Source organism: Hydrogenophaga sp. L99, from assembly GCF_058731905.1.
On record NZ_CM178972.1, the window covers coordinates 2568809 to 2682472 of the forward strand.

Annotated in this window: 97 protein-coding genes, 1 tRNA gene, 4 pseudogenes and 1 riboswitch (2 of these 103 only partly in view); of the genes and pseudogenes, 46 read left to right on the forward strand and 56 right to left on the reverse strand. The window is 64.7% G+C overall.

Going from position 1 to position 113664, the window contains the following annotated elements:
- A protein-coding gene (locus AC4QBL_RS12220; protein WP_472901111.1) for a LysR family transcriptional regulator crosses the window boundary here: on the reverse strand, positions 1–510 show its 5' portion. It extends 444 nt beyond the left edge of the window; the window shows 510 of its 954 coding nt (coding positions 1–510); the start codon lies at positions 508–510; its stop codon lies off the left edge, out of view.
- A gap of 94 nt (positions 511–604) precedes the next feature.
- On the opposite strand from AC4QBL_RS12220, the gene xdhA reads away from it, so the two are divergent.
- From xdhA to AC4QBL_RS12280, 12 genes and pseudogenes are all read left to right on the forward strand, one after another.
- On the forward strand, positions 605–2185 hold the full coding sequence (gene xdhA, locus AC4QBL_RS12225) for a xanthine dehydrogenase small subunit (RefSeq protein WP_472901112.1): 1581 nt from the start codon (positions 605–607) through the stop codon (positions 2183–2185).
- Positions 2182–4524 (forward strand): xanthine dehydrogenase molybdopterin binding subunit, encoded by a 2343-nt coding sequence (xdhB, locus tag AC4QBL_RS12230; RefSeq protein ID WP_472901113.1) that lies wholly within the window; start codon positions 2182–2184, stop codon positions 4522–4524. The genes xdhA and xdhB overlap by 4 nt, the downstream gene beginning before the upstream one ends.
- 106 nt (positions 4525–4630) lie before the next feature.
- Positions 4631–4930, forward strand: a complete 300-nt coding sequence (locus AC4QBL_RS12235; RefSeq protein ID WP_472901114.1) for a hypothetical protein — start codon at positions 4631–4633, stop codon at positions 4928–4930.
- A gap of 13 nt (positions 4931–4943) precedes the next feature.
- Positions 4944–5852 (forward strand): ketopantoate reductase family protein, encoded by a 909-nt coding sequence (locus AC4QBL_RS12240; RefSeq protein WP_472907789.1) that lies wholly within the window; start codon positions 4944–4946, stop codon positions 5850–5852.
- Between the two features lie 54 nt (positions 5853–5906).
- Positions 5907–6019, forward strand: a riboswitch (TPP riboswitch).
- A gap of 118 nt (positions 6020–6137) precedes the next feature.
- Positions 6138–8048, forward strand: coding sequence for a phosphomethylpyrimidine synthase ThiC (gene thiC / locus AC4QBL_RS12245; protein WP_472907790.1), 1911 nt, complete (start codon positions 6138–6140; stop codon positions 8046–8048).
- A gap of 3 nt (positions 8049–8051) precedes the next feature.
- Positions 8052–9239: an FAD-dependent oxidoreductase gene (locus AC4QBL_RS12250; RefSeq protein WP_472907791.1), complete on the forward strand. Its 1188-nt coding sequence runs from the start codon at positions 8052–8054 to the stop codon at positions 9237–9239.
- Positions 9232–9465 carry a sulfur carrier protein ThiS gene (gene thiS / locus AC4QBL_RS12255; RefSeq protein ID WP_472907792.1) on the forward strand — a complete coding sequence of 78 codons (234 nt, stop codon included), beginning with the start codon at positions 9232–9234 and terminating at the stop codon, positions 9463–9465. The genes AC4QBL_RS12250 and thiS overlap by 8 nt, the downstream gene beginning before the upstream one ends.
- 28 nt (positions 9466–9493) lie before the next feature.
- Complete coding sequence (gene panD / locus AC4QBL_RS12260) at positions 9494–9874, forward strand: aspartate 1-decarboxylase (protein ID WP_472907793.1); 381 nt, start codon at positions 9494–9496, stop codon at positions 9872–9874.
- A 28-nt stretch (positions 9875–9902) separates the two neighbouring features.
- On the forward strand, positions 9903–10682 hold the full coding sequence (locus tag AC4QBL_RS12265; RefSeq protein WP_472907794.1) for a thiazole synthase: 780 nt from the start codon (positions 9903–9905) through the stop codon (positions 10680–10682).
- Positions 10683–10706: 24 nt separating this feature from the next.
- Positions 10707–12287, forward strand: coding sequence for a bifunctional hydroxymethylpyrimidine kinase/phosphomethylpyrimidine kinase (gene thiD, locus AC4QBL_RS12270; RefSeq protein ID WP_472907795.1), 1581 nt, complete (start codon positions 10707–10709; stop codon positions 12285–12287).
- Between the two features lie 62 nt (positions 12288–12349).
- Positions 12350–12586: pseudogene (locus AC4QBL_RS12275) on the forward strand (DUF1653 domain-containing protein); the annotation flags it as partial.
- Positions 12587–12691: 105 nt separating this feature from the next.
- Positions 12692–12847: an oxidoreductase-like domain-containing protein gene (locus AC4QBL_RS12280; RefSeq protein ID WP_492131661.1), complete on the forward strand. Its 156-nt coding sequence runs from the start codon at positions 12692–12694 to the stop codon at positions 12845–12847.
- 124 nt (positions 12848–12971) lie between these two features.
- Here the strand turns inward: AC4QBL_RS12280 and fahA are convergent, their stop codons facing one another.
- Genes fahA through AC4QBL_RS12295 form a run of 3 tightly spaced genes read right to left on the reverse strand, consistent with a single transcriptional unit; the run spans position 12972 to position 16220 of the window.
- Positions 12972–14288, reverse strand: coding sequence for a fumarylacetoacetase (gene fahA / locus AC4QBL_RS12285; protein WP_472907796.1), 1317 nt, complete (start codon positions 14286–14288; stop codon positions 12972–12974).
- A gap of 22 nt (positions 14289–14310) precedes the next feature.
- Complete coding sequence (locus AC4QBL_RS12290) at positions 14311–14514, reverse strand: DUF2783 domain-containing protein (protein ID WP_472907797.1); 204 nt, start codon at positions 14512–14514, stop codon at positions 14311–14313.
- Positions 14515–14528: 14 nt separating this feature from the next.
- Entirely contained in the window at positions 14529–16220 is a 1692-nt protein-coding gene (locus AC4QBL_RS12295) for an FAD-dependent monooxygenase (protein ID WP_472907798.1), read from the reverse strand.
- 190 nt (positions 16221–16410) lie between these two features.
- On the opposite strand from AC4QBL_RS12295, the gene AC4QBL_RS12300 reads away from it, so the two are divergent.
- Together AC4QBL_RS12300 and AC4QBL_RS12305 are read left to right on the forward strand one after the other, a co-directional pair.
- Positions 16411–16896, forward strand: coding sequence for a MarR family winged helix-turn-helix transcriptional regulator (locus AC4QBL_RS12300; protein WP_304837903.1), 486 nt, complete (start codon positions 16411–16413; stop codon positions 16894–16896).
- A 136-nt stretch (positions 16897–17032) separates the two neighbouring features.
- Positions 17033–17612 (forward strand): annotated as a pseudogene (locus tag AC4QBL_RS12305) (ABC transporter ATP-binding protein); the annotation flags it as partial.
- Here AC4QBL_RS12305 and AC4QBL_RS12310 read toward each other — a convergent pair.
- The 4 genes and pseudogenes from AC4QBL_RS12310 to AC4QBL_RS12325 all read right to left on the reverse strand — a co-directional run.
- Positions 17609–18004, reverse strand: a pseudogene (locus AC4QBL_RS12310) (PA0069 family radical SAM protein); the annotation flags it as partial. The pseudogenes AC4QBL_RS12305 and AC4QBL_RS12310 overlap by 4 nt on opposite strands.
- Positions 18005–18171: 167 nt before the next feature.
- The gene (locus AC4QBL_RS12315; RefSeq protein WP_304835582.1) at positions 18172–18948 is read right to left on the reverse strand and encodes a hypothetical protein; all 777 of its coding nucleotides are present in this window, start codon (positions 18946–18948) and stop codon (positions 18172–18174) included.
- Positions 18949–18988: 40 nt separating this feature from the next.
- Positions 18989–21418: a two-partner secretion domain-containing protein gene (locus AC4QBL_RS12320; RefSeq protein ID WP_472901123.1), complete on the reverse strand. Its 2430-nt coding sequence runs from the start codon at positions 21416–21418 to the stop codon at positions 18989–18991.
- Between the two features lie 76 nt (positions 21419–21494).
- Entirely contained in the window at positions 21495–23165 is a 1671-nt protein-coding gene (locus AC4QBL_RS12325; protein ID WP_304835585.1) for a ShlB/FhaC/HecB family hemolysin secretion/activation protein, read from the reverse strand.
- Positions 23166–23735: 570 nt separating this feature from the next.
- Between AC4QBL_RS12325 and AC4QBL_RS12330 the strand changes: the two genes are divergently transcribed.
- Positions 23736–24722 carry an ABC transporter ATP-binding protein gene (locus tag AC4QBL_RS12330; RefSeq protein WP_492131589.1) on the forward strand — a complete coding sequence of 329 codons (987 nt, stop codon included), beginning with the start codon at positions 23736–23738 and terminating at the stop codon, positions 24720–24722.
- A complete protein-coding gene (locus AC4QBL_RS12335; RefSeq protein WP_472901125.1) occupies positions 24719–25486 on the forward strand; it encodes an ABC transporter permease in 768 nt (255 codons plus the stop codon). Before AC4QBL_RS12330 ends, AC4QBL_RS12335 begins: the two co-directional genes overlap by 4 nt.
- 74 nt (positions 25487–25560) lie before the next feature.
- Here the strand turns inward: AC4QBL_RS12335 and AC4QBL_RS12340 are convergent, their stop codons facing one another.
- The 4 genes from AC4QBL_RS12340 to gcl all read right to left on the reverse strand — a co-directional run bounded on the left by AC4QBL_RS12340 (position 25561) and on the right by gcl (position 30688).
- On the reverse strand, positions 25561–26883 hold the full coding sequence (locus tag AC4QBL_RS12340) for a glycerate kinase type-2 family protein (RefSeq protein ID WP_472901126.1): 1323 nt from the start codon (positions 26881–26883) through the stop codon (positions 25561–25563).
- Between the two features lie 123 nt (positions 26884–27006).
- Positions 27007–27930: a 2-hydroxy-3-oxopropionate reductase gene (gene glxR, locus AC4QBL_RS12345; RefSeq protein WP_492131590.1), complete on the reverse strand. Its 924-nt coding sequence runs from the start codon at positions 27928–27930 to the stop codon at positions 27007–27009.
- Positions 27931–27956: 26 nt separating this feature from the next.
- Positions 27957–28754 carry a hydroxypyruvate isomerase gene (hyi, locus tag AC4QBL_RS12350; RefSeq protein ID WP_472901128.1) on the reverse strand — a complete coding sequence of 266 codons (798 nt, stop codon included), beginning with the start codon at positions 28752–28754 and terminating at the stop codon, positions 27957–27959.
- A 143-nt stretch (positions 28755–28897) separates the two neighbouring features.
- Positions 28898–30688, reverse strand: coding sequence for a glyoxylate carboligase (gene gcl, locus AC4QBL_RS12355; protein WP_472901129.1), 1791 nt, complete (start codon positions 30686–30688; stop codon positions 28898–28900).
- A 130-nt stretch (positions 30689–30818) separates the two neighbouring features.
- Here gcl and AC4QBL_RS12360 point away from each other — a divergent pair, with 130 nt between their 5' ends.
- Positions 30819–31724 carry a LysR family transcriptional regulator gene (locus AC4QBL_RS12360; protein ID WP_472901130.1) on the forward strand — a complete coding sequence of 302 codons (906 nt, stop codon included), beginning with the start codon at positions 30819–30821 and terminating at the stop codon, positions 31722–31724.
- A gap of 1 nt (position 31725) precedes the next feature.
- Positions 31726–33180: an 8-oxoguanine deaminase gene (locus AC4QBL_RS12365; RefSeq protein ID WP_472901131.1), complete on the forward strand. Its 1455-nt coding sequence runs from the start codon at positions 31726–31728 to the stop codon at positions 33178–33180.
- Positions 33181–33188: 8 nt separating this feature from the next.
- Here the strand turns inward: AC4QBL_RS12365 and AC4QBL_RS12370 are convergent, their stop codons facing one another.
- Positions 33189–33743, reverse strand: a complete 555-nt coding sequence (locus tag AC4QBL_RS12370) for a pyridoxamine 5'-phosphate oxidase family protein (RefSeq protein WP_472908174.1) — start codon at positions 33741–33743, stop codon at positions 33189–33191.
- Positions 33744–33814: 71 nt separating this feature from the next.
- Entirely contained in the window at positions 33815–34129 is a 315-nt protein-coding gene (locus AC4QBL_RS12375) for an HNH endonuclease (protein WP_472901133.1), read from the reverse strand.
- Positions 34130–34274: 145 nt separating this feature from the next.
- On the opposite strand from AC4QBL_RS12375, the gene AC4QBL_RS12380 reads away from it, so the two are divergent.
- Positions 34275–34496, forward strand: coding sequence for a TIGR02450 family Trp-rich protein (locus tag AC4QBL_RS12380; protein ID WP_472901134.1), 222 nt, complete (start codon positions 34275–34277; stop codon positions 34494–34496).
- Between the two features lie 16 nt (positions 34497–34512).
- Here the strand turns inward: AC4QBL_RS12380 and AC4QBL_RS12385 are convergent, their stop codons facing one another.
- Positions 34513–35214: an alpha/beta hydrolase gene (locus AC4QBL_RS12385; protein WP_472901135.1), complete on the reverse strand. Its 702-nt coding sequence runs from the start codon at positions 35212–35214 to the stop codon at positions 34513–34515.
- 213 nt (positions 35215–35427) lie between these two features.
- On the opposite strand from AC4QBL_RS12385, the gene AC4QBL_RS12390 reads away from it, so the two are divergent.
- A complete protein-coding gene (locus AC4QBL_RS12390; RefSeq protein ID WP_472901136.1) occupies positions 35428–37119 on the forward strand; it encodes an AMP-binding protein in 1692 nt (563 codons plus the stop codon).
- 214 nt (positions 37120–37333) lie between these two features.
- Here AC4QBL_RS12390 and AC4QBL_RS12395 read toward each other — a convergent pair whose 3' ends face one another.
- From AC4QBL_RS12395 to AC4QBL_RS12405, 3 genes are all read right to left on the reverse strand, one after another.
- Entirely contained in the window at positions 37334–37840 is a 507-nt protein-coding gene (locus AC4QBL_RS12395; RefSeq protein WP_472901137.1) for a low molecular weight protein-tyrosine-phosphatase, read from the reverse strand.
- 138 nt (positions 37841–37978) lie between these two features.
- Positions 37979–38287 (reverse strand): H-NS histone family protein, encoded by a 309-nt coding sequence (locus tag AC4QBL_RS12400; protein ID WP_472901138.1) that lies wholly within the window; start codon positions 38285–38287, stop codon positions 37979–37981.
- A 72-nt stretch (positions 38288–38359) separates the two neighbouring features.
- Positions 38360–39346, reverse strand: coding sequence for an RluA family pseudouridine synthase (locus tag AC4QBL_RS12405; protein ID WP_472908175.1), 987 nt, complete (start codon positions 39344–39346; stop codon positions 38360–38362).
- A gap of 595 nt (positions 39347–39941) precedes the next feature.
- Here AC4QBL_RS12405 and AC4QBL_RS12410 point away from each other — a divergent pair.
- Complete coding sequence (locus AC4QBL_RS12410) at positions 39942–42926, forward strand: Rne/Rng family ribonuclease (RefSeq protein WP_472901140.1); 2985 nt, start codon at positions 39942–39944, stop codon at positions 42924–42926.
- Positions 42927–43315: 389 nt separating this feature from the next.
- Here AC4QBL_RS12410 and AC4QBL_RS12415 read toward each other — a convergent pair whose 3' ends face one another.
- From AC4QBL_RS12415 to hemC, 4 genes are read right to left on the reverse strand one after another with little or no spacing between them, the layout of a single operon-like run.
- On the reverse strand, positions 43316–44596 hold the full coding sequence (locus AC4QBL_RS12415; protein WP_472908185.1) for a heme biosynthesis HemY N-terminal domain-containing protein: 1281 nt from the start codon (positions 44594–44596) through the stop codon (positions 43316–43318).
- A gap of 23 nt (positions 44597–44619) precedes the next feature.
- A complete protein-coding gene (locus AC4QBL_RS12420; RefSeq protein ID WP_472901638.1) occupies positions 44620–45840 on the reverse strand; it encodes a uroporphyrinogen-III C-methyltransferase in 1221 nt (406 codons plus the stop codon).
- Complete coding sequence (locus AC4QBL_RS12425) at positions 45837–46727, reverse strand: uroporphyrinogen-III synthase (RefSeq protein ID WP_472901639.1); 891 nt, start codon at positions 46725–46727, stop codon at positions 45837–45839. Before AC4QBL_RS12425 ends, AC4QBL_RS12420 begins: the two co-directional genes overlap by 4 nt.
- Before the next feature lie 2 nt (positions 46728–46729).
- Positions 46730–47704 (reverse strand): hydroxymethylbilane synthase, encoded by a 975-nt coding sequence (hemC, locus tag AC4QBL_RS12430; RefSeq protein ID WP_472908176.1) that lies wholly within the window; start codon positions 47702–47704, stop codon positions 46730–46732.
- 213 nt (positions 47705–47917) lie between these two features.
- Between hemC and AC4QBL_RS12435 the strand changes: the two are divergent.
- The 6 genes and pseudogenes from AC4QBL_RS12435 to AC4QBL_RS12460 form a co-directional block, all read left to right on the forward strand.
- Positions 47918–50803, forward strand: a pseudogene (locus AC4QBL_RS12435) (phosphoenolpyruvate carboxylase); the annotation flags it as partial.
- A 141-nt stretch (positions 50804–50944) separates the two neighbouring features.
- On the forward strand, positions 50945–51799 hold the full coding sequence (locus AC4QBL_RS12440; protein WP_472901642.1) for a 3',5'-nucleoside bisphosphate phosphatase: 855 nt from the start codon (positions 50945–50947) through the stop codon (positions 51797–51799).
- Positions 51800–51908: 109 nt separating this feature from the next.
- A complete protein-coding gene (locus AC4QBL_RS12445) occupies positions 51909–52544 on the forward strand; it encodes an L-threonylcarbamoyladenylate synthase (protein WP_472901643.1) in 636 nt (211 codons plus the stop codon).
- A 90-nt stretch (positions 52545–52634) separates the two neighbouring features.
- Positions 52635–53303 carry a site-2 protease family protein gene (locus AC4QBL_RS12450; protein WP_472901684.1) on the forward strand — a complete coding sequence of 223 codons (669 nt, stop codon included), beginning with the start codon at positions 52635–52637 and terminating at the stop codon, positions 53301–53303.
- A gap of 12 nt (positions 53304–53315) precedes the next feature.
- Positions 53316–54611: a tryptophan--tRNA ligase gene (locus AC4QBL_RS12455; RefSeq protein WP_472901644.1), complete on the forward strand. Its 1296-nt coding sequence runs from the start codon at positions 53316–53318 to the stop codon at positions 54609–54611.
- Between the two features lie 162 nt (positions 54612–54773).
- A complete protein-coding gene (locus AC4QBL_RS12460; protein ID WP_439113913.1) occupies positions 54774–55367 on the forward strand; it encodes a LuxR C-terminal-related transcriptional regulator in 594 nt (197 codons plus the stop codon).
- Positions 55368–55433: 66 nt separating this feature from the next.
- Here the strand turns inward: AC4QBL_RS12460 and AC4QBL_RS12465 are convergent, their stop codons facing one another.
- Positions 55434–56879, reverse strand: coding sequence for a sensor histidine kinase (locus AC4QBL_RS12465; RefSeq protein ID WP_472901645.1), 1446 nt, complete (start codon positions 56877–56879; stop codon positions 55434–55436).
- A 244-nt stretch (positions 56880–57123) separates the two neighbouring features.
- On the opposite strand from AC4QBL_RS12465, the gene AC4QBL_RS12470 reads away from it, so the two are divergent.
- A tRNA-Ser gene (locus AC4QBL_RS12470) sits at positions 57124–57211 on the forward strand.
- Between the two features lie 80 nt (positions 57212–57291).
- Here the strand turns inward: AC4QBL_RS12470 and serS are convergent.
- From serS to AC4QBL_RS12485, 3 genes are read right to left on the reverse strand one after another with little or no spacing between them, the layout of a single operon-like run.
- Positions 57292–58611 carry a serine--tRNA ligase gene (gene serS / locus AC4QBL_RS12475; RefSeq protein ID WP_472908177.1) on the reverse strand — a complete coding sequence of 440 codons (1320 nt, stop codon included), beginning with the start codon at positions 58609–58611 and terminating at the stop codon, positions 57292–57294.
- A gap of 46 nt (positions 58612–58657) precedes the next feature.
- Positions 58658–59677 carry a 4-hydroxy-3-methylbut-2-enyl diphosphate reductase gene (ispH, locus tag AC4QBL_RS12480; protein ID WP_472908178.1) on the reverse strand — a complete coding sequence of 340 codons (1020 nt, stop codon included), beginning with the start codon at positions 59675–59677 and terminating at the stop codon, positions 58658–58660.
- Positions 59677–60123, reverse strand: coding sequence for an FKBP-type peptidyl-prolyl cis-trans isomerase (locus AC4QBL_RS12485; RefSeq protein ID WP_472908179.1), 447 nt, complete (start codon positions 60121–60123; stop codon positions 59677–59679). The genes ispH and AC4QBL_RS12485 overlap by 1 nt, the downstream gene beginning before the upstream one ends.
- A gap of 132 nt (positions 60124–60255) precedes the next feature.
- Between AC4QBL_RS12485 and radC the strand changes: the two genes are divergently transcribed.
- Together radC and AC4QBL_RS12495 are read left to right on the forward strand one after the other, a co-directional pair.
- On the forward strand, positions 60256–60936 hold the full coding sequence (gene radC / locus AC4QBL_RS12490) for a RadC family protein (protein WP_472908180.1): 681 nt from the start codon (positions 60256–60258) through the stop codon (positions 60934–60936).
- Between the two features lie 25 nt (positions 60937–60961).
- Complete coding sequence (locus AC4QBL_RS12495; protein WP_472908181.1) at positions 60962–61645, forward strand: Smr/MutS family protein; 684 nt, start codon at positions 60962–60964, stop codon at positions 61643–61645.
- Here AC4QBL_RS12495 and AC4QBL_RS12500 read toward each other — a convergent pair.
- The 3 genes from AC4QBL_RS12500 to AC4QBL_RS12510 are packed head-to-tail and all read right to left on the reverse strand — an operon-like array spanning position 61638 to position 65286.
- Entirely contained in the window at positions 61638–62258 is a 621-nt protein-coding gene (locus AC4QBL_RS12500; protein ID WP_472908182.1) for a queuosine precursor transporter, read from the reverse strand. The genes AC4QBL_RS12495 and AC4QBL_RS12500 overlap by 8 nt on opposite strands.
- A gap of 50 nt (positions 62259–62308) precedes the next feature.
- Positions 62309–62725: a group II truncated hemoglobin gene (locus AC4QBL_RS12505; RefSeq protein ID WP_472908183.1), complete on the reverse strand. Its 417-nt coding sequence runs from the start codon at positions 62723–62725 to the stop codon at positions 62309–62311.
- Between the two features lie 29 nt (positions 62726–62754).
- Positions 62755–65286, reverse strand: a complete 2532-nt coding sequence (locus AC4QBL_RS12510; RefSeq protein WP_472908184.1) for an ABC transporter permease — start codon at positions 65284–65286, stop codon at positions 62755–62757.
- An 89-nt stretch (positions 65287–65375) separates the two neighbouring features.
- On the opposite strand from AC4QBL_RS12510, the gene AC4QBL_RS12515 reads away from it, so the two are divergent.
- The gene (locus tag AC4QBL_RS12515) at positions 65376–66338 is read left to right on the forward strand and encodes an IS5 family transposase (protein WP_472900628.1); all 963 of its coding nucleotides are present in this window, start codon (positions 65376–65378) and stop codon (positions 66336–66338) included.
- Between the two features lie 340 nt (positions 66339–66678).
- On the opposite strand, the gene upp is transcribed toward AC4QBL_RS12515, so the two are convergent.
- The 8 genes from upp to AC4QBL_RS12555 all read right to left on the reverse strand — a co-directional run bounded on the left by upp (position 66679) and on the right by AC4QBL_RS12555 (position 74154).
- The gene (upp, locus tag AC4QBL_RS12520) at positions 66679–67311 is read right to left on the reverse strand and encodes a uracil phosphoribosyltransferase (RefSeq protein ID WP_472901654.1); all 633 of its coding nucleotides are present in this window, start codon (positions 67309–67311) and stop codon (positions 66679–66681) included.
- A gap of 127 nt (positions 67312–67438) precedes the next feature.
- Positions 67439–68359: a formate dehydrogenase accessory sulfurtransferase FdhD gene (locus AC4QBL_RS12525; protein WP_472908429.1), complete on the reverse strand. Its 921-nt coding sequence runs from the start codon at positions 68357–68359 to the stop codon at positions 67439–67441.
- Positions 68360–68519: 160 nt separating this feature from the next.
- Positions 68520–68822: a hypothetical protein gene (locus AC4QBL_RS12530; protein WP_472901656.1), complete on the reverse strand. Its 303-nt coding sequence runs from the start codon at positions 68820–68822 to the stop codon at positions 68520–68522.
- 25 nt (positions 68823–68847) lie between these two features.
- Positions 68848–70071 carry a formate dehydrogenase subunit gamma gene (locus AC4QBL_RS12535; RefSeq protein WP_472908430.1) on the reverse strand — a complete coding sequence of 408 codons (1224 nt, stop codon included), beginning with the start codon at positions 70069–70071 and terminating at the stop codon, positions 68848–68850.
- A 12-nt stretch (positions 70072–70083) separates the two neighbouring features.
- Positions 70084–70332, reverse strand: a complete 249-nt coding sequence (locus AC4QBL_RS12540) for a hypothetical protein (RefSeq protein ID WP_472901658.1) — start codon at positions 70330–70332, stop codon at positions 70084–70086.
- Positions 70329–70931 (reverse strand): formate dehydrogenase FDH3 subunit beta, encoded by a 603-nt coding sequence (gene fdh3B / locus AC4QBL_RS12545; RefSeq protein WP_472901659.1) that lies wholly within the window; start codon positions 70929–70931, stop codon positions 70329–70331. Before fdh3B ends, AC4QBL_RS12540 begins: the two co-directional genes overlap by 4 nt.
- Positions 70932–70942: 11 nt before the next feature.
- Complete coding sequence (locus AC4QBL_RS12550) at positions 70943–73909, reverse strand: formate dehydrogenase subunit alpha (protein ID WP_472908431.1); 2967 nt, start codon at positions 73907–73909, stop codon at positions 70943–70945.
- A 17-nt stretch (positions 73910–73926) separates the two neighbouring features.
- On the reverse strand, positions 73927–74154 hold the full coding sequence (locus AC4QBL_RS12555; protein WP_472908432.1) for a formate dehydrogenase: 228 nt from the start codon (positions 74152–74154) through the stop codon (positions 73927–73929).
- A gap of 492 nt (positions 74155–74646) precedes the next feature.
- Between AC4QBL_RS12555 and AC4QBL_RS12560 the strand changes: the two genes are divergently transcribed.
- The 3 genes from AC4QBL_RS12560 to AC4QBL_RS12570 all read left to right on the forward strand — a co-directional run bounded on the left by AC4QBL_RS12560 (position 74647) and on the right by AC4QBL_RS12570 (position 78861).
- Positions 74647–76038, forward strand: a complete 1392-nt coding sequence (locus tag AC4QBL_RS12560; protein WP_472908433.1) for a sigma-54-dependent transcriptional regulator — start codon at positions 74647–74649, stop codon at positions 76036–76038.
- A 127-nt stretch (positions 76039–76165) separates the two neighbouring features.
- Positions 76166–78268 (forward strand): sensor histidine kinase, encoded by a 2103-nt coding sequence (locus tag AC4QBL_RS12565; protein WP_472908434.1) that lies wholly within the window; start codon positions 76166–76168, stop codon positions 78266–78268.
- Positions 78269–78567: 299 nt separating this feature from the next.
- Positions 78568–78861 carry a hypothetical protein gene (locus tag AC4QBL_RS12570; protein WP_472908435.1) on the forward strand — a complete coding sequence of 98 codons (294 nt, stop codon included), beginning with the start codon at positions 78568–78570 and terminating at the stop codon, positions 78859–78861.
- Between the two features lie 1089 nt (positions 78862–79950).
- On the opposite strand, the gene AC4QBL_RS12575 is transcribed toward AC4QBL_RS12570, so the two are convergent.
- The 10 genes from AC4QBL_RS12575 to AC4QBL_RS12620 all read right to left on the reverse strand — a co-directional run bounded on the left by AC4QBL_RS12575 (position 79951) and on the right by AC4QBL_RS12620 (position 92356).
- Positions 79951–81027, reverse strand: a complete 1077-nt coding sequence (locus tag AC4QBL_RS12575) for an IS3 family transposase (RefSeq protein ID WP_492131579.1) — start codon at positions 81025–81027, stop codon at positions 79951–79953.
- Complete coding sequence (locus AC4QBL_RS12580; protein ID WP_472900371.1) at positions 81024–81557, reverse strand: transposase; 534 nt, start codon at positions 81555–81557, stop codon at positions 81024–81026. Before AC4QBL_RS12580 ends, AC4QBL_RS12575 begins: the two co-directional genes overlap by 4 nt.
- A 478-nt stretch (positions 81558–82035) precedes the next feature.
- Entirely contained in the window at positions 82036–82653 is a 618-nt protein-coding gene (locus tag AC4QBL_RS12585) for a TorD/DmsD family molecular chaperone (RefSeq protein ID WP_472907072.1), read from the reverse strand.
- A 135-nt stretch (positions 82654–82788) separates the two neighbouring features.
- A complete protein-coding gene (locus AC4QBL_RS12590) occupies positions 82789–84873 on the reverse strand; it encodes a 4Fe-4S binding protein (protein ID WP_492131662.1) in 2085 nt (694 codons plus the stop codon).
- Positions 84833–85543 (reverse strand): DUF3306 domain-containing protein, encoded by a 711-nt coding sequence (locus tag AC4QBL_RS12595; RefSeq protein WP_472901669.1) that lies wholly within the window; start codon positions 85541–85543, stop codon positions 84833–84835. The genes AC4QBL_RS12590 and AC4QBL_RS12595 overlap by 41 nt, the downstream gene beginning before the upstream one ends.
- The gene (locus AC4QBL_RS12600; RefSeq protein WP_472901670.1) at positions 85533–86189 is read right to left on the reverse strand and encodes a DUF3305 domain-containing protein; all 657 of its coding nucleotides are present in this window, start codon (positions 86187–86189) and stop codon (positions 85533–85535) included. Before AC4QBL_RS12600 ends, AC4QBL_RS12595 begins: the two co-directional genes overlap by 11 nt.
- Positions 86190–86398: 209 nt before the next feature.
- A complete protein-coding gene (boxA, locus tag AC4QBL_RS12605; protein ID WP_472907070.1) occupies positions 86399–87700 on the reverse strand; it encodes a benzoyl-CoA 2,3-epoxidase subunit BoxA in 1302 nt (433 codons plus the stop codon).
- 362 nt (positions 87701–88062) lie between these two features.
- A complete protein-coding gene (boxB, locus tag AC4QBL_RS12610) occupies positions 88063–89490 on the reverse strand; it encodes a benzoyl-CoA 2,3-epoxidase subunit BoxB (protein WP_472901672.1) in 1428 nt (475 codons plus the stop codon).
- A 98-nt stretch (positions 89491–89588) separates the two neighbouring features.
- Positions 89589–91247, reverse strand: coding sequence for a 2,3-epoxybenzoyl-CoA dihydrolase (boxC, locus tag AC4QBL_RS12615; RefSeq protein WP_472907069.1), 1659 nt, complete (start codon positions 91245–91247; stop codon positions 89589–89591).
- Between the two features lie 140 nt (positions 91248–91387).
- Positions 91388–92356, reverse strand: coding sequence for a helix-turn-helix transcriptional regulator (locus AC4QBL_RS12620; protein WP_472907068.1), 969 nt, complete (start codon positions 92354–92356; stop codon positions 91388–91390).
- Positions 92357–92514: 158 nt separating this feature from the next.
- Between AC4QBL_RS12620 and AC4QBL_RS12625 the strand changes: the two genes are divergently transcribed.
- Positions 92515–94092 (forward strand): 3,4-dehydroadipyl-CoA semialdehyde dehydrogenase, encoded by a 1578-nt coding sequence (locus AC4QBL_RS12625; protein WP_472907067.1) that lies wholly within the window; start codon positions 92515–92517, stop codon positions 94090–94092.
- A gap of 122 nt (positions 94093–94214) precedes the next feature.
- Positions 94215–95792 carry a benzoate-CoA ligase family protein gene (locus AC4QBL_RS12630; protein ID WP_472907066.1) on the forward strand — a complete coding sequence of 526 codons (1578 nt, stop codon included), beginning with the start codon at positions 94215–94217 and terminating at the stop codon, positions 95790–95792.
- A gap of 9 nt (positions 95793–95801) precedes the next feature.
- On the opposite strand, the gene AC4QBL_RS12635 is transcribed toward AC4QBL_RS12630, so the two are convergent.
- The gene (locus AC4QBL_RS12635; protein ID WP_472901677.1) at positions 95802–96239 is read right to left on the reverse strand and encodes a PACE efflux transporter; all 438 of its coding nucleotides are present in this window, start codon (positions 96237–96239) and stop codon (positions 95802–95804) included.
- Between the two features lie 83 nt (positions 96240–96322).
- Positions 96323–97414 carry an iron-sulfur cluster carrier protein ApbC gene (apbC, locus tag AC4QBL_RS12640; RefSeq protein ID WP_472901678.1) on the reverse strand — a complete coding sequence of 364 codons (1092 nt, stop codon included), beginning with the start codon at positions 97412–97414 and terminating at the stop codon, positions 96323–96325.
- A gap of 206 nt (positions 97415–97620) precedes the next feature.
- On the opposite strand from apbC, the gene metG reads away from it, so the two are divergent.
- Positions 97621–99675, forward strand: coding sequence for a methionine--tRNA ligase (gene metG, locus AC4QBL_RS12645; protein ID WP_472901679.1), 2055 nt, complete (start codon positions 97621–97623; stop codon positions 99673–99675).
- A 9-nt stretch (positions 99676–99684) separates the two neighbouring features.
- Positions 99685–100425, forward strand: a complete 741-nt coding sequence (locus AC4QBL_RS12650) for a YoaK family protein (protein WP_472907065.1) — start codon at positions 99685–99687, stop codon at positions 100423–100425.
- 7 nt (positions 100426–100432) lie between these two features.
- Here AC4QBL_RS12650 and bamE read toward each other — a convergent pair whose 3' ends face one another.
- Complete coding sequence (gene bamE, locus AC4QBL_RS12655) at positions 100433–100945, reverse strand: outer membrane protein assembly factor BamE domain-containing protein (RefSeq protein ID WP_472901681.1); 513 nt, start codon at positions 100943–100945, stop codon at positions 100433–100435.
- A 101-nt stretch (positions 100946–101046) separates the two neighbouring features.
- On the opposite strand from bamE, the gene AC4QBL_RS12660 reads away from it, so the two are divergent.
- From AC4QBL_RS12660 to nadB, 5 genes are all read left to right on the forward strand, one after another.
- Complete coding sequence (locus tag AC4QBL_RS12660; protein ID WP_472901682.1) at positions 101047–102690, forward strand: SulP family inorganic anion transporter; 1644 nt, start codon at positions 101047–101049, stop codon at positions 102688–102690.
- Positions 102691–102708: 18 nt separating this feature from the next.
- Entirely contained in the window at positions 102709–103773 is a 1065-nt protein-coding gene (locus AC4QBL_RS12665) for a hypothetical protein (RefSeq protein WP_472907064.1), read from the forward strand.
- A gap of 99 nt (positions 103774–103872) precedes the next feature.
- Entirely contained in the window at positions 103873–104085 is a 213-nt protein-coding gene (locus AC4QBL_RS12670; RefSeq protein WP_472900369.1) for a DUF3460 family protein, read from the forward strand.
- Positions 104086–104108: 23 nt separating this feature from the next.
- Positions 104109–104960, forward strand: a complete 852-nt coding sequence (locus tag AC4QBL_RS12675) for a segregation and condensation protein A (protein ID WP_472900368.1) — start codon at positions 104109–104111, stop codon at positions 104958–104960.
- 92 nt (positions 104961–105052) lie between these two features.
- Complete coding sequence (nadB, locus tag AC4QBL_RS12680; RefSeq protein WP_472900367.1) at positions 105053–106657, forward strand: L-aspartate oxidase; 1605 nt, start codon at positions 105053–105055, stop codon at positions 106655–106657.
- 117 nt (positions 106658–106774) lie between these two features.
- On the opposite strand, the gene nadA is transcribed toward nadB, so the two are convergent.
- Positions 106775–107878, reverse strand: a complete 1104-nt coding sequence (gene nadA / locus AC4QBL_RS12685; RefSeq protein ID WP_472907063.1) for a quinolinate synthase NadA — start codon at positions 107876–107878, stop codon at positions 106775–106777.
- A gap of 124 nt (positions 107879–108002) precedes the next feature.
- Complete coding sequence (nadC, locus tag AC4QBL_RS12690; RefSeq protein WP_472907062.1) at positions 108003–108860, reverse strand: carboxylating nicotinate-nucleotide diphosphorylase; 858 nt, start codon at positions 108858–108860, stop codon at positions 108003–108005.
- A gap of 75 nt (positions 108861–108935) precedes the next feature.
- On the opposite strand from nadC, the gene panB reads away from it, so the two are divergent.
- Positions 108936–109823 (forward strand): 3-methyl-2-oxobutanoate hydroxymethyltransferase, encoded by an 888-nt coding sequence (panB, locus tag AC4QBL_RS12695; RefSeq protein ID WP_472900364.1) that lies wholly within the window; start codon positions 108936–108938, stop codon positions 109821–109823.
- Positions 109824–109931: 108 nt separating this feature from the next.
- A complete protein-coding gene (gene panC / locus AC4QBL_RS12700) occupies positions 109932–110798 on the forward strand; it encodes a pantoate--beta-alanine ligase (protein WP_472900363.1) in 867 nt (288 codons plus the stop codon).
- A gap of 170 nt (positions 110799–110968) precedes the next feature.
- On the opposite strand, the gene AC4QBL_RS12705 is transcribed toward panC, so the two are convergent.
- The 4 genes from AC4QBL_RS12705 to AC4QBL_RS12720 form a co-directional block, all read right to left on the reverse strand.
- Positions 110969–111988: an NAD(P)H-dependent glycerol-3-phosphate dehydrogenase gene (locus AC4QBL_RS12705; protein WP_472907074.1), complete on the reverse strand. Its 1020-nt coding sequence runs from the start codon at positions 111986–111988 to the stop codon at positions 110969–110971.
- Between the two features lie 29 nt (positions 111989–112017).
- Complete coding sequence (gene secB, locus AC4QBL_RS12710) at positions 112018–112476, reverse strand: protein-export chaperone SecB (protein WP_472900362.1); 459 nt, start codon at positions 112474–112476, stop codon at positions 112018–112020.
- Positions 112477–112591: 115 nt separating this feature from the next.
- Positions 112592–112849 (reverse strand): glutaredoxin 3, encoded by a 258-nt coding sequence (grxC, locus tag AC4QBL_RS12715; RefSeq protein ID WP_472900361.1) that lies wholly within the window; start codon positions 112847–112849, stop codon positions 112592–112594.
- Between the two features lie 43 nt (positions 112850–112892).
- Entirely contained in the window at positions 112893–113303 is a 411-nt protein-coding gene (locus AC4QBL_RS12720) for a rhodanese-like domain-containing protein (protein ID WP_472907061.1), read from the reverse strand.
- Between the two features lie 141 nt (positions 113304–113444).
- Between AC4QBL_RS12720 and gpmA the strand changes: the two genes are divergently transcribed.
- Positions 113445–113664, forward strand: the start of a protein-coding gene (gene gpmA, locus AC4QBL_RS12725) for a 2,3-diphosphoglycerate-dependent phosphoglycerate mutase (RefSeq protein ID WP_472900359.1). The gene runs 524 nt beyond the window's last position; the window shows 220 of its 744 coding nt (coding positions 1–220); it begins with the start codon at positions 113445–113447; its stop codon lies beyond the right edge, outside the window.

Here is a 113664-nt window from a genome sequence, read left to right on the forward strand (position 1 = left end):
CCGGCCCAGGTGCAGGTCGTCGGGCGGCTTGGCCCAGTTGCCAATCACCACGTCCACCTCGCCCTGCGCGAGTTGCTGGCGGTAGTCGGCGTCGGCCGACAGCGGGTGGATGTCGATCGGGCACTGGGGCGCCAGGCTTTTGATTTGCGTCACCAGCTGGGGCAGAAACAGCGGGTCCAGGTAGTCGCTGGCGGCCAGGCTGAAGCTGTGCTGGGCCGTGGCGGGGTCGAAACTGCGGGCGTCTGAAAACAGCACGGCCGCGCTGCGCAAGATGTCGGCTGCGGGCTCAATCATGCGCAGGCCGGCCACGGTGGGCACCATGCCGGCGCCCGAACGCACCAAAAGCGGGTCACCCGCCAGATCGCGCAGGCGCTTGAGCGCTGCACTCACCGCCGGCTGGTACATGCCCAGACGCAGCGCCGCGCGCGACACGCTGCGCTCGGTGAGCACGGTGTGGAGCACGCGGATCAGGTGCAGATCTATCTTGTCGAACATGGACACGTATTTCATACCCTTGTCATATGCAAGTGAATGGTGTTTTGGGCATTCGGGCCATACGCATGAGCATATGTTGTGCCATGGGGGTGGCGCTATGCTGGCGCGCATGACCTCTGAAATTGTCTCCCAGACCCTGACTTTCTTGCGGCGCGGCCAGCCCGTGACGCTGCGCAATGTACCACCCGACCGCACCCTGCTGGAGGTGCTACGCGAAGACCTGCACCTGAGCGCCACCAAGGAAGGCTGCGGCGAGGGCGACTGCGGCGCCTGCACCGTGGTGCTGGGTGAATCGGTGGACGGTCAGCTGGCGTACAGAGCGGTGAACAGCTGCATCCGGCTGGCCCATTCGGTGGCGGGCATGGCGGTGTTCACCGCCGAAGACATTGCCGCCCCCAACGGCGAACTGCACCCGGCGCAAGAAGCCATGGTGCAGTGCCACGCCAGCCAGTGCGGCTTTTGCACACCGGGCTTTGTGATGAGCCTGTTTGGTGCGTACCAGACACATATCGCCCCCACGCTCCCCACTGCGTGTGGTTCGCTGCCCCCCGAGGGGGCTCTCGCGCCTAGGGGCGGCCCGTCGGCGCTCGGTGGCGGTCAGGGCATCACGCGAGAGCAGGCCCAGGTCGACCTGTCGGGCAACCTGTGCCGTTGCACCGGCTACCGCCCCATTCTGGACGCCGCTGAAACCATGGGCAGCCTGCCGCTGCCCGCTGGCTGCGCGGTGGACGAAGCCGCCACACTGGCGGCGCTCAAGGCGCTGAAACCCAAGCGCCAGGGCCTTGAGGCCTACCTGCGCCCCACCACGCTGGTCGCCTTGCTGCAGCAGCGGGCACAGTTTCCCAAAGCGCAGGTGGTGGCCGGCTGCACCGACGTGGGCCTGTGGGTCACCAAGCTGCACCAACGCTTTGACCGCGTGCTCGATGTGACGGCCGCCCGCGAGCTGCGACGCGTGGAAACCTACCCGTACCACATCGCCATTGGCGCAGCGGTGTCGCTGACCGACGCCTTTGCCGCGCTGGTGCACGAGCGGCCGCAGCTGAAAACCTTCAGCCAGCGCTTTGCCGGCCTGCCGGTGCGCAACGCCGGCACGCTGGGCGGCAACGTAGCCAGCGGCTCACCCATTGGCGACAGCATGCCGCTGCTGATTGCGCTGGGCGCCAGCGTGGTGCTGATGCGCTGGAAAAAAACCGCCGCCGGTGGCGAAGTGGCCCACCGCGAGCTGCGCCTGGAAGACCTGTACACCGGCTACCGCACCAACGTGATGCGGCCCGACGAGCTGCTGTGCTGGATCAAGATGCCGCGACCCACGCAGCAGGAAACGATGAAGGTCTACAAAATCAGCAAGCGCTTCGACGACGACATCTCTGCCGTCTGCCTTGCCATCCAGATGACGCTGCAAGACGGCGCCGTGCGACACATCTCCATCGGCGCGGGCGGCGTGGCCGCCACGCCCGCCCGCGCCAGGCAAACCGAAGCCGCCCTGCTCGGCCAGCCCTGGACCACCGACACCGTGATGGCCGCCATAGCCGCGCTGCGCGCCGAGTTTCAACCCATCAGCGACATGCGCGCCAGCGCCCGCTACCGCCAGACCGTGCTGGGCAACCTGCTGCAACGCTTCTGGCTGGAAAGCCAGGGCATGACGGCCATCAACCTCGAAAGCCTTTCCACCCTGGAGGTGCTCGCATGAACGCCCCCGATCTGAAGCTTGTGGCCGGCAACCCCGTGCTCGCAGCCGGTCAATCCAAGTTTCACGAAAGCGCCCGCGCCCAGGTGGCCGGCGCCGCCACCTACATCGACGACCTGCCCGAGCTGCGCGGCACGCTGCACGCGGCGCCGGTGTGCTCGCCGGTGGCGCATGGCAAGCTGCTGGGGCTGGACGCCAGCGCGGCCCTGGCCGTGCCGGGTGTGCGCGCCTTCATCAGCGCGGCAGACATTCCCGGCGACACCACGCTGGCCGCTTTTGCCCACGACGAACCGGTGTTTGCGCACGACACCGTGCAGTTCGTCGGGCAGGTGGGCGGGCTGATCGTGGCCGACACGGTGATGACCGCCCGCCGCGCCGCCCGGCTGGTGAAGTGGCAGGTGGAAGCCCTGCCCGCCGTGCTCAGCGTGTGGGAAGCGCACGCGCTACAAAGTTATGTGTTGCCGCCGGTGCATGTGAAGCGCGGCGACGCCCAGGCGGCGCTTGCACGCGCACCGCACCAGCTCGAAGGCACGTTTGAAGTGGGTGGCCAGGAACACTTTTACCTGGAAGGCCAGATTGCCTATGTGGTGCCGCTGGAGCAAAGCCAGTGGCGGGTGTACAGCAGCACCCAGCACCCCGGCGAAGTGCAGCATTGGGTGTCGCACGCGCTGGGCCTGCACAACCACGCCGTCACGGTGGAATGCCGGCGCATGGGCGGCGGCTTTGGTGGCAAAGAAACGCAAGCCGGCCACCTGGCGGTGTGGGCGGCCGTGGCTGCCAACCGGCTCAAGTGCCCGGTGAAACTGCGGCTGGACCGCGACGACGACTTCATGGTCACGGGCAAGCGCCACCCGTTTGCCTACCACTACCGCGCGGGTTTTGATGACTCCGGCCGCCTCTGCGGCCTGGCGCTGGAGATGCTGGCCAACTGCGGCTTCAGCGCCGACCTGTCTGGCCCGGTGGCCGACCGCGCCATCTTCCACGCCGACAACGCGTACTTTCTGGAAGACGTGGCGGTGGCCAGCTACCGCTGCAAGACCAACACCCAGAGCCACACCGCCTTTCGCGGCTTTGGCGGCCCGCAGGGTGTGATCGTGATCGAGCGCATCCTGAGCGACATCGCGCGCACGCTGGGCCTGGACCCGCTGGATGTGCGGCTGCGCAACCTGTACGGCGATGAAGTCATCGCGCCGAGGAACGCAAGCGCGCCGGAACGGCGCCGCGACACCACCCACTACCAGATGAAGGTGGAAGACAACATCCTGGAGCCGCTGATCACACAACTGGCGCGCACCAGCGGCTACCGCGAGCGGCGCGAGCAGATCGCGGCCTTCAACGCGCAGAGCCCCGTCATCAAAAAAGGCATCGCGCTCACCCCGGTCAAGTTCGGCATCAGCTTCACCGCCACGCTGTTCAACCAGGCCGGCGCGCTGGTGCACGTGTACACCGACGGCAGCGTGCAGGTGAACCACGGCGGCACCGAAATGGGCCAGGGGCTGAACACCAAGGTGGCGCAGATCGTGGCCGACGAACTGGGCGTGCCGTTTGAGCGGGTGCTGTGCACCGCAGCCGACACCAGCAAGGTGCCCAACGCCAGCGCCACCGCCGCCAGCAGCGGCACCGACCTGAACGGCCGCGCCGCCCAGTTTGCCGCCCGCCATGTGCGCGACAACCTGGCCGCCTTTGTGGCCGGGCTCGACGGTGTGGGCGCGGGCTCGGTGCGTTTCGAAGGCGGCCAGGTCATCACCGAGCAGTCCACCCGCCAGTTTGAAAACGTGGTGGGCGCGGCTTATGCCAACCGCATCCAGCTCTGGAGCGACGGCTTTTACCGCACCCCCAAGATCCACTACGACAAGACCACCCTCACCGGCCGGCCGTTTTATTACTTCTCTTACGGCGCGGCGGTGAGTGAGGTGGCCATCGACACGCTCACCGGCGAGAGCCGCGTCTTGAAGGTGGACATCCTGCACGATGTGGGCCGCAGCATCAACCCGGCCATTGACATCGGCCAGATCGAGGGCGGCTTTGTGCAAGGCATGGGCTGGCTCACCACCGAGCAACTGATGTGGAAAGCCGACGGCCGTTTGCAAACCCACGCGCCCAGCACCTACAAAATACCCACCACCGGCGACGTGCCCGCACACTTCAAAGTGGACCTGTGGCCCGAGGCCAACCGGGAAGACAACGTGCACGGCAGCAAAGCCGTGGGCGAGCCACCGTTCATGCTGGGCATCAGCGTGTTTGAAGCGCTGCGAGATGCGGTGGCCCAGGCCGGTGGACAGCCCGAGGCCATGAACGCACCGGCCACGGCTGAAGAGGTGCTGAGCGCGCTGGGTGCCTGACGGTTCAGGCGCCGGCGTTCAGTAGAATCGGCGACCCTGACCCGGGGCCGCAATCTGACCACGCCATGGCGGCGCCGCGTCACCCAACACCCACACACCATCCCCCATGCATTACTCCGCTTCCCACCACAAACTCAAGCTCATCCTGGCGGCCCAAGGCATCAAGACCGGCGACGCCGGCGCCATCGACACCCTCTTTGGCGGCAAAGACGGCTACTACTGGTTTGGCACCGTGCGCGACATGTGCCCGGAAGGCAAAACGCTCTCGTGGGAGAACCAGTACGCCATGGTGCACGCCATCCAGGCACACGAAAACGCCACCGCCGAAGAAGACGAAGTGAAACCGCAGGTGCCGAGCGCGGCCAACATCGCCGCCCTGTCCAAGCTGCTGGCCGATCCGATCTGAGAAGCCGGTTTTCATGTCCACTCACGCTCCCCTGCAGGTTGCCGTCATGGGCGCTGGCGCCGTGGGTTGCTATTACGGCGGCATGCTCGCACGCGCCGGCCACCGCGTCACGCTCATCGGCCGCCCGGCGCATGTGCAGGCGGTCCAGGCCCACGGCCTGCGCCTGCAAACGCTCAGCTTCGACGAAAACGTGACGCTGGAGGCCAGCACCGAAGCCAGCGCCGTGGCCGGTGCCGACGTGGTGCTGTTCGCCGTGAAGTCGCCCGACACCGAACACGCAGGCGAACAAATGCGCGCGCACCTGAAACCCGGTGCGCTGGTGCTGTGCCTGCAAAACGGGGTGGACAACGCCGAGCGGCTGCGCGCCGTGCTGCCCGGTGTGGCCGTGGCCGCCGCCGTGGTGTATGTGGCCACCGAAATGGCCGGCCCCGGCCACCTGCGCCACCACGGCCGCGGTGAACTCGTCATCGAACCGTCTGTGCGCAGCGCCGAGGTGGTGCAAGCCCTGGTGGCCGCCGGCGTGCCCACCGAGGTGAGCGACAACGTGCGCGGCGCGCTCTGGACCAAGCTCATTCTCAACTGCGCCTACAACGCGCTGTCGGCCGTGGGCCGCATCGCCTACGGTGAACTGGTGCAGCGCCCCGGCGTGCTGGCCGTCATGCGCGACGTAGTGGCCGAATGCCGCGCCGTGGCCGCCGCCGACGGCGTGACCCTGCCCGGCGACGTGGACGCCGCCGTGCGCCGCATCGCCGAAACCATGCCCAGCCAGCTGTCATCCACCGCGCAAGACCTGATGCGCGGCAAGCCCAGCGAAATCGACCACCTCAACGGCTATGTGGTGCAACGCGGCGCAGCACTGGGCGTGCCCACGCCGGCCAACCAGGTGCTGTGGGCGGTGACCAAGCTGGTGGAAAAGCCGTAACCCGACGGTGCACAGGGCCTTGAAACGCGGCCTGCCCGGCAGGCCGCTATACTTCGCCCTGCTCCGGGGTGCACGGGCCGAAAGGCCCAGCGCTGAGATGGTTGAACAACCAAACCCGTGAACTTGATCTGGCTAGTACCAGCGAAAGAAGAGCGCAGCCCCCAGGGCCTGCATCCCCCACCCGTGGCGCGTGTCGCGACGGGTCCGTCCACACCACCAGTGGACCCGGGTGCATGTTTTGAAGGGCGGTCTCCGGAGCATCTACAGCCCCAACAGGAGACCGCCATGAACGCCCCCGACAAAATCCCCTTCGCCGACCAGTTCGCCCTCAGCCGCGAGCCCTTCCCCGCTTCGCGCAAGGTCTACGTGCCTGGCTCGAATCAGAGCATCCAGGTGCCCATGCGCGAGATCCTGCTGTCCAACGGCGAGCGGATCACGGTGTACGACACCTCCGGCCCCTACAGCGACCCGGCCGCTGCCATCGACGTGCGCACCGGCCTGGCCGATGTGCGCGGCGCCTGGATCGCGGCCCGCAGCGACACCGAAACCTACGAGGGCCGCCAGCGCGCCGCGCTGGACGACGGCATCAAGAACGAGGCCGCGCAGAACGGCACCACCATCGAACGCATCGAGGCCCTGCGCGCCGAGGCCGCCGGTCTGCAGCGCACGCCGCGCCGCGCCAAGAGCGGCATGAACGTCTCGCAGATGCACTACGCCCGCCAAGGCATCGTCACGCCCGAGATGGAGTACGTGGCGCTTCGCGAGAACGGCAAGCGCGAATGGATGCGCGAGTACCTGGGCGATCCGGCGCGTGAAGCGCGCCTGCGCGGCAACCCCATGGGCGCGCGCATCCCCGACGTGTTCACGCCCGAGTTCGTGCGCGACGAGGTGGCGCGCGGCCGCGCCATCATCCCGGCCAACATCAACCACCCCGAGGTCGAGCCCATGGCCATCGGGCGCAACTTCGGCGTGAAGATCAACGCCAACATCGGCAACTCGGCCGTGACCTCCAGCATCGAGGAAGAAGTGGACAAGCTGGTGTGGGCGACCCGCTGGGGCGCCGACAACGTGATGGACCTGTCCACCGGCAAAAACATCCACACCACGCGCGACTGGATCGTGCGCAACAGCCCGGTGCCCATCGGCACGGTGCCGATCTACCAGGCGCTGGAAAAAGTGGGCGGGGTGGCCGAAGACCTGACGTGGGCGATCTACCGCGACACCCTGATCGAGCAGGCCGAACAGGGCGTGGACTACTTCACCATCCACGCTGGCGTGCGGCTGGCCTACATCCACCTCACGGCGCAGCGCCGCACCGGCATCGTCTCGCGCGGCGGTTCGATCCTGGCCAAGTGGTGCATCACGCACCACAAAGAGAACTTCCTCTACACGCACTTCGAAGAAATCTGCGAGATCATGAAGGCCTACGACGTGAGCTTCTCGCTCGGCGACGGCCTGCGCCCCGGCAGCGGAGCGGACGCGAACGACGAAGCCCAGTTCGCCGAACTGAAGACGCTGGGCGAGCTCACGCAGGTGGCCTGGAAGCACGACGTGCAGACCATGATCGAAGGCCCTGGCCACGTGCCGATGCACCTGATCCAGGCCAACATGGACGAGCAGCTGAAGCACTGCCACGAAGCGCCGTTCTACACCCTGGGCCCGCTGACCATCGACATCGCGCCGGGCTACGACCACATCGCCTCGGCCGTGGGCGCGGCCATGATCGGCTGGATGGGCACCTCCATGCTCTGCTACGTGACGCCCAAGGAACACCTGGGCCTGCCCGACCGCGACGACGTGAAGCAGGGGATCATTGCCTACAAGATCGCGGCCCACGCGGCCGACATCGCCAAGGGCCACCCCGGTGCCCGGGCGCGCGACGACGCCATGAGCAAAGCGCGCTTCGAATTCCGCTGGCGCGATCAGTTCGCCCTCGGCCTGGACCCGCAGACCGCCGAGAACTACCACGACGAAACCCTGCCCAAGGACTCGTCGAAAGAAGCGCACTTCTGCTCGATGTGCGGGCCGAAGTTCTGCAGCATGAAGATCACGCAGGACGTGCGCGACTACGCCGCCGCCAAGGGCGTGAGCGACGAGCAGGCGCTGGCCGAGGGCATGGCGCAGAAGAGCGCGGAATTCAAGGCCGTGGGCGGCGCGTTCTACGTACCGGCGTCATCCCTCTCGACCAAGGTCTAAACCATGGCACGCATCGGCATCGCCGGCGCGGGTGTGCTCGGCCGCCTGCTCGCGTGGCAGCTGTCCCGCGCGGGGCACGATGTCACGGTGTTCGACCCGGCTTCGGGGCCAGAGGCTCCGCCAACCAGTCAGTTGGTGGGCGGCGCACCGTTTGCGGCCGGCTTCACCGCCGCCGGCATGCTCAGCCCCATCGCCGAGCTGGACAACGCCGGCCCACAGATTGCGCAGCTGGGCTGGCGTTCGCTGGCCCTGTGGCGCGGGGTGGCCGAAGCGCTGCGCGCCGACGGCTGCAGCACACCGCTGGTCGCCCAACACGGCAGCCTGCTGCTGGCGCACGGATCCGACCTGGGTGCGGCGCGCCGCGTGCTGGCCAGGCTGGGCACCGCGCCCACGCTGGCCGCTGATCTGCCCGCGCCCCAGCCGCTGGACCATGCGGCGCTCGCTGCGCTGGAGCCTGCGCTGGCGCCGGGTCTGCACGCCTGGCTGCTGCCCGGCGAGGCGCAGGTGATGCCGCGCGACATGCTCCACGCGCTGGCCGTGCACGCGCCGACGGTGCACTGGTGCTGGGGCGAGCGCGTGGAACGGGTGGAGCCGGGTGTGTTGCACGTGGCGGGTGAGGGGCCGGTGCGCTTTGACCTGGCCATTGACGTGCGGGGAGTGAATTCGGTTCACCCCCGCGCCGCCTGCGGCGTCACCCCCTCAAGGGGGCGCCAGCAGCGGCCCGGCGAAGCCGGTTCCGCGCTGGCATTCGGCGGAGAAATGGCCGTGCGTGGCGTGCGCGGCGAAGTCATCTGGCTACACGCGCCCGGTGTGACATTGCAGCGGCCGGTTCGCCTGCTGCACCCTCGCCACCGCGTCTACATCGTGCCGCGTCCGGGCGACCTGTTCGTGGTGGGTGCCAGCGAGTTGGAGAGCGAGGACCGCTCGCCCGTGAGCCTGCGCAGCGCCGTGGAGCTGATGGCCGCCGCCCAGAGCGCGCTGCCCGAACTGGCCGAGGCGCGCATCGTGCACATGGAAGCCAATCTGCGGCCTGCCCTGCCAGACAATGAACCGCACACCCATGCCGAACCGGGCTTGCTGCGCATCAATGGACTGTTCCGGCACGGCTGGCTTCTGGCACCCGCGCTGGTGCAGGACGCGCTCGCCCGGTCCGGACTGCACCGCCCCCACACGGAGACAACCCTTGCCTGAAACGCCCCCACCAACGGCCACCCTCCCTGCGCTGCGCCTGAACGATCGCACCCTGCCCTGCCCCCACGGCCTGACGCTGGCCGACCTGCTGGAGGCACAAGGCATGGAATCAGACAAAATTGCCACCGCCGTCAACGGCATGTTCGTGCCGCGCGAGCTTCGCGCAGCTACGCCCTTACAGCCCCACGACACTGTGCTGACGTTTCAGGCCATTGTGGGCGGCTGATCTTCCCAACCCCTTCTCGACACCACCCATGTTCCGCACCCTGCTCAAGTCCAAAATCCACCGCGTTGCGGTGACCCAGTGCGAGTTGCACTACGAAGGCTCATGCGCCATCGACGAAAACCTGCTGGACGCAGCCAACATCACCGAGAACGAACAGATCCACATCTGGAACATCAACAATGGAGAACGCTTCATCACCTATGCAATCAAGGGTGAGCGCGGCACCGGCATGATCTCGGTCAACGGCTCCGCGGCACGCCGCGCATCGGTCGGTGACCTGATCATCATTGCCGCCTTCGCGCAGGTGCACGAGGATCAGGTTGCCACCCACAAGCCGCAACTGGTCTTCGTCGACGAAAACAACCGGGCCCAGCACGCGCGCGACCACGTGCCGGTGCAACAGCGATAAGCCACGACCGTTCACCGGGAGCAGATTCATGACGCCACTGAAGGTCTTCGGCACCGTGTTGCACAGCCGCTTCTTCCTGGGCAGCGCAGGCTACCCTTCTCCCCAGGTGCTGCGCGAAGCCATCACCGCCTCGGGAACGCAGGTCGTCACGGTCGGCCTCAAACGAACGCTGGCAGCCGCAGGCGACAACGGATTTGTGCGCGGCATCCTGGAGAGCGGCGTGCGCCTGCTGCCCAACACGGCCGGCTGCCGCACCGCGCGCGAAGCGATCACGCTGGCGCACATGGCGCGGGAGCTGTTCGCCACGCACTGGATCAAACTCGAAGTCGTGGGCGACGAGCACACCCTGCAGCCCGATCCCTGGGGCACGGTGGAGGCGGCGGCCCAACTGGTCAAAGACGGCTTCGCCGTATTCCCCTATTGCACCGACGACCTCGTCACCTGCCAGCGCCTGCTGGACGCGGGCTGCGAAGTGCTCATGCCCTGGGGCGCACCCATTGGCTCGGGCCAGGGACTCATCAACCCGTTTGCGCTGCGCACCCTGCGCGCGCGGCTGCCGGGTGTGCCACTGGTGGTGGACGCCGGCATCGGCGCACCGTCCCACGCCGCCGCCGCCATGGAGCTGGGCTTCGACGCGGTGTTGCTGAACTCCGCCGTGAGCCAGGCCGTGGACCCGATCCGCATGGCTGGGGCCTTCAGCCTGGCCATCGAAGCGGGCCGCGTGGCCTACGAGGCCGGCGTGATGGCGCCGCAAGACATGGCGGTGGCGAGCACGCCGGTCAGTGGCCATCCTTTTTTGATTTCCTGACGTTCCAGCGCCATCCCACCCACCATGCAAACGACTCATCCCCCCATCATCTGGAGCATCGCCGGCACCGACAGCGGCGGCGGCGCCGGCCTGGCGGCCGACCAGCGCGCGGCCGACGCGCTGGGGGTGCACTGCTGCACCGTGGTGGCTGGCATCACCGCGCAGAGCACCACCGAAGTCACCCACATCGAGGCCACGCCACCAGCGGTGTTGCAGGCGCAGCTCGACACGCTGGCCACCGACATGCCACCGCGCGTCATCAAAACCGGGCTGCTGGGCAGCGCTGACAACGTGCGCGTGCTCGCTCGCTTCGTGGACCGACTGCGCCAGCAAGGCCCGCTGGCCCTGGTGGTGGACCCGGTGCTGCGCGCCAGCACCGGCGCCGCGCTCGCCAGCGCCGAGCTGCGCGCCGCCTACCGCGATCTGCTGCTGCCCCGCGCCTCCGTGATCACGCCCAACCAGAGCGAGGCCGTGACCTTGCTGGGCAGCGCGGCGCCCGAGGGCATTCCCGCCCAGGCCCGGGCGCTGCGCGCGCTGGGCTGCGAGGCGGTGGTGATCACTGGCGGCGACGCGGCCCGGCTCAGCCACCACGCCAGCCTGTCGCTCGATTGGCTGGACACACCGCAAGCCCAAGGCTGGCTCAGCCTGCCGCGCGAGACCACGCCGCACAACCACGGCACCGGCTGCACCTTTGCGTCGGCCCTGGCCGCCGCGCTGGCGCTGGGCTGGGTGCTGGCCGATGCGGCCGTGCTGGCAAAGATGGCGGCCACCTTTGCGCTGCGCCACGCGCGCGCGGTGGGGCGCGGGGTGGGGCCGGTCATCGCCCGCAGCGGCTTTGCCCTGGAGCCCAGCCTGCTGCCGCAGCTCTCGCTGGACGAGGGCGTGCCCGTCGCCTGGCAGACCCGACCACGCGGGCGCAACCCCGGTGTGTACGCCATCGTCGACAGCGCCGAACGGGTCGAAGCGGTGCTGCGTGCGCAGCCCACGGTCAACACCATCCAGCTGCGCATGAAGCGCCCGGCGGGCCTGCCCGATGGCGCGTGGCACACCCAGCTCCACGACGCGATGGCCCGCAGCCAGCAGGCGGCGCATGCGGCCGGTGTGCTGCTGGTCGTCAACGACCACTGGCAGCTGGCGCTGCGAGCCGGCGCCCGTGCCCTGCACCTGGGACAGGAAGACCTGCTCGCCCTCACCCCGGAAGACCGAGCGCAGCTTCAAGCCGCGCGCGCGCAAGGTGTGATGCTCGGCCTGAGTTCCCACAGCCTGTGGGAACTGTGCCGCGCCGCCGCGCTGGCGCCGGACCTGATCGCCTGCGGCCCCGTGTGGCCCACCACCACGAAGGACATGCCGTGGCAGCCGCAGGGTCTGGACAACCTGGCCTGGTGGGCGCACATGGCGCCTGCGCCGGTGGTGGGCATCGGCGGCATTCTGGAACCCGCGCAACTGCATGCGGTGGCCGCAGCCGGCGCAGCGGGCGGCTGCGTGGTGCGAGGCCTGGGCGAAGACCCGTCGGTCATGCTGCCAGCGTGGCTGGCGGCGTGGCGCGAAGGGCAGCACCCCGCCAGCACCGTGCCAGTGCCTGACCTGCCCCACCCCACCCTCTGACCCACTTTTTTCACCTCGCTTTTTGGCACACTCGGGAACCGCCCAAAAGCCCAGCGCCCCCAATGAACGCTCCCACCGACCACGACCTGCCTCCGCTCAACGCCACACCCCCGGGGCTGTACCGCCATTACAAAGGCGGTTGGTATTCGGTGGTGGACACCGTGCGCTGCAGTGAAACGCTGCAAGGTATGACGCTGTACCGCGCGCTGTACGGCGGTTTTGGCTTGTGGGTGCGTCCGGCGGCCATGTTTGCCGAGCGCGGTGTGTTTGAAGGCAAAGAGCAGCCGCGTTTCACCCGATACGAACCGGGTCTGTTGACCCTGGACGACTGGCCCACCGCACGCGCCCTCATCGCCCATCTGCGCGACATGGCCGAGCGCCGGGGCGGTTGCCTGGACACCGCTATGCGCCCCCCGCCGCCCGAGCCCAGCACCTGCTGCGGGCGGGGCTGCAACGGCTGCGTGTGGGAAGGCTTTTATGAGGCGCTGCACCACTGGCGGGTGGACGCGCTGGCTTGGCTGGACGAGGCACCCCACCCGAGCCAACCGGTTTCCGGTTAAACAGATTCGCGCAAGGGAGCCCACACCCCAACCCGCCCCCAGCGGGGGAAGGAGCCGGACATTCGGCACCACCTTTGCTGAACCAACCGCCGACCCTGCGGCTGAGCCAGGGCCGCGCGGCCTCTCAGCCGCGCACCGGCAGCACCGTGCCCACGCACTCGCCAAAGCCAATGCGCGCCGCACCGGCTTTTTCGCACCAGCCGCGAATCACCACCGCATCGCCGTCTTGCAGCCAGGTGCGCGCCTCGCCGTTGGGCAGGGTCAGCGGGTGTTTGCCGCCGGTGGTCAGCTCGATGAGCGCACCGGCCTGGTCCAGCGTGGGGCCTGACAGCGTGCCGCTGCCGAACAGGTCGCCGGGCTGCAGGTTGCAGCCGTTCACGGTGTGGTGCGTCACCATTTGCGCCACGGTCCAGTAAGCGTGGCGGTAGCTGGTGCGGCAAATGGTGGCATCGGGCTGACCGGCTTCGCGCATCTGCGGCGTTTGCAGGCCCACCTGCAGCTGGATGTCAAACGCGCCCTGGCTGCGGTTGGTGGCACTGTCCAGATAGGGCAACGGCTGGGGATCGTCGGCCGGGCGGTCAAACGCCACGCGGTACGGTGCCAGGGCTTCAAGCGTGACCACCCAGGGCGACACGGTGGTGGCGAAGTTTTTGGACAAAAACGGCCCCAGCGGCTGGTATTCCCAGGCCTGGATGTCGCGCGCCGACCAGTCGTTGAGCAGGCACAGCCCAAACACATGGTCTTCGGCCTCGGCCATGGCCACGGGCTCGCCCAGCGGGTTGCCGCTGCCGACAAAAATGCCAAGCTCCAGTTCAATGTCCAGCCGCTGGCTGGGCACCAAGCTGGGCACCGTGGCGCCGGGCGGCAGCGTTTGGCCCTTGGGGCGGTGAAACTGCTGGCCCGACACGCCGATGCTGGACGCGCGGCCGTGGTAGCCGATGGGCACCCATTTGTAGTTGGGCAGCAGCGGGTTGTCGGGGCGGAACTGCTTGCCGATATTGGTGGCGTGGTGGACCGAGGTGTAGAAGTCGGTGTAGTCGCCAATGCGGGCGGGCACGCCGTATTCGGCGCTGGCCTGCGGCACCAGGCAGGCTTGCAGGGCGGCCTGCTCGGGCGCGCCTTCGCGCAGCGCGCGCGAGAGCGCCAGGCGCAGCGCGCTCCAGGCCGGGGCGCCCAGCGCCATCAGCGCATTGAGCTTGTCTTGCGCACCTGCCTGCACGGCAGCAAGCGCCAGGCCAGCGAACACGCCGGTTTGGGCCACAGCGGTCAGGTCCAGCACCTGGTCACCAATGGCCACGCCGCCGCGAAAGGCTTCGCCAGAGCCCAGCCGCCGAAAGCTGGCGAAGGGCAGGTTTTGCAGGGGAAAGTCGGTGCCGGCGGTGTTGGCCGATGGCACCCAGCTGCGCAGCGCCGGGTGGTGGGTTTCGTTCAGTGTGCTCATGGGTTGGGGTTGCGTTGGCGCTTCACAGGTCTTGCAAAGCAGACTGCACATGTTGCTGGAAAAGCGCCGCGTCGGCCAGTGCGTTGGCATTGAGCAGGGCCAGTTTGACCAGAAACAGGCTGGTTTTTTCGACACCAGCCTGGTCGATGGCCTGGGCCAGGGTGTCGTATACGGCTTCCAGCCCCTCGATGGGCAGGCTGGGTACGGCTGCGGTGTGGGTGTTCATGGCGTGTATTCCTTTCACTGGGGCAGGGCGTTGTGCAGGGCGGCTTGCAGGCGGGTGGCGTCCAGCGTGAGCCAGCGGGCGCACACATGCTGGTCGGGGCGCAGCAGGTAAGCGGCGCCATGGGCGCGCACACCGTAGCGCTGGCGAAAGTGGCCGCTGGCGTCGGCCAGGGTCTGGTCGGCCCCGGCCACCGGCGCGCTGGCCCCCACCGCGGTCACGCGCAGCACCACGCCGCGGGCGCGGGCCTGGGCCACCACGGCTTGCAGTGCGGTGGGTATCGCGTCGCCGTCGGTGAAATAGAGCAGGTCAAAACCGCCGCCCAGGTGGTCCAGCAGGTAGTCGTTGGCGGCCAGGCAGATGTTGCGCGGCGGTGCGCCGTGGGCCGGGCCTTCGGTGAACAAGGTGTTGTCGTCGCCGGCGCTGTTGAGCCGGGAGTGGGTGTACTCGTGCGGGCGCGAGGTGCGCCAGTGGTAGAGCGGGCGCACAAAAGCGTGTTGCAGCGAGAGCGACAGCACGGCGTTGCGCAGCAACGCAAAGCCACCGGCGGGCGGCGTCATGAAGCGCACGCTTTTGCCGGCTTCTTCAATGATTTCGCGGGCGGCGCCCACGCGCTCGGTGCTGTGGTTGGCCAGCAGCTGCGGGCCCGCCAGGCCCTTGACCACATAGGCCAGATGCCAGCCCAGCGACTGTGCGTCCTGAAACGCGGTGTTGGCACCGCGCACGCCAAAAATGGGCAGCAGGTGGGCCGCGTCGCCGGTGAAGATGACGCTGCCGTGCACATAGTCGGGCAGCGTGAGCGTGCGGGCGGAATACACCGAACACCAGTCCATTTCCCACGGCACGCCTTCGTGGCCAATCATTTTCAGCTGCGCGTCAATGCGGGCCCTGAGCGACTCGGGTTTGAGCGCCTCTTCCGGCGTTTCGCCGGCGGGCAACTGGTAGTCCACCCGCCAGATGCCATGGGGCTCGCGGTGCATGAGGATGGTGTTGCCGGGATTCCACTCGGGGTCAAAAAACGCCAGGCGCTCGGTGGGCAGGGGCAGGTCCACTTTGATGTCGGCAATCACAAACGAACCCTCGTACGAAGCGCCTTCCATCTGCAGGTTCATGGCGGTGCGTATGGGTGAGCGGCCACCGTCTGCAGCCACCAGCCAGTCGGTCTCCAATGTGTATTCGCCCTCGGGCGTGTCCACCCGCACTTCGGCGCAGGCGTCGCCCTGCGTCACCTGGGTCACCTTGTTGCCCCAACGAAAGTCGATCAGCGGATGGGCCGCGCAGGCATCAAACAGGTACTCCTCCATGAACTGCTGCTGCACGTTGATGATGGGGAAGAAGCGGTCGTCGGCGTCGTGCGGTGCTTCCATGCGAAACACGCGCTGGCCGCGGTAATACGAGTTGCCAAAGCGCCAGGGCAAGCCGCCCTCGGTCATGCGGTCGGCCACGCCCACCTGCTGCAAGATTTCCATGGACCGGCGGGTGAAACAAATGGCTCGGCTGCCTTGCGAAAACTGCAGCTCGGGTGTCAGCACCACGCTGCGCACACCGTGGCGCGCCAGCTCCAGTGCGGTCACCATGCCCGCAGGCCCCGCGCCGGCAATGACCACCGGGTGGCGGCTTTGTGGCGGATGCGCCGAAGGCAACCAGGGCTGAAATACTTGGTAGGTGTAGTAGATGGATGGGCGTGGCTCGGTGGTGGGCTGGTGCATGAGGGGGCTCCTGGAGGACATCGCACAGGGGGCATACCGTGTGTTCGACGTTGGATTCTAGGCCCACCTAGTTGCGAACACAACTATATTTATATGATAGAAAACAACCATAAAACCATTTATAGTTGCAACAACAATCAATTAAACTGGGGCTGGAAGCTACCCACCTACCCCACACGCAAGGCCGATCATGCGCCCCACCCCGCCCGACACACCGCCCAAGCTGGAGCGGTATGTCACCTACCGGCTGAACACGTTGAGCAAGCTCAACGACCTGGCCAGCCACAGCCTCTACCTCCACCACGGCGGGCTGACGCTGTCGGAGTCCCGGGCGCTGGCGTCCATTGGCTCCTTTCCTCAGATCACCGTGAACCAGCTGGCTTTTGAGGCCAACCTGGACAAAGGCCAGGCCAGCCGGGCGGCCCAGTCGCTGGTGGACAAAGGGCTGGTCATCAAGACCCACAACCTGGTGGACGCCCGCAGCGTCATTCTGGCGCTGGCACCCAAAGGCAAACCGGTGTGGCGCAAGCTGATGGCGCTGATGGAACAACGCAACCAGACGCTGATGCGCTGCCTGTCAGCCGATGAACAGACCCAACTCATCGGCATGCTTGGACGCATGCTGGCGCAGGCCAAGGCCGAGCACGCGGGCCACAGCGACACCGGGGCACCCTGAGCCTGGCGGCTGCTGCGCCCGAGCGCAGATGGCCGTGCCGCCACGGGGTTGGGCCCCACAGGCGGACAATGTGGGCGTGCTTTCATCTCCCGCATTCTCCCCCGCCGAAGACAATCCGCCCGACGCCATCGTGAGCGTGCGCGGCGTCAGCAAGACCTACGCCGGCGGCTTCCAGGCCTTGAAAAACGTCAACCTTGACATCCGCCGCGGCGAAATTTTTGCTCTGCTCGGCCCCAACGGTGCCGGCAAAACCACGCTCATCAGCGTCATCTGCGGCATGACCAACGCCACGCAAGGCACCGTGATCGCCGACGGCTTTGACACCGTGCGCGACTACCGCGCCGCCCGCAGCATCATCGGCCTGGTGCCGCAAGAACTGCACACCGATTCGTTTGAAACCGTGTGGGCCACGATGAGTTTCAGCCGGGGCCTGTTTGGCAAGGCGCCCAACCCGGCCTACATCGAGACGATTTTGAAAGACCTGTCGCTCTGGGACAAAAAAGACAGCAAGATTCTGGCGCTCTCGGGTGGCATGAAGCGCCGCGTGCTGATTGCCAAGGCGCTGTCGCACGAGCCCAAGATTCTGTTTCTGGACGAACCCAGCGCAGGCGTGGACGTGGAGTTGCGCCACGACATGTGGCGCATGGTGCGCGCACTGCGCGCGGCCGGCACCACCATCATCCTCACCACCCACTACATCGAAGAGGCCGAAGACATCGCTGCGCAACACGGCGAAGATGTTGCGCTTGGCGATGATCTTCGTTTCAAAATCCAGCCCCGGCGAGAGGTTCAGGTAGCTGTGCGTGGGCCGGGCGTAGCAGTAAATGCAGCCGTGTTCGCAGCCGCGGTAGGGGTTGAGGCCGAGGGAGAAGCCGATGTCGGGCGAGTCGTTTCGGGTGATGGCGTTGCGGGCGTCTTCGAACGTGACCTGCGTGGCCGGCGCAGCGGTTGCTTCGCCCGCGACGGCCGCATCGTCCAGCGTGCCCCAGCCATCGTCGAACGCCGCCCGCGGATCGCGCTCGAAGCGGTGCGGCTGGCGGTGGGCGATGCCGCGGCCCTTGATGGCGTGCAGGGGAATGAGGATTTCGGTATGGCGGGGCGCTGGCAGGAAACCACTGGATGGACATCCAGTTTTTAGCGCCAACACCCTGAAAAGACCACCCCACCCGGCCCACCGCAAACCAGGCGGGCGCGCGTGGAGCCCGCAGCGGGTGCGGGGCCGGGCCACTCTGCAGGCCACCGACTGCGCGGTAGTCGAGCGGTTGCCGGCGGGGCCTAACGCTCGGCCTGCAGGCTGGCCGGCTCCTCAACGTCGTAAGACCCGAAAACTTCACGGGCCGTGCGGGTTTCGGGCAGCACATACACAATGCCGTCCGTTCCAGTAAAGGCCGGGCTCAGCACCGTGTCGTAGAACTTGACGGGAAGGTTGATGCATCCATAGGAAATCCGGCGCTCGGCCGGTGACGGACTGGCCAGCCTTTCGAGGCGGCGTTCCCTGGGATTGCCTGTGGCCACACGGTGCATGGAGATGGCCGTGTCGTAGTCCACCCAGAGCATTTCATCGCCCTTCATGTTTTTGTCCAGGTTCGCCACAAAACGGCCTGCCGGCGTGGTGCGTTCCTCCGGGCGAATGGTGGACATCTTTTTGGTTCCAATGCCGGGAACCGAGTGATCGCCAATGGCCAGTCCGAGCAGCGCGGAAGACGCGCCACTCAGCTTCCCCTGGGCATCGAACACGAAGACCTTGGCCTCCCGCTTGTCCACGATGACAAATGGCTTGTTGCGGTTGTCGCCCGAATCCACCACCCAGTGGGCCACATGCCGGGCTTCTGTGGAGGCTTTGGCCTGCGCAAAGTGGGCGCGTCTTGAGCTCTTCCCCACCGCTGCGGAGGGCGTTGGCGTGACCGCCGCGACAGCATGGCCTTCAGCGGACCGCACCGACAAGGCTGACCCCGATCCGGTGCCAGGCCCGTGCGCAGCATCGTTCGATGCGTGCGCCTGGGTGCTGATCAGTCCAGCGGCCAGCAAGCCCAGGAGAATTTCGTGGATCATGAGCGCCGTTCTGTCACAGGTTTTCCCACAACCGCCGTTTTCAGTTGCGTTCCTGCCTGGGCTTGCGCACGGGCGGCTGGTACACCTCGGGCGGCGTTTCGACAGGCACCACAACAGGCACGAAGACCGGCGGGGGTGGGGGAGGAGGAGGTGCGACCACGACCAGCATCGCAGGCGGCAAGGGCGCTGGCGAAAGCACCGTGAGAACGTAGTCGGGACGGTCGACGGCGGGTGGTGTGGACGGCGTCCACACGGGAGGCCACGGCTCGAGGTCCTGGGGCGGCGCTATCGGTGACGCCACCACCGGAGGTACCACCGGAGCCACCACGACCGGAGGCGGCACCACCGGTGGAGTCACGGGAGGCGTGACCGGAGGAATCACAGTCGCCGCGATGATGCTCCCGGTCGTTGTGGATACAGCAGGACCACAACAAGGAACGGCAAAGGCGAATTGGTCTGCGCCAACACCGCCCAGGCTGTAGCCGCTGAAGGAGACGGTCTTGTCGGTTCCTACGGCCGCGGTATCAAAAGTGGCGGTGGCACCTGACCCTGCAACCAGCGTCAGAGTGTCCGGGACGGGACCCGAGACCGCCGTGCTCTTGAATCCCAACAGGGTGGCCGTCGTGGTGCCGTCGAACGTCTTGTCCGTCACCTCCGGGTAGACCAGCATGTGTTGCGTCAGGTTCACAGCTCCTACCAGGATGAAGTTGTTCGTATAGGCGGTTGGCGTGGCGTACGACGTTGGGTGGTAATAAATGGCGATGTCGGTGGGCGGCGCCTCCGACCTTGTCACGCTGGGCCTGAGAGGATCCGCAGGGCCCGGGAGGTAGACACTGCCGCTGGCAACCCCAGGGCCAGAGCCATTCGCCCCGGCAATCAGGGTCAGGCCGAGTGGCAGGCCCAGGCTTTGTCCGGGAATGCTGCCACTATTGGTCAAGGTGATTTTCGAATTCACCCTGACATCGCGACCCGCGCAAATTTGGATGTTGCCGTTGGTCGTTGTCATGGCCGAGCCGTCAAACAAGGTGACGTCCCGTCCGGCATTCAACGAGACGCTGCCATTGGTCGTCGTGATGGCCGCTCTCACGTTCACATCCTGGCCGCAACACACGAAAAGATTGCCGTTGGTCGCTGTGATTGCGCTGTTGATGTTCACATCGTTAGCTGCCATCAAGGTCAGCGTTGTCGGAGTGCCCGCGGCGGTCCATGAAGCTCCCGTGCCGATCGCGTCATTGACGTTGATATCGCCCTGGCCGGGATCAGCAAAAAATGCCGTGCCCGTGTTCGCTCCAGTGACCATGGTGCTGATGGTGACGTTGTTATTGACCAGCAAGGCAGTAAGTGCCACGCCGGTAATGTCACCGCCGATGGCTTGAATATTGAAATCAACCGGATCGATCAACCAATTGCCCGTCGTCCCCGCAGGGGCGACCGTGGTGATGTTGGCGTCGCTGGCGATCTTCACATGCGCCGCGGACGTTTCGATGAAGCCGCCGTTGCCACCTGCGGGCGCCGACGCATCCAGGGTACCACCCACGTTGACGACACCGGTTTCCATGCCGCCCATCAGCATGATGGTGCCCTTGACGTTCTGGATCGTCTGCGCCTGGACGATGCCGGTGTTGTTGACGGCATTCGCCAGCAGGCTGCCCGCCGCCTGCGTGGTCATCAGCACGTGGCCACCGTCGGCCTGGATCATGCCGCCGTTGTCCACCAGCGCGTTCACCGCACCCTGGTCCACCGTGATGGTGAGCAGCTTGTCGCCCGCCATGTCCAGCGTGACCGCGTTGCCGGCCGCCAGAGCGACCGTGCCGAGCCGGGCGGCAATCACACCCTGGTTGCTGACATTCGCACCCAGCAGGGCAACATAGCCGCCGTCGGCTGCGTTGATCAAACCCTGGTTCACCACCGAACCCGCGCCCGCACCGGAGAAGGTGTAGTTGTTGGCCATGAAGTTGGCATCGGAGATGGCCATCGTGGACGCCAGCAGGCCACCCACGTTGACCGATGCACCCACCCCGAACAGGATGCCGTTGGGGTTGACCAGGAACACCTTGCCGTTGGACGACAGGCTGCCCAGAATGTTCGAGGGATCCGATCCGATGACCCGGTTCAGCGCCACCGAGCTGCTGCCCGGCTGCACGAACTGAACCGATTGCCCGGACTGGATGTCGAAGCTCTGCCAGTTGATCGCCACGTTGGACGAGGTCTGGGTGATCGTCATGTTGCCGAGTGTGCCACCGATGGTGGCGCTGCCAGCCGTCACCACGCCGCCCGTGGGCTGGGCATAGACACTGGCTCCGCAGATCAGCAGCAGGGAAAAGGCCAGGACCCTCAGCCTGAAGCGGCCGCCAGCGCCCGACCCGGCCGTGCAGGACGAGATTTTTTTGCCGGCGCTGCGGGCCATTTCAGAAACGGCCACGAAGGTGCCGGTCCGGTCGTTCCAGATGGAGCGGTGAATGAGGTTCATGGTGATCTTTCGCGTGTTCTTCAAAAAAGCGGCGTCTGTGCGGCATCAGCGCAGGTCCGGCCTGCGCTGGACGGGTTCAGAAATATTTGACGGCCTGAATCCAGAACCGCCCCGACTTGTCAGGCGCCGAGGTGGCCATTTCGTTGCCCAGCTTGCGGGCGTAAAACATCCTCACCAGATAGTTGTTGTCCTCAGACCAGTTCAAGCCCACACCGGCGCCGCTCAGCGCTCTGCTGTTCGGCCCGGCACCCGGCCAGGGGTTCTTGTTGATGCTCACGCTGCCGGCATCGACAAAACCGATCAGCTGCAGCTGCCCGGGAAACTGGTCGGGGGTGGGCAGCCGCATCCGGGCTTCGAGCGTCAGCACATAACCCTCGTCCGCATAGGCTTCGCCTTCCGGATAGGCCCGCACGCCGTACATGCCGCCCAGCGCCATCTTTTCAGAGACATCGAGGTTTTTCGAGGCCAGCTGGCCGTTGATGCCGGCGTAGAGCGAAACGGTATCGGTCACGCTTTGCAGCCGCATGGCACTGAACCCCAGCTTATTGAAGTGACCGCTGGTTTGCGCCAGCGCGTCGGCGCGCATCAAGACGGGCGTTTCCAGGTCGATGTTGCCCGTTGACAAGGTCAGCGAAAAGCCGCTCACCCCGCCGCCGCCCAGGCTGTCGCGGTGTTCGCCGCGCAAGCTGGCCATTAGCACCTGAGCCTTCTTGTCTTCCACCGGCATGTCCAGGTTCAGCGGCCGCTTGTCCTGGAACGTCTTGGCGTCAAAGGCCAGACCGGCGTACAGATTGGTGGTGCGCGAACGGATCAACGGGTAGCTGCCGTACACGCTCGCCACCCTGGCCGTCCCGGTGGCCTGCGCGAACTTGAATTCCTTGCCCAGCTCGTAACCCAGCCAGCTGTACGCCACGCCAGCCGTCGCCTTGCCGAACTGCATCTGATAGGACGCCCGGGCATAGTTCAGGCCCGAGCCCGTCGTCAGCACGCGCAGCGAGGCCACGTCGCCGTGCCCCGCCGGGTTGTTCAGGTTCACCGTGGCGCCCAGGCGGTATTCGCCGGTGTAGCGGTTGCCGGCGTTGTCGGCATCGATGCTGCCCGTGATGCGATCACCGGGCACCACGTCAACGATCAGGTCGGAAGCCCCGACGGATGCGCCCGGCGCCAGGGTGGAGCTGACTTTCACGCCCGGAATGTCAGACAGCAGCAGCAGGCGTCTTTCAATCGGCTCGATGACGATCGGATCGCCGCTGTTGAGTCCCTCAAGCTGGCTCTGGATCAGCCCATCGGACAGCGTGCTCTGGTTGCGCACGGTCACCGCGCCATACTGACCCTCGATCACGGCAATGGTGACCGCGCCGTTCTGGATCTCCTGGGCGGGCAGATACGCCTGGGCCACGAAATAGCCATCGCTGCGGTAGCGGTCGGTGATCTTCAGCGCCATGGCCTTCAGGTCGGCCAGGGTCAGTTCGCTGCCGGGCATGAACCCGGTCAATGCCAGCAGCTCGGCTTCGGGATAGGCCCGCGCGCCCGTCACCTGCAGGCTGTTGACGGTGATCTTGACCGCGTCGGTAGCCGGCGGTGCGGGCGCTGTGCTGGGCTCGATGCGGATGGTGGGCTCGGCTCTTTGCAGCGTGGGGGCCGGCGGAATCTGCTGAATCTGGCTGCCGGCACTCGGCGGTTGCTGGGCATACACGCCCTGGCTCAGGACCAGAATCGCAAAGGGTAGAAGGGGTTTTTTGAACATGGGAGGCCTTTGACGAGAGTTGTTTTTGAATCAGACCACCCGAGTCAGGCAACCAGACAATCGGCTCAGGTTGGCAGCACGCTCACCCTCCTCGATGGCGATCGTCGCCGGGTTGCGGTGCGGGGTGCGGCCCTGCCCATCGCAGACCCTGATCACTTCCGGCCAGCGGGAAAGTGCCGTCCGGAGTGCGGCATCGCGCGTTCTCGCAGGCGGGGGTGTGGAAGGGCGGCAGATCATTGGAGATCATGGGGCCCGAGACCGGCGCCGTCCGTGCGCCAACGCACAGACGGGCGACGAGAATTCGCTAGCCTTTATAGTCGGGTCTCTGCGGGCCGGCGAATCCGGACGCAGCACGGACAAGGTCCGGATCGAAGCGCCCGGCGTCGCGAGGAAAACCGCGGCCTTGCCGCGCCTCCCTGCTTCCGGTTTTTCGAGCCAGCGCGTGCGCTCACCCCCGGCGCTGCAAGGCCGTTCCCGGACCTGTATAAAGTGCAGGGCCATGACGGCTGCCGTCACCGTCCCGGAAGACTTGGACCCTTGCGGCAGCCGACCACCCACCACCAGCACACCATGACCCCATCCCCTGTCGCGGTCGCCACCGCCGACGCCATCGTCCGCGTGCGCGGCGTCAGCAAGACCTACGCCGGCGGCTTCCAGGCCTTGAAAAACGTCAACCTTGACATCCGCCGCGGCGAGATCTTTGCCCTGCTCGGCCCCAACGGTGCCGGCAAAACCACGCTGATCAGCGTCATCTGCGGCATGACCAACGCCACGCAAGGCACCGTGATCGCCGACGGCTTTGACACCGTGCGCGACTACCGCGCCGCCCGCAGCATCATCGGCCTGGTGCCGCAAGAACTGCACACCGATTCGTTTGAAACCGTGTGGGCCACGATGAGTTTCAGCCGGGGCCTGTTTGGCAAGGCGCCCAACCCGGCCTACATCGAGACGATTTTGAAAGACCTGTCGCTCTGGGACAAAAAAGACAGCAAGATTCTGGCGCTCTCGGGTGGCATGAAGCGCCGCGTGCTGATTGCCAAGGCGCTGTCGCACGAGCCCAAGATTCTGTTTCTGGACGAACCCAGCGCAGGCGTGGACGTGGAGTTGCGCCACGACATGTGGCGCATGGTGCGCGCACTGCGCGCGGCCGGCACCACCATCATCCTCACCACCCACTACATCGAAGAGGCCGAAGACATGGCCGACCGCATTGGCGTGATTCGCCAGGGCGAGCTGATCGTGGTGGAAGAAAAAACCACGCTCATGCGCCAGCTGGGCCAGAAGCAACTGGCGCTTACCCTGCAGCAGCCCCTGGCCGTCGTGCCCGCCGCGCTGGCGCGCTGGCCACTCACGCTCGCGGCTGATGGCCTCACCCTGACCTACAGCTTTGACGTGCAAAAGGACGACACCGGCATCGCTGAACTGCTGGCCGCGCTGGGCGCCGAGGGCATCCACTTCAAAGACCTGCGCTCCAGCGAAAGCTCGCTGGAAGAGATCTTTGTCGGTCTGGTCAATGCCCCGCAAACCCCGTCCGCCTCAATCCAGGTGGCCGCATGACATTCAACCTGCACGGCGTGCGCGCCATTTACCGCTTCGAGATGAACCGTGCCCTGCGCACCTGGGCGCAAAGCATCATCGCGCCGGTGCTCACCACCTCGCTGTATTTCATCGTTTTCGGCTCGGCCATCGGCGCGCGCATGGGCGACATTGGGGGCGTGAGCTACGGCGCTTACATCATTCCCGGCCTGCTCATGCTGTCGCTGCTGTCCGAGAGCATTTCCAACGCCGCCTTCGGCATCTACATGCCCAAATGGTCGGGCACCATTTACGAACTGCTCAGCGCGCCGGTGAACTGGGTCGAGGTGCTGCTGGGCTATGTGGGCGCGGCCGCCACCAAGAGCCTGCTGCTGGGCACGCTGATCCTGCTCACGGCCCGTGTGTTTGTGCCTTACACCGTGGCCCACCCGGTGTGGCTGGTGGCGCTGCTGGTGCTCACCGCCATCACCTTCTGCCTGTTTGGTTTCATCATCGGTCTGTGGGCCGACAACTTTCAGAAACTGCAGATCGTGCCGCTGCTCGTGATCACCCCGCTCACCTTTCTGGGCGGTGCGTTTTACAGCATCAACATGCTGCCGCCGGTGTGGCAGACGGTGTCGCTGTTCAACCCGGTGGTCTACCTCATCAGCGGCCTGCGCTGGGCGTTTTATGGCCAGGCCGACGTGCACATTGCCGTCAGCACGGGCATGACGCTGGGCTTCATGCTGGCCTGCCTGGGTGTGGTGTGGTGGGTGTTCAAGACGGGCTGGCGCATCCGGCGCTGAGCGGTCGCCTCAACGACCGCGCAAACACTTGCGCGTCCTGACGCAGGAACCCGTCAGCGCAAAGCCACAGCGCATCACACCACCAGCACCGCCCGAAAGTCGTTCACATTGGTGTGCGTGGGACCGGTGATCACCAGATCGCCCAGTGGCTCGAAATAACCATAGGCGTCGTTGCAGGCCAGGTGGTCGCTGACCTTCAGACCCAGCGCGGCGGCGCGGGCCAGGGTGTCGGGCGTAACCAGCGCGCCGGCGTTGTCCTCCATGCCGTCGATGCCATCCGTGTCGGCGGCGAGCGCCCACACGCCGGCCTGCCCGCCCAGCGCCTGGGCCAGGCCCAGGCAGAACTCACCGGCGCGGCCGCCGCGGCCCCTCTTCTGGCCTTCAGCGCGCGGACGCACCGTGACAGTGGTTTCGCCGCCGCTGAGGATGACGCAGGGCTTGGCAAAACTGCTGCGGCCGAGCGCGGTGGAACGCGCCAGCGCGGCGTGCACCTTGCCCACCTCGCGCGACTCGCCTTCGATTTCGTCGCTGAGCACATAGACGTTGAGGCCGAGCGCGCGGGCGGCGTCGGCGGCGGCGTCCAGGCTTTGTTGGGGCGTGGCGATCAGGTGCGTCTCGCAGCGCGAAAGCCGCGGGTCACCGGGCTTGGGCGTCTCCAGCGCGCTGCTCTCCAGCTGCGCGCGCACGGCGGGCGGCACGTCGATGCCGTAGCGCCGCAGGATGTCGAGCGCCTCGGCGCAGGTGGACGCGTCGGCCACCGTGGGGCCGCTGGCGATCACGCTCACGTCGTCGCCGGGCACGTCGCTGATGGTGAGCGTGACCACGCGCGCCGGCGCGCAGGCCGCGGCCAGGCGCCCGCCCTTGATGGCCGAGAGGTGCTTGCGCACGGTGTTCATCTCGCCAATGTGGGCGCCGCTGTGCAGCAGCTGGCGGTTGATGCGCTGCTTGTCTTCGAGCGTGAGGCCGTCGCAGGGCATGGTCAGCAAGGACGAGCCGCCGCCCGAAATGAGGCAAAGCACGAGGTCGTCTTTCGTCAGTCCCTCGGTCAGCTGCAAGATGCGCTGTGCCGCTGCCAGCCCGGCGGCGTCGGGCACAGGGTGCGCAGCCTCCACCACCTCGATCCGCTCGGCCAGGCCCGCCGGGCGCGGGGGCGTGTGGTGGTAGCGCGTGACGACCAAGCCCGAGAGCGGCGCATCGGCAGGCCACAGCGCCTCCACCGCCTGCGCCATCGCTCCGCCGGCCTTGCCGGCGCCGAGCACCAGGGTGCGGCCCTTGGGCGGGCTGGGCAGGTGCGCGGCGGTGTTGTGCAGCGGCAGCGCGCGCTGCACGGCCACGTCGTACAGGTGGCGCAGCAGGGCGCGGGGGTTGGCTAGGGTGGGATCGGTGGTGTCGGTCATGGCGGCAGTCTAGCGAACCATCGGCATGAAGTGCCTTCGTTCCAGAACACAGCGGAACCGGCTGTGCCGGGCCGCTGGTGTTGCCCCCTGGGGGGGGGTCGCGCAAAGCGCGGCGGGGGGTGTCTATTCCGCGATTTGGTGGTTGGCCATCAACTCCAGCGACCGGCACAGCGCGGAGTGGTCGAGCCCGCCCATGCCGTGCGCGGCGCAGCTCTGCATCAGTTGCGCGGCGCTCGCCGTGTTGGGCAGGCTCACGCCCAGCTCTTTCGCGCCTTGCAGCGCGAGGTTCAGGTCCTTCTGGTGCAGCTCGATGCGAAAGCCCGGGTTGAAGGTGCGCTTGACCATGCGCTCGCCATGCACTTCCAGAATGCGGCTGGCGGCAAAACCACCCATGAGCGCCTGGCGCACCTTGGCTGGGTCGGCGCCGGCTTTGCTGGCAAACAGCAGGGCTTCGGCCACAGCCTCGATGTTGAGCGCCACGATGATCTGGTTAGCCACTTTGGTGGTCTGACCGTCGCCGTTGCCACCCACCAATGTGATGTTTTTGCCCATGGCTTCAAACAGCGGCTTCACCCGCTCGAAGGCCGCCTCCGGTCCACCGACCATGATGGTCAGGCTGCCGGCCTTGGCCCCCACCTCGCCGCCGCTGACCGGCGCGTCCAGGTAGTCGCAGCCGAGCGCGTTGATCTGCTGCGCAAATTGCTTGGTCGCCATCGGGCTGATGGAGCTCATGTCCACCACCACTTTGCCCACCCGGTCGCCAGCGCCGGGCGCCGAATCCTTGAGCCCTTTGGCCACACCGTTCTCGCCGAACAGCACGTCTTCCACATGGGGCGTGTCGGGCACCATGGTGATGATGATGTCGGCGCGCTTGGCCACTTCGGTGGCGTTGGTGCAGATGGTGGCGCCCTGTTCGGCAAACGCCTCGGGCACTTTGCTGCGGCTGCTCACATACAGCTGGTGCCCGGCGTTGATGAGGTTCAGCGCCATGGGCGTGCCCATGATGCCCAGGCCGATGAAGCCTACTTTGAGTCCGCTTTTGGTCATGTGTCTTGTCTCCGTGTGGGTTCTGTTCAAAGTTTTTGTTGATTCGCAGCAATCCAGCCCAGGCCTCTGTCCGTACCGCCGGGCGTGGCGTCTTTCGGCTTGTATTCGCAGCCGATCCAGCCGGTGTAGCCCAGTGCGTCGATGTGGTCGAACAGGTTTTTGTGGTGAATCTCGCCGGTGCCCGGCTCGTGGCGGCCGGGCGTGTCGGCCAGCTGCATGTGCGCGATGCGCGGCAGCAGGTCTTTGATGGTGTTGCACAGCTCGCCTTCCATGCGCTGCGCGTGGTAGATGTCGTACTGCAGGAACACGTTGTCAGCCCCCACCTCGTCCATCAGCGCAATCGCCTGGCGCGGGCGGTTGACGAAATAGCCCGGCATGTCAAAGGTGTTGATGGGTTCGATCAGCAGCGGCAGGCCCAGCTTCTTGGCTTCTGCTGCGGCATAGCGCACGTTGCCCACCCAGGTGGCGCGCGCCTGCGCCTCGCCCACGCCGGCGGGCATGAGCCCGGCCATGCAGTGCCAGCGCTGCACGCCGATCACCGGCGCGTATTCCGCCGCCTTCGCCACACCAGCCCGAAACTCGGCTTCGCGCCCCGGAATGCAGGCGATGCCGCGCTCGCCCGCGGCCCAGTCGCCCGGTGGCAGGTTGTGCAGCACGAGTTCGAGGCGGTGTTGTTTGAGCAACTGCGCAATGGTCTCGGCCGGGAAATCGTAAGGAAACAGGAACTCCACCGCCTTAAAACCCGCCTTTGCGGCAGCTTCAAAACGGTCAAGGAAAGGCAGCTCATTCCAGAGCATGGAAAGGTTGGCGGCAAAACGAGGCATGTTGTGTTCTTTCAAAAATCAGTCAAACCAGAGCGAGACCTGCAGCGCTTGAAGTGGACCCACCCAGGGGCACCGCCGGGCCGGCTTGGCCGGACGGCCAGCGCCGCCCCCTTGAGGGGGTCGCGCGAAGCGCGGCAGGGGTGTCATTCCAACAGTCCGGCTGCAATGAGGCCCTCACGGCCCTCAGGGTGCAGGCACTCGATGTCTTCAAACTCGTTGATGGCATTGATCTCCGTGCCCATGGCGATGTTGGTCACCTTTTCCAGAATCACCTCCACCACCACCGGCACACTGTACTTTCGCGCCATGACCTGAGCCTCGCGCAGCGCACACTGGATTTTGGCCGGATCGGTGACGCGCAGCGCCTTGCAGCCCAGGCCTTCGACCACAGCCTGGTGGTCCACGCCATAGCCTTTGAGCGCGGGGTCGTCCACGTTCTGGTTCTCAAACGCCAGTTGCACGCAGTAGTCCATTTCAAACCCGCGCTGGCTCTGGCGAATCAGCCCCAGGTAGCTGTTGTTCACCAGCACCTGCACATAGGGAATGCGGAACTGCGCGCCCACCGCCAGCTCTTCCACGAGGAACTGGAAGTCGTAGTCGCCCGAGAGGCCGACCACGGTCTTGGTCGGGTCGGCCGCAGCGACGCCCAGCGCAGCGGGAATGGTCCAGCCCAGCGGGCCGGCCTGGCCGCAGTTGATCCACTGGCGCGGACCGTAGACGTGAAGAAATTGCGCGCCGGCGATCTGCGACAGGCCGATGGTGGACACATAGACCGTGTCGCGGCCGAACGCGGCGTTCATCTCCTCGTACACACGCTGCGGCTTGATGGGCACGTTGTCGAAATGTGTCTTGCGCTGCATCAGTTTTTTGCGTTCGGCGCAGCGCTCGGCCCAGGTGCTGTAGTCCTTCAACTGCCCTGCAGCCTGGCGCTCGCGCGCCACCTGCACGAAGAGTTCCAGCGCGATCTTGGCATCACTCACGATGCCCAGATCCGGGTTGAACACACGACCGATTTGCGTCGGCTCGATGTCCACGTGCACAAACGTGCGCCCCTGTGTGTAGACCTCGACCGAGCCGGTGTGGCGGTTGGCCCAGCGGTTGCCGATACCGAGCACGAAGTCGCTCGCGAGCATCGTGGCATTGCCATAACGGTGGCTGGTCTGCAGGCCGCACATGCCCGCCATGAGCGGGTGGTCGTCGGGGATGGCGCCCCAGGCCATGAGGGTGGGGATCACCGGCACGCCGGTGACTTCGGCCAGCTCGACCAGCAGGTCGGACGCATCAGCGTTGATGATGCCGCCGCCGGCCACGATCAGCGGTTTTTCTGCCGCGGCCAGCATGTCCAGCGCCTTTTCGATCTGCTTGCGCGTGGCGGCAGGCTTGTAGACCGGCAGAGGTTCGTAGGTGTCGATGTCGAACTCGATCTCGGCCATCTGCACGTCGATCGGCAGGTCGATCAGCACCGGGCCGGGGCGGCCCGAGCGCATGAGGTGGAAGGCCTGCTGGAACACGCGGGGCACCAGCGCCGGCTCGCGCACCGTCACGCTCCATTTGGTGACTGGCTTGCTGATGGACTCGATGTCCACCGCCTGGAAATCTTCCTTGTAGAGCCGGGCGCGCGGCGCCTGGCCGGTGATGCACAGGATCGGTATCGAATCGGCGCTGGCCGAATACAGGCCGGTGATCATGTCGGTGCCGGCCGGGCCGCTGGTGCCGATGCACACGCCGATGTTGCCAGCGCGCGCCCGGGTGTAGCCCTCGGCCATGTGCGAGGCGCCTTCCACATGCCGCGCCAACACGTGGGCGATCGTCTGGCGTTCACGCAGCTGCGCGTACAGCGGGTTGATGGCGGCACCCGGCACACCAAAGGCCTGGGTGATGCCTTCTTTTTCCATCACCAGCACGGCGGCCATCGCGGCTTTGATCTTCGGCATATCTGTCTCCAGTTGGGTTGAATCACTGGAGCCGATGGTAGGGACGCCGACCCCGTTTCGGAATGCCACTGGCGGTACTTTGATTCGATACTCCTGGTATGGAATCGCGCTTTCCCGCTAACATGCGGCCATGGACCGATACAAGGAAATTGAAGCCTTCGTGCAGGTGATGGAGCACGGCAGCCTGGCCGCGGCCGCGCTGCATGCGGGCATCACCCCCGTGATGATGGGCCGGCGCATGGACGCACTGGAAAAGCGCCTGGGCACCCAGCTGATCCACCGATCCACCCGCCGCCTGGCGCTCACCGAGCAGGGTGCGAGTTTTCTGGACGAGTGCCGCGCGCTGCTGGCGCAATGGGCGCAGGCCGAGGCCAGCGTGTCGGCCCAGAAACACAGCGCCAGCGGCCACCTGATCGTGTCCGCCCCGGCCGCCTTTGGCCGGTTGCACGTGGCGCCGCACGCAGCGGCCTTTCTCAAGGCCCACCCGGCGGTGAAGCTCTCGTTCAACCTGACCGACCGCGTGGTGGACCTGGTGCGCGAGGGCTACGACATGGGTCTGCGCATCGGTGGCGTGATCGACCCGAACTTCGTGGCCATCAAACTCGCGGTGAACCAGCGCGTGGTGTGCGGCACACCGGCCTACTTCCGCAAACACGGCAAGCCGCGGACGCTGGACGACCTGAAAACCCACAACTGCCTGGCCTTCAACCTGCAAGGCGGGCAGCAGCGCGGCTGGTATTTCCAGCAAGACGGCAAGCCCCTGAGCCTGCGCGTGGACGGCAACCTGGACTGCAACGACGGCGAGCTGCTGCACCGCTGGGTGAGCGAAGGCATGGGGCTGGGCTGGCGCAGCACCTGGGAAATTCAGGCCCAACTGCAGCGCGGTGAGCTGGTGACCGTGCTCGATGAATTCGCCCTGCCCGCCTACGATATTTTGGCCGTGTACCCGCAGCAGCGGCACCTGCCGGCCAAGGTTCGATTTTTCATCGAGCACCTGAAGAAGGTGTATTCCCGTTCCGGCTACTGGTTGAAATGACATGAACACCCTGCTGATCCACAACGCCACCTGCATCGCCACCTTCGACCACGCCGACCCGGCACAAGGGCGGAAAATCAAAGACGCGTCGCTGTTCGTGCGCGACAACGTGATCGAGTGGATCGGCCCGACGGCCGAGCTGCCACACGCACTGCTTGAATCGGCGGGCGAAACCATTGACGCGCGGGGCCACCTCGTCACGCCCGGCCTGGTGAACACGCACCACCACATGTATCAGTCGCTGACGCGGGCCGTCCCCGGCGTGCAGGACGCCGAACTCTTCAGCTGGTTGCGCGGGCTGTACCCGATCTGGGCCGGGCTCACGCCCGAGATGGTGCAGGTGTCTACCCAGGTCGCCATGGCCGAGCTGCTGTTGAGCGGCTGCACCACCAGCAGCGACCACCTCTATATCTACCCCAACGGCGTGCGGCTCGAAGACAGCATTGGGGCGGCGCAGCAGATCGGCATGCGCTTCCTGGCCACGCGCGGCAGCATGAGCGTGGGGCAGTCGCAAGGGGGTTTGCCGCCCGACCGCGTGGTGGAGCAGGAAGACGCGATTTTGAAAGACAGCCAGCGCCTCATTGAGACCTGGCACAGTGCCGAGCACGGCGCCATGGTGCAGGTGGCGCTGGCACCGTGTTCGCCCTTCTCCGTCAGTCCGGCGCTGATGAAGCAGAGCGCCGAGTTGGCGCGCAGCTTCAAGGGCCAAGGGGTGCGCCTGCACACCCACCTGGCCGAGAACGACCACGACATCGCCTACAGCCGCGAGAAGTTCAACAAGACGCCGGCGCAGTACGCGCAGGAGCTGGGCTGGCTGGGCGACGACGTCTGGCATGCGCACTGCGTGAAGCTGGACGACGAAGGCATTTCGCTCTTCGCCGCCAGCCGCACCGGCGTGGCGCACTGCCCTTGCAGCAACATGCGGCTCGCCAGCGGCATCGCGCCCATCCGCCGCATGCTCAACGCCGGTGTGCCGGTGGGCCTGGGCGTGGACGGCAGCGCCAGCAACGACGCCGCGCACATGGTGAACGAAGCGCGGCAGGCGCTGCTGCTGGCGCGCGTGGGCCGCGCCATACAACCGCCCGAAACCCGCAGTGGCAAAACCTTCTTCGGCTGCGACCTGGGGCCGGCTGAAATGACCGCGCGCGATGCGCTGCACATCGCCACCCGCGGCGGTGCGCAGGTGCTGGGCCGCCAAGACATTGGCCACCTGGCCGTGGGCATGTGCGCCGACTTTGCGCTGTTCGACCTGCGCACGCTGGGCTTTGCGGGCGGCGCGGTGCACGACCCGGTGGCCAGCCTGCTGCTGTGCGCCAGCCCGCAAGCCGCTTACACCGTGGTCAACGGGCGGGTGGTGGTGCGCGAAGGCCAGCTCGCCACCGTGGACCTGGGGCCGCTGGTGGAGCGACACAACCGGCTGGCGGTCACGCTGGCAGAAGCCGCACGCTGCGCCTGAAAGCCCGTTCAGGGTGTGAGCGGCTGCACCGTCTGCCCTTCGATGCGGGCACGCTGGTGCTGTCCATCCAGCCCCAGCGCCAGCCAGTCCATCGACTCAATACGCGCCACCACCACCGCCAGGTGGTGCGCCGCCGGATCACCCGGCGAAACGGGTGGGCCACCACCACCAGCCAGTGGGTGCCCCGGTGCTTGGGCGGTCAAATAATCCCCCGCCGACGCCGACCGCCCCACGCGCGCCCAGGCCGCCTCCACCTCGGGGCCGCCGGTGAGCACTTGCACCCGCGCCGTCACGCGCAACTGCCAGCGCAACTGAGGGCTCCAGAACACCAGCGAGGCCTGAGGCCGGGTTTGCAACTCAGCCACCTTGGGGCTTCGCCCATCGGTGAAGAACACGAGTTCGCCAGAGGGCTCCCGGGCCTGGCGCAGCACCACCGTGCGCGCGTTGGGGTGTTGGTCTGGTCCCACCGTGGCCAGCACAGGGGTGCGCCAAGCGTGGTGGCGGTCTTGCGTGGCGCGGGCCAGTTCTTGCCAAATGCTGTGAATGAGGTGGTCCATGCGCATGGGGTTCGGGGATTCAAAAGGTTCAACAGGTTCAACGGGTTCAACGGGTTCAACGGATCAGGCACGGCCCCTCAGCGCCGGCTGTGGTGTTTTCGGGTGCGTTCCATGAAGTCATTGGGCTTGGTCTTCACCCAGGCCACGAAACGGGCCACCTCAGGGTGTGCCAGCAGGGCTTCTGCGGTGTTGTAGGTGCGGGCCAGCTCCGTTTCGCTGAGCAGGGCGTGCACCTGCCGGTGGCACATGCGGTGCAGGTACAAGGTGTCTCGGCCACCTTTGGACTTGGGCACCAGGTGGTGGGCGTCGCGCTGCGAAGCCGGTATGGCGCGGCCACACAGAGGGCACAGCGGCTCGGCCAGCGGGGGTTGGTGAATGGCACGCGCGGCCATCAAAAGGCGGTTGATCGACCCATGGAGGACAACGTTAGCGCATCTGTTGCGCGCTCGCGGGGCAGGCGCGCCAAGCCCCCACCGGCGAGCGCCGACCGCCTGCTCGCTCGGGTCAGTCACCCGGCTTTGTGGCAACCTCAGCGCCATGAACCCCCTGCACCCCAAAAAACTGCTGCGCACCAAATGGACCGCCGTGCAGCCCCTGGCGAAAAACAAACATTTCATGGTGGTCAAGGTGGTTGAACCGGAACCACCGCAGACCGCACTGGAATGGGTGGATCTGGAGGCGGTGTATTCGGGCACGGTCACGCGTATCGGCTGGCGCGAGTTGCGCGACCCATCCCTGTGGCGTCAGGGATGGGTGTAGGACAACAGCCTGGCACTCAACGCACGGCCAGCACTTTCAGCAGCCAAGGGTTCAGGTCCGCAATTTCCTGCGGGCATACCGAATGCTCCATCGGGTAGGTGTGCCAGTCCACGCGGTAACCCAGCGCCTCCAAAGTATCGCGCGACTCCATGCCGCGCTGCACCACCACCACCGGGTCGTGCGTCCCATGGGCCAGGAAGATAGGCGTGTTTTGGTTGGTTGCGCTGCGCTCGGCCGCGGTGTGCCCGGCCAACGGCAAATAGCCCGAAAGCGCCACCAGGCCCGCCAGCCGCTGCGGCGCCCGCAAGCCGGCGAGCAAGGTCATGGCGCAACCTTGCGAAAAACCCATCAGCACGGTGCGCTCGGGCGGCACACCGCGCGCGGACTCGCGGTCCAGCAACTGCTGCACGATGGTCTGAGAAGCCCTCAATCCGGCATCGTCCTCACGCCGCGCCACGGCCGGGTCGGGGCTGGGTGGATAAATGTCGTACCAGGCGCGCATTTCATAGCCGCCGTTGATACTGACCGGGCGCACCGGTGCGCTGGGGAAAACAAAACGCACCGGGCCGACAGCGCTCAGCTCAAGTTCCTGGGCGATGGGCACGAAGTCGCCACCGTCGGCCCCCAGACCGTGCAACACCACGATGCTGGCCACCGGCTGGGCGGAGGGGTCGCCACCGGCGACCAACTCCCTGATTTCAAGGGTTTGGGTGTTCATGGGTGGCAGCATAGCGGTTGCCAGCTGGCACCAGCGCAGAAGGTGGTTGGCGCCCCCACGTTGCACCTGTGTTGACAACTGCGCAAGTTGATCCGTATCAACGAAGCCCTGCGCTGGTTTGGACTCTCTAACCCACAGCAGGAAAAACCCTCTGCCCCAGACGCCTTGATCTTGTTAGATTGGGCCTATATCACCACCGTTCGAGACACATTCATGGCAAACGTCCCTTCCGACCTCCTGGCCCTGCAGCGCCTGTACCACTGGGAAAAAACGGCGCCCGCCAAAGTGGCCCTCACCCAGCCCATGGGCGCTGGCGCGGTACAAGACTTCACCTGGGCACAGATTGGCGACCAGGTGCGGCGCATGGCCACCCACTTGCAGTCCCAAGGCTGGGAGCCCGGCTCCAAGGTCGCGATTCTGTCCAAAAACTGTGCCTGGTGGATGATGAGCGACCTCGCCATCTGGATGGCGGGCTACGTGTCAGTACCGCTTTACCCCACGCTGGCGCCCGACACGGTGCGCCAGATTCTGGAGCACAGCGAGTCCAAAGCCTGCTTCGTGGGCAAGCTCGACGGCTGGGAAGGCATGAAGCCCGGCGTGCCGGCTGGCATGCCATGCATCAGCTACCCGCTGTCGCCGCCAGATGCTTTGAAGTCTTATGACAACTGGGACGCCATCTGCGCCCGCTGCCAGCCCATGCAAGGCCACCCGGTACGGGGTGTCGACGACCTGGCCACGCTGATCTACACCTCGGGCACCACCGGCATGCCCAAGGGCGTGATGCATTCTTTTGGCAACTTTGCCTGGGCGCTCGACTCGGGCTTGAAGCGCATTCCCATGAGCGGCGAAGACCGCATGCTGTCCTATTTGCCGCTGGCCCACGTGGTGGAACGCATGCTGGTCGAACACGGCTGGTTGCGCACCGGCATGCATGTGTATTTCGCCGAATCGCTGGACACCTTCACCGCCGACCTACAGCGCGCGCGCCCAACCATTTTCTTCTCGGTGCCGCGCTTGTGGGTCAAATTCCAGCAGGGTATTCACCACAAAATGCCGCCCGCCAAGCTCAACCGTTTGCTGGGCATTCCGATTTTGGGCGGTATTGTGCGCAAGAAGGTCATGAAGGCGCTGGGCCTGGACCAGTGCAAGTTTGCCGCCGGTGGCGCAGCACCCATGCCGCTGGCGCTGCTGCAGTGGTACAGCAAACTGGGCCTGCACATCAACGAGGGCTACGGTATGACCGAAAACCTCGCGCTGTCACACATCACCGAACCCGGCAAAAACCAGCAAGGCACCGTGGGCCCGGTGTACGACGGTGTGAAGCACCGCATCGACCCCGAAACCGGCGAAGTGCAAATGCACAGTCCCGCACTGATGCAGGGTTACTACAAAGAACCCGAAAAGACCCGGGAGACCTTCACCGAAGACGGCTGGCTGAAAACCGGTGACAAGGGCCACATCGACGCACAGGGCAACCTGCACATCACGGGCAGGGTGAAAGACCTGTTCAAGACCGGCAAGGGCAAATATGTGGCACCCGCGCCGATTGAAGACAAGCTCGTGATGCACGAAGCGGTAGAGGCCTGCGTGGTGTCGGGCGCCAACCTGGGCCAACCCCTGGGCATCGTGATGCTCAACGCCGAATTTGTGACCCGCGTGAGCGATTCAGCAGCGCGCAGCGAACTGGAAAACTCACTGGCCAGCCACCTGAAGCAGATCAACGCCACGCTGGACCCGCACGAGCGTCTGCAATGCCTGGTCGTGGTCACCACCGCCTGGACGGTAGACAACGACGTGATCACGCCCACTTTTAAGGTCAAGCGCAACCGCATTGAAGACCTGTACGCCAAAAACTACGAAAACTGGGAAGCTGCGGGCAAGCAGGTGATCTGGCAAAACGGCTGAGCTGCCAAAGGTTTTCAGACCCTGCAAGGCGTCGCTGGGGAAGGAACTCTGTTCTCAAGAAATCACCTCGAGTAAGCCAGCCCTCGGCAAGGATACGGTCAAAAGCCCAGACCGCACATTCCGCAAGGTGTGTGACGGATGGCCTTCGACGCAACAGACTGTCGAGAATCGCATGCACGACGCTCGGGACATGCCCAGCGTCGCCTTGCGGGCGCTACTGGCCCCTGTGAGGCTTTGAGTTGTCAACAACCCGTGCGGGCATCAAGCGGTCCAGTACACCGCTGGCGCCTTGTTCACACAGCTGCATGACCCGCTCAAAACCCTCGTCGTTCCCGTAATAAGGGTCGGGCACCTCGCTGCACTCGGCCACAGCAGCGAACTCCAGAAACAGATGCAGTTTGTGCAGCTGATTGGCCGGGCAAAGGCGCTGCAAATTGGCCAGGTTGCTGCGGTCCATCGCCAAAATCAGGTCGAACATCTCAAAATCTTTGGGCGCTACACGCCGCGCCCGCTCGCGGTTGATGTGCGAGTAACCCCGTGCCGTAGCCACCGCGATGGCGCGACGATCGGTTTTTTCGCCCTGATGCCCGGCATAGGTGCCCGCAGAATCCACCTCAAAGGCGTGCGTCAACCGCCGCTGGGCCAACAAGGCCTGTAACGCGCTGGAAGCCAGCGGCGAGCGGCAAATATTGCCCATGCAAACCACAAGAATTCGAAACATTGTTCGAGGATAGCAAACCGAGACACAACCAAAACCCGAGATCCCGAGGAGCGGGTGCCCCAAACGACAAAGCCCGCCAGAGGCGGGCTTTGCTGCTCGACGAAGGCCTGCCCAAGGGCTGGCGCCCGCCTCGCTCGCTTAAATCAGGAATTCGTCGATGCTTTTGCCCGAAGCCAGCACAGCACGCACCCACTCAGGCTTGCGGCCTGGGCCGCCGGCCCAGAGTTCGCCATTGGGGCCACGGTATTTGGCTGGCGCGCTCGACTTGGATTTACCCGCCTTTTTGCCGCCAGCACTTGCGCCGCCGAGATCGGCAACTGTGATGCCAAACTGCTTCATCTTGCCTTTGATGTCTGCAATCACAGCAGAAAGCTCGTCTTTGCGCGCCTGCTCGGCTTGCGCCATCAACGATTGCGCTTGCGCCATGAGTTCGGAGTAAGTTGCCATTGCGTTTCCTTTTTTGGTCGGATTGGTATCTATATTGCGTACATCCCAACGATGTAGGCAACATTCTAATACCTATGAAGTGATCCGTGACCAGACCTTAAGTTCCGCAGGCAATTCTGCATGTAGCTCTATCGCATTACCAGTCACCGGATGCGTCAATCGCAATCGCCAAGCATGCAGGAACATCCGCTTCAAACCCACCCGGGCCAATTGGCGGTTCAGTTCAAAATCCCCGTATTTATCATCCCCCGCGATGGGATAGCCCGCACTGGAGAGGTGAACACGAATTTGATGCGTTCGGCCTGTCTTGATGGTCACCTCCAGCAAACTGAACCCATCGGCCAGCCCTGCCGGCAGCTCAGCCGGCGCCGCCACCCGCCCCACCACACGCACCAGCGTCACCGAACGCATACCATCGGGGTCGTCTTTGCTGGTCACCCGCACACGCCGCTCACCGTCAGGAAGCAGGTATTTGTGCAGGGGTTGATCCAGCACCTTGAGCTTGGCCGGCCAGGTGCCTTTGACCAGCGTCAAATAAGTTTTACCGGTTTCGCGCTCGCGAAATTGGTCCTGCAATGCCTTGAGCGCGCTTTTCTTTTTGGCAATCAGCAGCAAACCACTGGTTTCACGGTCGAGCCGATGCACCAATTCGAGCAGCCGGGCTTGTGGCCGCGCTTGCCGCATTTGCTCGATCACACCAAAACTCACGCCGCTGCCGCCGTGCACCGCGACACCCGCGGGTTTGTCGATGGCCATGAAGGCGTCGTCCTCAAACACCACCGGAAATTCGCGGGGCGGAGCCGGGTTAGCGGTTTTTTCTTCGGCGCGTTCGGACAGACGAATGGGTGGAATGCGCAGTACATCACCGCTGGCAACTCGGTCATCAGCCCCCACGCGGCCTTTGTTTCGGCGCACTTCGCCCGAGCGAATAATGCGGTAAATGTGGGTTTTCGGGACGCCCTTGAGCTCGCGGATCAAAAAATTGTCGAGCCGCTGGCCGGCCGACTCTTCGTCGACCGTGATGTGACGGACTGCCGCCGGGGGCGAGGCACTTGGCATGGGCAACGGAATAAGACCACCACGGCGGCGGGAGCTGACTATAATGTCATGCACCCGTCGCGTGCTGTAAGTGATTGATTTCCCTTGATTTTAGGGCAGTCACTTCAAGCAGTCGCCCCAGCGCCCAGCGCCTGGAGCCCGATGGGTATAAGTTGCCACCCGCAGCACCCGGGTCCGGCGCCTGTTTCCTGTTGCATTCCCGAGCGAATCCAGGCACAGCACCGGGCAGGTTGAAGCTGCGGGAGAACCCGCTACAGAAACTGCGAACCCGAATACGGAATACCCCAATCACCCAGCCTGCAAAAGAGGCTGGTTGAGGACGAAGTGAAGTCAGAGAGACAACCGCCAGACCCATGTCATTGACAGCCACCTGGCCATCCCTGTTCACCCACCTCCACGCGCCTACGCCCTGACCCGGCGGTTCGACGCGGCACCTCCCGGTGCCCGCTTGCGTTGAACGCCCTCCCCGAATCGCGGGTCATCGGCTCTCCGGCAATTCCTCCCCTCGTTCGCTTTTCCCGCGTGTTCACGGCAGGTTGGCGCTATGGGCCTGGCCCGCAGCGTCCTTGTGTGTTTGAACGAAGGAAAACGCATCATGAAACGCATGCTGATCAATGCCACGCAGGCTGAAGAACGCCGCTTGGCCATTGTGGACGGGCAAAAACTGCTCGACTACGAAATCGAAATCGAAGGGCGCGAACAGCGCAAAGGCAACATTTACAAGGCCGTGGTCACCCGCGTCGAGCCTTCACTGGAGGCCTGCTTTGTCGATTACGGCGAAGAACGCCACGGCTTTTTGCCCTTCAAAGAAATCTCGCGGCAGTATTTCGCCGCTGGCGTGCCGGTCAACCAGGCCCGCATCAACGACGTGATCCGCGAAGGCCAGGAACTGCTGGTTCAGGTGGAAAAAGAAGAGCGCGGCAACAAGGGCGCGGCCCTGACCACCTTTGTGAGCCTGGCCGGCCGCTATGTGGTGCTGATGCCCAACAACCCGCGCGGCGGCGGTGTGAGCCGTCGCATTGAAGGCGAAGACCGGCAAGACCTCAAGGCCGCCCTGGACCAGCTGGAATACCCCAACGGCATGAGCATCATTGCCCGCACCGCCGGCATTGGCCGCGATGCCCCTGAGCTGCAATGGGACTTGAATTACCTGCTCAAACTGTGGAACGCCATCGACGGCGCGGCACAGGGTGGCAAGGGCGCCTACCTGATTTACCAGGAATCGAGCCTGGTGATTCGCGCGATCCGCGACTACTTCAACGGCGACATCGGCGAGATCCTGATCGACACCGACGACATCTTTGAACAAGCTCACCAGTTCATGAGCCACGTGATGCCCGAGCACGGGCACCGCGTGAAGCGCTACCGCGACGATGCGCCGCTGTTCAGCCGTTTCCAGATCGAGCACCAGATTGAAACTGCCTACAGCCGCACGGTGAACCTGCCCTCGGGCGGCGCCATCGTGATCGACCAGACCGAAGCGCTGGTGGCCGTGGACGTGAACTCGGCGCGCGCCATCAAGGGCGGAGACATCGAAGAAACCGCCACCCGCACCAACCTGGAAGCTGCCGACGAAGTGGCCCGCCAGGCCCGTCTGCGCGACTTGGGCGGCCTGATCGTGATCGACTTCATCGACATGGACGAGTCGAAGAACCGCCGCGAAGTGGAAAACCGCCTGCGCGACGCACTGCGCCAAGACCGCGCCCGCGTGCAGTTTGGTGCCATCAGCAAGTTTGGCTTGCTGGAGATGAGCCGTCAGCGCTTGAAGCCCATGCTGAGCGAAGGTTCGTCCATTCCTTGCCCACGCTGCGGGGGTTCCGGCCACATCCGCGACACGGAAAGCTCCGCGCTGCAAATTCTGCGCATCATCCAGGAAGAGTCGCTGAAAGACAGCACCGCTGCCGTACTGGTACAGGTGCCGGTTGAAGTGGCCAGTTTCCTGCTGAACGAAAAGCGCACCGAGATCACCAAGATCGAACTCAAGCAGCGCATCAACGTGCTGCTGGTGCCGAACAAGTCGCTGGACACGCCGAACTACAAGCTCGAACGTCTCAAGCACGACGACCCGCGCCTGGACAACCTCGATGCGAGCTACAAACTGGCCGACGAAGCCGACGACGCCACAGGCTTCACCCGCCGCAGCCAGGAACGCACCAACAAGCAAGAGCCCTTGATCAAGGGTGTGCTGCCGGACGGTCCGGCACCGGTGGCCGCACCGCGCCCTGAAACGCCCGCCCCTGTTGCAGTGCCTGCAGCAGCCGTGCCACACGTGGCCGCTGCACCCGCAGCCAAAGCACCCGCACCGGCTGAAAAAGGTTTCTTTGGCTGGCTCAAGAGCCTGTTTGGCGGTGCTGAGCCTGCACCTGTTGTGGCAGCTCCCGCACCTGCCGCACCAGCAGCCAAGACCGGCGCTCGCGAAGAGCGTCCCGATGCACGCCGCGACGGCCGCAGCCGTGGTGGCCGCAATGGCGCCGAAGCCCGACCACCGCGCGAGGGCCGTGAGGGCCGCGAAGGTGGCCGTAGCCCGCGTGGCGAAGGCCGCAACGTGGAAGGTCGACCCGAAGGCCGTGGAGATCGCCGCAGCGAAGGCCAGCCTGCTCGCGTTGATGGACGCGGTGAGGGCCGTGAAGGTCGCGAAGCCCGCGAACCGCGCGAACCCCGCACCGACGGCCGCAATGGTGGCCGCCGCGACAACCGCCGCGATGCTGCGCCCGCAGACACCAACGCCCCTGCCAACGCCCTGCTGGCGAACGCCGCACCCGAGGCTGCAGCGGACACACCAGAAGCGGCCGAAGCACAGCGCCGCGAACGCCGTCCGCGCAACGACAACCGCCGCCGCCAGCCGGGTTCCGACACGCCCGAGACCGGCTCCACGGTTCAAAACGCAGATGCCGAACCCGCGCTGAACGCTGCGACTGAAGCCGGCGCAGAGGCACCGCGCGAAGGTGAAGCCGACAACGGTGCACCGCGCGCGCCACGCGAACGCCGCAGCCGCGACCGTTATGGCCGCGACCGCCGCGAACGCGCACCGCGTGACGCATCTGCGGCGCCGGCCGAAGACGGCTCAGCAGCCGAAGCCCTGCCCGCCGAACACACGACGGGCGAAACAGCCAGCGAAGCACCGGTCCGCAGCAGCTATTTCAGCCTGCCCGTGGAAAACGCACCCGTGCAAGCCCCCGTAGCGGCTCCTGTTGCAGAAACGCCGGTCGCCGTGCATGCTGCCGTGGAGCCTGTGGCCGTGGTTGTGCCGGAGCCCCGCGCCGCCAAGCCAGCACCCGTCGCAGAACGTGCAGCACCGGCACCCTCTGCCGCGCCCGCTGCCAGCGGTTTGCCCAAGGTGCAGGCCTTCGAGTTGTCGCTGGAAGCCCTCAACCAGGTGGCTCAGAGCAGTGGCCTGGAGTGGGTAAATTCCAACGCCGACAAAGTGGCCCAGGTGCAAGCTGCCATTGCAGCGGAACCCAAGCCCATTCACGTGCCGCGTGAACCCAACGTCGTGGCGTTGCCCGATGATGGACCGCTGGTGCTGGTGGAGACGCGCAAAGACCTGCGCAACATGCCGTTGCCCTTTGAGGCACAGTAAGTTGCGCTGAACACAAGCCCTCGGGCTTGCGCAGGCTCCCCAGAAAACGCCGGTCGCCATCGACCGGCGTTTTGCATTTCAGAGCGTCAAAAAGGCGCATTGCCCAGGGCAGGCACGCGCCGCAGATCTTTGGCCAGCAGGCACAGTGGCCGGGGGATGTCCGCCGTAATGTGCAGAACACGGCTGCGCTGCCTCAGATCGCAACAAGCGGGAATAACCCGGTGCTGCAGACCAAGCGGCTTACAAGATGGCCGGGTATCAAGGGGCTGGACCAGCCACACAGCGCAGCAACGTTGTGACGACCCCGGCGGGCATACCCCGTACAGCCGGTAGTGCGGATCAAACCGGGGCAAGCCTCGCGATTTCTGCGAAAAGAAACCGCACCAACCTCAGTCGATCTGGGCCGCTTTTTTCCAGGCGGCTTGGGCAGCGGTTTCGTCACCGCGCTCCAACGCCAGTTCGGCGAGCGCACACCAGGTGCGGCGCAACAGGGTGGGTTCTTGGAGGCTGTGACTGGCTTGGCCCAGCAACTGGGCCGCCTTGCCCCAGAGTTGGCGCTGCATGCACGCCTGGCCGGACAAGTATTGCAAAAACGGGTTGTTGGGCAGCTGGCGCTGGGCTTGCTCGACCCGAGCCAGCCAGGCCGCGTCCAATTGCGGCAAACCAGGTTCCAGAGCCTGCACACACTGGCGCTGCTGTACAAGGTCCAGCGAACCAAACGTTTGCCACAGCGGCTCCAGCCAGGTGCGGACCAGCGCAGCTGCGGCCAAGCGATCCGCGGCGTCGCCACCCTGGGCCGCCAACCCGTTGGCACGCTGTGCTGCCGCCAAGGCCAGCTCTGGCATGGCGCGTTCGGTGCTGTCGAGCTTGAGCCACACCGCTTGCAGCTGCTGCAAATCGTGCGCCTGGCCCAGCGCGTCCAAGGCCAGCCCGCGCACGACACTGCGGGCGACCGAGGGTGAAAAAGCCCGGTGCTTGGCCAGCACCCGGGCCGTTTCCAGGGCTTCGGCGGTGGCACCGCCCAGCCGGGCAATGCGCAACTTCAGGCGCAGGGTCTGGATGCGGCGAGCGGCGCCCTGCGGCAAATCGGCCAGCCGGCTGCGGGCGGCGTCAACGTCGCGGTCTTCCACCGCCCAGCGCACCGCACGCAACAAAGCGCCTTCGTAGGCTTCGGGTGCGGTTTTCAGCAGCTGGGGCGACAAGGCCGCCTGCAGGTGCTCGTCACGGCGATCCTTGTTTTGCAGCGCCTGGGCGCTTTCCGCCAGCAGCAGGTGCGCCAGCAGCTGAAGCTGATCGCGGCGGGGCCACTGCGCCACCGCTGAGGACTTCAGCTGGTCCAGCGCATGCTGGGCCGCTGACTGGGCGCGCACAAACCGACCCGACAACTGGTGCGACAACGCGTCCATGACGGCGCCGACCACCGCGCGCTCCACCTGCTGCCCCCGCCAGCGCTGGGCCTGTGCCGGCAGTTCGCGCAGCACCGCAATGGCCCGCAGCGCCAGGTGCAGCAGTACAAAGACGGCGATGAGCGCAAACACCACGAAGTTGAACGAAACGTCGAACCGGTAGGGCGGCCAGAACAGGGTGAGTGTGGCCGGGTTGCGTCCCACCAACAGCGCCAGGGCAACGGCCAGCGCCGCCAGCCCCAGCAACCAGAACACGCTGCGCATGGCGCCGCGCTGCAGGCTGCGCATCAGCGACCTCCCGCCGCAGCCGCCAACGCGGCCAAGGTTTCGTCCGGACGGGGCAGGTTGTTGTCCACCAAGTCTTTGCGCAGGCCAGCCAGCACGCTCTGCGCACTGCTCACCGTGGGCGAGGTGGTGTCAAAGTAGCGCCCCAGCGCCTGCTCAACCGCAGTCACATCGGCCTGGCTGGACACCATGTGGCGCGCCAGCAAGCCCAGACGGGCATTGAGCAATTTGAGCTTGATGTTTTCACGCAGGAAAAACGCCTGCTCAGGCGCCAGCAGGGCCGCCTCGGGACGGTCGATGCGGCTGACCCGCACCAACTCACGCCCGCTGCGTGTCACGTCGGCCCAGATGCGGTCCCACACACCCTGCCACCCGGCAGCCACGCGGCTCCAGCCCTGGCTCAAACCGCTGTCGGCAGAGGCCGGGGTCACCACCTGGGCATCGGTCACACCCACCGGGACGCTGCTGGCCAAGGGCGCCGCGACGGTCTCAACAGCCGTCTGGGCTGAGGCTTCGGCGGGAGGCGCCTGAACGGCTTGCGGCGACGCAACGGCAGCCACCGGGCCAACAGCCGGCCCCACGGCATTGAGCACCGGCCAGTCATCCACCTGGCGGGCCAGTTCGTCCAGCCGCAAGGCCAGCGCCGGAATATCGGCCAAGGCGGCCGCCTGGATGCGGTCAATGTCGCGGGCAATGGCGCGTTGCACCGGGTTCAACCGGGGTTGCGCAGCGCGGGCAATGCGTTGATCGGCCGCCTGCAATGCCGACACGAGGGGTTGAGCGCTGCCCGTGAGCTGCGCCTGCTGCAGAGCCAGACGCAAGGCCGACTCCATATCCTCCACCAGGTTGTCGTCGCGAGAGCGGGACAGGGTGAGCATCAGCTCCTCAAGCTGGCTGCGTTGCAGACTCACCTCAGAAAGCCGCACCTCGGCCACCGTCAGGCGGGCTTGCAGCTCTTGCGACAACGCTTCGGCCTGCCCGGCAAGGGTGCGCGCTTCCAAGGCCTGTGTGGCGCTGTCCTGGCTGCGGCGGGCCATCTCTTGCTGCGTCAGGCTGAGCTTTTGCCACAACAGGCCGCTCATGATCAGAGCCAACACCGCCACCACGAGACCAAGCAGCAGCAACCAAGTGCCCGAGCGTGATCTGGCAGAAGGCAGCGCAACACCGGCTGCGCTGGCAGCGGGCGGTGTGGTGACGGGTATATCGGGTGTGGTTTGACTCATGGGCGGCTCCAGTTCGATTCTAGAGCGCGCAGCACGTCGGGCAGCGCTGGCCGTGTTTCCACCACCGAAGCGAAACCGGCGGCTCGGGCCGTGGCCGCTATGCGGGGGTGGGTGGCCAGGGCGCTGGCCTGCGTCCAGTTGACATGGGGTGCCATGCTGCGCAGGTGCGCCAGGGCCTCTGAGCTGCTGAACAACCACACGCTGCCAGGCGCTGATGCAGCGCTTAGCCGGGCCTGCAAAGCGGGCGTGACCACAGGTGCACGGCGCTCGTAGGCCACACAGGCGTCCACCTGCGCGCCGGCGGACCGGCATTGCCGAATCAACCAGTCTCGCCCATGGCCTGCGAGCGCCTGCCCAGCGGGTGCGCTGGGATGCGTTGTAACAGCGTCCAGCGAAGCGCCGCGCACGATCAAGACGCGCAAGCCTGGCCGCAACTGGGATGCCACCACCGGCCACAAGCTCTCGGAGTCGAACTGGGCAGCGTCGGACGCAGGCGCGTCGATGAGCTCAGGACCCAGCCCCCGGGCAGCCAGCGCCAGCGCCAGCGCACGCGCCGTGCCGGGGCCCGGCGCCCAGAAGCGGGTACGAAACAGCCCGCCCTGCGGCGCCTGCACCGCGTCTGAAAAAAAGTGCTGCACCGCCGCCGCGCTGACGAACATGATGGCGTCGGCTTCCAGCCAGTGCGCCCGTGCCTGCGCAAGCCGCTCGCGCACCGCAGCCTCGGCCGGCTCGGCAATCGTGATCAAAGGCAGGGCCTGCGCTGGCCAGCCTTCTGCCAGCAACGCCTGCACCCAGGTGGCGGCTTCAGCCTCGGGCCGGGTGAGGATCACGCGCTGCGCGGGGGCCAGCGGATGTGGCTCAGGCACTGCCACGGGGTCTGCTGCCAAGGTCAGCTCTCTGCCGCGGCCACCGGCGGCTGGGCACCGGCAGCCCGCAGCGCATCGGCCACGCGCTGGCCCAAGGCTTCTGCCTGCGCCAGGTCTTGCACCACCGCCTGCTGGCTCACCCGCACCACACGTTGCTGGCCTTCGGGGTCGCCCCAGGCCGCGTCCAGCTGCAGGCGGCTGGCATCGGCCGCGTCCCAATGCGCATAAGCGGCCAGCGGCATCGAGCAACTGCCGCCCATGGCGCGCGACACGGTGCGCTCAGCCGCCACGCGGTGCCAGGTGGGCAGGTGCACCAGTGGTGCAAGCGCAGCCACCAGATCGGCGCGGTCCGACCGCACCTCGATGCCCAGCGCGCCCTGCCCTGCGGCCGGCAGCGACTCAACCGGCTCAAAAATGTGGCGGATGCGCTCAGCAAGCCCCAGGCGCTTGAGCCCTGCGGCAGCCAGCACGATGGCGTGGTACTGCCGTTCGTCCAGCTTGCGCAGCCGGGTGTCCAGGTTGCCGCGCAGGGGTTCAATGCGCACATCGGTGCGGCCCAGCGCGTCCAGCGCCTCGCGCAACAGCACCAGGCGGCGCAGGCTCGACGTGCCCACCACGGCGCCTGCGGGCAGCTCGGCCAGCGTGGCGCACACCGGCGACACCCAGGCGTCGCGCGGGTCTTCGCGCTCCATCACACAGGCCAGCGCAAAGCCTTCGGGCAAATCCATCGGCACGTCTTTCAACGAATGCACCGCGATGTCGGCCCGGCCCTCTTCCAGCGCCACTTCCAGCTCTTTCACAAACAAACCTTTTCCGCCCACCTTGGATAGGCTGCGGTCCAGGATCTGATCACCCTTGGTCGTCATGCCCAGCAATTGAACGCTGTGACCCAGCCGCTCCAGCAGCGCCTTGACGTGTTCGGCCTGCCACAGCGCCAGGCGGCTTTCGCGGGTGGCGATGGTGATGGACAGGGCTGGGTGGGTGTTTGAAAGTGACACGTTGAAAGATCAAAAAAAGATCAAAGCCAAAGGGGTGTTTTCGTACCTGATTGGTAACAAAAAGAGCAACTTTGAATGCTAGCATGCCCCCTGCCCAAAAAATCAGCACCACCCGAGCACGCCATGAGCCGACCGTCTGCCCGCACCGTCCCGTCCACCAACCCGTCACGGACCCGCGCGCGCAGCAGCACCGCCAAGCCCGCCATTCGGCCAGACAAAGAGCAACCGCTGATCGACGACATTCGCTTGCTCGGGCGCATTTTGGGGGACGTGATCCGCGAACAGGAAGGCCAGGCAGCCTTTGACCTGATCGAGCAGATTCGCCAGCTTTCGGTGGCGTTTCGGCGCCACGCCGACCAGTCGGCCGACAAGGCCCTGAAAAAGCTGCTCAAGGGGCTCAGCGGTGACCAGACGGTGAGCGTCATCCGCGCCTTCACCTATTTCAGCCACCTGGCCAATTTGGCCGAAGACCGCCACCACATCCGCCGCCGCGCGGTGCACGAGCGCGCAGGCGATCTGCAAGAAGGCAGCCTGGCCATGACGCTGCAGCGCCTGAAAAAGGCAGGTGTTGCACCGGCCGAGGTGTTGACAACGCTGGCGCACAGCCACATCTCGCCGGTGCTTACGGCCCACCCGACCGAGGTGCAGCGCAAAAGCATTCTGGATGCCGAGCGCGCCATCGCCCACCTGCTGGCCGAGCGCGACACGCAACAACAACCGCTACCGCGTGAAGAGGCCGAACTGGAAGCGCAGTTGCGCGCCCGCGTGACGCAGCTCTGGCAAACCCGCCTGCTGCGCTTTACCAAGCTCACCGTGGCTGACGAGATTGAAAACGCGCTGAGCTACTACGAAGCCACCTTTCTGTCGCAAATTCCCAAGCTCTACCGCGAGCTGGAAGAAGGCCTGAGCGAGCCTGGCTCCGCCATTGCGCCGGTGGCCACGTTTTTGCGCATGGGCCAATGGATTGGCGGTGACCGCGACGGCAACCCCAACGTCACCGCACAGACCCTGGAACTGGCGCTGCAAAGCCAGGCTGAGATGGTGCTGCGCCACCACCTTCGGCAGTTGCACTTGCTGGGCGCCGAGCTGTCGGTGTCGGCCATGCTGGCCAGCGTGAGCCCGGCCATGCAGGCGCTGGCCGAGCGCTCACCCGACACCAACGCGCACCGCCAGGACGAACCCTACCGACGCGCACTCACCGGCATGTACGCGCGCCTGGCCGCCACGCTGCACACCCTCACCGGCGGTGAAGCGGCTCGCCACGCCGTGGCGCCCCAAGACCCTTACGCCCAAGCGACCGACCTGCTGGCCGACCTGCGCACCATTGAAGCCTCGCTGGTGGCGCACCACGGCGCAGCGCTGGCGCGCGCACGCTTGCAGCCGCTGATCCGAGCGGTCGAGGTGTTTGGCTTTCACCTGGCCACCATCGACCTGCGCCAAAGCTCGGACAAACACGAAGAGGTTGTGGCCGAGCTGCTGGCCACCGCTCGTATTGAAGCCCAGTACAGCGCCCTGGACGAAATGGGCAAGCGCGCCGTGCTGCTGCGCCAGCTCAACGACGCCCGCCCCCTGCGGGTGCCCGGCGCAGCCTATTCGGCGCACACGCTGGACGAGCTGGCCATTTTTGACAACGCCCGCAGTGGGCGCGAGCGCTTCGGGGCGCACGCCATTCGCCACGCCATCATCAGCCACACCGAAACGGTGAGCGACCTGCTGGAGGTGCTGCTGCTGCAAAAAGAAACGGGCCTGATGCATGGCCTGCTGCAAGAAGACGCCCGCTGCGACCTGATCGTGGTGCCCCTGTTTGAAACCATTGAAGACCTGCGCAACGCCGCGCCCATCATGCGCGACTACTACGCCCTGCCCGGCGTGCGCGCCATGGTGCAGCGCGGGCAAGCCACGGGCTACAGCGAGCAAGACATCATGCTCGGCTATTCAGACAGCAACAAAGACGGCGGCATTTTCACCAGCAACTGGGAGCTCTACCGCGCCGAGATTGCGCTGGTGGAGCTGTTTGATGCGATGAACGCAGAAGGTGAGGACAGCGAAGGCCACAGTTTCGCCGCCGGGCCGCCCCAAGGCAAAACAGCCCCCTCGGGGGGCTGCGGACCTCGCGCAGCGGGGCAGCATGGGGGTCACATCCAGTTGCGCATGTTCCACGGCCGGGGCGGCACCGTGGGCCGGGGCGGCGGCCCCAGCTACCAGGCCATCCTGGCGCAGCCACCGGGCACCGTGCGCGGGCAGATACGCCTGACTGAGCAGGGCGAGGTGATCGGCTCCAAATACGCCAACCCCGAAATTGGCCGGCGCAACCTGGAAACCCTGGTGGCCGCCACGCTCGAAGCCACCCTGCTGCAACCCACGCGCAATGCGCCGGCGGCGTTTCTCGCAGCAGCCGATGCGCTGTCTGCGCAGAGCATGGCCTCTTACCGGGCGCTGGTGTACGACACCCCTCGCTTTGCCGAGTACTTTTTTGCCGCTACCCCCATCCGCGAAATTGCCGAACTCAACATTGGCTCGCGTCCGGCCTCACGCAAGGCCACCCAAAAAATTGAAGACCTGCGCGCCATTCCCTGGGGTTTCAGTTGGGGCCAGTGCCGCCTCACGCTGCCGGGCTGGTACGGGTTTGGCTCGGCGGTGCACGCCTTTTTGCACCGCGACGGCGAAGCCGGTGTGGCCCAACAAACGGCCCTGCTACAAAAGATGGTGAAACAGTGGCCCTTCTTCAGCACGCTGCTGTCTAACATGGACATGGTGCTGGCCAAGAGCGACCTGGCACTGGCCACGCGCTACGCCGAACTGGTGGAAGACAAGCGCCTGCGCACCAAGGTGTTCAGCGCCATTGAAGCCGAATGGCACCGCACCACCGAAGCGCTGGCGCTCATCACGGGCGAAGAACAGCGCTTGGTCAACAACGCTGCGCTACAGCGATCCATTCGCCACCGATTCCCCTACATCGACCCGCTGCACCACCTGCAAGTGGAGCTGGTGCGCCGCTACCGCGCCGGAGAAAACCAGGCCGACCGCGATGAAAAGGTACGCCGAGGCATCCACATTTCCATCAACGGCATTGCGGCCGGGCTGCGCAATACCGGGTAGCCACCCGCGCGGAATGTCCCCGCGCCGCCTGCGGCCTGGCAAAGCCGCGTTCCGCGGCGCTTTGAACGGGAGTCACTTCGGCTCCCGAGGGGTTTACGGGCGCATTCGGTGCCAGAGATTCGTCAAACCTACAATGACCGTGTGACCCACATACTCAACGCCGATCTCCACTGCCACTCCATCGTGTCCGACGGCACGCTTACGCCAGAGGCGCTGGCGCAGCGCGCCAAAGCCAACGGCGTGGACCTGTGGGCCCTGACCGACCACGACGAAATTGGCGGCCAAGCCCGGGCCATGGAAGCCGCCCGCGCAGTGGGCCTGCGCTACCTCACCGGCACAGAAATTTCCGTCACCTTTGCCGGCATCACGGTGCACATCGTGGGCCTGGGCATGGACACCACCCACCCGGCCCTGGTGCAAGGTCTGCACGCCACCCGCGGCGGGCGCGAGCAGCGCGCCCGCGCCATGAGCGACGATCTGGCGCGCGTGGGTATTCCGGGCGTGTACGAAGGCGCGCTGAAATACGTGGACAACCCCGAGCTCATTTCGCGTACCCACTTCGCGCGCTACCTGGTGGAAGCCGGTATTTGCCGCGACACCAACGAAGTGTTCCGCAAATACATCAACGACGGCAAGCCTGGGTTTGTGCCACACCGCTGGGCCACACTGGGCGACGCGGTGGGCTGGATCACCCAGTCGGGCGGTGTGGCGGTGATTGCGCACCCAGGGCGCTACAAGCTCTCGGCCAATGAAGAATACGCCTTGTTCACCGAGTTCAAAGCACACGGCGGCCAAGGGGTTGAGGTGGTGACCGGCGCGCATGGCGTTGCCGACTATGCGAAATACGCTGAATATTGCAAAGAATTTGGCCTGGTGGCCTCGCGCGGCAGCGACTTTCACAGCCCCGAAGAAAGCCATACCGACCTGGGCAAACTGCCCGACCTGCCGGGCAGCGTCACGCCGGTATGGGAGCTGCTTGAGTCCCGCATCCAGTGAACGGCTGAGCGCCTGAACGGGCCCACAGACGGCACGCCAGCGCGTTGGGGCAGTTGCACGCTGTGCTGGCGGTGGTGGAGCAGCGCCGGGTCCGTCGCACAATAGAGCCATGTCCCAGTTATTCGACGTTCACCCCGACAACCCCCAACCCCGTCTGCTCAAGCAAGCGGTGCAATTGCTGGAGCGCGGCGGCGTGCTGGCCGTGCCCACCGACTCCAGCTACGCGCTGGTCTGCCACCTCGATGACAAAGCCGCCGCCGACCGGCTGCGCCGCATCCGCCAGGTGGACGACAAACACCACCTGACGCTGCTGTGCCGCGACCTGAGCGAACTCGCCAGCTACGCCCGCGTGGACAACCGGCAGTACCGTCTGCTGAAGCAGGCCACACCGGGGCCCTACACCTTCATCCTGGAAGCCAGCAAAGAAGTGCCCAGACGCCTGAGCCACCCATCGCGCAAAACCATTGGCCTGCGCGTGCCCAGCCACAACGCCTTGTTGGCGCTGCTCGCGCTGCACGGCGCACCGCTGCTGGCCACCACCCTGATTCCGCCCGGCGAAACCGACCCGTTGAACGATGCGCAAGAGATCCGCGAGCGTTTCCAGCACGACCTGGCGGGTGTGATCGACGCGGGCGCCTGCGCCCTGGAACCCACCACCGTGGTCGATCTCACGCCCATGGGCAGCGGTGGCGAGCCCGAACTGATCCGGCAAGGGCAAGGTGCGCTGGCCCAGCTGGGCATGTGAGCACCACCAGCCAGCCTGTGCAGGCCAAGGCCGCGCCAGGCAGCACACCGCGCCATCTGGGACAATAGCGGTTTGCCCGACACCTCCGCCATGGACTTCGCCCAGATCGTTCAAACCATTGCCATCTACGCCATTCCCGTGCTGTTTGCCATCACGGTGCACGAGGCGGCGCATGGCTACGCGGCGCGCCACTACGGCGACAACACCGCCTACATGCTGGGGCGCATCACCCTGAATCCGATCAAACACATCGACCCGGTAGGCACCATTGCCATGCCGCTGCTGCTGTACTTTGCCACCTCGGGTGCGTTTTTGTTTGGCTACGCCAAACCGGTGCCGGTCAACTTCAACCGCCTGCGCAACCCCAAAAAAGACATGGTCTGGGTCGCCCTGGCCGGGCCAGGCGCCAACCTCGTCCAGGCCATCCTCTGGACCGTGCTGCTGTATGTGCTCGTCGCCACCGGCGTCGAAGAGCGCTTCTTCCTGCAGATGTGCCGGGCGGGCATTCTGGTCAACCTGGTCATGTTTGCTTTCAACCTGTTTCCGCTGCCACCGCTCGACGGCGGCCGCATTCTGGTTGGCCTGCTGCCCTGGAAACAGGCCGCGCTGGTCTCGCGCATTGAGCCCTGGGGGTTTTTCATCGTCATGGCGCTCGTTATCTCGGGCGTCGTGGGCAACCTCTGGCTGCGCCCGCTCATGGCGCTCACCAGCGGCGCCATTGAAGTGCTGCTCACGCCACTGCGCATGCTGATCCTTTAACCGTTGTCGATCATGAAAACCCTGCGCGTCCTCACTGGCATCACCACATCCGGCACCCCCCATCTGGGCAACTACGTGGGCGCTGTGCGCCCCACCGTGCGAGCCAGCCGCCTGTCGGAGGTAGAAAGCTTTTACTTTCTGGCCGACTACCACGCCCTGATAAAAGTGGGCGATCCCGCCCGGGTGCAGCGCTCCACGCTGGAAATTGCGGCCACCTGGCTGGCCTGCGGGCTCGACCCGGAGCAAGTCACCTTCTACCGCCAGTCCGACATCCCGGAAATTCCCGAACTCACCTGGTTGCTCACCTGCGTCACCGGCAAAGGCGTGCTCAACCGCGCGCACGCCTACAAAGCCTCGGTGGACAAGAACACAGCAGCCGGTGAAGAGCCCGACGCGGGTGTCACAGCGGGCCTGTTCATGTACCCGGTGCTCATGGCGGCTGACATTTTGATGTTCAACGCGCACCAGGTGCCGGTTGGGCGGGACCAGATCCAGCACATTGAAATGGCGCGCGACATGGCGTCCAGCTTCAACCATCTGTATGGCGAGCATTTCACGCTGCCCGAGGCTGCCATTGAAGAACACGTGGCCACCCTGCCCGGGCTCGATGGCCGCAAGATGAGCAAGAGCTACGACAACACCATCCCGCTGTTTGCACCACGCGAGCAGCTGAAAAAACTCATCATGGGCATCGTGACCGACTCGCGCGCGCCCGGCGAGCCAAAGGACACCCAAGGGTCGGCCCTGTTTCAGCTTTATCAGGCCTTTGCCTCCACGGAAGAAACCACCGCACTGGCCAAGGCCTATGCAGACGGCATTGCGTGGGGTGATGCCAAACAAGTGCTGTTTGAGCGCCTGGACACGGAAATTGCGCCCCTGCGTGCGGTGTACGACGAACTGATCCAGAACCCCGCCCAGCTGGAGAAAACCCTCAAAATGGGCGCAGAAAAAGCCCGCGCGGTGGCTACACCGTTCACGGCTCGGTTGCGCCATGCCGTCGGCTTGCGGCCACTGGACAGCCTGACCGATGCCCACAAAACAGCCAAAGCCGCGAAAGCTGCAGCACCCAGCTTCAAGCAATACCGCGAAGCCGACGGCCTGTTTTACTTCAAGCTCATGGACGCCAAGGGCCAGCTGCTCCTGCAAAGCACCGGCTTTGCCTCGCCCAAAGAAGCGGGCCAAACCATTGCGCAGCTGCAAACGAGCGGAACCAACGCCCTGGCCGAGAACCCAACTCACCTCGTCATCAAGGCAGACCTCGAAACGGTATCTTTGGCACTGCGCTACTTCAGCGAAGCCACGAACTGATTCCTTTCGACCTACCGACTGAAGCTTGGCTAAAGATCTGGACCGTTAAACCTGCAATAGACCCCTTGCACAGCACCAATTTGAAGGTTTGGCACTATCGCCAAACCCCACCATTGCCGCTATGCTCTGCCCCTTAAAACAATTACGTACACCACTGCCGTCATGAGTATTTTTGTTATTGATGATCATCCGCTGATGCGCGAAGCCGTCGTGATGCTGTTGCGCCGGCTGCGTTCATCAACTCAGGTGATCGAGCTGGAAAGACTGGCCTCCGTCAGCAAAGCCATCGCCGAACACGGCGAACCCGAACTGGTGTGCCTGGACCTGAAATTGCCCGATACCAACGGCGTGTCGGGTGTGCGCGAAGTGCGTCAAATGCTGCCCGACACCTCATTGATTGTGCTGTCGGCCTCCCCTGCATCGGACTACGAAGACCTGTCCCGCGAAGCGGGTGCTGACGCCTATGTTGAAAAATCGGCAGGCGCGGCCCAAATTGCCAAAGTGCTGCGTGAATTCTTGGCCGACGAGGTCGAAGACGAAAACGCCCCAACCATTCCAGAAAAACTGTCCAAGCGCCAGAAACAATTGCTGGTGATGCTGGACCGTGGCTTGAGCAACCGGGACATCGCCGAGCAACTGCAAATCAGCGAACACACCGTCAAAGTGCACCTGTGGCGGCTGTTCCGACGGCTCAACGTCAAGAGCCGCTCGCAGGCCAGCCACCTGGCGCGTACCGCAGGCTTGCTCGATCTCTAAACATCGGGCATGGGAGCAACCAGCCCTTGCGGTGGGTTGCTGCCCTTCTTCGCTGCGACGAAAAAGTCAGCGCAAACCCATCATGGCCGAGTTCAGCACCACGCTGCTGCCATCTGCACTTGCAGCATCTCTCTGCGTGTAAGCCGGCAACATCAACCGAAACACGCTGCCCTGGCTGGCCACCGAATTGAGCGCGAGCTGGTAGCCCATCATGGTCGTGAGTTTGGACACAATGGTCAGCCCAAGCCCCAGGCTGTCTTCGGTGCCTTGGTGTTGAGACACCCGGAAAAATTCTTGAAAAATGGCTTGCTGGTGCTCACGGGCAATGCCGACACCCGTGTCCCAAACCTCGAACACCAACATGTCCGAGCGGTGACGCAACCCCAGCAGCACACCACCCTTTTGGGTGTGCCGCAGCGCGTTGGAAACCAGATTACCCAGAATGCGTCGCAGCACCACGGGATCTGCCCAAATGGTGGTGGGGCGGGCGTGGGTGCGCAACTTGAGCGACTTGCCCGCCGCCACCGGCTCAAACTGCAGCGCCATGTCGGCAAACAGCTGTTGCACATCCACATGCTGCAACCGGACCTTGTAGTTGCCGGCATCGATGCGGGTCAGGTCAAACAGCGAGTCAAACAGCTCGTTGATCGCCCGGGTTGACTGCAAAATGCGCGGGGCGATGTCCCGCGCCATTTCGGGCTCGGTTGCCAGCCAGTCGGCATACAGGCTCAGCGCATGCACCGGCTGGCGCAAGTCGTGGGCAGCCGACGCCAAAAAGCGGTTTTTGGTGGCCACTGCACGCAACGAGGCACGGGTTTGCTGCGTCAGCGAATCAATCAGCTCTTGGTTGGAAAACTGCAACTCAAAACTGGCGCGGTGCACCTGGTGCAAGCGCTCACCCGCAATGCGAAGCAACCACCAAAAAATCAGCAACAACAACACCAGCGAGACGAGGTGCTTCAAGCCTGTGGTGGGCACCACACCCACCAGCATCGGCGCCATCAAGCCCACCAAGACCGAGATGACCAATGCATTGGTGTAACTGCGGAACACCGGCAGGTAAGCGCTGAATGCAGTGAGAGACAACAAGCCGTGGCCCAACACCACCAGCCCACACACAAACTGCGTCTGCATACTGGCTTGCAAGTAAGTCAGCCCGATGGAAGCACCCCAAAACACCCCCACCGCGGCCCACGACCACCCGTAGCGGGCAATGAAAGCCATGCGCAGGGGCCCTTCTGTGCTGTCGTATCGCAGCCGGTAGGTACCGATCATGCGGTAGCGGAAAACCAGCACCCCCAGCAACAAAACGGTCCAGACCGTCAAAGCGATGTTGTGGACCTCTCCCGCCATCAGGTAAATCATGACCGGCAAGGCCAGCGTCGCCGAGATCAGCGAAGGCATGGCGTTGTCCATCAACACGCCAATCAACTTCGAGTCCACCCATTGGTCTCTGACCTCGGGCGACGCCGGCATGTGCTGGTGGGTGGCAGGTTGGGTGTCGACGAGCATGTTGGACCATGGATTCCGCGGTCAGGCATTGTCGCACCGGGCATGCGCCGGCGTAGCTGAAAATCCGCAGCCGCCTGCTGCTGAAATCGTGACATTGGCGACGGGCCGCGCATGCAAATTAACCGACAGATCAGTTCTGTTGAAATTTTTCCTGACCCGGAAAATTTCTCAGAACAAAATCCGGCTGAAATTCAGGCTCCCCGGGTCTGGTAAACTACGAAGCTTATGACCTGAATCACACCCTGGAGAGGTGGCAGAGTGGTCGAATGTACCTGACTCGAAATCAGGCGTACCGCAAGGTACCGAGGGTTCGAATCCCTCCCTCTCCGCCAATGAAAAAGCCCCGCATCGCGGGGCTTTTTGCTTTGTTCGTCGAGCCGCTGCCTGCTTGCAGCGGCTGCCCGAGCGGGCCTCAAGCCGGGGTCAGGCGCTCCAAGCCGCCCATGTACGGCCGCAGGGCCTCGGGGATCGTCACGCTGCCGTCGGCGTTTTGGCCGTTTTCCAGCACCGCTACCAGCGCCCGGCCCACCGCCAGCCCTGAACCGTTGAGGGTGTGCACCAGTTCGTTTTTGCCCTGGGCGTTCTTGAAACGCGCCTGCAGGCGCCGGGCCTGAAAGGCTTCGCAGTTGGAGACCGAACTGATTTCGCGGAAGGTCCCTTGCGCCGGCACCCACACTTCCAGATCGTAGGTTTTGCTGGCGCCAAAACCCATGTCGCCCGTGCACAGGCTCATGACGCGGTAGGGCAAGCCCAGTTTTTGCAGCACCGCTTCGGCATGGCCGGTCATGGCTTCGAGCGCTTCGTGGCTTTTTTCAGGATGAACGATCTGCACCATTTCAACTTTGTCGAACTGGTGCTGGCGGATCATGCCGCGGGTGTCGCGCCCGGCGCTGCCGGCTTCCGAGCGAAAGCACGGCGTGTGCGCGGTCATTTTGATGGGCAGGTCGGACTCGGCGAGCACGGTGTCGCGCACGACGTTCGTCAGCGTGACTTCGGAAGTCGGGATCAGATACAGCGCCTGCGTATCGGGCACCTCTTCCCCATCTTGTCCGCCCTTTTTTACAGCGAAAAGGTCGGCCTCAAATTTGGGCAGCTGCCCGGTGCCGCGCAAGGTTTCGGCGTTGACGATGTAGGGCGTGTAGCACTCGGTGTAGCCGTGGTCCTGCGTTTGCATGTCGAGCATGAACTGCGCGAGCGCACGGTGCAAACGAGCGATGGGGCCGCGCATGAAGGTGAAGCGTGAGCCAGCCAGCTTGGCGCCGGTGTCAAAGTCCAGGCCCAGCTTTTCGCCGATGTCGACATGGTCGCGCACCGGAAAATCAAACGCCCGGGGGCTGCCCCAGCGGCGCACTTCAACGTTACCGTCTTCGCCCGCGCCCACCGGCACACTCTCGTGGGGCAGGTTGGGCACGGCGAGCAACAGGCTTTGCAGCTCGGCTTGCAGCGTTTCCAGTCGCGCGGCAGAAGCTTCCAGCTCGGTCTTGATCGCGCCCACCTGGGCCATCACCGCGTCGGCCTCGGCGAGTTGGCCTTTGCCTTTGAGCATGCCAATCTGTTTGGACAGGCTGTTGCGCTGGCTTTGAAGCTCTTCGGTGCGGGTCTGCAGGGTTTTGCGTTCGGCCTCCAGCGCGCGGAAAACGGCCACATTCAGAAAGGCCTGGGGTTGTTTGCGGGTCTCAAGCCGGGCAATCACGGCGTCGAGGTCTTTTCTCAGGTGAACGATGTCTAGCATGGTGGGATTGTAGTTTTGGGGTGCCGGAGCCTGACAAGGCCCGGGGTCAGCGCAGGTGTTCGAGCGCGGCGCCCTCTTCGCCGTCGATCTTCAGGCCTTTGGGCAGCGGGAATTTGATGGTTTCGGTGAGTCCGTCCATGGTGCGGACCGAGATGGCGCCCAGCGCCTTGATGCGGTCAATCACCTGGCGCACCAGGATTTCAGGCGCCGATGCACCCGCCGTGAGGCCAACGCGGGTCTTGCCTTCAAACCACTCGGCGCGCAGCTCGTCCGCACTGTCCACCATGTGGCTCTCGGTCCCGAGTTTGATGGCGACTTCGCGCAGGCGGTTGCTGTTGGAGCTGGTGGGGCTGCCCACCACAATCACAATGTCAACCTGTGGGCTGAGCAGCTTGACGGCATCCTGGCGGTTTTGAGTGGCGTAACAAATGTCTTGCTGCTTGGGCTCGCGCACCAGCGGAAAGCGGGCTTTCACGGCCGCGAGGATCACGGCCGCGTCGTCCACAGACAGCGTGGTTTGCGTCACCACCGCCAGCCGGGTTTCTTGCATGGGGACGACCCGTGCCACATCGGCCACGTCTTCGACCAGGTGAATGCCACTGTCAAGCTGGCCCATGGTGCCTTCCACTTCGGGGTGCCCCTTGTGGCCGATCATGATGAACTCGTAGCCCTCGCGGTGCAGCTTGGCCACTTCCACATGCACCTTGGTCACCAGGGGGCAGGTCGCGTCAAACACATGAAACCCGCGCTGCTGCGCTTCCTGCTGCACCGCTTTGCTGACGCCATGCGCTGAAAAAACCAGGGTGGCGCCCGGGGGCACGTCTGACAGCTCTTCGATGAAGATCGCCCCTTTGGCCTTCAGGTCGTTCACCACATAGGTGTTGTGCACGATCTCATGGCGCACATAAATGGGTCGACCAAACTTGGCCAGCGCGCGCTCCACAATCTCGATGGCGCGGTCCACACCGGCACAAAAACCGCGCGGCTCGGCCAACAGAATTTCAACGTCGCCGCCAGCGCTTGATGGTTCGGAGCCGGCCGCAAATTTGCTGGGTTCATCGGCCATCACAGCACCCCGATCAGTTGCACTTCAAACTGCACCGGCTGCCCGGCCAGCGGGTGGTTGAAGTCAAACAACACCGCGCCGTCTTCACGCACCTCTACCGCTGAGCCGGCGTAGCTCCCCAGACCGTCCGGTGTGGGGAACTGCACCACGTCACCGGGCACGTACTGCTCGTGTGGGTCACCGAGTTCGTTGAGCAGCTTGCGCGCTACCCACTGCACCATCTCGGGCTGGCGCTCGCCAAAGGCCTCACCGTCGTCGAGCTCGATCACATGCCGGGTGCCCTCCTCCAGGCCAATTAAGCGCTGTTCAATGGCAGGCGACAGCTGCCCAGACCCCAGGCTGAGCGTGGCGGGCTGACCATCAAACGTGTCGATGATGACCTGCCCCCCGGGCCCCGACATGCGGTAATGCAGAGTGAGAAAAGAGCCTTCTTGGACGTGGGACATGCGAAGCCAATGTGGTGAATTCAGGGGTCTGCCGTGCAAAGCGCCACAAGGGCCACCGAAAGCGCGCGACAGGAAAGTGGCCCTATTGTAAAAAGTGGGCTGGATCAGGGAGAAAAAACAATGGATAGCCTTTTGACGTCCGGGCTGAAGAGCCTGCCCAGCGACGCGCGTCCGCGCGAAAAGCTGCTGGCCCGAGGCCCCGGCGCGCTCAGCGACGCCGAGTTGCTGGCCTTGTTGCTGCGCACCGGCATACCGGGCAAACACGTGGTGCAGCTGGCGCAAGAGCTGCTGGACCGCTTTGGTGGCGTGGGTGGCCTGCTGCATACCGGCGCCGAAGCGCTCAAGGTGATCAAAGGGCTGGGCCCCGCCAAACGGGCCGAAGTGGTGGCGGTGCTGGAACTGGCGCGGCGCGCCCTGGCCCAGGAACTCAAGCTCAAACCGCTGTTTGACAGCCCACAAGCGGTGCGCGATTACCTGCAACTGCAGCTGGGGGCGCGGGCACACGAGGTGTTCGCGGTGATGTTTCTGGACAGCCAGAACCGGCTGATCGAGCTGGAAGAGTTGTTTCGGGGCACCCTCACGCAAACCAGCGTGTACCCACGCGAGGTGGTGTTGCGCGCCCTGCACCACCACGCCGCGGCCGTGGTGCTGGCACACAACCACCCCAGCGGCACGGCCCAGCCTTCCCGGGCCGACGAAGCGCTCACCCAGACCTTGAAAGCGGCGCTGTCGCTGGTGGACGTGCGGGTGCTGGACCACTTCATCGTGACCCGCGAGCAGGCAGCGTCCATGGCTGAAATGGGCCTGATCTGACCGCGAAACCCTGCACTGCGCGACAATGCGGCGCATGAAAGTGCATGCGTTCGCCGACCTCAAAACGCTCCAACGCGTGATGAACGAGCGCGCTGCGGTGCAAGCCGCAGCGCTCGAAGCCGCGCGCGCAGCCCGCTTGAGGCGGGAGCGCGAACAACGCTTGTTTGAACTCGCGGTGGGCCCGGTGCAACCCATTGCCCACGGCGGGCGTATCGCGCCCCGGCCTGTGGCGGTGGAGCCGCTGCCGGTGCAGCGCTTGCGGGACGAGGCGTCTGTCATGCGCGAAGCCCTGTCAGACGAGTTTGACGTGGAAACCCTGCTGCACACCGACGACTTGCTGAGCTACCGCCTGCCCGGCTTGGGCTCGGACGTGGTTCGCAAGCTGCGCGAAGGCCGCTGGAGCATTCAGCGCCAGATCGACCTGCACGGACTGCGCACCGACGAGGCGCGCGAGGCGCTGGGCCTGTTTGTAAGGGAATCGCACCAGCTGGGGCTGCGCTGCGTGCGCGTGGTGCACGGCAAAGGGCTGGGCTCGCCCGGGCGCACACCGGTGCTCAAGGGCCGTGTGCTGCGCTGGCTGGTGCAAAAGTCGGAGGTGATGGCGTTTGTGCAGGCCCGCCCGGCCGAGGGCGGTGCGGGCGCCTTGGTCGTGTTGCTGCAGCCGGTGCAACAACCGCACCGGCTCCCCGCACGCGCAGCACCTACCTGATTTGCGCCAGCAACCGGCGCACCGCCATCCGAAACGGCACCAGCGCCAGCAAGGCCAGCGAGAGTTTGACCATCCAGTCGGCAGCTGCCAGCGACACCCACAGCGGCGCCAGCGGTCCCATGCCCAGCATGGGCAACACTTCGTTGGCCCAGCTCACGTCATTGGCGGGCTCAAGCCACACCAGGGAGGCAGAAAAGGCGAGCGAGAAAAACAGCGCCGTGTCGATGGAGGCGCCCACCAGTGTAGAAACGAGCGGCGCACGCCACCAGCTGCCCTGGCGCAAGCGGTCAAAAATGGACACGTCCAGCAACTGAGCGACCAGAAATGCCACCCCGGAAGCCAGCGCAATACGCAGCGTGACCAGCGGGCCGGCCTCGCCCACAATCTGGCTGCCCACCAGGGAGCACAACAGCCCGATGACAAAGCCGGCCAGCACCACCTTGCGCGCGGCCTTCGGGCCGTGCACAAAGTTGACCAGATCGGTCACCAGAAAGGCCAGCGGGTAGGTGAAGGCGCCCCAGGTCAGCCATTGGCCAAACAGGAACTGCACCAGAATATTGGAGGCCAGCACGATGGCCGCCATGGCCAGAATGCCGGGGAGAAGAAACGTCATGGAGGTTTGCGCGTGATGCCGTGGGCGGGGCCACCCACACAGCAGCCGGATTATGGCGTGTTGCGCATCCAGTCTGCCGTCTGGAAAAAGCTGGTTTTCAGGCGCTCGCGCAGCACCGGGTCCACACCGGTTTCACCCATGGCCTGGTCCATGCAAGCCAGCCATTGGTCTCGCTCCTGAATGCCAATGGAAAACGGCATGTGGCGCATGCGCAAGCGCGGGTGCCCAAACCGCTCGGTGTAGTGCTGCGGGCCGCCCAGCCAGCCACACAGAAACCAAAAAAGCTTGTCGCGTGCGTCGTCCAGCGTGCTGCCGTGGGCCACGCGCAGTTCGTGGTAGCCCGGCTCAATGTCCATCAGGTCGTAAAAGCGGTCAACCAGCGCGCGCACGCGCGCTTCGCCCCCCATCCATTCAAACGGGGTGGCGGGCGCGCTGGTATGGCTTTCTTCGGTAGATGGCGTATTCATGGCGGTATTGTCGTGCGTCAAACGGTCACTCAGGCGGTCGCCTTGCGCAGCGTTTCCACCACTGGCGTGCGCAACACGCTGCGCAAGCCCCACCACCCGGCGGCGAGAGCCAGCAGCGCGCCTGCCAGGCTGCCAGCCAGCGGCACCCACAGCGAGGCGGTCCAGGCGAATTCAAAAACGAACCGGGCCAGGGCCCAGCCCACGATCACCGCGACCACCGAGGCCAGAAAGCCGGCCAGCAAGCCCACCCCCAGCAGCTCGATGCGCTGCACCTGGCGCAACAGCGCCGAACCCGCGCCCACCGCCCGCAAAATAGCGAACTCGCGCTCGCGCTCACCGCGGGTGGCGGTGATGGCCGCCAGCAGCACCACCAAGCCTGCGGCCAGCGTGAAGGCAAACAAAAACTCCACCGCACCAATGACCTGCCCCAGCACGCGCTGCACCTGGGCAATGGTCTGGCTCATGTCCACGTTGGTGATGTTGGGAAACTGCCGTACCAAGGTGTTGTCAAACTGGGTGCTGCCCTCAGGCGCCTGAAAAGCGCTGATGTAGGTCACGGGCACATTGGGCACGTTGGCCACGGGGAACACAACAAAGAAGTTGACGCGCATCGAACCCCAGTCCACCTTGCGCAGGCTGGTGATGGTGCCCTCGCTCACCTGCCCGGCGATGTCAAAGCCCAGCCGGTCGCCGAGCTTCAGGCCCAGCGTTTCGGCCAGGCCCTCTTCCACACTAAGGCCGTCGGCTTCGTTGTCGGTCCAGCGCCCGGCCACCACCGGGTTGTGTTCGGGCAGCGTGGCGGTGCTGGACAGGTTGAACTCGCGGTCCACCAGCCGCTGGGCGCGGTCGCCCACAAAGCTTTCGGGGTTCACCGGCTCACCATTGATGCGCACCAGTCGGCCCCGGATCATGGGGTACCAGTCAAAGCGCTCCACCCCGGCCTGCCGAAGCGCCTGCTGAAAAGCTTCGCCCTGCTCGGGCTGGACGTTGATGACAAAGCGGTTGGGCGCGTCGGGCGGCGTGGCGTTGCGCCAGCTGGAAATGAGGTCGGTGCGCAGCAGCACCAGCAGCACCAGAGCCAGCAAGCCCACCGCCAGCGCGCTGATTTGAACCACCGCGTAAGCCGGGCGGGCCGAGAGCTGGCGCGTGGCCATGACCAGCGCGCGCGGCGCGGTGGCCTCGTTCACACTGGCGCGCAGCAAGCGCACGGCCGCGTAGCTGACCACCGCAAACAGCAGCACCGCCGCGGCAAAGCCGCCCACGGCGATCGCGCCGAGCAACAGGTCGCGGCTGGCGGCCAGCAGCAAAGCGGCAAAGCCCGCCACACCCAGCCCCAGCACCGCCAGCGTGGCAGGCTTGAGCTGGCCCACGTCCCGCCGGATCACGCGCAGCGGTGGCACCTGTGCCAGCTGCAACACCGGTGGCAAGCCAAAAGCCATCATAAGCGTGAGGCCCATGCCCAAACCCAAAAACACCGGGTTCAGGCTCGGTGCGGGCAGCGCAGCGTCCACCAAACCGGCCAACAGCAGCACAAACGCGTGGTGCACGCCGTAACCCAGCGCCACGCCCACGGCACTGGCCATCAAACCAACCAGCGCAAATTCAAGTGTGTAGGCGCGCGCCATGGTGGCTTGAGACAGCCCGAGCACGCGCAACATGGCGCAATCGTCCAGGTGGCGCTGGGCAAAACCACGCGCCGCAATGGCCACGGCCACCGCGCACAGCAGCGCGGCGAGCAGGGCCACCAGGTTCAAAAATTTCTCGGCGCGGGCCAGCGTTTGCTGCATTTCGGGGCGCCCGCCCTCCAGCGACTCCAGCCGCAGCCCGCGCACGCCGGGCTTTTCGACCTCCAGCTCAGCCCACCGCACAAACTGCGCCACACCCGCATCGGGCCCCGCCACGGCCAGCCGGTAGGTCAGGCGGCTGGCGGGCTGCACCAGGCCGGTGGCCGGCAAATCGGCGCTGTTGATCATGACGCGCGGCGCAAAGCTCATGAAACCAGCGCCTCGGTCGGGCTCGACCACGATCACTTTCGACAGGGTGAACGACGCGTCACCCAGCAACAAGGGCTGCCCCATCTGCAGGTTCAGCGCCACCAGCAGGGCCGCGTCCACCCAGGCGGTGCCGGGGGCCGGTATGTCGCGTGTGGCCTCGTCAGCAGTCTGCGGTGCCGGCGCTACCCGCAGCGTGCCGCGCAGCGGGTAGCCCTCGCCCACAGCTTTCAAGGCCACCAGACGTGCAGCGCCACCGGCTTCTTCAGGCGCCCGGCCCATGGTGGGGAAGCCCAGTGTCTGGGTGGTTTGCAAGCCCAGCGCCAGCGCCTGTTGCTCAATGGTGGGCGGTGGCTGGTTGTCGCTGCTGATGACGGCATCGCCACCGATCAGCGCGCGAGCGTCTCGCGCCAAGCCGTTTTGCAGCCGGTCGGCGAAAAAACCCACCGCCGTCAGAGCCGCCACGGCCAGCGTGACCGCCAGCACCAACAGCCGCAACTCGCCAGCACGCCAGTCGCGCCACAGCGAGCGCCAGCCCAATTGAACAAATGAAGGGGGTCGAGATTCCATGCGCCAACCTTAAGGCAACGCTGATTAAGTACTGCTCGAGCGTGGTGTTTACCTGTACCGTTGCAGTACAGACGAACAGGCAGATGAAGATGAAACAGCAAACCCTTGCCATGGCCGCCGATCAAGCTGAAGGTTTTGAGCCTTACCGCAGGCCGACCAGGCGCGATACCTTCCTGGCCACGATGCAGCAGATCGTGCCCTGGCAGGCGTTGTGCGCGGTGATCGAGCCTCACTACCCCAAGGCCGGCAACGGGCGTCCACCGATCGGGCTCGAGCGTATGCTGCGCATGTACTTCGTGCAGCACTGGTTCAACCTGGCCGATGAGGCCTGCGAGGATGCGCTACTCGACAGCACCGCGCTGCGGCGCTTTGTCGGCATAGACCTCGGGCGCGAGCGCGTGCCCGATGCGACCACGCTGCTGAAGTTTCGCCGCTTGCTGGAGACGCACCAACTGGGCGAGGCCTTGTTTGCCAAAGTGGGAGAGGTGCTGCAGGCGCAGGGCATGAAGGTCGGTACCGGCACCATCGTGGACGCCACCATCATCGGCGCACCGAGCTCGACCAAAAACGCAGACAAGCAACGTGACCCCGAGATGCACCAGACCAAGAAGGGTCAGCAGTGGTATTTCGGGATGAAGATGCACATCGGCGTGGACAGTCGCAGCGGGCTGGCGCACAGCGCCGTGGTGACAGCGGCCAACATGCACGACAAACACCCGCTGCCCGATTTGCTGCACGGCAACGAGCAGCGCGTGTACGGCGACAGCGCCTACGCTAGCCAGAAGACGCTGATCGCTTCCAGGGCGCCCAAGGCCAAAGACTTCACCAACCAGCGCGTGCGCAAGGGCGGTGAAGTCGATGAAGCCGAACGCTCGAAGAACCGCAACAAGTCCAGAATCCGGGCGCGGGTCGAACACGTCTTTGCAGTGGTCAAGCGGCTGTGGGGCTTTGCCAAGGTGCGCTACCGGGGGCTGGCCAAGAACGCCACGCGCTCGTTCGTGGCGCTGGGATTGGCCAACATCTACCTGGCGCGTCAGCGCCTCATGGGATGAGTGCGTCTGCAGCGCACGCCAAACGCGTGCACAAGGTCGAAATGGCCCTGAAACGGTACGAAATCCACTTGATTTGACCTTGCTTCTCGCATGGCGCAATCAGGAGGCAACGGGTCGCTGGATCGACCGCTTGTTCAGCGTTGCCTTAACGCATAGGCGCTGTCGGCATCACCCCCGACGAGCATTCCCGCAGTGAGTCACCTGTAAATCCATCCGAGTCAACCCGGCGCGACATGCCCCAAAACCCAGAACGCAGTGGATCTGGCTCCGCCAGTCCACACGCGTTGCCCCTTGAGGGGCGGAGCTGGCTACACGCAGTGAGCCAGCGATGGGGGTGTTCCTACTTCGTCCCAAAAATGCGGTCACCCGCATCACCCAGACCGGGCACGATGTAGCCGTGCTCGTTCAGACCACGGTCCACCGCCGGGGTGTAAATCGGCACGTCGGGGTGGTGGTCGTGGAAGTTTTTGATGCCCTCGGGGCACGAAACCAGGCACACGAAACGGATCGAGCGGGGATTGGTCTGCTTCAACCGGTCAACCGCCCACACCGCCGAGTTACCAGTGGCCAGCATCGGGTCCAGCACGATCACGTCGCGCTCATCCATGCCGCTGGGCATCTTGAAGTAATACTCCACCGCCTTGAGCGTGACCGGGTCGCGGTAAAGACCGATGTGGCCCACACGCGCAGCGGGCAGCACCTGCAGCATGCCGTCCAGAAAGCCGTTGCCCGCCCGCAAGATGGACGCCAGCACCACTTTCTTGCCATCAATGATGCGCGAGGTCATTTTCTCCAGCGGCGTCTCAATCTCCACCTCCTGCATCGGCATGTCGCGCGTCAACTCGTAGGCCAGCAAGATGCTGATCTCGTGCGCCAGTTCGCGAAAGCTCTTGGTGCTGGTGTCTTTGCGGCGCATCAGCGTGAGTTTGTGCTGCACCAACGGGTGGTCAACGAGGTGGACGTCTCGGCTCATGGGGGTTCTTTCAAGAAACGATGGGGAAACGCCAACGACGGGCACAGCCCGTGTGGCGCTCAGAAGTGGATGAAGTTTATGCCCGAACCCGGGCTGGCTCGCCACGCCGTGGCTGCGCCAGGTGCGCTCAAGCCGCGCTGAGGTCCATGGCGGCAGCGGCAGGCGAGGCCGGCGGCACAGCGTCGAGCAACAATCGCTGGGCATGCGCGTAACAAAGAAAACGCTTGTTGGTGGCACGGCCCACAGCGCACAAGCCCACACGCTGGGCCACGTCCAGACCCATTTGGGTGATGCCGCTGCGCGAAACAACCACCGCCACGCCCATCTGGGCTGACTTGATCACCATTTCGCTGGTCAGCCGCCCCGTGGTGTAAAAAACATGCTCCACCCGCTCGGCCGCTGGACGCTGCTGCAGCGCCATCCAGCCGGCAATGGTGTCCACTGCGTTGTGGCGGCCCACGTCTTCCACAAACAGCTGTAGCGCGTCGCCCCGAAACAAGGCACAAGCGTGCACCGAGCCAGCCGATTTGTAGGTGCTTTCCTTCAGGCGAATCGCATTCAAAATGCCATACAGCTGCGACTGGCGCAGCACCGCTTCAGCCGGCAGTTGGATGCCGTCCACCTCGTCCATGAGGTTGCCAAACACGCTGCCCTGCCCGCAGCCGGTGGTGACCACGCGCTTGGACGTGCGCTCTTCAATGCGGTCAATGCCGTTGCGTGTCTTGACCGACGCGGCGCCTACATCCCAGTCCACGGTGATGGACTCGATTTCTGCTACCGAGGCAATCAGGCGCTGGTTGAGCAAGTAACCCAACACCAGCCATTCGGGGTGAGCGCCCAGCGTCATGAGTGTGACAAGTTCACGCTTGTCCACATAGACCGTGAGATCGCGCTCTGCAGGAATGGACACCAAGCTGCTGAGCCCGAACTCGTTGAGCACAGCCACTTCCTGGGTCAGCGGGGCTTGGGCGTGGGTGAGCTGAGGCAAGGACGCCTCAGCAGCCAGATCGCGGTGCTGGACTGCGCTCGGGTTTTGGACGGTTGGCATGGTTTCGGTCAGTCTCATGAATTACAAACGCTTTGCAGTATGAACCGCCGTGAGAAGGCAGTAAAAAAGCATGCCAAGGCCTCACTCGGCTCAACCCGTAACCCCAGCAAAAAGGGCCCAGAGGGCCCCTTTTGTGCTGGTCAGCGTGTTGCAGAGGCTATCAGGACTTCGCAGCCACCGCCGCTGGCGCCACTGGCACGAAAGGACCCGGGTCCACACAAGCGGGGGCTGCTTGGGCCGGCTTGACAGACTTACCCGCCGCCGAGGCAGTCTTGAAATAGTGGCCTGCAGCACGGTCCATAGAACGGCACAGCTGGAAGGCCGCGACCTTGTTGCCATGTGCAGTTTTGGCAGCAGCCTCTGCCGCCTTGGCTTTAGCTTCGTCGGTCAATACCGGCACAGGCAGCTTGGCGTGTGCGGCAAAGGCCAGCAGCACCGATGTGCAAATGAGAAAGCGTTTCATGATCTTCCTTGACAAATGAGGTCGTTCAAGCCTTGACGGGCTGGCTGGCCACGGCCCCGGCGGGGCTGTTGGCGCTGCGCTGAGCAGGAATCTTGCCGGCCTTGATGTCGTCGTACCAGAGTTCGTGGTGTTCCTTGGCCCATGTTTCGTCGACATAACCCGTTTTCATGGCTTTGTAAGCGCCGTCCATACCCAGCGTGCCCATGTAAATGTGACCCATGAACATCGCCATCATCAGCACAGAGGCAGCGCCGTGGATCATGTGCGCCACCTGCATGTTGGCGCGGGTGTACTCCACTGCGGGGACGATCTTGTCCAGAAACACCCCCGAGCCCACCACCAGCAAACCGAACAGGAACACGCCCGACCAAAACAGCACCTTTTCACCCGCATTGAAGCGGTGTGAAGGCACCTCATGCCCGCCGAACAGACCACCGCCCTTGAGCAACCAGGTGATGTCTTCCTTGCTGGGCAGGTTGTCGCGCGCAAAGGTGACGATGACCACCACCAGAGACACTGCAAACAGCGGCCCGGTGAAGTTGTGCACGTTTTTCAGCGCATAAGCCAGCCAGCCAAACAAGGTGCTGCCAATGACGGGCAGCAAGAAAAACTTGCCAAACGCCATGATGATGCCGGAGACGGCCAGGACCACGAAAGCAATGGCGTTGACCCAGTGCGCTGCGCGTTCCACGTAAGTGAAGCGCTCGATCACCCGGCCGGTTTCCTTGCCATGCAGCGGGATGCTGCCCTTGCCCATGTAAAACAGGCCAATGGCTACCGCCACGATGATCAGCAACGAACCACCGTAAGGGATCAGCCAGTCGTTGCGCACCTGGCGCCAGGCTTCACCCGCATTGGTCAGGCGAGAGCCGGGGTACTGCACAAAGCCCTGAATCAGGTTGCCCGATTCGGGATAAGGCAGGCTGCTGTAGCCGGTGACACCCTTGCCCACGTCGCGCCACATGGGCGCGTTGTTGCCGGGCTGCACCTGCTTGCGCTCGGCGTTGGTCTGGCCGGCGTAGTTGGGGTCGGTGCTCGCATCGGGTGCAATTTCAAAGATGTTTGCACTGCGGATACCACCGGTTTCAGCCGGTGCCACCACCGCTGCCGGGGGCGCTGGATCATCGGGTACAGGCTCTACCTTGAGCGCCTGCGCGCTGGCCCAGCTGCTGCTCAAAGCCAACAAAGCCACCGCCCAGGTGCGCGGTGCCGTGAGTCGGCTGATCATGGAATTCGGGAACCATTGCATAAAGCGCTCCCTTTATTGATTGCTCATGCGGGTGTAGTCGTTTTGGCCGTACTGGGCACGGGTCTTCAACTGCTGTTCCCAGCTGTTGCGGTCGCCCGCTTTCCAGCCGCCCTGCGCGTACTGGCTGGAGCCCACGCCTGTGTAGGGCGCGCCGTCCTGCTTGACGCCAGAGCCACTGCTTTCCTGCGGCTGATCGCCACAGGCAGACAGAGCCACCACAGCTGCCGCCACGGCAGCAAGAGTCAGGGTGCGCTTGATCATGATTTGGCTCCTTGTGCGGTACCGTACGCGGTGCCCCAGCCCCACACCTCGGCGCCTTTGCCGCGGCGCAGCACACGGCTGCGGAAAATGTCGGCCACCACGTCGCCGTCGCCGGCGAGCAGTGCCTTGGTCGAGCACATCTCGGCGCAGGCGGGCAGCTTGCCTTCGGCCAGGCGGTTGCGGCCGTATTTTTCAAACTCATCCTGGCTGCCGTGGTCTTCGGGGCCACCGGCGCAGAAGGTGCACTTGTCCATCTTGCCGCGCACACCAAAAGTGCCATTGCTAGGGAACTGAGGTGCGCCAAACGGGCAGGCGTAAGAGCAGTAGCCACAGCCAATGCACACATCCTTGTCGTGCAGCACCACGCCTTCGTCGGTGCGGTAGAAGCAGTTGACCGGGCACACCGCCATGCAGGGTGCGTCGCTGCAATGCATGCAGGCCACCGAGATCGACTTTTCACCCGGCACACCGTCGTTGAGGGTGACCACGCGGCGGCGGTTCACACCCCAAGGGACTTCGTGTTCGTTCTTGCAGGCGGTGACGCAGCCGTTGCATTCAATGCAGCGCTCGGCATCACAAATAAATTTCATTCGTGCCATTTGTCAGCTCCTCAAGCGCGTTCGACGTTACAGACCGTGGTCTTGGTTTCCTGCATCATGGTCACGATGTCGTAACCATAGGTGGTGGCGGTGTTGACCGCCTCACCACGCACCACCGGCATGGCGCCGTCGGGGTAGTAGGGCTTCATGTCTTCACCTTGCCAGCGGCCCGAGAAGTGGAACGGCAGGAACACCGTGTCGGGCGCCACGCGCTCGGTCACCAGCGCCTGAACATTGAGGCGTGCACCGGTCGGGCTACTCACCCACACGCGCTCGCCATTGCGAATGCCGCGCTCGGCCGCTGCTTTCGGGTTCAGCTCAACAAACATTTCCTGTTGCAGCTCGGCCAGCCACGGGTTCGATCGGGTCTCTTCGCCGCCGCCTTCGTACTCGACCAAACGGCCTGAGGTCATGATCAGCGGGAATTTCTCGTGGACCTTGTCGTCCACGTTTTTCTGCTGCAAGGACTTGTAGAGCACCGGCAGGCGCCAGCGGGTCTTCTGGTCGTCGTGGCTGGGGTATTTGGCCACCAGATCGGGGCGCGTGCCATAAATCGGCTCGCGGTGCTGCGGAATGGCGTCGGGGAAGTTCCACACCACCGCACGGGCTTTGGCATTGCCAAACGGGTGGCAGCCGTGCGCCATGGTCACGCGCTGAATGCCGCCGGACAGGTCGGTCTTCCAGTTCTTGCCTTCGGCCGCTGTTTTCTCGGCGTCGGTCAGGTCGTCCCACCAGCCCAGCTTCTTCAGCAACACATGATCAAACTCGGGGTAGCCGGTGGTGATCTCAGCGCCCACCGAGTGCGAACCGTCTTCGGCCAACAGCGTGGCGCCCTCGCGCTCCACACCGAAGTTGGCACGGAAGTTGCCGCCGCCTTCCATGACGTGCTTGGAGGTGTCGTACAGGTTGGGCGAGCCAGGGTGCTTGATGGCGGCGGTGCCGTAGCACGGCCACGGCAGGCCAAAGTAGTCACCGCTCATGTCGTAGCCGGTTTCCTTGTCCACCACTTTGCCCTTGCACTTCAGCGTCTTCACGTCGAAGGCGTTCATGTTGCGCATGTGGGCCTTCAGGCGCTCGGGGCTCTGGCCGGTGTAGCCAATGGTCCACACCGAGGCATTGATTTCGCGCAGGATGTCTTCAGGCACCGGCTCGTCCATGCCTTTGACCTTCTGCATCTTGTAGTTCTTGGACAACTCGGCGGCGAAGCCCAGCTTCTCAGCGAACTGGTGCATGATCATGTGGTCGCTGCGGCTCTCCCACAGCGGCTCAATCACTTTTTCACGCCACTGCAGCGAGCGGTTGGACGCCGTGCAAGAACCGCTGGTTTCAAACTGCGTGGCGGCTGGCAACAGGTACACCGCGCGGTTGGGGTTCAGGTCTTCCGGCTTGCCGGGCATGGCCGCCATGGAGGCCGTGGCCGACGGGTAAGGGTCCACCACCACCAGCAGGTCGAGTTTGTCCATGGCCCGCTTCATCTCCAGACCTCGGGTTTGCGAGTTGGGCGCATGGCCCCAGAAGAACACGCCACGCAGGTTCGCGTCCTGGTCGATGAGTTCGTTGTTCTCCAGCACACCGTCGATCCAGCGCGACACGGTGATGCCGGGCTTCTCCATGTTGCCGCCGGTGTACTTGGACTTGATCCACTCGTAGTCCACACCCCAGACCTGGGCGAAATGTTTCCACGAGCCCGCAGCCAGACCGTAGTAGCCGGGCAAAGAATCGGGGTTGGGGCCGACGTCGGTCGCGCCCTGCACGTTGTCGTGGCCGCGGAAGATGTTGGTGCCGCCGCCGCTCTTGCCCACGTTGCCCAACGCCAGCTGCAAGATGCACGAGGCACGCACCATGGCATTGCCGATGGTGTGCTGCGTCTGGCCCATGCACCAGACGATGGTGGCGGGCTTGGCTTCGGCGAGCATCTTGGCCACTTTGAACATTTGCGCTTCGGGCACACCACAGGCTTCTTCCACCTTGTCGGGTGTCCACTTGGCCAGCACGTCTTCACGCACTTTGTCCATGCCATAGACACGGTCGTTCACGTACTGCTTGTCTTCCCAGCCATTTTTGAAGATGTGGTGCAGCAGACCGAACAGGAAAGGAATGTCGGTGCCGGAGCGGATGCGCACGTATTCGTCAGCTTTGGCGGCGGTGCGTGTGAAGCGCGGGTCCACCACGATCATCTTGCAGCCGTTTTCCTTGGCGTGCAGCATGTGCAGCATGGACACCGGGTGCGCCTCGGCGGCGTTGGAGCCGATGTACAACGCGCACTTGCTGTTTTGCATGTCGTTGTACGAATTGGTCATGGCACCGTAACCCCAGGTGTTGGCCACACCAGCCACCGTGGTGGAATGGCAGATGCGGGCCTGGTGATCGCAGTTGTTGGTGCCCCAGAAGCTCACGAACTTGCGCAGCAGGTAAGCCTGCTCGTTGTTGTGCTTGGAGGAACCGACGAAGTACACCGAATCGGGGCCACTGGCCTCTTTCAGCTCGTTCATCTTGGCGGTGATCTCGGTCAACGCGGTGTCCCAGCTGATGCGCTGGTATTTGCCGTTGACCAGCTTCATGGGGTAGCGCAAGCGGTATTCGCCGTGGCCGTGTTCGCGCAGGGCGGCACCCTTGGCGCAATGCGCGCCCAGGTTGATGGGGGAGTCAAACACCGGCTCCTGGCGCACCCAGACGCCGTTTTCAACAATCGCGTCGGTCGCGCAACCCACAGAACAGTGGGTACACACGGTGCGCTTGACTTCGATCTTGCCGCTGCCATCAATCGAGCCGCCCGTGGCGGCCTTGGCTTTTTTCACCAGCACCAGCTGGGTGGCCGCCAGGCCGACGCCGACACCGAGACCCGAGCGGCGCAGAAAGCCGCGTCGGTCCATGGTGGGCAAAGCCGCCGACAGCCCGCGCTGCAGGCTGTGGACGAAAGAGGTGTGGGCGCGGGCGCTCTGTGCACCGGTGCCAGACGTTTTTTTGGTCAGCAACATGGGTTTCTCCTGCCTGTTCAGATCAGGGTGGTTTTGTAGTACTGCTTGACGTGGTCAGACAGGCTGTAACCACCGCCCTTTTCGGGCGCTGGACGCGGTGCAACAGCAGCCGCTTCTTCGGTTTTCACGCGGGGAATGAGGACGGCGGCTGCGGCCAGCGCGCCAACGGTGCTGGCACCGGCGAACAAGGTACGGCGGCTCAGGCTGGTGCGGCCTTCGGTGGGCTCAGAAAGGGGCTTGCGCATGCGTGTCTCCTGGTTGAACAAACACCCTTTGCGAGCCAGGCGGCGGCGCATGTGGGCTTTTTGCATACGTGGAATCTAACCGCCGCACCGACTCCGCGCAAGCGCTGTATGGCGGTGCTGATTGGGGTTTGTACGGATAGAACCCTTGCGCAGCGAGCCGGCAGCGGGGCAGCCTGGCGCGCTTCCGAATTGATAGCCAGAAGCGTGCCATAAGACACCGCTTATAGAGATCGCGCCCGCATGCAAACACCTGAAAGCTTGCTGCCACAGGCTTGCAGGGCAGAGGTCCTGCAAGGCACCGGCCGACCTTGCGGGATTACCCTGACAGCACATCGGCATGGGCCGTCTGTGCATGCCCAGCGGCGCGCAGCGTCGTGCGACAAGTTGTCGCACGTTGCGCGGTTTGTCGCACCGGTGAAATACCGCCAGCCACGTCGGATTTTCGGCAATACCCAAGTGATTTTGTAGGCTTCGTCCGTAGAATGCCGCCGGGTGGAACCGACCTTTTTTCCCTCATCCCCCGAAAGACAACTGGAAGGCTGGCCCGACTGGTCGATCCTGATCGTGGACGATGAGCAGGGCATGCTGAACTTTTTGGTGAAAACGCTTGCGCCACGCTGCCAGCTGGTGATGAGCGCCGCCAGCGCTGAAGACGGCGCGCAATGGCTGCGAACGCACCATGTGGACCTGGTGATCCTGGACATTTCGCTGCCCGGCAAAAACGGCGTGACCTGGTTGAAAGAACTGCGCGAACAGGGCTTCAGTGGCGAGGTGATTTTGATCACCGCATTTGCCGACCTCGACACCGCCATCGAAGCCCTGCGCGCGGGCGCTTCCGACTTCATCTTGAAGCCATTCCGGGTGCCGCAAATCCTGAACGCCATCAAGCACTGCTACGAGCGCTCGCGCCTGCGGCGTGAAAACTTCGTGTTGCGCCGCGCCGTGGCCAGCGCACCCGGGCGCGGCCCAGCGCTGGTGGGCGCGTCCCCGGCCATGCAGCGCTTGCGCGAGTCCATCGAGCGGGTGGCGCCCGTCAACAGCACGGTGCTGTTGCAGGGCGAGTCGGGCACCGGCAAAGAGCTGGTGGCGCGCGAACTGCACGCCCAGAGCGCGCGCGCCATTGGGCCGTTTGTGCCGGTGAACTGCGCCGCGGTGTCGCCCGAGTTGATCGAGAGCGAGTTGTTTGGGCACGCCAAGGGCGCCTTCACCGGCGCCACGCGCGCACGCGACGGCCTGTTTCATTACGCGCAAGGCGGCACGCTGTTTCTCGACGAAATTGCAGAGCTGCCGCTGCCCATTCAGGCCACTCTGCTGCGGGCCATTGAAGACCTGAAAATTCGCCCGGTGGGCAGCGAACAGCTGATGCCGGTGAACCTGCGCATCATGGCCGCCACCAACCGCCGCCTGGCCGACGAAGTGGCCGCTGGGCGCTTTCGCAAAGACCTGTACTTTCGCCTGCAGGTGGTGGACCTGAGCCTGCCGCCCCTGCGGGAGCACAAGGAAGACATTGCCGAGCTGGTGGCGCATTTCATGGCGCAGCTGGCGCCCTCGCTGGGTGTGGAGCCCTTGCAGATCAGCCCCGAAGAAATGCGCTTTCTGGAGCAATACGACTGGCCGGGGAATGTGCGCGAACTGCGCAACCTGATCGAGCGCTCGCTGATTTTGGGCGTGCTCAACGTATCGGCCTTGTACCCCAGCACCACCACACCACGCAGCGGACAGCCCGGCGCCAGTGGCCTGCCCACCGACCTGCACACGCTGGAAAAGCAGCACATCCTCTCCATCCTGGAGTCGGCGCACGGCGACAAGACCCGAGCGGCGCAGCTGCTGGGCGTGTCGCGTCGTACGCTGGAGCGCCGGGTGGCCGAGTGGGCGAGCGCGTGAAAGCACCCCCGCCGCGCCGCGCGCGACCACCTCCAGAGTGCGACCCGATGCGGCCCGTCCTGAGCTTGGCGAAGGGCGGTTCCGCCGGGTTCGTGGAACGGGCACTTCACGCCGGCGTTGACCCAACATGACGCGCCTCACACCCCGCTGGCTCGCCACCTCGGTGCGCAACAAGCTGCTGGCCATGGCGCTGCTGCCGCTGCTGGTGGCGTTTCCCCTGCTGGTGCTGGCGCTGGCCATTTGGGGCAACGTGGCCTACGACCGGCTGCTGATCACCAAGGTGCGCAGCGACCTGGCGGTGGCCCATGGGTATTTTGACCAGGTGCTCACCGAAGTGGGCGCCGGTGCGCAGAGCGTGGCGAACTCGCAAGCCCTGTTCGCCGCCCTGCAGCAGCCCGCCGCCGCAGGCAACGACTTGCAGGCCCAGCTGACAACCGCCCGCGAGCGCCTGGGCCTGGACTTTCTGGTGCTGTACAGCCCGCAGGGCCTGGCACTGGCGCGCTCGGCACCCACCGGCACGAACGCCCTCACCCCGACAAACGAGCCACGCATGCCGCGCGAAGTGCAGCAAGCGCTGCAAGACGACGGTTCACCCAGCAAGGCCTTGCTGATGGTGATGGCACCCGACGCGCTGGAGGCCTTGGCGCCGCACTTGCTGCCGCGCGTGCTGCTGCCCGTGGTACCCACCCGCAACGCAGCGCCCACCGAGCGCACGCGGGAAGACCGCGCCATGGTGGTCGTGTCCACCCTGCCGGTGCGCGACGCCACCGGGCGCACGCTGGCCCTGCTCACCGGTGGCCTGCTGCTGAACCAGAACCTGGACTTCATCGACCACATCAACCGCATCGTGTACCCCGACGGCTCGCTGCCCTTTGGCAGCCAAGGCACGGCCACCCTGTTTCTGGACGACGTGCGCATCACCACCAACGTGCGCCTGTTTCAGGACCAGCGCGCCATTGGCACGCGTGTGTCGCAAACCGTGCGCGACACTGTGCTGGGTCGCGGCCACACCTGGCTGGACCGGGCCTTTGTGGTGAACGACTGGTATGTGTCGGCCTACGAGCCGCTGCTGGACGCCAACACCCAGCGCATTGGCATGCTGTACGTGGGCTACCTGGAAGCTCCGTTTCGGCAAGTGCGCTACGCCGTGCTGGCCGCGATGGGGCTGATCTTTTTGCTGGTGATGGCGCTCTCAGCCTGGTTTTCGGTGCGTTGGGCGCGCAGCATTTTCCGGCCGGTGGAGCGCATGAACCGCACCATGCAGCGGGTGGAAGAGGGCCAGCCGCAGGCGCGGGTGGGCGCCCTGCCCGCACGCGACGAGTTGGGTGCCCTGGCCGGCCACCTGGACCAGTTGCTGGATGTGATCGACGACAAAACCCGTACCCTGCAGCGCTGGGGCGAAGAACTGGACCACAAAGTGGCCGAGCGCACCCGTGAACTGGAGGCCAGCAACGCGTCGCTGCAGCTGGCCCAACAGCAACTGGTGAAAAGCGAAAAGCTCGCCGCCATCGGCCAGCTCACCGCCAGCATTGCCCACGAAATCAACAACCCCATTGCCGTGATGCAAGGCAACCTGGACCTGATCCGGGAAACGCTGGGCCCCCACAGCCAGCCCGTGCGCGCCGAACTGAAGCTGCTGGACGAACAGGTCGAACGCATGCGACTGATCGTCACGCAGTTGCTGCAATACGCCCGCCCCACCGAATACGCTGGCTACGTGGAAACGCTCGACCTGAACCGCACCGTGGACGACTGCCTGGTGCTGGTGGCGCACCTGCTGTCGCAAACCCGCATTGAAGTGCAGCGCCACCTGCAAGCCACCCAGCGCGTGGGCTTCAACCGCCAGGAACTGCAACAAGTCATCATCAACCTGCTGATCAACGCCATACAAGCCATGCCCACAGGCGGCGTACTGCGGCTGGAAACCCGCAACTGCGTGATTTCAGCGGGCGACACGCCCAAGCCAGGCGCAGAGCTGTGCGTGGTGGACAGCGGCCCCGGCCTGGCGCCCGGCGTGCAAGAGCGCCTATTTCGCCCGTTCTTCACGACGAAAAACGACGGCAACGGCCTCGGCCTGTGGATCAGCATGGGCCTGCTGGAGCGCTACGGCGGCCACATTGAAGCCACCAACCGCCTCGACGGTACCGGCGCAGCCTTCACGGTGCAGCTGCTGACGGAACCGCAAGCTCCTGCGGCGGTGAATACGCGGGATGGGCGGCCGGGCGGGTGAGAGGGATGGTTTTTTTCGGCTGGTTGCGACCCACTCCTGTCATTCACACCTCACGGGTGACGCCACAAGCGGTCGCTCTAGTTCAAGCGCCGAGATCGACTCGCTGACGAGAGGCCGGATGGGCATTTCAAACAGCGTGGAGGCAAGGAGCTGACGATAGATCTCGGGCGGATAGAGATCTAGTCCAGCGAGCCGCCGTTTTCTTCACGGTTCGATCCGGTATCAAGTCGCGAGGTTCAGGTCAAATCGGAGCAAAATCGAAGCCTGACACAACGGTTGCTAACTTGGAGCGCGAACAAATGATCCTGAGCTTTGTCATCAAGAACGACACCGGGAGTGATCTCCCGCTCGAGCCAGGTGAGACTTGGAAGTACATCGTCAATGTCGTCGATCCCAGCGACGCTGCCCTGCACATGCAGAAGGTGCAAATGTCAGCGTCCGCCTACGGCCATACGGTGATGAACGTCTACTTGGACGACCACCCGTTCGATGCAAGAGCGCATTGGACCGACGGCGCGCAGGCTGATGACTTTCACTACGATGAGTCCGTCGCCATTCACAAGGTCCAAGACGAGACTCGAGGAAGGCGATAAACGCATGCGCCTGCTGAAAGTCTCGCGTCGAGAAGGCTTCTTGATCCTCGATACGGATCAAGGGATAAGAAAGAGATCGCTTGAGCACCCGGATATGCCAGCCATGGAGGCCCTGTGCCAGAGGCTCATTGGTGAGGAGATCATTCTCGATGCTCTCCCAGGCTGGGATTCCCAAGTCTGGTTCTGGTCTGTACGCGAACCAGATCGCTAGCTCGCCCGGCTTACATGCCTTTGCGGTGGGTGTTGCAGCGCATACCTACATGACGTTGATTGACGAAAGAAGCCAATGCAGGTTTATCTAGGACTACACGGACACGCGAATACGGTGCCTCTCCCGCTTCGACTCGGGCTGAAGATCACAGAGTCGCATCAGCAGTTCGCCCGACTGGACCCTTACTGGTATGACGAGGAGGGCACTCGTGGCCAACGTCAAACAGAAATTGATGAGGGACGAAAGCACTATCGGGGTTGCCTCCGGATTCCACATGAAGACCCGAACCATTCCGGGGACCATCAACTTGACTGCCGAGTCATTTTGGGAGCACCAAACTCACCAGAGCAGCGCCCCCCGATCATCACAATCCTGCGGTCGGACAACAACAAGGGGGATCTCACCGTCACGAGGCACCTTGAGGGAATGCTCAAAAAGGGCAAGATCACCTCTGAGGATCTAATAAAGATCTTTCACCCGGCCTACCGAAGGGGCGAGCTACTTTCCTCCAATGACTGCGAGGAAGTTTATGACCGCGAGATTCGACCGAAGGCAAGTGTGGCGTCTTCGAATGACCCGACTGCCGAATCGCTCCTACGAACACCCAATGCTGTCGTGGAGGCGATGGAAGGCACGCCTGACGAAGAGGATCACGATCTCAGAGCGCCTCTGTCCTTCAAGGATCTTCCCATTCCTGACGTAAAGTTTGAGTACGTCATGGCTGATGCCTTCATCTGGAACGTACGGGTTGAAGACTTGATGATCAAGTTCACCTGCATCAACTCCCGTGGGCTAGAGCAAGAGATGCATTCGTTCAAGAGTAGGCCGCACCTGGCGCACGGAAGTTGTCAAGCTAGTTGTCGCCTGAGGTTGTCAAATCAAGCTGCCTTCTGATCGGACTCCTTGGTTTGTGGGCTGTCTGGGTTTAGGTGAACCTCGTCGATGAAGGTCCAGTTGCGGGTGTTTCCTGACCAACGCGCTGGATGTTGTTGCCTGGCTTTTTCATAGACCGCAGCACGTGCGTGCAGCAAAGCTTCATCGGTCTGTGCATGGCGCTGCGCGGGGGTCACGAAGCTGATTGCACTGTGCCTGTGCTGCTCGTTGTACCAGTGCACCAGCTCGGTCACCCAGCGCCTGGCCTGCATCAGATCGGCAAACGGCTTGAGCGGCAGCTGCGGGCGGTACTTCAAGGTCTTGAACAGCGATTCGGCGTATGGGTTGTCGTTGCTCACCGCGGGGCGGCTGCGGCTGTGTGCCACGCCCAAGCGCTGCATGGTGGCCAGCATCGTTTCGCCCTTCATCGGACTGCCGTTGTCCGAATGCACTGTGACCTGATCCGCACCAACGCCCTGGCGCCGACAGATGTCCTCCAGCAGCGCTGCAGCCCGCTCGGCGCTCTCGCAATCGAAGACCTGCCAGCCCACCACCTTGCGGCTGAAGATGTCCACGAACAGGTACAGGTAGAAGAACAGGCCGCGCACCTGGGTGGGCAAGTAGGTGATGTCCCAACAGTAGATCTGGTCGGGCCTTCTCGCCACCAAGGCGCGGGGTTTGCTGCGCTTTTGCGGCACGCGTTCAAGGCGGCGGTGAGCCAGTTGCCCAGCCTGACGCAGCAGCCTGTACAGGGTTGACTCGCTCGCCACGTACATGCCCTTGTCAGCCAGACGGGGCACGATCTGGCTGGGTGGCAGGTCCTTGAACTCCTCACTGTTGAGCACAGCCAGAGCCGCCAGGCGTTCAGCGTCGCTCAGTTTGTTGGGCGGGCAGTTATGAATGCGTTGATCAGGGGTGCGCCTGTCGCCCACATACAGCGCATTTTTTCCAGCATCCACCCAGCGCTGCACAGTGCGTGCGGCCAGCCCGATGATCTCGCAGGCCCTGTGCAAGCGGGCGCCAGCGATGCAAGCTTCGGCGATCAGCTCCAGCACGGTGGCGCGTTGTGCGAGGGTGCTCATGTGTCCTCGCCCTGCGATTTCAGAACCAAGGCCTGGAACTTTTTTTGAAGGATCAGCAAAGCGGCGGCCTCGGCCAGCGCGCGGTCCTTGCGGCGCACCTCGCGCTCCAGCTGGTCGTGCCGGCCTTGCAACTCGCGCAGCGCAGTGTTGGCCAGGCGTTGCTCAGCGGCGCTGGCAGCAGCGGGTTGCGTCGATGCGCAAAAGGCTTCGCGCCACTGGATCAGCTGGTGCTCGAATAAGCCCTTCTCGCGGCACCAGGCGTGCAGCGCCGGCCCCACCAGGGTGTGGCTTTCGTTCAAGGCCAACAGCCGCTGAACAGGGCTCCACTGGGCTGCGGGCGTATCGCTGGGCAGCGTTGGCGCATGCGCCAACGCTGCCCCCACAGGGCGCGATCTCTTGAGCCAGCCCTTGAGCGTTCCCAGTGGCATGTTCAGCTCAGTGGCCACCGATTCCAAGGTGCGCGAGCCGCGCGTGCGGACCTTGCTCAATGCCTGCTCTATGAACTCTGGCGAATGTTGATTCTTTTGCATGTTGTGTCGCTTTGGCGCGGATCATCCGCGTGAAAAAGGAGGCGACAACTAGTCTGACGCAGGGGGGCGCATCTGCACGATTACGCCTTCCGTTATCTCAAGGATCGTGAAGAACAACGCGCCATGTTCGCGATCTGCAATTCCGAGCCTTGCCGCGGCTTTCTCGCTGAGAGTGTGACGGCGATTGCCCTACAAATGATGCGTGCGGGTGTCGGTAGCAAGGAGTAGGCAGTTGTATAAGCTGGCGGGATCACCTCGGCCCGGACTTGCTCCACGCCGCCTAGCTGCGAAGTGCTAGTTCGCCCAAGTCGCGACGTTAACGCTGCATCGCGGCACCGTGCAAGCCCTGAAGCTGCCTTTCGGCAAAGCCTGCTCCTGGCCGGGACCTGCCACCGAACCCTCGAATCACACAGGCGCATCAACACACCGGTCGAAGCACTACGAGCGACGTTGCCCGAAGTGAGCACCGCCAGCCGATTCAAGCCAGCATGTCAAAGCCCTGTATTTCAACCGCCACAAACGCCCGGGTGAACCCGGCCAGTGCGGCGTAGAACTTGGCTTTGGGGTGTGCTGCCACGGTGTCGCACATGGTGTGTGCCCAGGGTTGCAGGTGGGCGTTGAAGAACTTTTGTTGCTGGGTCAGGTTGGACACTTCGACTTCGTCGCCTGCGATCAGGTAGCGCATGACTTCGCACAGGTAGGCGAAATGGTCTTCGGTTTCTGACATGGTGTCGTCGCGCCCGAGGCCGAGCGCGGCGAGGTCGCCACGCAAAGCGGCCAGCGGTTTTTCGTTCAAAAAACCGCTGAGGTAGTGCGAGCCAAACAGGAAAATTTCGGGCTTGCCGATACCGCCAAACAGGGCGTCGAATTCCACGGCCACGGCAGCGTCGTCCACCGCGCGGGCAGCGGCCACCAGGTCGCGCCAGGGTTCTTCCAGGAAGCCGCCGGCGGCGGGTGCTTCGGTGACGGCCACGCGCAGTTGCGACATGAGTTCGGGCGTGGGCGGCGCGTAGAACAGCGCGGCCAGCAGGCCGTACACCTCGGCGCGGGCGGTTTCTTCGTCGAGGGCGGAGGACACGGGAATGGAGTTGTTCATGTTGCTTGCTGCTTGGATTCGCTGTGCGCGACAAAACTGGGCATGCCAGAAACTGGCAAGGCGCACCGTGAACCTGGCTGTGCCAGGCCAAAGGCTTGGACCCCCTGAGGGGAAGACGCTAAGCGGCGCAGGGGGTTACAGATCATGGATGCGGGTTTCGCCCGGGTTGGAATAGATGTCCACCACGCGGCAGTCGCCGCACATTTTCAGGCGTTCCAGCGCTTCGCCCTGGAACATGGCGTGGCCGGCGAGCTTGCCCAGCATCACTTCAATGCCTTTGAGCGTGCCAAAGGGTTTGCTGCAGCGGATGCACTGGTAGGGCTGGGCTTCGTTGAGCACGCGCAGTTGTTTGCGCTGCTCGGAGAGCAGCAGGCGCGGCGTGAGCGTGATGGCGTTTTCGGGGCAGGTGCTGGCGCACAGGCCGCACTGCACGCAGTTTTTTTCAATGAAGCGCAGTTGCGGGCGCTCGGTGTTGTCTTGCAGGGCGCTGGCCGGGCAAGCGCTGACGCAGCTCAGGCACAGCGTGCAGGTGTCTTTGTTGACGGCGATGCTGCCCAGCAGCGATGCGGCGGGCAGTGCCAGTGCTTCGCCGGCCTGGACGCGCTGAGGGTGGGCAGCACTGTCTTGCAGCAGGTGGTCAATCGCCAGCTCGACGGTGGCGCGCTTTTCGGCTTGCACGGCAAAGCTCGCGCGGCGTTTCACGCCCTGCGCCGGGGCTTCGCCCAGGGCGGCGTCGAGCGCCATGAGGTCGCGGGCGTCACGCGCTTCAAGCAGCTTGAAGTGTTGGCCGCTGTAGCCCAGGCCGCTCACGATAGCCTGCGCCACCGCCATTTGCTCGACCACGGCGTCGCGGTACTGCGGGGCTTCTTCACCCGTCATGAGCACCCAAACCTGGCTAGCGCCGTAGGCAAAGGCGGTGAGCCACACGTCAAGCCCGACCGAGGCGGTGTGCCACAGCGGCAGCGGGATGACGCGAGCGGGCACGCCGCGCACGGTTTTGTCGAGCGCGGCGGCACGGCCCAGGTCGCTGATGAGGGCAGCGCCGGCTTCCTGGCTGTGCAGCAGCAGTGCCGCGTCTTTGCCACCGGCTTTGGCGTAGGTGGCGAGCAGGGTGCGCAGTTTCACGCCCTGCTCGCTGGCGCGGGGGTAGGCGTAGCTCAGCGCGCCGGTGGGGCACACGGTGGTGCAGGCGCCGCAGCCCACGCACAGGTTGGGGTTGACGACGATCTGGTTGCGCTTCACGTCGCTGCTGATGGCGAGCGCCGAACAAATCTCGACGCAGGCGTTGCAGCCCACGGTTTCGTTGCGGCTGTGGGCACAGATTTTTTGTTTGTAGGTGAAAAATTTGGGTTTTTCAAACTCGCCCACCAGATCGCGCAGCTTGATGATGGCCTGCATGGCGGCGGCGTCGTTCAGGCCACCGGGCAGGTGCACGTAGCCTTGTGGGTGCGCGTGTTGGCTGAAGGCAGGCGCTTTGCGCAGGTCGAGCACCAGGTCAAACTTGTCGCTGTGGCTTTGGGGCGCGCGCTGGAAATTGATGGCGCCCACGGCTTCGCAAGCTTTCACACACGCGCGGTGCGACTGGCAGCGGCTCATGTCGATCTGGTAGTCCAGACCAATGGCGTCTTCGGGGCAGGCGGCCACACAGGCGTTGCAGCGGGTGCACAGGTCCAGGTCAATCGGGTTGCTGGTGGTCCACTGCACGTCAAACGCGCCCAGCCAGCCGCGCACCTGGGGCAGCTCACCGGCAATGACCGGGAAGCGGCGCGCCTGCATGCCGGCACCGCCGATGGCCATGAGCGTCACGTCCAGCACATCGGCCACCAGCGCGGCGGCGCGCTCGGCGTCTTCCAGCGCGCCGATGACCAGCAGGCGCCCGGCGCTTTTGTAGGTGACGGTGGGCACAGGCTCGGCGTCGGGCAGGCGGGCGGCGGCCAGCAGGGCGGCCATTTTGGGCGTGGCTTGGGCGGCTTCGCGGCCCCAGCCACCGGTTTCCCGGATGTTCACAAAATGAATGGGCCGCACGTCGAGCGACACAGCGCCCTCGGTTTGCTCAGCCAGCTCGGTGAACAGGCGGCTTTCTTGCGTGCAGGCCACCACCAGGTCGTCGCTGCTGCGGCAGGCCTTTTGAAAGGCCGGCGCGTCGCGCCGGCACAGGGTGGTGTGCAGTGTCAGGTCTTCATCCAGCGCCTCGCCCAGGGCTTTTGCGTTCAGGGGCATGGTCTGGTTGCAGTTGCAGATCAGCGTGGTCATCGTGGTTTTCTGGTTGTGCCAGCGCAGTGGCTGCGCCGGTGGGGGTGTCGGGTGCTGCTTCAAGCTCAGCGCCAGCGGTGTTGGCTTGAGGCTGTGCTGGCGCGTCGCTGTCGGGCGGTGCCTCCTCGGGCGAGGCATCGCCAGCCGGAGCCACGGCCACTGTGGCGGGCTTGGCCTCGTTGGGGTCGTCCACCAGTTTCAAAAACTGGGCGCCCACCATTTTGGCCATCATGGCTGCGGACAAAGGGCTGGGCTGGGAATAGTCGTCGATGTAGATGTCGAGCCCGTCCATCACGTTGTAGTGCGGATCGGTGAACAGCTTCTTCATGGCGGCATTGCGCACCTCGGCGGGCACCTGGCGGCCAATGAAGGGTTTGAAGTCGGCGTCGCGGGTGAGTTTCGCCACGTCGTCGAGCGTGAGCACCGGGGGTGCCTCGGCAGCGGGTGGTGCGGCGGGCGCATCGGCGCTCGGTTGGGCCTTTTCAGGCTGCTCAGGGGCGAGCGACGGGGCAGCGCGGGCCACCAGGGGCGCCGGCGCCGCTGGTGGGGGCGGCTCCACCGGCAGCGGTTGGCCGGTGCGCACCTGCACCTTGCGGCGCGACCAGCGCGAAAAAAAGTTGTCGTCGTCAGCGGCCATGGCCACCTCCGTTGCCCTGGCCGGGGCGGGCCGGCGCTGGGCCAGGCTGTGGGCCGGTGGGCCGCTTTTCGGTGCTGATGCGCACCGGCTGACCAAACCGGTCGGTCAGGGTTTTGAAGCTGTCCGGGCGCTTGCGGCGTTTGGGCTCGGGCTGGTAGGTGGTGTCGACAAAGGCGCGCAGCCAATCCACCGCATCTTCTGGCGCGGCCACCTGCTCCACGCGCTCTTGTGCGTCGAGCCAGCGCCCGGCGTCGTGGTAGCTCAGCGTCACGGTTTGCGGCACGGCCAGGGGCTCGCCGTCCACCAGCTGGGCTTCGTCGGGGCGCCACACCACCCAAAAGCAGGGCGTGGGGCTGTTCAGGTTCAGAAAATAGCCTTCGGCGTCGTCACGAAACAAGGTGACGCGAAAGCGCGGAAACAGCCAATGGGTGGACGCACCGTGGCCGGCGCCATCAATGGGTTCGACGGCCTGTGGCTCGTGCACGTCGTCGGGTGTGAGGGCGGTTGTTACTTCGGGGCTGCTGCGCAGCAACACGTCGGCCAGCACCCAGCGCCAGGCTTGCCAGCGGCTCATGGGGCCGCTCACCGGCTCGCGGCGCATGACCACGTCCACCTCGATGGCGGGGCGGTTGGGGGTGGGGGTCATGGGGTTTTCGGTCATGTTGGAAAGACCGCAATGTAAGCCATCCCGGACCGGCTCAGCGGGCGCCGGGCGCTTTCCCCGTTGCGGGCAGTGCTTTCAGAGGGGAAACCCTGATAAAACGGCACAAAAACCGCACCCAGAAAAAAGGGTCTGGTGGGCAACGCCCGCCAGACCCTTTGTTGCCGGGTGGTCACCCACCCACGTTCAGGCGCTCAATAGGTTTCCAGGTGCAAGCGGCCTTCGCGCTTGAGCGCCGCGCCCAGGGTGTCCCAGTTGAGGCCGGCGTTTTGTGCCGCATCGCGCAGGGCCAGCACCACGCCCTCTTCCATGCTTTTCAGGCCGCACACGTAAAAGTACGCGTTGGGGTCTTGCAGCAGGGGCACGAGGTCGGCGGCGCGCTCGCGCATGGCGTCTTGCACATAGCGCTTGGGTTTGCCTACCTCGCGTGAGAACGCAAATTCAACGTCGATGAAGTCTTTGGGTAAATTGTTGAGCGGGCCGAAGTACGGCAGCTCGGCCGGCGTGCGGGCACCAAAGAACAGCATGAGTTTGCCGCCTTCAAATTTGCCGGAAGCGCGCTGGCGCCGGCGCCACTCGGTCATGGCGCGCATGGGTGCGCTGCCGGTGCCGGTGCAGATCATGACGATGTGGCTCTTGGGGTGGTTGGGCATCAAGAAGCTGCTGCCAAACGGCCCGATCACCTGCACGGTGTCACCCACTTGCAGGTTGCACATGTAGTTGCTGGCCACGCCGCGCACGGGCTGGCCCTGGTGGTCCTCCAGCACGCGCTTGATGGTGAGCGACAGGTTGTTGTAACCGGGGCGCTCGCCGTTGCGCGGGCTGGCAATGGAGTACTGGCGCGCGTGGTGTGGCTTGCCGTTGGCGTCGGTGCCGGGCGGCACGATGCCGATGGACTGGCCTTCGAGCACGGGGAACGGCATGCTGCCGAAGTCGAGCACCACATGGTGGGTGTCGTAGTCGTGGCCGGCCTGTTTGCCGACCTCGGTCACGCGCACGTTGCCCACCACGGTGGCGGTGACGGTTTTCTGCGCGGCCTTGGGGCCATACAGGTTGGTGTAAGCATGGGCGGCCGACCAGGGCGGCACATGGGCGCCAAACGCGCCCGAGTTGAACGCGGTCTCGCCGGTGGGGTCGGCCACCACGGCGGCTTCGGTCTCGGCCTCTGGCGCAGGCTCGCCGGCGGCATCGTCGCCGGCCAGTGCTTTGCGCTCTTCGGCAGACAACTCCACCGGCAGTTCGTCCCAGGTGAGCTGCTCGGCCAGCGAATAGACCTTGATGCGCGGCATGGTGCGGTAGTTGTCGATCGAACCCGTGGGGCACGGCGAGATGCAGTCGTTGCACCAGTTGCACTTTTCGGCGTCCACCACGTAGTTGCGCGAATCGTGCGTGATCGCGCCCACGGGGCAGATGGCTTCGCAGGTGTTGCAGCGGATGCAGATTTCAGGGTCGATCAGGTGCTGTTTGATCACAGCGGCTTCCATGGGGGCGTTCATGTGCGGTCTCCGGCGTCTCGAAAGGATGCTCTGTCGTCTGGATTGTCGTGACTTCGTTGGGGAAGTGCTTGGGCTGGGGCAAAAACTCGTTCGGGTCTCTTGTGGCTTCGGCCTGGCACCGCACGGGCCGGGGCGACCGACTCCGTTCGTGTCCCCCGCCGGCCTGCGGCCGGCTCCTCCTGTACCTCACTGCGCCGGTCACCCAGACCCGTGCTCATCAGAGGCAAAAAAAGGAACGCCCCGGTGTAGCCGGGGCGGGAGGTGCCCCACCCAGGATGCGGTGGAACCGGCTTTGCCGGGCCACTCGCATCGCCCCCTGGGGGGTGACGCGCCCTTGGGCGCGGCGCGGGGGGGTCAACAGTTCAAGCGAAGCGGATGTACTCAAAGTCCACCGGCTGGCGGTTGATGCCCATGACCGGCGGCGCGATCCAGTTGGCGAACTTGCCGGGATCGACCACGCGGCCCATGAGGCTGGCCACAAAAGCGCGGTCGCTCTCGCTGGGCAACCAGTTGTCGCGGTTGGCGTTCCATTCGGACTCGGAGATCACGCGGCCTTCGGGCGCCACTTTCACGCCCTTAAGCATGCCGATGTTGCGGTGGAAAGCCTTGTGCGGCACGGTCAGGCGCACGGGGATGCCGGCCTTCTCGATCACCTTGTTCCAGCGCTCCACGCCGCCCACGCTGTCCTTGATGTAGTCGTCGCGCAGCACTTCGTTCAACGCGTTGAGCATCGGCACTTCTTTTTCCACCAGCTGGCCGTTTTGCACGTTCAGCACCTTGTAGAACTGGCCCTTGAGCACGTGGTCGTCGGTGCGCTTGCCTTCTTCATAGCGCCCCTTGAGGCCGGTGCTGTAGAAGGTGGCGGCGTTGCTGGACTCGTCGGCACCGAACAGGTCGATCGTCACCGAGAAATGGAAGTTGAGGTAGCGCTGGATGGTGGGCAGGTCGATCACACCGGCGGCGCGCAGCTTGGCCGGGTCGTCGGTCTTGAGCTCGTTCATCACCTGGCAGGTGCGGTTGATCACGCGGCTCACGCCCGACTCGCCCACGAACATGTGGTGCGCTTCTTCGGTCAGCATGAACTTGGTGGTGCGGGCCAGCGGGTCGAAGCTCGACTCGGCCAGGGCGCACAGCTGGAACTTGCCGTCGCGGTCGGTGAAGTAGGTGAACATGAAGAACGACAGCCAGTCGGGCGTCTCTTCGTTGAAGGCTTCCAGAATGCGCGGGTTGTCAGCGTTGCCGCTGTTGCGCTCCAGCAGGGCTTCGCCTTCTTCGCGACCGTCTTTGCCGAAATACTTGTGCAGCAAATACACCATGGCCCACAGGTGGCGGCCTTCTTCCACGTTCACCTGGAACAGGTTGCGCAGGTCGTACTGGCTGGGCGCCGTCAGGCCCAGGTGGCGCTGCTGCTCCACCGAAGCCGGCTCGGTGTCACCCTGGGTGACGATGATGCGGCGCAGGTTGGCGCGGTATTCGCCAGGCACGTCTTGCCAGGCGGCTTCGCCCTTGTGGTCACCGAAATGGATCTTGCGGTCTTGCTCGGCGGGGTTCAGAAAGATGCCCCAGCGGTAGTCGGGCATCTTCACGTGGCCGAACTGCGCCCAGCCCTGCGGGTCCACGCTCACGGCGGTGCGCAGGTAGACGTCAAAGTTTTGCGAGCCGTCCGGGCCCATGTCGTCCCACCACTTCAGGTAGTTGGGCTGCCATTGCTCCAGCGCGCGCTGCAGCGTGCGGTCTTCGCTCAGGTTGACGTTGTTCGGAATTTTGTCGCTGTAGTCGATGGTGGACATGTTTTGGCTCCTGCAGGTTTCTCGTTCGGTGGACTGCTCTAAGGTTGCGGCTGGCTCCACCGGGAAACCCACCGCACAACAAGACTCAAGGGATCGGATCAGACGCGGTTCATGTCGAACTGCGCTTTGTCGCCTTTGCCGTAGACCTTCAGTGCACCCTTTTCGCCCACGGCGTTGGGGCGCTGGAAGATCCAGTTTTGCCAGGCGGTGAGGCGGCCAAACACGCGGGTGGCCATGTTTTCTTTTTGCGCAAAACGCAGGTTGGCTTCCAGGCCGGTCAGGGCGTCGGGCGACATGGACGCGCGCTCTTCCAGCGCCATGCGCACTTCGTCGGCCCAGTCGATGTCGTCGGGGGCGGCGGTCACCAGACCCAGGGCCAAGGCAGCGTCGGCGTCGAGTGACTTGCCGATAGCGCCGCGGGCGGCTTCCATCGGGCCCACCTCTTCATAAAAGCGGCGCTGCAGGCGCGACTGGTCGTTCACCATGGGCAAGAAGCCAAAGTTGAACTCGCTGAGCTGCAGCTTGGGTGCCTTGTCGGCGTCGTCGGGCAGGGCCAGCATGTAGGCGCGGTCGGCGCAGAAAGCCAGTTCGGCCAGCGTGCCGGCGAAGCAGGAGCCTTCTTCGATCAGGGCAAACAGACTGCGCGACGACACGTCCAGGCGGGCGAAGGTGCGGCGCAGCGCGCCGATGGTCTCGTTCACAAACCAGTGGTCTTTGTGGGCCAGCATCAGGGCGTCGTTGGCCAGCACCGCGGCGGCATCGCCTTCGGTCTTCAAGATCCAGGTGCCGATGTCGAGTTCGTTGGTGCGAAGGTTGAGGATGGCGTCGTCGAGCTCGCGGGCCATGTGCAGCGGGTACCAGGCGGCACCGGCGGCTTCGATGCCGGCTATTGTCGTGGGCTGCGCACCGCTCGGTGCCTTCAGGGTGAGGGTGGCGTTGCGCTTGGCGCGGTCGATCGCCACATTCACATAGGTGTAGGCAATGCCGTCGGCACTGTCGGTGCGCTCCACGCGGGGCAGCTGGACACCCTTGGCGCCGGCTGGGCGGCTGCTCTGGGCAGCCAGTTTCGCGGCGCGCTCGGTCACGGCGGCGGCAAACTGCTGCGGCTTGGCCACGGCGTCCACCAGGCGCCAGTCAACGGCTTTCTGGCCGCGCACGCCTTCGCTGGTGGTGCAGAAGATGTCGGCCAGGTCGTGGCGCACGTGGCGCTTGTCGGTCACGCGGGTCAGGCCGCCGGTGCCGGGCAACACGCCGAGCAGCGGCACTTCGGGCAGGCTCACAGCGCTGGAACGGTCGTCCACCAGCAAGATTTCGTCGCAAGCCAGGGCCAGCTCGTAGCCGCCACCGGCGCAGGCGCCGTTCAGGGCCGCCAGGAATTTCAGGCCGCTGTGCTTGCTGGTGTCTTCAATGCCGTTGCGGGTTTCGTTGGTGAACTTGCAGAAGTTCACTTTCCAGCCGTGGCTGGACACACCGAGCATGAAGATGTTGGCGCCAGAGCAAAACACACGGTCCTTGCCGCTGGTGACCACCACGGTGCGCACTTCGGGGTGCTCGAAGCGCACGCGGTTCAACGCATCGTGCAGCTCAATGTCCACACCCAGGTCGTAGCTGTTGAGCTTGAGCTTGTAGCCGGGGCGCAGGCCGCCGTCTTCGTCGATGTCGATCGACAGCGTGGCCACGTCGCCAGCAAAGGCGAGCTTCCAGTGGCGGTACTGGCTGGGTTCGGTGCGGTAGTCAACGGCGGTGCTGGTGGTCATGTCTGTCTCCTCGGGCGGGTGTTCGGCTGGGGGACACCCGTGGACACGGGTGCTGCACCGGGTCTGGCCTGCACTCAAACGCCTGTCAGAACCCGTTGATGTGAATAATATTGCATCTTTTTAAAAACGTCAATGCACTTTTATGCATGCCATGAAACACCCAGCACCTCGCGCACTTGCTGGCGCAGGGCGGCAAAGGCGTCGTCCACGTTGTAGGCACTGGTGTTGAATTGCAGATCGGCCTTGGAATAGAAGGCCGAGCGCCCGGCCAAAATGCGCTTCAAATCTTCCATGGCTTCGCGGCTGGCGGCCATGGGGCGCATGTCGCCTTGTGCCGCCACGCGGCCCATGTGGTCGGCCGGGTCGGCCTGCAGCCAGATGGTGGTGCAATGGCTCAGCAACAGGTTGAAGTTGGCGGCATCGGACACCAGGCCACCGGGGGTGGCAATCACCACCTCGGGGTAAATTTGAATCGCCTCTTCCAGCGCACGGCGCTCGTAGCGGCGGTAAGCCGGCGTGCCATAGAGCGCGTGGATTTCGTTGATGCTGCAGCCCGCAAATTTTTCAATTTCGCGGCTCAGTTCAATGAAGGCGTAGCCCAGGTCGTCGGCCAGGCGCTGACCCAGCGTGGACTTGCCCGCACCGCGCAGGCCAATGAGCGCAATGCGAGCGCTGCGGCCCACGTCACCCCCTGCCACAGCACCGCCGCCCAGCAGGCTGCCAATGGCCACGCGCGCGCGGCGCAGGTCGGCTTCGTTGCGGTTCTCCAGCAGCTCGCGTATGAGCAGCCATTCGGGCGAGCTGGTGGTCACGTCACCCAGCAGCTCGGTCAAGGAACAATGCAGCGCCTGCGACACCTGCAGCAGCACCAGCACCGACGCGTTGCCGGTGCCGTACTCCAGGTTGGCCAGGTGGCGCTCTGACACGTCGGCCGCCACGGCCACGGCCTTGCGCGTCATGCCGCGACGCGAGCGCAGCGTGCGCACCCGCTCACCCAGCGCCACCAGAAACGGGTGGCGCGGGGCTTCGTCGGGCGTGGCGTCGAGGGTGCCCGCCGCGGCGGGGGCCAGGTCCACGGCCGGGGCTTTTGCGGTCGCCAGTTGGTTCATAAATGTGCTCTTCAATTCAGGGAAAACCCTAGTTAGACTTGCCAGTCTGCGAAACATGCACTTTAATGCATGCTGTGTCAGGCGCAAGATAATGCATTTATAGCGTCAATCCCGACCGGCGAACAGCCCTCCCCGATACCCTTACCCAGCGAGACCCCATGACCACTCTGCCTTTGCTCCCCAACTTCCTCGCCGGCCGCTGGCAAACCGGTGCCGGCAACGGCACCACCCTGCTCGACCCGGTGCAGGGCACCGGCCTGGTGCGCGTGAGCAACACCGGCCTGGACCTGACCGAGGGCTTTGCCTTTGCCCGTGAACAGGGCGGCGAAGCCTTGCGAGCACTCACTTACAAACAACGGGCCGGTTTGCTCAGCGAGATGGTGAAAGTGCTGCAAGCCAACCGCGACGCCTACTACGAGATCGCCACCGCCAACTGCGGCACGGTAACCAAAGACTCGGCGGTGGACATCGACGGCGGCATCTTCACCCTGGGCTACTACGCCAAGCAGGGCGAGGCCCTGGGCGACGCGAACTTGCTGCTCGACGGCGAGCGCATCCGCATGGGCAAAGACCCGGTGTTCCAGACCCAACACGTGCTGAACCCCACGCGCGGCGTGGCGCTGTTCATCAACGCCTTCAACTTCCCGAGCTGGGGCCTGTGGGAAAAAGCGGCGCCCGCGCTGCTTTCGGGCGTGCCGGTGATCGTGAAACCCGCCACCGCCACCGCCTGGCTGACCCAGCGCATGGTGCAAGACGTGGTGGACGCCGGTATCTTGCCGGCGGGCGCGCTGTCGGTCATCTGCGGTTCGTCGGCCGGACTCATGGACCAGCTGCAGCCGTTTGACGTGGTGAGCTTCACCGGCTCGGCCGAAACGGCCCGCATCATCCGCAGCCACCCGGCGGTGGCCGAGCGGTCGGTGCGCTGCAACATTGAAGCCGACAGCCTGAACAGCGCCCTGCTCGACCCCGCCGCCACCGAAGGCAGCGAAGCCTTCAACCTGCTGGTGGCCGAAGTGGCGCGCGAAATGACCGGCAAGAGCGGCCAGAAATGCACCGCCATTCGGCGCATTTTTGTGCCGCGTGCCCTGTTTGACGCCGTGGCCCAGGCCATTGGCGCCAAGCTGGCCAAAACCACCGTGGGCAACCCCAGAAACGAAACCACGCGCATGGGCTCGCTGGTGAGCCGCGAGCAATTTGACAGCGTGCTGGCCGGCATCGACCACCTGAAAACCGAAGCCGAGGTGCTGTTTGACGGCAACAGCGCCGCCCTGGTGGACGCTGAGCGCGCGGTGGCCGCCTGCGTGGCGCCCGTGCTGCTGGGCCACCGCCAGCCCACGAAAGCCCAGGTGCTGCACGCGGTGGAGGTGTTTGGCCCGGTGGCCACGCTCATGGCCTATGACGACGAAGCGCAGGCCTACGCGCTGATTCGCCGCGGCGAAGGCTCGCTGGTGGCGTCGGTTTACAGCGCCGACCCGGCCTTCATGGCCCGCGCTGCGCAGGCGCTGGCCGACAGCCATGGCCGCGTGCACATCATCAGCCCCGACGTGGCCGCCAGCCAGACCGGCCACGGCAACGTGATGCCCATGAGCCTGCACGGCGGCCCCGGCCGCGCAGGTGGTGGCGAAGAGCTGGGCGGCCTGCGCGCGCTGGGCTTCTACCACCGCCGCAGCGCCGTGCAGGCCAGCAGCGCCGCGCTGGACGTGCTGGCCGCTACGGGCATATCTTTCAAACCGTGAGCCCGATCACCGTTTGAGTTGACTCAACGACCGTTCGCCCTGAGCTGGTCGAAGGGCTCGCGAGGGCTTCGACAGGCTCAGCCCGAACGGGGTGTATTGCAGAACATAGCAGGAGACAAACCATGAGCCACACCGAAACCACCGCCCCACCGGAGCGCTTCAACTTCGCCCGCCACCTGATCGCGCTCAACGCCGGCCGGGCTGGCAAAGCCGCGCTGATCGACGACGCCGGCTCGCTCACCTACGGCCAGCTGGCCGACCAGGTAGAGCGCTTTTCCGGTGCGCTACAGGCGCTGGGCCTGAAGCGCGAAGAGCGCGTGTTGTTGCTCATGCACGACTGCAGCGACTGGGTGGTGGCGTTTCTGGGCGCGCTGCACGCGGGCGTGGTGCCGGTGGCGGTGAACACCCTGCTCACGACCAAAGACTATGGCTACATGCTGGCCAACAGCCGGGCGCAAGCGGCGCTCGTCTCAGCCGCGCTGCTGCCCACGCTGCAAACGGCGCTGGAAGCGGGCGGCCACGAGGTGAAACACCTGGTGGTCTCACGCGCCCACGATGCCCTGCCTGCGGGCGCGCATGACATGGCAGCGCTCGTGGCCGCGCACGCCCCGGGCGAGGGTGCCGACACGCACGGCGACGAGCCTGCCTTCTGGCTGTATTCCAGCGGTTCCACCGGCAGTCCCAAAGGCACGGTGCACACACAGGCCAGCCTGTACTGGACCGCCGAGCTCTACGGCAAGGCGGTGCTGGGTCTGCAGGAAAACGACACGGTGTTTTCCGCCGCCAAACTGTTCTTTGCCTACGGCCTGGGCAACGGCCTGAGCTTCCCGCTGAGCGTGGGTGCCAGCGTGGTGCTGATGGCCGAGCGGCCCACGCCGCAGGCCACCTTCAAACGCATGGTGGACCACCAGCCCACGGTGTTTTTTGGTGCGCCCACCGGCTACGGCGGCATGCTGGCATCGCCCGACCTGCCGGCCAAAAGCCAGGTGGCGCTGCGCCTGTGCTCGTCGGCGGGCGAGGCGCTGCCGCGCGACATTGGCGAGCGCTGGACGGCCCATTTTGGCTGCGAGATCATCGACGGCATTGGCTCCACCGAGATGCTGCACATCTTTTTATCCAACCGCCCGGGCGACGTGCGCTACGGCACCACCGGCAAGGCGGTGCCAGGCTACGAGGTGCAATTGCGCAACGAAGACGGCAGCGTGATCACCGGCCACAACCAGATCGGTGATCTCTACATACAAGGCCCGAGCGCGGCGCTGATGTACTGGAACAACCGCGCCAAATCGCGCGACACCTTCCAGGGCAGCTGGACCAAAAGCGGCGACAAATACACCCGCGACCCCGACGGCTACTACACCTACGCCGGACGCAACGATGACATGCTCAAGGTCAGCGGCATCTACGTGAGCCCGTTCGAGGTGGAGGCCACCCTGGTGCAGCACCCAGCCGTGCTCGAAGCCGCTGTGATCGGCAAAACCGACGACGACGGCCTGACCAAAACCAAGGCCTATGTGGTGCTGAAAAATGGCGCGCAAGCCACCGAAGCCGAACTGCAGGCCTTCGTGAAAGAAAAACTCGCGCCTTACAAGTACCCGCGCTTCATTGAGTTCATGGACGAACTGCCCAAAACCGCCACCGGCAAGATCCAGCGCTTCAAGCTGCGCGACTTGGAAACGCAGCGGCTGTTTGAGCGCTAAAACGCTGATTCAGCGGGCGGGCTCCTGCGCCGATTGCGGGAGCCCAAACACCCGGTCAAACACCCAGGTGAACACCACCGTGTAGACCAGGAAAAACACCAAAATGCCCAGATCGGCCACGAAGGCCTCCCACCAGGTGATGCCCAGCCAGCCGGCCATGACGGGCACCAAAATCAGCGCCAGCCCACCCTCAAAGCCCAGCCCATGGGCAGCCCGGCGCTGCCACGACCGGCCCTTGACGGACTGACGCGATTCCCAGCGTTCAAAAAAGAAATTGAAGGTGTAGTTCCAGGCCAGCGCAATGCTGGACATGGTGACCGAAAGCCCCAACGAAGACAGCGGCGACTGCCCAAACACCAGCACCAGCATGGGCGCGACGCAGGCGATGGCAAAGGTCTCGTACAGGACGGCCTGAACGATGCGGCGGGTGCGGGGGGACAAAGACATGGACGCAGGCGGTTGCCGGAATTTCGGTGAAACCAAAGAAAAGGGCCGCTTCTGCGGCCCCGGGGTGTGCAGGCGAAAGCGGTTCAGGTTTCTTTCGAAATCTTGATGCTCGGAAACTTGCTGGAAAAGTCTTTGGCGCGGGCGGCGATCTTGATCGCCACCTGGCGCGCCACGGCTTTGTAGATGCCAGAAATTTCACCGTCCGGGTCGGCCACCACGGTGGGCATGCCGCTGTCGGCTTGCACGCGAATCTGCATGTTCAAGGGCAGTGCGCCCAGGTAGTCCATGCCGTATTCGGCCGCCATGTTTTTGCCGCCGTCGGCGCCAAAAATGTGCTCGGTGTGGCCGCAGTTGGGGCAGCAATACACCGCCATGTTTTCCACAATGCCCAAAATGGGCACGCCCACTTTTTCAAACATCTTGATGCCCTTGCGCGCGTCGAGCAGGGCAATGTCTTGCGGTGTGGTCACGATCACGGCGCCGGTCAGCGGCACGCGCTGGCTCAGGGTGAGCTGGATGTCGCCAGTACCGGGTGGCATGTCCACGATCAAATAGTCCAGGTCTTTCCAGTTGGTCTGGCGCAGCAACTGCTCCAGCGCCTGGGTGGCCATGGGGCCGCGCCAGATCATGGCTTCGTCGCGGTCCACCAGGAAACCAATCGAAATCACCTGCACGCCGTAGTTTTCCAGCGGCTCCATGGTCTGGCCGTCGGCGCTCTCGGGTCGGCCTTCCACGCCCATCATCATGGGCTGGCTGGGGCCGTAAATGTCGGCGTCCAGAATGCCGACCTTGGCACCCTCGGCAGCCAGCGCCAGCGCCAGGTTCACGGCGGTGGTGCTCTTGCCCACACCGCCCTTGCCCGAGGCCACGGCAATGATGTTTTTCACCTGCGGCAGCAGCTGCACACCGCGCTGCACGGCGTGGGCGGTGATCTTCATGCTCATGTTGACCGACACGTTGTCCACGCCGGCCACGCCCTTGGCGGCGGCAATGAGCGCCTTGCGCAGCGCTGGCATCTGGCTCTTGGCGGGGTAGCCCAGTTCCACGTCGAACGATACATCGCCGTCTTGCGTCTGCAGGTTCTTCACGGCCTTGGTAGACACGAAGTCCTTGCCGGTATTAGGGTCTGTTACAGCCTGCAGGGCAGCCAGCAGCGCTTGTTGGTCAACGGCCATGGTGGGGAATCTCCTGTGGGGAACGGTTTTTTGGTGTTGGAAGAGGTGGCGCGAAGTCTACCCGCCCGCCCGACCCCACCGGATACACACAAACACCATGAGGGCTTCCCCCAAAGCCACGTGGCGCCCTGGGGCGTGCAGCTTGCCAAGCCCCGTGCGCCCATGCGGCCTAAAATCACGGGTTCCCCTGATAGAAAGCCCCTGCCATGAGCCAGAGACGCCTGTTCGTCACCACCGCCCTGCCCTACGCCAACGGCCATTTCCACATCGGCCACATCATGGAGTACATCCAGGCCGACATCTGGGTGCGTTACCAGCGCATGCAGGGCCATGAAGTGCACTTCGTCTGCGCCGACGACGCGCACGGTGCACCGATCATGATTGCGGCCGAAAAGGCCGGCAAAACGCCGCAGCAGTTCGTGGCCGACATTGCCTCGGGCCGCAAACCCTACCTGGACGGTTTCCACATCGGGTTTGACAACTGGCACAGCACCGACGGACCCGAAAACCACCAGCTCGCACAAGACATTTACCGCGCGCTCAAGGCCAACGACCTGATCGAGACCCGCACCATCGAACAGTTTTTCGACCCCGCGAAAAACATGTTTTTGCCCGACCGCTTCATCAAGGGCGGTTGCCCCAAATGCGGCGCCAAAGACCAATACGGCGACAACTGCGAAGTGTGTGGCGCGGTGTACGCCCCCACCGAGTTGCACAACCCTTACTCGGCGCTCTCGGGCGCGGTGCCGGTGCTGAAAACGTCTGAGCACTTTTTCTTCAAGTTGTCCGACCCGCGCTGTCTGGCCTTCCTGGACCAGTGGACGCAAAGCGGTGCGGTGCAGCCCGAGGTGCTGAACAAAATTGCCGAGTGGATCGAACCCGGCCCGGACGGCAAACCCAAAATGGGCGACTGGGACATCAGCCGCGACGCGCCGTATTTCGGCATTGAAATTCCGGACGCACCGGGCAAGTATTTCTACGTGTGGCTGGACGCGCCCATTGGCTACCTGGCCTCGCTGAAAAACTACTTTGCCAAAACCGGGCGTGACTACGACGCCTTCATGGCCGACCCGACCACCGAGCAGTTCCACTTCATCGGCAAGGACATCATCACCTTCCACACGCTGTTCTGGCCGGCCATGCTGAAGTTCAGCGGCCGCAAGGTGCCCAACGCCGTCTTTGTGCACGGCTTCCTCACCATCAACAACGGCGAAAAGATGAGCAAGAGCCGGGGCACCGGCCTGAACCCGCTGAAATACCTGGAACTCGGCATGAACCCCGAGTGGCTGCGCTACTACCTGGCGGCCAAGCTCAGCGGCAAAAACGAAGACGTGGACTTCAACCCCGAAGACTTCATGGCCCGCGTCAACAGCGATCTGGTGGGCAAATACATCAACATCGCTTCGCGCGCAGCCGGTTTCATCGCCAAGCGCTTTGACGGCCGACTCGGTGCCGTGTCGGCCGACGGCGACGCCCTGCTGGACCACCTGCAAACCCTGGCGCCCACGGTGGCCGAGCTGTACGCCGAGCGCGAATACGGCAAGGCGCTGCGCGAAATCATGCTGCTGGCCGACCGCGTCAACGCTTATGTGGACCAAAACAAGCCCTGGGAACTGGCCAAGCAAGAAGGCATGGAAGGCCGCCTGCAAGATGTGTGCACCACCTGCATCGAAGCCTTCCGCCTGATCTCGCTCTACTTGAAGCCGGTGCTGCCCGCGCTGGCCGCCAACGTGGAAGCCTTCCTGAACATCGAGCCCCTCACCTTCGCTGACGCCGGCCGCCTGCTGGGCGCCGGCCACACCATTGGCGCCTACCAGCACCTGATGCAGCGCGTGGACGTGAAGCAGCTGGATGCGCTGTTTGAACCTCCGCCGGCAGCGGAAGAGCCCAAGACCGTGCCCGGTGGCGAGCCGATTGCCGACACGATCTCCATCGACGACTTCGCCAAAGTCGACCTGCGCATCGCACACATCGTGAATTGCGAAGCGGTGGAAGGCTCGACCAAGCTGCTGCGCCTGACGCTGGACGTGGGCGAAGGCAAGACCCGCAACGTGTTCAGCGGCATCGCCAGCGTCTACAAGCCCGAAGACCTGGTGGGCAAGCTCACCGTGATGGTGGCCAACCTGGCGCCTCGCAAGATGAAATTTGGCGTGAGCGAGGGCATGGTGCTGGCCGCCAGCCACGCCGACGAAAAGGCGCAGCCTGGCATTTACATCCTGAACCCGTGGCCGGGCGCCACACCCGGCATGCGCATCCACTGACCGCCGCGCATGTTTGAACCGATCCGCGGCTTCACCAGCCTGCAGCGCACGCCGCAGGCCGACTTGAAGCTGGGTTCGGTGCTGGCCTTTGTGGCCGGCGCGGCCAACGCGGGGGGTTTCCTGGCGGTGGGTCAGTACACCTCGCACATGACAGGCATCCTGTCGTCCGTAGCCGACAACCTGGTGCTGGGCCAGCTCGTGCTGGCGGGCGCCGGGGTGGGCGCGGTGCTGGCTTTTTTGCTCGGTGCCATGACCACCGCCTGGCTGGTCAACTGGGGCCTGCGGCGCGAACTGCGCAGCGCTTACGGCCTGCCGCTCATGCTTGAAGCCTCGCTGCTGTTGGTGTTTGGCCTGTTTGGTGCCGCCATCAGCCTGTTCACCACCGTGTTTCTGCCACTCACCGTGGTGCTGCTGTGTTTCATCATGGGCTTGCAAAACGCGGTCATCACCAAGATTTCACGCGCCGTCATCCGCACCACCCACATCACCGGCCTGCTCACCGATCTCGGCATCGAGCTGGGCAAACTGCTCTATGTGAACCGCCACCTGGGCCACCAGCCGGTGCGCGCCAACCGCCAGCGCCTGCGCGTGCACGGCCAGCTGATCGCCAGCTTCTTTCTGGGCGGCCTGGCCGGTGCGCTGGGCTTCAAATACGCGGGCTACATCAGCACCGTGCCGCTGGCGGCGCTGCTGTTGCTGCTGGTGCTGCGCCCGGCGCTGGACGACTGGCAGCGCCTGCGCGCAAACTGACCAGCGCTCAGCGGCTGCGGTCCAGATCCGGATCGCGCACCGACAGGGTTGAAACCACCCGCAGATCGGGCGAGAAGATCACCGTGAACACCTTGCTGTCGCTTTCGTTCGGCCCGTCCAGGTAGCGCCAGTCGTAGTGGGTTTCTTGCTTCAGGGCGTAGGTCGTGATCTTCATGGGCTTGCCGAGCATGCGGCGCACGTCTTCCATCATCATGCCGGGCTGCACCTGCGCAAAGGTGCGCGGGTTGAGCACCTGGCGCAGCGCGGTCATCTTGCCGTCGGGGCCAATGGTGATCATGTAGTTGGTGTGGCCTGCGGGCTGGCGGTTGTATTCGTACACCTGGGCGCCGTCCGGGCCGTCCCACACCGCTTCGGGGGCGCCGAAGCGCTCGCGCACGTCGGCCTCGGTGGACAGCCCCTCTTCCAGCTCGCTGATGTTTTGCGGGTCGCAGGCCGCCACCAGCAGGGCCAGCAGGCCCGCCAGCAACCAGCGGGGCAGGTGGTGCCAGGTCGTGTTCATCTGATCTCCCTCAAAAAACACCAAAAAGTCAGTGTAAACCCTCAGGTCGACGTCATCTTCCTGTAAGTTCTGCGAACCGTCGCAAACGGTAACATTTCACGATGCTGAAAAACCTGCCCCCCCTGGCGCCGTTTCGACCCCGCTTGCTGAACGACCTCAAGGGCTACAACAGCGAAAAACTGGCCAAAGACATGGGGGCCGGTGCCACGGTGGGCATTGTGGCGCTGCCGCTGGCCATGGCCTTTGCCATCGCCAGCGGGCTCAAACCCGAGGCCGGGCTGTGGACCGCGATCATTGCGGGCTTCATCATTTCAGCGCTTGGCGGCACCTCGGTGCAGATTGGCGGACCGGCGGGCGCGTTCATCGTCATCGTTTACGGCATCGTTGAGCGCTATGGCGTAGCCAACCTGCTGATCGCCACCGCCAGCGCCGGGGTGTTGCTGTTTTTGCTGGGCCTGTTCCGGCTGGGCACGCTGGTGCGCTACGTGCCGGTGAGCGTGGTGATTGGCTTCACCAACGGCATTGCGGTGCTCATCGGGCTGTCGCAGGTGCGCGACCTGCTGGGGCTGGACATCGCCAAAATGCCGGGCGACTTTTTCAGCCAGATCAGCACCCTTGCCGGCCACATTGGCAGCTTCAACCTGTACGCGTTTGGCCTGGGTGCGGTGTGCGTGGCGGGGCTGTTTGTGTGGCCGCGCCTGTGGGCGGTGGACTCGCAGTTTCGGCGCCAGCTCGACAAAATTGAAACCGTGAGCGCGTTGCGCGCCACATCGCGCGTGCCAGCGCCGGTGGTCGCGCTGATCTCGCTGTCTCTGGTGGCCTGGTTGTTCAGCCTGCCGGTGGAAACCATCGGCTCGCGCTTTGGCGGCATTCCGCAAGGGGCGCCCGCGTTTGAGCTGCCCGCTTTTTCATGGGAAACCGTGAAGATGCTGGTCACGCCCACCCTCACCATTGCGCTGCTGGGGGCCATTGAGTCGCTGTTGTGCGCGCGCGTGGCCGACCAGCTGGGCGACGCGCCCAAACACGACCCCAACCAGGAACTGATGGCCCAGGGCATTGCCAACGCCGTGGTGCCGTTCTTTGGCGGCATGCCCGCCACCGGCACCATTGCCCGCACGGTGACCAACATCCGTTCGGGCGCGGTGTCGCCCGTGGCGGGTATGGTGCACGCCCTCACGCTGGCCGCCGTGGTGCTGCTGGCCGCGCCGCTGGCGGCCCACATACCGCTGGCGGTGCTGGCGGGTGTGCTGATGTTTGTGGCCTGGAACATGGGCGAATGGCGCGAGTTTGGCCGCCTCAAGCAGTTCAGCAACCACTACCGGCTCATGATGGTGTCCACTTTTCTGGTCACGATCGTGTTTGACCTGACGGTGGCGGTGGAACTGGGCCTGGTGCTGGCCGTGGTGCTGTTTGTGCGCCGCCAGAGCGACATCTTTCGCGCCGAGCCCATTTCGCGCAACGGCCAGCAGCTCACCTTCCGGCTGTATGGCTCGCTGTTTTTTGGTGCCGTGGCCAAGATCGATCCCATCGTGGCCGAGGTCGAGGCCTCACCCACCCCGGTCAACGTGATGCTGGACGCCACCCAGCTCATCTCGCTCGACACCACCGGGCTGGATGCGCTGGAACAGTTGCACAAAGCGGTGCACAAGCGCGGGGGCCACCTGGGCATCGTGGGGCTGAACGCCCAACCCCGCTCGCTGATGGAGCGCTCGGGTTTCGCGGCCCATCTGCACACCTTTCAGTGAAGCCCCCGGCCGCCCCACATGCAACACAGCCCGGCCCCGCTCCAGAGCCCGATTGCCGAACGCATGGACTGGCTGTTTGGCCTGGCCCAGCGGCACGCGCAAGACTACGCCAGCCCCGAAGCCTGGCTGGCGCGGCAGCGCTACCTGGCCCGCCACCCCACGGCCATCCTGGTGATGAAGTGCATGGACGGGCGCATCAACATCCCCATTGCCACCCAGACGCCCAAGGGCATCATCCAGCCGTTTCGCAACCTCGGCGGCATCTTCAACCTGGGCTGGCCGCACCTGGGCGAAACGCTCACCGCCACCATGGACAAGGTGGTGCGCAGCGGCCGCCAAGCCCTGGTGATGATCACCTACCACTATTCGAAGGGCGACGAGCGCCGGGGCTGTGCCGGCTTTCACTACCGCACCGACGACGCACGCGCCCACACGCTCGACATCCAGCGCGAGGTGTCGGTGTTGTTTGGGGCCACCCACGGCACGGTCTATCCGCTGGTCTGTGGCTTCGAGACGGACGAAGACGCGATCGTGGTGCACGGCACCCAGGGCGAGACCCTGAACCTGGCCGAACTCGGTGAAGCCGACCGTGAAACCCTGCCGGCGCGTCTGTTGCAATTGCTGCCGGACATGCCGACCCAGATCCGCGCCGACCTGTTGCCGTTGCTGGAGGGCAACTTGAAGCACATTGCGGCCATCCGGCGGCTGACCCGCACCCTGGACATTGAGCACCGCGAGTGGATGATCTGCGTCGGGCGCGGGTTTGACTGGTTGCACCTGCCCAACCTGGCCCTGATCATCGGCCCCTACAGCCCCGACCTGGCCGACCCGATCCGCAAGGCGGCCGGCATCATCCGGGCCAATATGCGCGCGGGCCGCATTCCGGACGATGGCTTTCTGGTGCTGTCGTCCGTGCCCTACGAAGACATCGGGGTGGACCGCGCCCGCGCCTTGCTCAAGTCCAACTTCATGGCCGACTTCGCAGCCGATATGGTGCGGCACGAATTCCCCGACCTGGCCCCTCTGATGACGGTGCGCAAGACCCTGCTGAACTGGCACAGCCGGGCGGTTGAGCCGCTCTGACTGCGTCCGGCTGGGGGCGCCCGCAGCCGCCAAAGCCGGACACATCCGGGAAACCCCGATGGGTCGCTAAAATGGGCCTCCTTCCTCTGAGCGCCGACCATGTCCTTCTTTGCCCGCCCGCACTACGCTTCCGACACGACCCAGTTCATCGCCCAGCTCAAGGCCGACCGCCCCGCGCTGGAACAGGAGCAGCGCCAGGGCCGTGCCCTGCTGTGGGACAAGCAGATCGACCGCAGCTTCCAGACCGATGCAGAGACCGCCACCGTGGCACAACAGCCCTACGTGTACCAGACGGGTTCTGACCACACCTGAACCGGCTGCCTCGCGCACCGCTCATGAGTCCTGAGGCCACCACACTCAACGCCGCCCCTGCGGGGCTGGACGACGTGTTGCCCAAGGTGGTGGACCACGTCGCCCTGGCCAGGCTGTACGGCGAACCGCTGTTTGCCATGCCACGGGACCTTTACATCCCGCCCGACGCACTGCAGGTTTTCCTGGAGGCCTTTGAAGGCCCGCTGGACCTGCTGCTCTACCTGATCCGCAAGCAGAACTTCAACATCCTCGACATCCCGATGGCGGCGGTGACGCGGCAGTACCTGGCCTATGTGGACGAGATCCGCGCCAGCAACCTGGAGCTAGCAGCCGAATACCTGCTCATGGCGGCGATGCTGATCGAGATCAAGTCGCGCATGCTGCTGCCGCCCAAAAAGGTGGCCGAGGGCGAAGAAGCCGAAGACCCCCGCGCCGAGCTGGTGCGCCGCCTGCTCGAATACGAGCAAATGAAGCTGGCCGCCCAGCGCCTGGCCGACCAGCCCCAATACGGACGCGACTTTCTGCGCGCGCAGGTCTATGTGGAGCAGGCGCTGGTGCCCCGGTTCCCAGACGTGACACCGATTGACCTGCAAACCGCCTGGCGTGACATATTGAAGCGCGCCAAGCTGGTGCAACACCACAAGATAAGCCGCGAAGAACTCTCGGTGCGCGAACACATGAGCATCGTGCTGCGCCACCTGCAAGGCCGCAAGTTCGTCGAATTTGGCGAGCTTTTTGACCCTGAAAAAGGCCAGCCCGTGCTGGTGGTGACCTTCATCGCCATGCTGGAACTGGCCAAGGAAACCCTGATCGAGCTGACCCAGGCCGAGGCCTTTGCCCCCATTTATGTGCGGCTGGCCTACACACCGCGCTGACACCCGGCACCCAGCTCACCACCGCCCCCATCCACCGAAGTGCTGGCCCCAGCGCCCCGCCGTTGCCCAGCCTACCGAACCCCACCCCCGGCATGACCACCCTCCTTGAATTTGACGTTCTCATCATCGGCAGCGGTCTGGCGGGCCTGACCGCTGCGCTCAACCTATCCACCACCCACCGGGTGGCCGTGGTGACCAAGCGCGGGCTCAGCGATGGTTCCAGCATGTGGGCACAGGGCGGCATTGCCGCGGTACTGGCCGAAGGTGACAGCTTTCAGTCGCATGTGGACGACACCCTGGTGGCCGGCGCTGGCCTGTGCGACCTGGAAGCCACCCGCTTCACGGTCGAACACGCGCCCGCCGCCGTGGCCTGGCTGCAAGAGCTGGGCGTGCCGTTTTCCACCGAACACGGCGAGCTGCACCTGACCCGCGAGGGTGGCCACAGCCACCGCCGCATCGTGCACGCCACCGACGCCACCGGCGCTGCCGTGCAGGCCACGCTGATCCAGCGGCTCAAAGACACCCCGAGCATTGCGGTGTTTGAACACCACATGCTGGTGGACCTGATCACCGACCGCAAACTGCCGGGCCACAGCAAGTCCGCGGCATCCACCCGCTGCCACGGCGCCTACATATTGGACGAAGAGCGCGACGAAGTCATCACCTTCAGCGCCGCCCACACCGTGCTGGCCACCGGCGGCGCCGGCAAGGTGTACCTCTACACCACCAACCCCGACACCGCCACCGGCGACGGCATTGCCGCGGCCTGGCGCGCGGGCTGCCGGGTGGGCAACATGGAATTCATCCAGTTCCACCCCACCTGCCTGTACCACCCGCACGCCAAGAGCTTCCTGATCACAGAAGCGGTGCGCGGCGAGGGTGGCCAACTGAAGCTGCCCCCAGCGCTGGGCAGCCACCGCTTCATGCCCGACCACGACCCGCGCGCCGAGCTGGCGCCACGCGACGTGGTGGCCCGCGCCATCGACTTCGAAATGAAAAAGCACGGCCTGGACTGCGTGCACCTAGACATTTCGCACCAGAGCCCCGAGTTTTTGCACGAGCACTTTCCCAACATCCTGGCGCGCTGCGCCGAGCTGGGCATCGACATCACGAAAGAACCGATTCCGGTGGTGCCCGCGGCCCATTACACCTGCGGCGGCGTGCTCACCGATCTGGCCGGGCACACCGACATCCAGGGCCTGTACGCGGTGGGCGAAACCACCTTCACCGGCCTGCACGGCGCCAACCGGCTGGCCAGCAATTCGCTGGTGGAGTGCATGGTGTTTGCCCAAGGCGCCGTAGCCGCCATCCGCAACACCGCCCCGGCGCAAAGCCCCGCCATGCCGCAATGGGACGAAAGCCGCGTGACCGACGCCGACGAGCGGGTGGTGATTTCCCACAACTGGGACGAACTGCGCCGCTTCATGTGGGATTACGTCGGCATTGTGCGCACCAACAAACGCCTGGAGCGCGCGGCGCACCGCATCACGCTGCTGCAACGCGAAATCCACGAGTTTTATTCCCAGTTCCACGTCACCCGCGACCTGCTGGAACTGCGCAACCTGGTGCAAGTGGCCGACCTGATCGTGATGAGCGCCATGCTGCGCCGGGAAAGCCGCGGCCTGCACTTCAGCCGCGACTACCCCGACCTGCTGCCAGAAGCCAAGCCCACGATCCTGACGCCACCGGCTAGATAGGGATCCCCCCGCGCCGCGCTGCGCGCGTCACCCCCCAGGGGGCCATGCGAGTGGCCCGGCGGCCGGATCCACCGCATCCTGTGGTGGGGCACGCGCTGCGGGAAGGGCTTTGGCTGCTTATGCTGCGCCGATGTGGGGCACCAGCGCGCCTGCGTCCTGACCACCCCGCAAGGCGGCGGTGAAAGCCAGCATGCGGTCAATGGGCTGACGGGCGCGGGGAATCAGCGCAGGGTCCACGTGGATCTGGTTCAGGCCTTTTTTCAGCACCTGGGCCACGCCGGCCAGGCCGTTCATGGCCATCCAGGGGCAATGCGCGCAGCTTTTGCAGGTGGCACTGTTGCCGGCGGTGGGCGCTTCAATGAACACCTTGCCGGGATTCTGCATGCGCAGCATGTGCATCATGCCGTTGTCGGTGGCCACAATGAATTCCGGCGCATCCATCTCTCGTGCCGCCTGCAAAATGCCCGAAGTCGAACCCACCGCATCGGCCAGGGCAATCACGTCCGCCGGGCTTTCTGGGTGCACCAGCACCTTGGCCAGGGGGTGCTGTTTTTTAAGCGCTTCCAGCTCAAAGGCCTTGAACTCGTCGTGAACAATGCACGAGCCGGTCCACATCACCATGTCGGCCCCGGTTTCGCGCTGGATGTAGCCGCCCAGGTGTTTGTCAGGCGCCCACAAAATCTTGTGGCCCTTGTCTTTAAGCGCGCGCACGATGTCCAGCGCGCAGCTGCTGGTGACCAGCCAATCCGAGCGCGCCTTCACCGCCGCACTGGTGTTGGCGTACACCACCACGGTGCGGTCGGGGTGGGCGTCACAAAACGCATTGAACGCATCAATCGGGCAGCCCAGGTCGAGCGAGCAGTTGGCGTCCAGGTCGGGCATGAGCACGGTTTTTTCCGGGCTCAAAATTTTGGCGGTCTCGCCCATGAAGCGCACACCCGACACCACCAGCGTCTGCGCCGCGTGGTCGCGGCCAAAGCGGGCCATCTCCAGCGAGTCGCTCACGATACCGCCGGTTTCAATCGCCAGATCTTGCAGGTCGGGGTGCACGTAATAGTGCGACACCATCACCGCGTTGCGCTCTTTGAGCAGGCGGCGAATGCGCTCTTTCAGCTCGGCGCGCTGCTTGGGGCCAGGCTCCACTGGCACGCGCGCCCAGGCGTGTTTGGTCGGGCAGGCGGGTTGTTCGTATTCAACGTCGATGAGGGTCGTGTCAGTCATGTCAGTGATTCCAGTCAGCGCCACAGGTGCAGCGCAAAAAATGCCAGAGCACAGCGGAACTGGCTTTGCCAGGCCGCCATTGCCGCCCCCTTGAGGGGGTCGCAAGCAGCGCGGCAGGGGCGGGTCAATCCATGCGCATGGAGAAGTCGACAGCCTTCACGTCTTTCGTCAAGGCGCCAATGGAAATGCGGTCAACACCGGTTTCTGCAAGGGCGCGCACGGTCTGCAAGTTCACGCCACCCGAAATCTCCAGCACGGCACGGCCCGCATTGCTGAGCACAGCGGCCTGCAAGGTCGGTATGTCCATGTTGTCCAGCAGCACCATGGTGGCGCCACAGGCCAGCGCCTCGTTGAGCTGGGGCAATGTTTCCACTTCAATTTCAACAAAACGCGCCTGGGGTGCGGTGTCCTTTACCCGCTGCAACACCGCCGCCACGCCACCGGCGGCGGCAATGTGGTTTTCCTTGATCAGCACGGCGTCGTACAAACCAATGCGGTGGTTCACACCGCCACCGGTGGTGACCGCGTATTTTTGCGCCAGCCGCAGGCCTGGCAGCGTTTTGCGGGTGTCCACAATCTGTGCCCGGGTGCCGGCCACCGCTGCCACGTAGGTGGCGGTTTTCGTGGCCACGGCCGACAGCAGCTGCAGAAAATTCAGCGCGGTGCGCTCGGCCGTCAGCAGCGGCTGCGCCAGGCCTTCAATCTCCAGCACCACCTGGTCGCCACGGCAGCGCTGGCCCTCGGTCACATGCCAGGTGAGCTGCGCTTGCGGGTCCAGTGCAAGCAGCGCAGCCTCCACCCAGGGGGAGCCACAGATCACGGCGTCTTCGCGCGCCAGGATGCGCGCCCGGGTGCGGCGGGAGGGATCGACCAGGGACGCGGTCAGGTCGCCGGAGCCCACATCTTCAGCCAGTGCGCGCGCCACATCGGCGCTGGCCAATGCGGCCAGATCGGTCGGGGTGAATTCAGACAGGTGTTTCATGGGACGCAAGCATAACGGGATCGAATATAGTGCCCCCATTCTCAACGCCATGCCACCAACCCGAGGGACATCGAGATGAGCACACCCCAATCTGCAGCCCCCACAGCCACGCCCTATGGCACCTTGCCAGCCGCTTCGCCACTGCCGCAACGCAAGCCGGTGAGTCTGCCCAGGCTGATGGAAATGCGCGAACGTGGTGAAAAAATCACCATGCTCACGTCCTACGACGCCACCTTTGCCGCCGTAGCCGATGCCGCCGGCGTGGAGTGCATCCTGGTGGGCGACTCGCTCGGCATGGTGTGCCAGGGGCTGTCGAGCACCGTGGGCGTGACGCTGGAGACCATGCGCTACCACACCGAAAGCGTGGTGCGTGGCCTGCAGCGCGTGCAGGCCACCGCCTGGGTGATTGCCGACCTGCCCTTTGGCAGCTACCACGAGAGCAAAGAACAGGCGCTGCGCAGTGCCGCTGAGCTGATGCGCGCTGGCGCCCACATGGTCAAACTGGAAGGCGGCGGCTGGACCGCCCCGACCGTGCACTTTCTGGTGGAACGCGGCATTCCGGTGTGCGCCCACCTGGGCCTCACCCCCCAAACCGTCCACGCGCTCGGTGGCTACCGGGTGCAAGGGCGCGGCGACGCGGCCGCGCTCACGCTCAGGCGCCACGCGTTTGAGCTGCAAGACGCCGGCGCCACCATGCTGGTGCTGGAAATGGTGCCGGCCGTGGTGGCAGCCGAAATCACCACCGAGCTCACGACCTGCCACACCATCGGGATCGGCGCTGGCAAAGGCACAGCAGGCCAGGTGCTGGTGATGCACGACATGCTGGGCATCAACCTGGGCAAAAACCCCAAGTTCGTGCGCAACTTCATGGACGGCGCGAGCAGCGTGCGCGAAGCCATGGCCGCCTATGTGGCCGCTGTCAAAAACGGCAGCTTCCCCGACGACCAACTCCACGCCTGGTGAACAGGACCACCCCTGCCGCGCTGCGAGCGACCCCCTCAAGTAGGCAACACCTGCCGTCTGGCGAAGCCAGCCCGGCGGTGTTTTTTGGCAACCTCCCCTCTGTCTGACATGCAACTCGTCCACACCATCAAAGACCTGCGCGCGGCGCTGAAACCGTTCGACTCTCCCGTTTTTGTGCCCACCATGGGCAACTTGCACGATGGTCATCTGGCGCTGGTGCGCACCGGCAAGCCGCTGGGTGACGTGACCGTGTCGAGCATTTTCGTGAACCGCCTGCAGTTCGCACCACACGAGGATTTCGATACCTATCCGCGCACGCTGCAGGCCGATTGCGACCGGCTGGAACAAGCCGGTTGCGACGTGGTGTTTGCGCCTTCCGAAAAAGAGCTTTACCCGGAGCCACAGGGCTTCAAGATCCATCCACCCGCCGAGCTGGCCGACATCCTGGAGGGGCACTTCCGTCCTGGGTTCTTCATCGGTGTCAGCACGGTGGTGATGAAGCTGTTTCAGTGCGTGTTTTCAGAAGCCAAAGGACCGCGCCACGCGCTGTTTGGAAAGAAGGATTACCAGCAGCAAATGGTGATCCGGCGCATGGTGCAGCAGTTCGCGCTGCCCGTCACCATCGTGGCCGGGGAGACCCAGCGCGCACCCGATGGGCTAGCGCTGAGCTCGCGCAACGGTTACCTGAGCGACGCCGAACGCGCCGAGGCGGTGCAGCTGTCCATGGCCCTGCGCAGCCTGGCACGCGACGCGCTCGCCGCCGCCGAAGGCCTGCCGCGTCAGCAAGAAGCACTGGAAGCGCGCGCCATGCAAGCGCTGGCCTCGCGAGGCTGGCAGCCCGACTACATGACGGTGCGCCGCCGCACCGATTTGCAGCCTCCTGCGGCCGCTGACGCCACGGCCGCACAAAGCCTCGTGGTCCTGGGTGCGGCCCGGCTGGGGCAAACGCGGTTGATCGACAACTTCGAGGTGTAGATATATTCCCCCCGCGCCGCCTGCGGCGTCACCCCACCAGGGGGGCGATGCTGGCGGCCCGGCTGAGCCGGTTCCGCGGCATCCTGGGTGGGGGGCACTGCGCGCCGGCGGCGGTTCTGCCGTGCGGGCTCCTGGGTCGTTTCAAAGACTGTGAGTGCCTGCGGCGTTGACTACACCGTTTCGTCTTTGGGGTCGCGCCCCATCAGGGCGGCCACGGCTTGCGCGGGTTTCAATTGGCCGTCCAGCAGCGCCACCACAGCTTCGCTGATCGGCATGTCCACGCCGAGCATGCGGGCGCGCTGCACCACGGTGCGGGCGCTGTAAACGCCCTCGGCCACGTGACCCAGTGAGTCCACGGCCTGTTGCAGGCTCAAGCCCTGCGCCAGCAACTGGCCCACTTTGCGGTTGCGTGACAAGTCGCCGGTGGCGGTCAGCACCAGATCGCCCAGGCCCGACAGGCCCATGAACGTGTCCACCCGTGCGCCGAGCGCCAAGCCCAGGCGGGTCATTTCGGACAGTCCCCGGGTGATCAGCGCGGCCCGAGCATTCAGGCCCAGGTTCAACCCGTCGCACAGCCCGGTGGCAATGGCCAGCACGTTTTTCACCGCACCGCCCACTTCCACGCCCACGATGTCTTCGTTGGCGTAAACACGCAGCGCTGGGCTGTGAAACGCCGCCACCAGCGCAGCGCGCACGCTGGCGTGCTCGCTGGCCGCCACCAGGGCGGTGGGCTGGCCGCGGGCCACCTCTTGGGCAAAGCTGGGGCCACTGAGCACACCCGCTTGCAGCTGTGGCGCGACCTCGGCCCGAATTTCGTGCCCCATAAGCCCCATGGCAGGCTCGCCACGGGGTGCCTCGAAGCCCTTGCACAGCCAAGCCACCGGGGCCGGCTGCTCGCGCAAGCACTCCAGCATGCCGCGCAGCCCCGCCATGGGGGTGGCCACGATCACCAGATCAGCACCGTGGGTGGGCGCGTCTGGGCCACCCAGCGGTGCGTGTGAAACCTGTAAGCCTTCAGGCAACGCAAACCCGGGCAGGTAGCGCCGGTTTTCTCGCTGGGCCTGCATGTCTGCCGCCTGTGCAGCGTCGCGGGCCCACAGCGTGACGCGGTGCGCCTGCCCCGAAGGCCCCGCCGCGCTGATGGCCAGCGCCGTGCCCCAGGCACCAGCGCCGAGCACGGCGATGTTCAGGGGTGCTGTTGCGCCCACAGCCTGCACGCTTATTGCGTGACGATACGGGGGGCGTCTTCAGCGGCCTGCGCCTGCTGCTGCTCGTACATGGCCTGAAAGTTGATCTCGGCCAGGTGCACGGGCGGGAAGCCGCCACGCTGGATCAGGTCGGCCACGTTGCTGCGCAGGTAGGGGTAGACGATTTGCGGGCAAGCGATGCCCATGATCGGACCCATCTGCTCTTGGGGCAGGTTGCGAATTTCAAAAATGCCAGCCTGCTTGGCTTCGACCAGGAACACGGTTTTGTCCTTGATCTTGGTCTGCACGGTGGCGGTGACACAGACCTCGTACACGCCGTCGGCCACCGGGTTGGCTTCCACGCCCAGCTGAATGTCCACCGAAGGCTGCTCTTGCTCCAGCAAGATGGCGGGCGAATTGGGCTGCTCCAGGGAAGCCTCTTTCAAGTAGACGCGCTGGATCTGGAAAATGGGTTCTTGGGTGTCGGCCATGTGAAGTCTCTAATAGTCTGGAAAAACGAAACCCGCCGGGGAAATGCGTTCCCGCAGCGGGCACCGGTGGTGATTATGTCAGCCCCGTCGCACAGGACTCAACGGCCTCAGCCGCTCAGGCTTGCAGCATGGGCACCAGGCCGCCCTTTGCATCGAGCGCATGCAGATCGTCGCAGCCGCCCACATGGGTTTCACCAATGAAGATTTGCGGCACGCTGGTGCGCCCGGTCAGGCCTTTCATGTGCGCGCGCAGCTCGGGTTGCCCGTCAACAAAGACTTCTTCAAGCTGGGTCACGCCACGGGCTTGCAGCAAGGCCTTGGCGCGGCTGCAATAGGGGCAATACGCGCTGGTGTACATCTTGACGGTGGTCATGCGGAATCCTGAAAAAAGGTTGCGGGGAAATCGGCCGGAATGATCAGGCTTTTTCAACCGGCAAGCTGGCCGTGCGCCAGGCACCCATGCCACCCGCCAGGGAATGGCTGTTCTCGTAGCCCAGCTTCTTGGCAATGGCCACAGCGCGCTTGGAACGCATGCCCGACGCGCACACCAAAATAACCGGCGTGGCTTTGTTCTTCACCGCACCGGTCAGCTTGGCTTCCAGGTCGGCCAGAGGAATGTTCTTGGCACCCACCACATGCCCGGCCGCAAATTCATCGGCGCCACACACATCGATCACGGCGGCCTTCTCGCGGTTCATCAACTGCACCGCCTGAGCGGGGTTGAGCGAATCTGCTCCGCCCCCGGCGGTCAGTGCCGGGAACATCAACATGGCACCCGCGCTGAACGCTACGGCAATCAAAATCCAGTTTTCAATAAAAAAACTCACGGGGACACCTTTCAGTTAAGCCCGCGATTTTAGAATGTCTGGCTGGACTGTGTGGGCCACGTTGCGCCGCAGTTCAACTCGGACCCGCTCTGCGCAGTGCTGTCACCCTGGTTTTGCGCGCATCAACGCCCTCATCTACCCATGTACAAACTCGTCCTGATCCGCCACGGTGAATCCACCTGGAACCTTGAAAACCGCTTCACCGGCTGGACCGATGTGGACCTGACGCCGACCGGCGTGTCCCAAGCGATGTCGGCCGGCAAACTGCTCAAGGCCGAAGGCTACGACTTCGATATTGCCTACACCAGCGTCCTCAAGCGGGCCATTCACACCCTCTGGTACACCCTGGACGAGATGGACC

What these genes read in the sequence shown, in the direction of transcription:
- AC4QBL_RS12525 (WP_472908429.1), bottom strand. Translation starts at nt 68,359, where the DNA reads ATGCCAACCGTCCAAAACCCGAGCGCAGTCCAGCACCGCGATCTGGCT.
- boxB (WP_472901672.1), bottom strand. Translation starts at nt 89,490, where the DNA reads ATGTCCACCATCGACTACAGCGACAAAATTCCGAACAACGTCAACCTG.
- AC4QBL_RS12600 (WP_472901670.1), bottom strand. Translation starts at nt 86,189, where the DNA reads ATGACCCCCACCCCCAACCGCCCCGCCATCGAGGTGGACGTGGTCATG.
- AC4QBL_RS12365 (WP_472901131.1), top strand. Translation starts at nt 31,726, where the DNA reads ATGAACACCCTGCTGATCCACAACGCCACCTGCATCGCCACCTTCGAC.
- serS (WP_472908177.1), bottom strand. Translation starts at nt 58,611, where the DNA reads ATGCTAGACATCGTTCACCTGAGAAAAGACCTCGACGCCGTGATTGCC.
- panB (WP_472900364.1), top strand. Translation starts at nt 108,936, where the DNA reads ATGAGCACACCCCAATCTGCAGCCCCCACAGCCACGCCCTATGGCACC.
- AC4QBL_RS12340 (WP_472901126.1), bottom strand. Translation starts at nt 26,883, where the DNA reads ATGACCGACACCACCGATCCCACCCTAGCCAACCCCCGCGCCCTGCTG.
- AC4QBL_RS12505 (WP_472908183.1), bottom strand. Translation starts at nt 62,725, where the DNA reads ATGAATACGCCATCTACCGAAGAAAGCCATACCAGCGCGCCCGCCACC.
- AC4QBL_RS12315 (WP_304835582.1), bottom strand. Translation starts at nt 18,948, where the DNA reads ATGATCCACGAAATTCTCCTGGGCTTGCTGGCCGCTGGACTGATCAGC.
- AC4QBL_RS12320 (WP_472901123.1), bottom strand. Translation starts at nt 21,418, where the DNA reads ATGAACCTCATTCACCGCTCCATCTGGAACGACCGGACCGGCACCTTC.
- AC4QBL_RS12675 (WP_472900368.1), top strand. Translation starts at nt 104,109, where the DNA reads ATGAGTCCTGAGGCCACCACACTCAACGCCGCCCCTGCGGGGCTGGAC.
- AC4QBL_RS12580 (WP_472900371.1), bottom strand. Translation starts at nt 81,557, where the DNA reads ATGCAAAAGAATCAACATTCGCCAGAGTTCATAGAGCAGGCATTGAGC.
- fahA (WP_472907796.1), bottom strand. Translation starts at nt 14,288, where the DNA reads ATGAGCACACTGAACGAAACCCACCACCCGGCGCTGCGCAGCTGGGTG.
- AC4QBL_RS12420 (WP_472901638.1), bottom strand. Translation starts at nt 45,840, where the DNA reads ATGAGTCAAACCACACCCGATATACCCGTCACCACACCGCCCGCTGCC.
- AC4QBL_RS12445 (WP_472901643.1), top strand. Translation starts at nt 51,909, where the DNA reads ATGTCCCAGTTATTCGACGTTCACCCCGACAACCCCCAACCCCGTCTG.
- AC4QBL_RS12635 (WP_472901677.1), bottom strand. Translation starts at nt 96,239, where the DNA reads ATGTCTTTGTCCCCCCGCACCCGCCGCATCGTTCAGGCCGTCCTGTAC.
- AC4QBL_RS12325 (WP_304835585.1), bottom strand. Translation starts at nt 23,165, where the DNA reads ATGTTCAAAAAACCCCTTCTACCCTTTGCGATTCTGGTCCTGAGCCAG.
- boxC (WP_472907069.1), bottom strand. Translation starts at nt 91,247, where the DNA reads ATGACCACCAGCACCGCCGTTGACTACCGCACCGAACCCAGCCAGTAC.
- thiC (WP_472907790.1), top strand. Translation starts at nt 6,138, where the DNA reads ATGAACGCCCCCGACAAAATCCCCTTCGCCGACCAGTTCGCCCTCAGC.
- AC4QBL_RS12290 (WP_472907797.1), bottom strand. Translation starts at nt 14,514, where the DNA reads ATGAACACCCACACCGCAGCCGTACCCAGCCTGCCCATCGAGGGGCTG.
- AC4QBL_RS12415 (WP_472908185.1), bottom strand. Translation starts at nt 44,596, where the DNA reads ATGCGCAGCGTGTTCTGGTTGCTGGGGCTGGCGGCGCTGGCCGTTGCC.
- AC4QBL_RS12620 (WP_472907068.1), bottom strand. Translation starts at nt 92,356, where the DNA reads ATGAACCAACTGGCGACCGCAAAAGCCCCGGCCGTGGACCTGGCCCCC.
- AC4QBL_RS12375 (WP_472901133.1), bottom strand. Translation starts at nt 34,129, where the DNA reads ATGGCCGCGCGTGCCATTCACCAACCCCCGCTGGCCGAGCCGCTGTGC.
- AC4QBL_RS12540 (WP_472901658.1), bottom strand. Translation starts at nt 70,332, where the DNA reads ATGATCAAGCGCACCCTGACTCTTGCTGCCGTGGCGGCAGCTGTGGTG.
- AC4QBL_RS12390 (WP_472901136.1), top strand. Translation starts at nt 35,428, where the DNA reads ATGGCAAACGTCCCTTCCGACCTCCTGGCCCTGCAGCGCCTGTACCAC.
- AC4QBL_RS12395 (WP_472901137.1), bottom strand. Translation starts at nt 37,840, where the DNA reads ATGTTTCGAATTCTTGTGGTTTGCATGGGCAATATTTGCCGCTCGCCG.
- boxA (WP_472907070.1), bottom strand. Translation starts at nt 87,700, where the DNA reads ATGAACGCCCCCATGGAAGCCGCTGTGATCAAACAGCACCTGATCGAC.
- AC4QBL_RS12555 (WP_472908432.1), bottom strand. Translation starts at nt 74,154, where the DNA reads ATGCGCAAGCCCCTTTCTGAGCCCACCGAAGGCCGCACCAGCCTGAGC.
- AC4QBL_RS12280 (WP_492131661.1), top strand. Translation starts at nt 12,692, where the DNA reads ATGCGCCCCCCGCCGCCCGAGCCCAGCACCTGCTGCGGGCGGGGCTGC.
- bamE (WP_472901681.1), bottom strand. Translation starts at nt 100,945, where the DNA reads ATGAACACGACCTGGCACCACCTGCCCCGCTGGTTGCTGGCGGGCCTG.
- AC4QBL_RS12595 (WP_472901669.1), bottom strand. Translation starts at nt 85,543, where the DNA reads ATGGCCGCTGACGACGACAACTTTTTTTCGCGCTGGTCGCGCCGCAAG.
- AC4QBL_RS12330 (WP_492131589.1), top strand. Translation starts at nt 23,736, where the DNA reads ATGACCCCATCCCCTGTCGCGGTCGCCACCGCCGACGCCATCGTCCGC.
- AC4QBL_RS12515 (WP_472900628.1), top strand. Translation starts at nt 65,376, where the DNA reads ATGAAACAGCAAACCCTTGCCATGGCCGCCGATCAAGCTGAAGGTTTT.
- nadB (WP_472900367.1), top strand. Translation starts at nt 105,053, where the DNA reads ATGACCACCCTCCTTGAATTTGACGTTCTCATCATCGGCAGCGGTCTG.
- AC4QBL_RS12510 (WP_472908184.1), bottom strand. Translation starts at nt 65,286, where the DNA reads ATGGAATCTCGACCCCCTTCATTTGTTCAATTGGGCTGGCGCTCGCTG.
- AC4QBL_RS12500 (WP_472908182.1), bottom strand. Translation starts at nt 62,258, where the DNA reads ATGACGTTTCTTCTCCCCGGCATTCTGGCCATGGCGGCCATCGTGCTG.
- AC4QBL_RS12665 (WP_472907064.1), top strand. Translation starts at nt 102,709, where the DNA reads ATGCAACACAGCCCGGCCCCGCTCCAGAGCCCGATTGCCGAACGCATG.
- AC4QBL_RS12460 (WP_439113913.1), top strand. Translation starts at nt 54,774, where the DNA reads ATGAGTATTTTTGTTATTGATGATCATCCGCTGATGCGCGAAGCCGTC.
- AC4QBL_RS12335 (WP_472901125.1), top strand. Translation starts at nt 24,719, where the DNA reads ATGACATTCAACCTGCACGGCGTGCGCGCCATTTACCGCTTCGAGATG.
- AC4QBL_RS12535 (WP_472908430.1), bottom strand. Translation starts at nt 70,071, where the DNA reads ATGCAATGGTTCCCGAATTCCATGATCAGCCGACTCACGGCACCGCGC.
- fdh3B (WP_472901659.1), bottom strand. Translation starts at nt 70,931, where the DNA reads ATGGCACGAATGAAATTTATTTGTGATGCCGAGCGCTGCATTGAATGC.
- secB (WP_472900362.1), bottom strand. Translation starts at nt 112,476, where the DNA reads ATGGCCGACACCCAAGAACCCATTTTCCAGATCCAGCGCGTCTACTTG.
- AC4QBL_RS12410 (WP_472901140.1), top strand. Translation starts at nt 39,942, where the DNA reads ATGAAACGCATGCTGATCAATGCCACGCAGGCTGAAGAACGCCGCTTG.
- panC (WP_472900363.1), top strand. Translation starts at nt 109,932, where the DNA reads ATGCAACTCGTCCACACCATCAAAGACCTGCGCGCGGCGCTGAAACCG.
- AC4QBL_RS12550 (WP_472908431.1), bottom strand. Translation starts at nt 73,909, where the DNA reads ATGTTGCTGACCAAAAAAACGTCTGGCACCGGTGCACAGAGCGCCCGC.
- xdhA (WP_472901112.1), top strand. Translation starts at nt 605, where the DNA reads ATGACCTCTGAAATTGTCTCCCAGACCCTGACTTTCTTGCGGCGCGGC.
- upp (WP_472901654.1), bottom strand. Translation starts at nt 67,311, where the DNA reads ATGAGCCGAGACGTCCACCTCGTTGACCACCCGTTGGTGCAGCACAAA.
- AC4QBL_RS12455 (WP_472901644.1), top strand. Translation starts at nt 53,316, where the DNA reads ATGAAAACCCTGCGCGTCCTCACTGGCATCACCACATCCGGCACCCCC.
- panD (WP_472907793.1), top strand. Translation starts at nt 9,494, where the DNA reads ATGTTCCGCACCCTGCTCAAGTCCAAAATCCACCGCGTTGCGGTGACC.
- AC4QBL_RS12575 (WP_492131579.1), bottom strand. Translation starts at nt 81,027, where the DNA reads ATGAGCACCCTCGCACAACGCGCCACCGTGCTGGAGCTGATCGCCGAA.
- AC4QBL_RS12400 (WP_472901138.1), bottom strand. Translation starts at nt 38,287, where the DNA reads ATGGCAACTTACTCCGAACTCATGGCGCAAGCGCAATCGTTGATGGCG.
- AC4QBL_RS12265 (WP_472907794.1), top strand. Translation starts at nt 9,903, where the DNA reads ATGACGCCACTGAAGGTCTTCGGCACCGTGTTGCACAGCCGCTTCTTC.
- thiD (WP_472907795.1), top strand. Translation starts at nt 10,707, where the DNA reads ATGCAAACGACTCATCCCCCCATCATCTGGAGCATCGCCGGCACCGAC.
- AC4QBL_RS12565 (WP_472908434.1), top strand. Translation starts at nt 76,166, where the DNA reads ATGACGCGCCTCACACCCCGCTGGCTCGCCACCTCGGTGCGCAACAAG.
- AC4QBL_RS12650 (WP_472907065.1), top strand. Translation starts at nt 99,685, where the DNA reads ATGTTTGAACCGATCCGCGGCTTCACCAGCCTGCAGCGCACGCCGCAG.
- metG (WP_472901679.1), top strand. Translation starts at nt 97,621, where the DNA reads ATGAGCCAGAGACGCCTGTTCGTCACCACCGCCCTGCCCTACGCCAAC.
- AC4QBL_RS12300 (WP_304837903.1), top strand. Translation starts at nt 16,411, where the DNA reads ATGCGCCCCACCCCGCCCGACACACCGCCCAAGCTGGAGCGGTATGTC.
- AC4QBL_RS12405 (WP_472908175.1), bottom strand. Translation starts at nt 39,346, where the DNA reads ATGCCAAGTGCCTCGCCCCCGGCGGCAGTCCGTCACATCACGGTCGAC.
- AC4QBL_RS12485 (WP_472908179.1), bottom strand. Translation starts at nt 60,123, where the DNA reads ATGTCCCACGTCCAAGAAGGCTCTTTTCTCACTCTGCATTACCGCATG.
- AC4QBL_RS12295 (WP_472907798.1), bottom strand. Translation starts at nt 16,220, where the DNA reads ATGCACCAGCCCACCACCGAGCCACGCCCATCCATCTACTACACCTAC.
- hyi (WP_472901128.1), bottom strand. Translation starts at nt 28,754, where the DNA reads ATGCCTCGTTTTGCCGCCAACCTTTCCATGCTCTGGAATGAGCTGCCT.
- apbC (WP_472901678.1), bottom strand. Translation starts at nt 97,414, where the DNA reads ATGGCCGTTGACCAACAAGCGCTGCTGGCTGCCCTGCAGGCTGTAACA.
- AC4QBL_RS12630 (WP_472907066.1), top strand. Translation starts at nt 94,215, where the DNA reads ATGAGCCACACCGAAACCACCGCCCCACCGGAGCGCTTCAACTTCGCC.
- AC4QBL_RS12240 (WP_472907789.1), top strand. Translation starts at nt 4,944, where the DNA reads ATGTCCACTCACGCTCCCCTGCAGGTTGCCGTCATGGGCGCTGGCGCC.
- AC4QBL_RS12590 (WP_492131662.1), bottom strand. Translation starts at nt 84,873, where the DNA reads ATGCCCCTGAACGCAAAAGCCCTGGGCGAGGCGCTGGATGAAGACCTG.
- AC4QBL_RS12495 (WP_472908181.1), top strand. Translation starts at nt 60,962, where the DNA reads ATGCGGCGCATGAAAGTGCATGCGTTCGCCGACCTCAAAACGCTCCAA.
- AC4QBL_RS12385 (WP_472901135.1), bottom strand. Translation starts at nt 35,214, where the DNA reads ATGAACACCCAAACCCTTGAAATCAGGGAGTTGGTCGCCGGTGGCGAC.
- AC4QBL_RS12670 (WP_472900369.1), top strand. Translation starts at nt 103,873, where the DNA reads ATGTCCTTCTTTGCCCGCCCGCACTACGCTTCCGACACGACCCAGTTC.
- AC4QBL_RS12360 (WP_472901130.1), top strand. Translation starts at nt 30,819, where the DNA reads ATGGACCGATACAAGGAAATTGAAGCCTTCGTGCAGGTGATGGAGCAC.
- AC4QBL_RS12370 (WP_472908174.1), bottom strand. Translation starts at nt 33,743, where the DNA reads ATGCGCATGGACCACCTCATTCACAGCATTTGGCAAGAACTGGCCCGC.
- AC4QBL_RS12380 (WP_472901134.1), top strand. Translation starts at nt 34,275, where the DNA reads ATGAACCCCCTGCACCCCAAAAAACTGCTGCGCACCAAATGGACCGCC.
- ispH (WP_472908178.1), bottom strand. Translation starts at nt 59,677, where the DNA reads ATGGCCGATGAACCCAGCAAATTTGCGGCCGGCTCCGAACCATCAAGC.
- glxR (WP_492131590.1), bottom strand. Translation starts at nt 27,930, where the DNA reads ATGACCAAAAGCGGACTCAAAGTAGGCTTCATCGGCCTGGGCATCATG.
- nadC (WP_472907062.1), bottom strand. Translation starts at nt 108,860, where the DNA reads ATGAAACACCTGTCTGAATTCACCCCGACCGATCTGGCCGCATTGGCC.
- AC4QBL_RS12660 (WP_472901682.1), top strand. Translation starts at nt 101,047, where the DNA reads ATGCTGAAAAACCTGCCCCCCCTGGCGCCGTTTCGACCCCGCTTGCTG.
- gcl (WP_472901129.1), bottom strand. Translation starts at nt 30,688, where the DNA reads ATGCCGAAGATCAAAGCCGCGATGGCCGCCGTGCTGGTGATGGAAAAA.
- AC4QBL_RS12250 (WP_472907791.1), top strand. Translation starts at nt 8,052, where the DNA reads ATGGCACGCATCGGCATCGCCGGCGCGGGTGTGCTCGGCCGCCTGCTC.
- AC4QBL_RS12530 (WP_472901656.1), bottom strand. Translation starts at nt 68,822, where the DNA reads ATGAAACGCTTTCTCATTTGCACATCGGTGCTGCTGGCCTTTGCCGCA.
- nadA (WP_472907063.1), bottom strand. Translation starts at nt 107,878, where the DNA reads ATGACTGACACGACCCTCATCGACGTTGAATACGAACAACCCGCCTGC.
- AC4QBL_RS12585 (WP_472907072.1), bottom strand. Translation starts at nt 82,653, where the DNA reads ATGAACAACTCCATTCCCGTGTCCTCCGCCCTCGACGAAGAAACCGCC.
- AC4QBL_RS12625 (WP_472907067.1), top strand. Translation starts at nt 92,515, where the DNA reads ATGACCACTCTGCCTTTGCTCCCCAACTTCCTCGCCGGCCGCTGGCAA.
- AC4QBL_RS12235 (WP_472901114.1), top strand. Translation starts at nt 4,631, where the DNA reads ATGCATTACTCCGCTTCCCACCACAAACTCAAGCTCATCCTGGCGGCC.
- grxC (WP_472900361.1), bottom strand. Translation starts at nt 112,849, where the DNA reads ATGACCACCGTCAAGATGTACACCAGCGCGTATTGCCCCTATTGCAGC.
- AC4QBL_RS12570 (WP_472908435.1), top strand. Translation starts at nt 78,568, where the DNA reads ATGATCCTGAGCTTTGTCATCAAGAACGACACCGGGAGTGATCTCCCG.
- AC4QBL_RS12465 (WP_472901645.1), bottom strand. Translation starts at nt 56,879, where the DNA reads ATGCTCGTCGACACCCAACCTGCCACCCACCAGCACATGCCGGCGTCG.
- xdhB (WP_472901113.1), top strand. Translation starts at nt 2,182, where the DNA reads ATGAACGCCCCCGATCTGAAGCTTGTGGCCGGCAACCCCGTGCTCGCA.
- AC4QBL_RS12450 (WP_472901684.1), top strand. Translation starts at nt 52,635, where the DNA reads ATGGACTTCGCCCAGATCGTTCAAACCATTGCCATCTACGCCATTCCC.